The sequence below is a fragment of the Streptomyces flavochromogenes genome (assembly GCF_000717595.1).
In the GTDB taxonomy this organism is placed as follows: Bacteria; Actinomycetota; Actinomycetes; order Streptomycetales; family Streptomycetaceae; genus Streptomyces; species Streptomyces flavochromogenes.
In genome coordinates this window covers 1-114231 of the sequence record NZ_JNZO01000025.1, presented here as the reverse complement: position 1 = coordinate 114231, position 114231 = coordinate 1, and the positions used below count along the sequence as shown (strand labels likewise).

Below are 114231 nucleotides of genomic sequence, written 5' to 3'. Positions count from 1 at the left end.
ACGGTGCCGCGCCGGCCGCCTACCGCGCCCTCGACATCATCGAGGCCGCCAAGGACGGCGACCTGCAGAAGGGCTTCGACGCCGAGGACCAGGCCCTCGCGGACCTGATCATGGGCGGCGAGCTCCGCTCCGGCATCTACGCCTTCAACCTGGTGCAGAAGCGCGGCAAGCGCCCCGCCGGTGCCCCGGACAAGTCGCTGGCCCGCCCGATCACCAAGGTCGGTGTCGTCGGCGCCGGTCTGATGGCCTCCCAGCTCGCCCTGCTCTTCCTGCGCCGCCTCGAGGTGCCGGTCGTCCTGACCGACATCGACCAGGAGCGCGTCGACAAGGGTGTGGGCTACGTCCACGCCGAGATCGAGAAGCTGCTCGCCAAGGGCCGCATCAACCAGGACAAGGCCAACCGTCTCAAGGGCCTGGTCTCCGGTGTCCTGGACAAGGCCGAGGGCTTCGCGGACGCGGACTTCATCATCGAGGCCGTGTTCGAGGAGATGTCCGTCAAGCAGAAGGTGTTCGCGGAGGTCGAGGCGGTCGCCCCGGCGCACGCGATCCTCGCCACCAACACCTCCTCGCTGTCGGTGTCGGAGATGGCCTCCAAGCTCCAGCACCCGGAGCGCGTGGTCGGCTTCCACTTCTTCAACCCGGTCGCGATCCTCCCGCTCCTGGAGATCGTCCGCGGCGAGCAGACGGACGACGCCTCGCTGGCCACCGCGTTCGGTGTCGCCAAGAAGCTGAAGAAGACCGCGGTCCTCACCAAGGACGCCCCGGCGTTCGTCGTGAACCGCATCCTGACCCGCTTCATGGGCGAGATCCAGAACGTCATCGACGAGGGCACGTCGGTCGAGACCGCCGAGAAGGCGATCGAGCCCCTCGGCCTGCCGATGTCGCCGCTGGTCCTTCTGGAGCTCGTCGGACCGGCCATCGGTCTGCACGTCTCCGAGACCCTGAACCGCGCCTTCCCGGAGCGCTTCACCGTCTCGCCGAACCTCAAGCGCGTCGTCGAGGCCGGCAAGCGCGGCTTCTACGTCTACAACGCCGAGAACGGCTTCAAGCCGGAGCTCGACCCGGAGGTCGCCGCCCTCCTCGTCCAGGGCGAGTCCGTCCTGACCGAGGAGCAGGTCCGCGACCGCGTCCTGGACGCGGTGGCGCAGGAGATCGGCCTGATGCTGGAGGAGGGTGTCGTCGCCGAGGCGCAGGACATCGACCTCTGCCTGATCACCGGCGCGGGCTGGCCCTTCCACCTGGGCGGCATCACGCCGTACCTGGACCGTGAGGGCGTCTCCGAGCGCGTCAACGGCAAGCGTTTCCTCGCGCAGGGCGTGGCGAGCGTCCCGGCGTAACACCCGGCCTCGCGCCCCAGGGCGTACGTGAACGGCCCCGGCACCTTCTCCAGGTGCCGGGGCCGTTCACGTGAGGACGTTCCCGTGGAACCGCTCGCGTGGCGTCGGGTCCGCTCTTCGGGAGCTCCCCGGCGTGCCCGGGGAGCTCCTCGGGGCGTCACCCTATGGAGCGCCAGCCCTCCAGGACCAGGCCCTCGGCCGACGCCTTCTGGCGGGTGGTGATCGGGGCGCCCGTGCCGACCCTGGCCATCGCGACCAGACGCCCGTCGCCCCCGCGGGTGAGGACGGCGGCGAGCTCGCCGTGCCGCTCCCCGGTCTCCGACCACTGGATGCCCTCGGTCTCCTGCTCGCTCGGGAAGGCGGCGAGCGCGAGCCGGCCGTCGGCGGACTGCTGGGCGAGGACCGTCTGCTCGGAGCCGTCGATGAGACAGCGGCCGGCCGAGAGCCGTCCGGTGCCGACGGCCTTGCCGAGGACCGTGGGCTCCAGGGACCGCTCCGGCGACCAGGCACGGACCTGACCGTCCTGGTCCAGGTAGAAGAGGGTGACGTGGCCGGAGGGGCCGGTCGTGGCCGCCAGGGTGCCCATCGTCACCGACGCCGGGAGCAGCTCCTCGCGGAGCGGCCGGGCGCCGGACTCGCGCTGGACGTAGCGAACGAGGCCCTTGGCGTGCGAGCTGAACAGCTCGACGAAGCCGGAGCCGTTCGTGATCGCGACCGGCGAGGGATCGGTCTTCGATCCGAGCAGGTCCCACCAGGGGTGCCAGCCGCCGGCGTCCTTCTGGGCCCGCACGCTCAGTCCGCCGCCGCCGTTGCGCATGAAGGCGTACACGCGGCCTCGGCCGTCCACCGCGACGGCGGGGTTGCCGGTCCACGGCCCCTTGCCGTTGGAGTGCCCGATCGAGCGCCATTCCAGGGCGGGGCGGCCGGTCTGGAACTGGACGCTGTGGACGAGCTCGACGTGCCCCTCTTCCCCGGCGGTGGGCCGCAGGGCGAGGAGATGGACGTACCGGTCCACGCCCTGGCCGACGGCGAGGAAGGGGGTGAGGCCGCCGGCGGGTCCGGGGCCTCCGAGCGAGACGGGTCCGCTCCAGGATCCGTCGGGCTGCTCGGTCCAGCGCACCACCTCTCCGTCCCTGGGCAGGTAGGCGCTGAACCGGCCCTCCGCCCCTCTGGTCAGCCAGTCACCCTGGAGCAGGGGGGCGGTGGAGGAGCCGTCGGAAGGGGCGTTGGGGGCCTGGGATCGATTAGCCATGGGGAGATCCAGCACTCCGGTCGTCGGAAGGAGTTCGGGTACGAGCCGACTGTAGCCGCCCCGTCGAACGGTCCCTTCCGCGCCTGCGGTATCGCCGCCTTACGGCCCGCTCAGTACTTCGCGGCCTGGCCTTCCTGCCCGAGCCGGCTGTGCCTGCGCCCGTACAGGAAGTACACGACGATGCCGATCACCATCCAGACCGCGAACCGGAACCAGGTCTCGCCGGGCAGGTTGAGCATCAGCCAGAGCGAGGCGGCGATGGAGAGGATCGGCAGCACGGGCACCCAGGGGGTACGGAAGGCGCGCGGCAGGTCGGGGCGGGTGCGACGGAGCACGATGACGCCGAACGCGACGACGACGAAGGCGAAGAGTGTGCCGATGTTCACCAGGGTCGCGAGTTCGTTGATGCTGGTGAAGCCGGCGACGATGGCGATGATCACACCGAGCAGGATGGTCGGCCGGTACGGGGTCTTGAAGCGCGGGTGCGTCTTGGAGAAGAAGCGCGGCAGGAGTCCGTCGCGGCTCATCGCGAAGAACACCCGGGTCTGGCCGAGCAGCAGGATCAGACAGACCGTGGTGAGGCCGACGGCGGCGCCGAAGCTGATCACGCCCGCGTAGAAGGGATGCCCGGCGGCCTTGAAGGCGTCGGCGAGCGGGGCACTCACGGACAGCTCCGTGTAGTGCTGCATACCGGTGACGACCAGGGCCACGGCCACGTAGAGCACGGTGCAGATGAAGAGCGAGCCGAGGATGCCCCGGGGCATGTCCCGCTGCGGGAGCTTGGTCTCCTCGGCGGCGGTGGCCACCACGTCGAAGCCGATGAAGGCGAAGAAGACGACCGAGGCGGCGGTGAAGATGCCCATGACGCCGAAGTTGGTCGCCTCGTACCCGAAGAGCAGCTGGACGAGTGGCGCGTCCCAGTTGGAGCCGCCGCCCTCGGGGGTGACGGCCGGCGGGATGAAGGGCTCGTAGTTGTCGCCGACGATGAAGAACAGGCCGGCGACGATCACGATCATCACCACGGTCACCTTGATCGCCACGACGAGCGCGGTGATCCGGGCGGAGAGTTTCATGCCCAGGACGAGGACGACCGTCAGCACCAGGACAAGCAGGAAGGCCAGGATGTCGAAGGTTCCGCCCGGCACGTCAGGGCCTTCGAGCGCCGCGGGTAGGTGCCAGTCGATGTTGTCCATGAGCGAGCGGACGTATCCCGACCAGCCGACGGCGACCACCGCCGTACCGAGGGCGAACTCCAGGACGAGGTCCCATCCGATGATCCAGGCGGGCAGCTCGCCGATGGAGGCGTACGCGAAGGTGTACGCCGATCCCGCCACCGGCACCGTCGAGGCGAACTCGGCGTAGCACAGGGCGGCGAGGGCGCACACGATGCCGGCGGCGATGAAGGCGAGCGCCGTCGCCGGGCCGGCGTTCTCCTTGGCGACCTTGCCCGTGAGGACGAAGATGCCGGTGCCGATGATGACTCCGACGCCGAACACCATCAGGTCCCATGCGGACAGGGATTTCTTGAGCGCGTGCTCCGGCTCCTCCGTGTCACGGATGGACTGCTCGACCGTCTTGGTCCGGAACACGCCGTTGTTGGCGCGTGGCTGCTGGTCCGTACTCACTCGTCGTACCTCCCTGCCATGGGGCTGCCCGCCCTGTGGTCAGAATGCACGCGAAAGGGCCGATCGGCACTCCGAAGAGTGAACCGATCGGCCCCCGGGTGACGCGGGGTGACCGTGACCGTCAGTCGCGGGCGGGCTCCACGGCCTGCGCGCTGGTCTCGAATCTGCCGTCGAGACGCGAGACCAAACCGGTGACCTGCCGGGCGATGTCCGGGGCGGTCAGACCGATCTCCGCCAGGACCTCGCCGCGGGAGGCGTGGTCCAGGAAGCGCGGCGGGATGCCGAAGTCACGCAGCGGAACGTCCACCCCGGCGTCGCGGAGTGCCTGGGCGACGGCGGAGCCGACGCCGCCGACGCGGCTGTTGTCCTCGACGGTCACGACGACCCGGTGGCGCTCGGCGAGCGGGGCGAGGGCCTCGTCGACGGGCTTGACCCAACGGGGGTCGACGACCGTGGTGGAGATGCCGTGACGGTCCAGCAGGTCGGCGATCTCCAGGCACATCGGGGCGAGCGCCCCGACCGAGACCAGGAGGACGTCCGGCCGGTCCGAGCCGGGCTCACGGAGCACGTCCATGCCGCCGACGCGGCGCAGGGCGGGTACGGCGGGGCCGACCGCGCCCTTGGAGAAGCGGACCACGGTGGGGGCGTCGGTGACCTCGACGGCCTCGCGCAGCTGGGCGCGGACCTGGTCGGCGTCGCGCGGGGCGGCGAGCCGCAGGCCGGGGACGACCTGGAGGATCGACATGTCCCACATGCCGTTGTGGGAGGCGCCGTCGGTGCCGGTGACGCCGGCGCGGTCCAGGACGAAGGTGACGCCGCACTTGTGCAGGGCCACGTCCATCAGGACCTGGTCGAAGGCGCGGTTGAGGAAGGTCGCGTAGACCGCGAAGACCGGGTGCAGACCGCCGGTGGCCAGGCCCGCGGCGGAGACCGCGGCGTGCTGCTCGGCGATGCCGACGTCGAAGACCCGCTCGGGGAAGGCCTTGGCGAACTTGTCGAGACCGACGGGCTGGAGCATGGCCGCCGTGATGGCGACGATGTCCGCGCGCTCCTTGCCGAGCGCGACCATCTCCTCGGCGAAGACGCCGGTCCAGTCGGCGCCGGAGGAGGAGATGGGCAGGCCCGTGTCGGGGTGGATCTTGCCGACGGCGTGGAAGCGGTCGGCCTCGTCCTGGAGGGCCGGCTGGTAGCCGCGTCCCTTCTCGGTGAGGCAGTGGACGATCACGGGGCCGCCGAAGCGCTTGGCGCGCGTCAGGGCGGACTCCAGGGCCTCGATGTCGTGGCCGTCGATGGGTCCGACGTACTTGAGGCCGAGGTCCTCGAACATGCCCTGCGGGGCGATGAAGTCCTTGAGGCCCTTCTTGGCGCCGTGCAGGGTCTCGTAGAGCGGCTTCCCGACGACGGGGGTGCGCTCCAGGATGTCCTTGCCGCGGGCGAGGAAGCGCTCGTAGCCGTCGGTGGTGCGCAGGGTCGCCAGGTGGTTGGCGAGGCCGCCGATGGTGGGCGCGTAGGACCGCTCGTTGTCGTTGACGACGATGACGAGCGGGCGGTCCTTCGCGGCGGCGATGTTGTTCAGCGCCTCCCAGGCCATGCCGCCCGTGAGGGCCCCGTCGCCGATGACGGCGACGACGTGGTCGTCCTTCTTGAGGACCTCGTTGGCCTTCGCGAGGCCGTCGGCCCAGCCGAGGACCGTGGAGGCGTGCGAGTTCTCGATGACGTCGTGCTCGGACTCGGCCTGCGAGGGGTAGCCGGAGAGGCCGCCCTTCATCTTGAGCTTCGAGAAGTCCTGGCGGCCCGTGAGCAGCTTGTGGACGTAGCTCTGGTGGCCGGTGTCCCAGAGGACCTTGTCCTTCGGGGAGTCGAACACGCGGTGCAGGGCGATGGTCAGCTCGACCACGCCGAGGTTGGGCCCGAGGTGCCCGCCGGTCTTGGAGACGGCGTCCACGAGGAACGTCCTGATCTCGTCGGCCAGCTGATCCAGCTGTTCCGGGGAGAGCCGGTCCAGATCTCGCGGTCCCCTGATACGGGTCAGCAGAGCCACCCGTGCCTCCTTGCGTTTGAGCTGGTCGAGCTTGCCGATTTGTCGAGTCTAATGTTCCGTCTTGGATCGTGGGCATCGGGCCGGGGGGTGACGCGTCACCCCCACGGCCTACATGTCGCTGATCTGTACGGCTCTGAACGCTGATCCGTACGGCTCCCCGCGGATCGGGGTACTGCTCCGGACGCAGCAGTGCCCGGCGCCGGTTTCACGGCGCCGGGCGGTGTGGCGAGCGTTACGCGCGCGGGACGGGGTCCCTAGGCGCGTCCTGCCGTCTTCTGCGTCTTGCGGGAGACCGAGTCGATGATCACGGCGATGAGCAGGACCGCTCCGGTGATCATGTACTGGATCGCGTTCGAGGACAGGTTCATCTGGTTGAGGCCCTGGACGATCGACTGGATGACCAGGATGCCGAGGAGCGCCGACCAGACCTTGCCGCGTCCGCCGAACAGGGACGTACCGCCGATGACCGCCGCGGCGATGCACATCATCAGCTGGTTGCCGCCACCGAGGGAGCGGTCGGCGCCGCCGGTCGCGGAGGCGAGGAACAGACCGCCGATCGCGCCCATCGTGCCGGAGATCATGAACACCGAGATCCGGATCCACGAGACGTTGATACCGGCGCGGCGGGCGGCCTCGATGCCGCCGCCGACGGCGAAGACCTGCCGGCCGTACGTGGTGCGGCGCAGCACGAAGTCGGTGACGAGCAGGATGACCAGGAAGATCACCAGGGAGAGCGGCAGGCCCTGCTCCTGGTTGAAGCCGTACGCGGCGACGAGGACCAGGACCGCGAGGACGGCGGTGCGCAGGATGATCTCGCTCTGCGGGCGGTGCGGCAGCTCGGCGGACTTGCGGCGGCGGGAGTCGCGCAGCTGGGCGAGGTAGAACGCGGCGACGACGGCCACGGCGAGGCCGTAGGCGGCGGCGACGTCGGAGAAGTAGTACTTGGTGAGGTCGGCGACGAAGCTGCCGATCGGGGTGGGGATCGTGGACTTGTCCCCCATCACCCAGGTCTGGAGACCGGCCCAGCCGAGGAAGCCCGCGAGAGTGACGACGAAGGCGGGCACGCCGATCTTGGCGAAGACCAGACCGTGGAAGGCGCCGAGGAGGGTGCCCGAGAGGATGCCGAGGAGGATCGCGAGGCCGTCCGGCATGTCGGTGCCGAGGACGCCCCAGACCGAGCCGGCCAGACCCGCCACGGAGCCGACGGCGAGGTCGATCTCGCCGAGCAGCAGCACGAAGACGATGCCGACGGCCATGATGCCGGGGCCGACCGCGTACAGCGTGATCTGGTCGAGGTTGTACGAGGTGATGAAGTTGCCGGTGAGCGCCTGGAAGACGATGCCGATGACGATCAGGCCGACGACGACGGGCAGCGAGCCGATCTCACCGGAGCGGATCTTGCGCTTGAACTCCTCGACGTAACCCTTGAAGCCCTGCTCGCGGACGAGGAGGCGGGGGTCGACGGCGGGGATCGCGGCGGCGGCCGGGACCTCGCTGACCGGGGTCGTCTCGTCGGGGGTACGGGGCTCGGGCACCGCTGCCTCTTCGCTCGCGGTGGGAGGGGTGTTGCTCACTTCGCTACCTCCGCGTTGCGGGCCTGACGGCGGGTCACGGCGTTGTCCGTGGCACCGGTGATCGCGGCGATGATCTCTTCGTGCGTGGTGGTGGCCACCGGGAAGGTGCCGTTGTTGCGGCCCAGGCGGAGCACGGCCACGGTGTCGGCGACGGCCTTCACATCGGCCATGTTGTGGCTGATGAGGATGACGCCGAGGCCCTGCTCGCGCAGCCGCTCGACCAGGTCGAGGACCTGGGCGGTCTGCTCGACGCCGAGGGCGGCGGTCGGCTCGTCGAGGATCACGATCTTGGGGTCGCCGACCAGGGCGCGCGCGATGGCGACGACCTGGCGCTGACCGCCGGAGAGCGCGGCGACGGGGATGCGGACGCTGGGGATGCGGATCGAGAGCGTGGAGAGCAGGTCCTTGGCCCGCTTCTCCATGGCGACCTCGTCGAGGACGCCGCCCTTCTTGATCTCGCGGCCGAGGAACAGGTTGGCGACGACGTCGAGGTTGTCGCAGAGCGCGAGGTCCTGGTAGACGGTCGCGACACCGAGGTTCTGGGAGTCGTGCGGGCGCTGGATCTCGACCTGCTCGCCCTCCCACTCGATGACGCCCTCGTCGATCGGGTGTACACCGGCGATCGTCTTGACCAGCGTGGACTTACCCGCTCCGTTGTCGCCGACGAGCGCGACGACCTCTCCTGCGTGGACTTCGAGATCGACACCGGAGAGGACCTGAACCGCTCCGAACCGCTTGAAGATCCCGCGCAACGCCAGCACGGGCGCCTGCGTCTGGGACACGTGAACCAACTCCTTCGCCGCCTGCGGGCGGCGGCATGTCGCGCCGCCGGTGCAGCGCCAAAGTTCGAGGGGGGGCTGAGCTCGTCCGGCCCCCGGACCGACAGCGGGGTCTGGGTCGGCCGGGGGCCGGACGGGCAGGGGGACGGATCGTGTCGACGGGCGCCGGGCGTCCGGCGGGGGATTCACCCTCTGGCGGGGGTGTCACCCTCGGCGGGGCTCTTCACCCCGTGTCCGGGGCTTCAGCCTCTGTACGCGGGCCGGTGTCGGGATCCGTGACGCCGGGCCCTCGGGGGCCCGGCGGGCTCGGCTCAGGGACTACTTGATGCCCAGTTCCGTGCACTTGGCGGCCAGGTCCGAGGTGCAGAGGTCGGCGGCCTTGTAGATGCCGTCCTGGATCACCGTGGTCTGGATGTTCGTCTTGTCGACGACGACCGGCGGGAACAGGGTCGACGGCACACCGTCGGTCGCACCCTGGGCGCCGAGGTCCTTGCCCTGGAGCAGGGAGATCGCGGCGGACATCTTCTCGCCGGCGATCTTCGGGTCCCACTCGCCGGACGCCTCGTAGGCGATCTTGCCGACCTTGCCGTCGAGGGCGGTGTGGGCGCCCTTCTTGAAGAGACCGGCGTTCGGGTCCTTCTCGTCGCCGTTGATCATCACGACGTTGGCGGAGGCGGCCTTGGCGCCGAGGGCGGCGAGGAGCGCCTGGCCCTGGAGCTCGCCGACCTTGTTGTTGTCGTGGCTGACGTAGGCGTCGGCGCCCTTGACGGCGCGGTCGTACGCGACGACCTTGACGCCCTTGGCCTTGGCCTCGGTGACCCAGCCCTCGGCCTTGGTCGCGTCGACCGGGTCGAGCGCGATGACCTTGATGCCGTCGGCGATCAGCTGGTCGAACTGCTGCTTCTGCTTGACGACGTCGGAGACCGCGTTGTTGTACACGACCTCGCAGTCGCCGCACGCGGCCTTGACGGCCTTCTCGAACTGGGGCTTGTCCAGAGCCTCGTAGCGCGAGGTCTTGTTCTCGGGAAGGAGCAGGCCGATCTTGGTCGAGCTGCCCTTGTCACCGCTGTCGTCGCCGCCGGCCTGGCCACAGGCGGCGAGCGAGAGGGCCATCGACACCGCGGCCGTGGCTATGACGGCGCGACGCGTCACTGCGTTCATTGGGGTTGCCTCCCTGACGAGGCCGCGACGTTGCGGCCGAGGTGGCACGAAGTCAACTCGGCCGTCACACCGACGTCAAGAAGTAAATCCTTAACGAGATGACAACGGTGGTGTTCGTTATCTAAGTGAACGCAAGGCGTGAGGCCGGAGCGGCCGTCGGAAGGGCACTCTCCAACAGGGTCGAATCGCCCATTTCACTCAGTACGAGGGCCAGGGCACCGAGCACTTCCGCGCGGCCTCCCAGGGCCCCCTGAGCCAGCGAGAGCTGCCGGGCGGCGCTGGGGATCGCATACCGCGAGACGGAGTCCCTGATGGGCGCCAGGACCAGCTCCCCGGCCTCTGCCAGGTCGCCGCCGAGCACCACCCGGCTCGGATTCAGAAGATTGCAGAGGTTGGCGACACCGCTGCCGATGTGCCGCCCGACGTCGGCGATCACCCGACGGCAGCCGGGGTCGCCCTCGCGGGCCAGCTGGACGACGCGTTCCATGGTCAGATCGGGGCCGTGGCTGGGCTGGAGCAGCGGCAGGACGTACCGGGCGGCCGTGAAGGTCTCCAGGCAGCCGCGGTTGCCGCAGCGGCAGACCGGGCCCGACTCGTCGAGCGTGATGTGCCCGATCTCGCCCGCGGTGCCGCCGGGGCCCCGGTAGACCCGCCCGTCGATGACGAGGCCGGCGCCGACGCCGCTCGCCACCTTGATGTACGCCAGGTCCTTGACGCCCCGCCCGCTGCCCCAGACCAGTTCGCCGAGCGCCCCGAGGTTGGCGTCGTTGTCGACGTGCACGGGGACGCCCAGGCGGCCGGAGAGCTCCTCGGCGGGGTTGATCCCGCTCCAGCCCGGCAGGATCGAGGTCGAGCCGAGGGTCCCGGAGGAGACGTCGATGGGGCCGGGGACGCCGAGCCCGACGCCGATCACCTTGTCCGGGCCGATCCCGGTGGCCAGGATCAGCCGCTTGACCAGCTGTTCCGCCCGGTCGAAGCCCTCGGCGGCGGAGGCGTCCACGTCGAGCGGCTCGGCCTCCTCGGCGAGCACCTGGTGGGCGAGGTTGCCGACGGCGACCCGGAGGTGGGTGTGGCCGAAGTCCACGCCGATCACGATGCCGGCGTCACCGGAGAGCGAGACGCTGCGGGCCCGGCGGCCGCCCGCCGAGGTGGGCGTGACGTCGACGGTGCCGCCGTCCTTCAGCTCCCGGACGATGTTGGAGACCGTCGCGGCGGACAGTCCCGTCGCCCGGGCGATCTCCGCCTGGGTGAGCGAGCCGGCCATGCGCACCGCCCGGACGACCCGTTCGAGATTGGCCCTGTGCAGAGACGTCTGCGATCCCGGAGTCTCCATCGACTCACTCACTCCCACCGTTTTCTCCAACATGTGAACTCTAAGGGGACGCTTTCGGCTTGCTCCCCGTCAAGACCTTGAGGTGCGGAGGGTCTGTGTCACATGACGCGCGGGGCCCCCGGCGCGGGTGCGCCGGGGGCCCTGGAGGCAGCGGGTCCGGTTACTTCACGGCGCCGGCGGTCAGACCGGCGACCACCTGCCGCTGGAAGATGATGTACGCGGCTAGAACCGGGAGCATCGCCATCACCAGACCGGCGAAAAGGCCTGACCAGTCGCCCTTGTAGCCCTGGCTCGTGGCGAGCTGGACCAGGCCTTGGGAGAGCACCTTCTGGTCCTGCTCGGTGTTGAGCACCGTGGGCAGCAGGTACTGGTTCCACTGGCCGAGGAAGTTGAAGATGCCGACGCTGATGAGGCCCGGCTTCGCCATCGGCAGCATCACCTGGAAGAAGGTCCTGGTGTGCGACGCGCCGTCCACGAAGGCCGCCTCCGCCACCGAGGTCGGCAGCGTGCGGAAGAAGGCCGTGAGGAAGAAGACGGTGAAGGGCAGCGAGTACGCGATGTAGACGAGGATCAGGCCGTGCGGGGTGTTGAGCAGGGCCATGTTCTGCATCACGTAGAAGAGCGGCACGAGCGCCAGGATGATCGGGAAGCTCATCCCTCCGATGAAGAGGAAGTAGATGAAGCGGTTCCCGGGGAAGTCGAAGCGGGCCAGCACGTACGCCGCCATCGAGCCGAAGAGCAGCGTGCCGATGAGCGAGCCGCCGACGACCACGATCGTGTTCATGAAGTAGTCGCTCATGTGCGCCTGGGACCAGGCGCGCGACCAGTTCTCGAAGTGCAGGCTGTCGGGCAGCGACCACGGGGAGGTGAAGATCGCCCGGTCGGTCTTGAACGAGGTCATGACCGCCCAGAGCAGCGGCATGACGACCATGATCGCCCAGATGATCAGGACGCCGTGCGAGAAGACGTTGAGGACCGCGCCCTCGCTCTTGGACTCCTTGCGGGGCGCGGGCGGCGCCGTCTTGGTCACCACGGGCCCCGAGCCCCCCGAGGGGCCGGGGGTCTCGACGCCGGGGGTGGCAGTGTCGGTCGTCTTCATCAGAACTCCAGCCGCTCGCGCCGGCCCAGCTTCATCACGATGGCCGCGAAGGCCAGGGTGACGAGAAGGAGCGCGACACCGATGGTCGTTGCGTAGGCGGCCTGACCGTCCCGGAACGCCTTCTGGTACACGTACAGCGGAAGGACGACGGTGGAGTAGTCGGGCCCGCCGCCGTTGGGGCCGACGGTCATGATCTGGACGACGGCGAAGGACTCCGCGCCGAGTGCGAGGATGCCCATGTAGATCCAGCCGGACTGCACGGTGTCCCAGAGCAGCGGCAGGGTGATCTTGAAGAAGGTCGTGAAGCGGTTGGCGCCGTCGAGCAGCGCGGCCTCGTAGAAGTCCCTCGGAATGGACGCCATGCCGGCCGAGAAGAGGACGACGAAGAAGCCGACCGTGGACCAGACGAGAACCGCCATCACACAGATGAGGGCGAGTTTCGGATCGCCCAGCCAGTCCGGCTGAATACTGCCGAGGCCCACGAGCTTCAGAGCGGAATTGATGGCTCCGCTATTCGGGTTGTAGGCGAACTGGAAGAGCAGCGCGACGATGGCGATCGACAGCACCTGCGGGAAGAAGTACACGATCTTGTAGAAGGCTGATCCGCGCACACCGGCGATGGCCGCTCCACGGCGGCGCCGACCGCCGACATTGAGCATGAACGCGAAGAACAGCGCGAGTCCGACGGTCACCAGCGGCAGCACCACCGCGAGGGTCAGACTGTGCTGGAGCGATTTCCAGAAGATCTCGTCGTCCAGCATTCTGCTGTAGTTGTCGAATCCGACGAAGCCGAATTCGGGGCTCAGTCCGCTCCAGTCCGTGAGCGAGTAGTAGATGGACTGGATGAACGGCCAGATGACGAAGAGCGCGTAGAGCGCGAGGGGTGCCGCCAGGAACCCCACGATGAAACGGTACTTGCCGTGCTGCATTCCTACCGACCCCGATCTTCCCGCGGAGGCGCGCCGCGGGTGCCGCGCGCGAAGGGGCCGGGGCCCGCTCCCGGTCGGCGGGAAGGGGCCCCGGCACTGCTCACTGGTGCTTGTAGTGCTTGATCGAGGAGTCCTTGGCCGCCTCGTCGGCGAACTTCTGGATCTTCTTGATCGTCTCGGCCGGGGTCGCGCGGCCGGCCATCATCTCGCCGATGCCCGCGACACCGATCTTCTCCTTCTGGAGGGCGACGTACCAGTCCTGGAGGCGCGGGTTGACGACGTTCTGGCCGGCCTTCTCCAGGGCCGCGACACCGGACTTGAGGCCCGGCGTCAGCTCGATGCCGTCGGTGCCGCCGTTGAACGCGGAGAGGGACTTCACGGACTGCGTGAAGTTCTTGGACGAGGCCTCGCTGAGCATGATGCGCAGCTGCTCCATGCCGCCCTCGGGGTTGGCCGCCTTGGCCGGGACGATGAACGGCTCGCCACCGGACGCCCACATGGTGCCGAAGGGCATCTTGTCGGAGGCGTCGATGCCGCTCGGGGCCGAGACGGCAAGGTCGAAGTCGGCCGGCATGGTCTTCGCCGCCTCGTTCTCGACCCAGGAGCCGTTCGGGATGAACAGCGCCTTGCCCTCGGTCCAGGCGGTCTGCGACTGGATGTGGTCGAGGCCGGGGGTGCCCTTGAGGATGTAGCCCTTCTGGACGAGCTCGTAGTAGGCCTCGAAACACGCCTTGACCGCAGGGTGCTCCCAGGCCTTCGGCTCCAGGTTGTCGATGGCGTCCAGGACCTCGCGGCCGCCGACCTTGCCGATCATCGGGTAGAGCGAGAAGGGCAGGTAGTACGGGTGCTTGCCCGCGTACGTCCAGCCCGCGATGCCCTTCTTCTTGGCCTTCTCGCAGACGGCCAGCATCTCGTCCCAGGTCTCGGGGTACTTCGCGTCGAGCGAGTCGAGGAGCTTCTGCGAGTACCAGACGCCGTAGACGGTGTAGGCGTAGTAGAGGATCCAGACCGGGGCGCCGTCGAACTGGCCCATCTCGACGATGCCGGGCCGCAGGGTGTCGCGGACCTTCTTGTTCGGGTCGTCGACGGAGGCCGAGTCCAGGAGCGCGGTGAGGTCGGCCAGCTGCTTCTGGCCGACGAGGACGCCCATGTCCATCTGCTCGGCGCCGGAGTTGTCGATGAGGTCCGGCGGGTTGCCGCCGTTGAAGCGCGGCTGGAGCTCCGTGGTGATCTTCTGGGTGGGCGTGAACTTGACCTTGGCCTTGGGGTAATTCGTCTCGTAGACCTTGATCGCGTCCTTGGCGTACTGCTGTCCGAATCCGCCGTCGAAGAGGACGAAATCAAGCGGTGCCGACTCGTTCACCCCGAGCGGGTTCTTGTCGGACTTCGTACCCTTCTCGACCTTCGCGTTTCCGTCGCCGCTGCTGCTCGCGCAGGCGGAGAGGAAGCCCATGGTCGGCACCGAAATCAGGCCGATCGCGGCGGAACGCTTGATCAGATCGCGACGGCCAAGGCCCTCATTGGTCTGAGCGGAGGTGGATCCCATGCTCAAGTCCTCGCCTTCATTCAGGACTCAGGCGGTGTACCGGTCGCCCGTACTCACTCGCCACAGGCGAAGGGCCCCGCCACCGCGGTCATTTGCAGCCGGGTCGTGCAGGCGTCGGGCCGTCGTGTGATGGAACCGACTGGCTGGACGCCGACAGGTATAGTCCACTTCCCTTCGCCTGAGCAAGATCGAAAGCAGGTTTCTACGGCCATCTTTCCCGAGTTGAGACCTCCGGGATAAGCACGCTGGATCTGCGGCGTTTCGTCCAACCACTCGTCCGCCCATGCCCTTGACAGTGCCTCAGGCCTCCCCGTAGTGGGGCACCTTGACGGGACGGACCCCGGCGCCGAGGGGACGCGGGAGGGCAAAGGGGGCATACGGTCGGGATCGAAACAGTTGTGTCACAGACACCCGGAAAAGTAAGGATCCTGTGAGGGTGACCGGAGATCATAGGGAGACCGCCGACCTCGTCCGTGTGTTCGAGTGCACGGCGGAACTTCCTTGTCCCTCTCCCTTATGGAGTACTACGTGGCCAACTCTTCTGGCCTGAACCGCTCGGGTCTCCTGTCCCGTGTCACGGTCGCCGCGATAACCGCCGCCCTCGTCGCCACCTCGACCGCCGCGGTCGCCGCGGAGCCGGGCCCGGCGGCCAAGGCCCCCGCCGCGCCGCAGTCGGACCGTGTGTCCGCCGCCGCGCAGTCGGACCGTGTGTCCGCCGCCGCGGCCTCCGCGACCGCCGCGTCCGGAGCCGCGCTGAACAACCTCTACGGCTGGCACACCAACGGCGACATCATCGGCTACACCCCCGTCGGCGGCGGCGCCATCCAGCGGATCGCCGGGCGCCAGGGCTGGAACTGGGTGGGATACAAGAACTTCACCCAGGCGGACATCGAAGGACAGCCCGAGGAGGAGGGCTGGTACCACGCCGACGGCTGGTACGCCGTCAGCAGCGCGGGCCGCCTGCACTTCGCCAGCAACGGCCCGGTCCGCGACCTCGGCGGCGGCTGGAACGCCTACAACAAGGTCATCTCGGCCGGCAACACCGGCGGCGGCGCCCCGGACGACATCCTGGCCCGTGACGGCTCCGGCGTGCTCTGGCACTACCTGGGCAACGGCAACGCGTCCCTGACCGCGCGCACCCGCATCGGCTCCGGGTGGAACGCGTACACCCAGATCGCCGGCAAGGGCGACGTGACCGGCGACGGCCGCGCGGACCTCGTCGCGCGTGACCGCAGCGGTGTCCTGTGGCTCTACAAGGGCACCGGCAACTACCGGGCCCCTTTCTCGACCCGCACCCGTGTCGGCAGCGGCTGGAACATGTTCAACAACCTGTTCTCCCCCGGCGACCTCAACGGCGACCGCCGTGCGGACCTGGTGGCCCGCGACAGCGCCGGCGCCCTGTGGCTGTACAAGGGCTCGGGCAGCTCGTCGACGCCGTTCGCCACCCGCATCAAGATCGGCACCTCGGGCTGGAACGGCTTCGGCCAGCTCTTCTGATCGCCACCGGTGCGGCGGAAGGGCCCCGCTCCTCTTCCGAGGAGCGGGGCCCTTCCGTACGTCGTACGACTACCGGATCAGATCGTGTCAGCCACGGATCAGGTTGCGGAGCACGTACTGCATGATGCCGCCGTTGCGGTAGTAGTCCGCCTCGCCGGGGGTGTCGATGCGGACGACCGCGTCGAACTCGACACCGGTGTCGGTGGTGACCTTGACCGTGCTCGGCGTGGTGCCCTCGTTCAGCTCCGTGACGCCCGCGATGGAGAAGGTCTCCTCGCCGGTCAGGCCGAGCGAGTCGGCCGACTGGCCGACCGGGAACTGGAGCGGCAGGACGCCCATGCCGATGAGGTTCGAGCGGTGGATGCGCTCGTACGACTCGGTGATGACGGCCTTGACGCCGAGGAGCGCGGTGCCCTTGGCGGCCCAGTCGCGGGACGAGCCGGAGCCGTACTCCTTGCCGCCCAGGATGACCAGCGGGGTGCCGGCGGCCTGGTAGTTCTGCGAGGCGTCGTAGATGAACGACACCGGCGCGCCCTCGACGGTGAAGTCGCGGGTGAAGCCGCCCTCGGTGCCCGGCGCGATCTGGTTGCGCAGGCGGATGTTGGCGAAGGTGCCGCGGATCATGACCTCGTGGTTGCCACGGCGCGAGCCGTAGGAGTTGAAGTCACGACGCTCCACACCGTGCTCGGTGAGGTACTTGCCGGCCGGGGTGTCGGCCTTGATGGCACCGGCCGGGGAGATGTGGTCGGTGGTGACCGAGTCGCCCAGCTTGGCCAGGACGCGGGCGCCGACGATGTCGGTGACCGGGGTGGTCTCCATCGTCATGCCCTCGAAGTACGGGGGCTTCCGGACGTAGGTGGACTCGGTGTCCCACTCGAAGGTGTTGCCGGTCGGGATCGACAGCGCCTGCCACTGGGCGTCGCCCGCGAAGACGTCCTGGTAGGACTTGTTGAACATGTCCTCGCCGATGGCGTTGGCGACGACGTCGTTGACCTCGGCCTCCGTCGGCCAGATGTCGGCCAGGTAGACGGGCTTGCCGTCCTGGTCGACGCCGAGGGCGTCCTTGGTGATGTCCACCTTCATGGAACCCGCGAGGGCGTACGCGACGACCAGCGGCGGGGAGGCCAGGTAGTTCATCTTGACGTCGGGGTTGATGCGACCCTCGAAGTTCCGGTTGCCGGAGAGGACCGAGGTGACCGCCAGGTCGTGCTCGTTGACGGCCTTGGAGACCTCCTCCGGCAGCGGGCCGGAGTTGCCGATGCAGGTGGTGCAGCCGTAGCCGACGAGGTTGAAGCCGACCTTGTCGAGGTACGGGGTGAGCCCCGCCTTGTCGAAGTAGTCGGTGACGACCTTCGAGCCCGGGGCGAGGGTGGTCTTGACCCACGGCTTGCGGGTCAGGCCCTTCTCGACGGCCTTCTTCGCGACGAGCGCGGCCGCGACCATCACGTACGGGTTCGACGTGTTGGTGCAGGAGGTGATCGCGGCGACGGTGACGGCGCCGTGGTCGATCGTGTAGGTGCTGCCGTCGGGGGCGGTCACCTGGACCGGGTTCGACGGAACGCCGTTGGAGACGGCCGGGGAGTCGGAGGCCGGGAAGGACTCCTCGCCCGCCTCGTCGGCGGTGGTGACGTAGTTGCGGACGTCCTGGGCGAACTGCGTGGCGGCGTTCGCGAGGACGATGCGGTCCTGCGGGCGCTTCGGTCCGGCGATGGAGGGGACGACCGTGGAGAGGTCGAGCTCCAGCTTCTCGGAGAAGTCGGGCTCGGCGGCCGGGTCGAGCCAGAGGCCCTGCTCCTTGGCGTACGCCTCGACGAGCGCGACCTGCTGCGCGGAGCGGCCGGTCAGCTTGAGGTAGTTCAGGGTCTCGCCGTCGATCGGGAAGACGGCGGCGGTGGAGCCGAACTCCGGCGACATGTTGCCGATGGTGGCGCGGTTCGCGAGGGAGGTGGCGGCGACGCCCTCACCGTAGAACTCGACGAACTTGCCGACGACGCCGTGCTTGCGCAGCATCTCGGTGATCGTGAGGACCAGGTCGGTGGCGGTGGTGCCGGCCGGGAGCTCGCCGGTCAGCTTGAAGCCGACGACGCGCGGGATGAGCATGGAGACCGGCTGGCCGAGCATCGCGGCCTCGGCCTCGATGCCGCCGACGCCCCAGCCGAGCACACCGAGGCCGTTGACCATGGTGGTGTGGGAGTCGGTGCCGACGAGGGTGTCGGGGTACGCCTGGCCGTTGCGGACCATGACCGTACGGGCCAGGTGCTCGATGTTCACCTGGTGGACGATGCCGGTGCCCGGGGGGACGACCTTGAAGTCGTCGAAGGCGGTCTGGCCCCAGCGCAGGAACTGGTAGCGCTCCTTGTTGCGGCCGTACTCCAGCTCGACGTTCTCCGCGAAGGCGGAGTTCGTGCCGAACTTGTCGGCGATGACGGAGTGGTCGATGACCATCTCGGCCGGGGAGAGCGGGTTGATCTTCGCCGGGTCGCCGCCGAGCGCCGCGACGGCCTCACGCATGGTGGCGAGGTCGACGACACAGGGAACGCCGGTGAAGTCCTGCATGATCACGCGGGCCGGCGTGAACTGGATCTCCTGGCTCGGCTGGGCCTGCGAGTCCCAGTCACCCAGGGCCCGGATGTGGTCGGCGGTGATGTTCGCGCCGTCCTCGGTGCGGAGCAGGTTCTCCAGGAGGACCTTCAGGCTGTAAGGGAGGCGCGCGGAGCCCTCGACCTTGTCCAGCTTGAAGATCTCGTACGACTCGTCGCCCACGCGCAGCGTGCTGCGGGCGTCGAAGCTGTTCGCCGACACGACAGTCTCCTTCATCAATGTGCGCGTATTACCGCCATGCTGCCGCCACGACTCCCTCGCCGATCCGCTAAGGTAAGGCTTAGTTAGGTAACCCTTACCGGGTGGGCGGCCGCGGTGCGCCGTAAGCAGTTATCTCGATGTCGAGATAACTCTAGTGCATCCCCGCTGCTCGGTCATGCCCGGCATGCCTGTGACGGCCGTCATCCTGACGACCGTCCGACGGGCGAGCCCGGAGGCGCGGCGGGCGAGCCCGGAGGCACGGCCGCGCTCACCCGCTCCCCCGGCGCGTCGACGCGCGCACACACAGCCGGGCCGGGACCGTCAGCCCACCCGGCGCGGGGGCCTCCACGGCGGGGTCGAGCCGGGCCACCAGGGTCGTGATCGCCGTCTCCGCGATGGTCTCGGGCCGCAGCGACACCGTGGTCACCGGCGGGCCGGTCTCGGCATAGGCCGGATCCTCGCTGGCGCAGACGAGGAGCAGGTCGTCGGGGATCCGCAGACCGTGGCGGGCCGCCGCGGCGAGGACCTGCCGGCCACCGGGGTCGTAGAGGGAGTGGACGGCGTCGCAGGACCGGGCGGAGAACGCCCGGTCGAAGGCATGGCCCGGCGTGTCCTCCGGATCGAAGGTGATCACCGACGGCTCCCGGCCGCGCTCGCGGCACCATTCCTCGTACGCCCGGGTCACGGCGCCGGTGTAGTACTCGCGGCCGTACCCGGCGTGCAGGGCGATCCGGCGCGCACCGGCGGCCGCCAGATGGTCGAGGAGCTCACGGGTGGTCGTGGCGTGGTCGTTGTCGACCCACACGTCGTCGGGGTGCGGGTCCGCGGGACGGCCGTCGAAGACCACGGGGATGCCCCGGGCCCGCAGGGCGCGCAGCACCCGGTCGTCCTCGGGGCTGTCGAGCAGGAGCATGCCGTCGACGGTCAGGGTGTGCCACAGGGTCTCGCCGCCGCGCGCCGCGGGCAGGACCGTCAGCGCGTAGCCGAGGGCGTGCGCGGTGGCCGCGGCGGCGGTCAGCAGGCGGGAGAAGTAGGGGATCTCTAGGAAGTTCCAGGGCGCGCCCGCGTAGGTGGTGACGGCGAGGCCGAGCGTCCCGGTCCGCGTGAGGGGCGTCCGGCGCGAGCCGTAGCCGAGGGCCGCCGCCACCTCGCGGACCCGGCGCCGGGTGGACTCACCGAGCCGGCCCGTGCCGTTGAGGGCGTGGGACACGGTGGCGGTGGACACCTCCGCGGCACGGGCGATGTCGGTGAGGGTGGGCCCTGACATGCGCGCCATCGTACGGATTTCGCGGTCCGGGGAGGGTACTGGTTACGACGTTAATCAGCGAACGTCCGGCCACAGCCAATGTTTGGAGTGGTCATGACTTCTTCCCTGAGCCGGCGCACCGTTCTCGCCGCCGCCGGTGCGGCGGGTCTCGTCGGGGTCGCCGGGAGCCCCGCGGCCGCGGGCTCGCGCCCCCGGTCGGCCGCGCTGGTCGTGCACAACGCCCGGGTGTTCACCGGCCGGTCCGGCGGCCGTCCCGTCCAGGCCGTGGCCGTCGGCCGCGACGGCCGGATCCTGGCGACCGGGCGGGGCAACGAACTGCGCCGCCTCGTCGGCCGGGACACCGAGGTCGTCGACGCGCGCGGCGCGACCGTGATGAGCGGCATCCACGACGGTCACGTCCACCCCCTGGGCGCGGGCAGCCGCTCGCTGCGGCCCTCCCTCGAAGGGGCGGAGACGACGCGGGAGGAGCTGCTCGCGATCCTGACCGGCTTCCTCAAGGACAGCCCGGGGCAGGAACCGGACGGCTGGCTGGTGGTGGAGGACTGGAACCCGATCGGCCTGCTGCCGCAGGGCTCGCTCCCCCACCACTCGCTGCTCGACACCCTCCCCACCCGCCGGCCGGTCGCCCTGGTGGGCGGCGACGGCCACAACATCTGGGTCAACGGCCGCGCCCTGGAGATCGCCGGCATCACGGCCGCCACGCCGGACCCGGTGGGCGGGAAGGTCGTGAAGGGCGCGGACGGAAGGCCGACCGGCGTCCTCAAGGACGACGCCCAGCCGCTGGTGACCCGGCACATCCCGGAGCCGAGCGAGGCCGAGCTCGTCGCGGCCTGCGCACGGGTGCTCGCCCAGGCGGCGGCCTCCGGGGTCACCACGATGATGGACGCCCTGGTCGGACGCGGTGAACTCGGCACGTACCGGGCGCTCGCGGCCGCCGGGAAGCTGCCGCAGCGTATCGTCCCGGCGATCCGGCTCGACCCGGACCAGGCGAAGGACCCGGCGGCGGCGCTCGCGTACGCCCGGGGGCTGCGCCGGGAGTTCGGCGACGTGCGGGGGCTGCGCTTCGGGATGATCAAGGTGTTCCTCGACGGGGTGATCGAGTACCCGGCGCAGACGGCGGCGCTCCTCGAACCGTATCTGGACGGATCGGGGCGAGCCACCACCAACTGGGGTGAACTGTACGTGTCGGCCCAGGATTACGGGCGGCTGTCGGCCACCTTCAACCGGGCCGGCTGGCAGATGCACGCCCACGGCCTGGGAGACCGGGCCGTACGCACGGCGCTCGACGGATACGCGTACGCCCGCCGCGCCACCGGGCTGCGCGACCCGCGCAACGCCGTCGCCCATCTCCAGCTGGTGCACCCGGCCGATCTGCGGCGCTTCGCCCCACTGGGCGTGGCGGCCTGCATGCAGCTGCAGTGGGCGTCCGCGGACACCTGGACGATGGAGGCGCTCCTGCCGTACATCGGGCCCGAGCGGCACCGGTGGATGTACCCGGCGCGCTCGCTCGAACGCCACGGCGCCGTGCTCTCCGGCGGCTCGGACTGGCCGGTGGACGCGCTCCAGGTGTGGAACCAGATCCGGACCTCGATCGACCGGCAGGGGGCGTACGGCGAGGGGCCGCTCCACCGCGAGCTGGAGGGCCTGAGCCGCGCCTCGACGCTGCGGATGCACACGTACGGCACTGCCTGGCAGCTGCGGATGGACGGGGAGACCGGGACGATCCGGGAGGGGCGGGCCGCCGATCTGCTGCTTCTCGACCGGGATGTAATGGAATGTCCGGTCGCGGACATCAGTGACACCGCGGTGCGGCTGACCCTGGTCGGGGGCCGCGTGGTCCACGACGCCGAGTCGGCCTCGGGCCGTACGGCCACCGCGGGGCTGGCCCGCGCGGTGGCCGCGCCGCGCCCCTCGACGTACGCGGCGGTACACGGCGGCCGGCACCGGGCCTGCGGCTGCGCGGCGCACTGAGGCACGGCGAGGCGTACCGAGGAGACCGGAACGGCCACCGCAGTGAGGCGACCGAGGCACCCCCACCCGCCCGGCGCCACCCTCCTCACGCCCGCCCGTACGGCCGCGGACGAATTGCCGCGGCCGTACGGGCGGCCGACGATCGGGACATGTTCAGTGGCGCGCATGTGATTCTCTACACGCGGGACGCGGAGGCCGACCGGGCCTTCCTCAAGGACGTCGTGGGCTTCCCGCACGTGGACGCCGGGCGCGGCTGGCTCATCTTCAAGCTGCCGCCCGCCGAGGTCGCCGTCCACCCGACGACGGAGGAGCCGAAGCACGAGCTCTACCTCATGTGCGACGACCTCACCGCGGCCCTGAAGGACCTCGAGGACCGGGGCGCGGAGATCTCACGCGCCATCACCGACCAGGGCTGGGGTCTGCTCGCCGCCGTGCGGCTGCCGAGCGGGACCGAACTCCCCCTGTACGAGCCGCGCCACCCGACCGCGCACAGCCTGTCACCCTGATGGCCTACCCCAACTGCGATCACCATCTCATATCTGAGATAACGTGACGCCATGGCAGACGACTACCTCGTACGCATCGGCAAGCTCATCCGTGACGCCCGGCAGCACCGCGGCTGGACGCAGACGCAGCTCGCCGAAGCACTGGCCACGAGCCAGAGCGCCGTCAACCGGATCGAGCGCGGCAACCAGAACATCAGCCTTGAGATGATCGCCCGGATCGGCGAAGCCCTCGACAGCGAGATCGTGTCCCTGGGTTACGCGGGACCGATGCACCTCAGGGTCGTCGGCCGCCGCCGCCTCTCGGGCGCCATCGACGTCAAGACGAGCAAGAACGCCTGTGTCGCGCTCCTCTGCGCCTCCCTGCTCAACAAGGGCCGCACGGTCCTGCGCCGGGTCGCCCGCATCGAGGAGGTCTTCCGGCTCCTCGAAGTGCTCAACTCCATCGGGGTGCGGACCCGCTGGGTGAACGACGGCGTCGACCTGGAGATCGTGCCGCCTGCCGAGCTGGACATGGACTCGATGGACGCCGAGGCCGCGATCCGCACCCGCTCGATCATCATGTTCCTCGGCCCGCTGCTGCACCGCATGGACCGGTTCAAGCTGCCGTACGCCGGCGGCTGCGACCTCGGTACGCGCACGATCGAGCCGCACATGATCGCGCTGCGCCGCTTCGGCCTCGACATCACCGCGACCGAGGGCATCTACCACGCCCAGGTCGAGCGCTCCGTCTCCCCCGACCGCCCGATCGTGCTGACCGAGCGCGGCGACACGGTGACCGAGAACGCCCTGCTCGCGGCCGCCCGCCACGACGGCGTGACCGTCATCCGCAACGCCTCCTCCAACTACATGGTCCAGGACCTGTGCTTCTTCCTGGAGGCCCTGGGCGTACGGGTGGACGGCATCGGCACCACCACCCTGACCGTCCACGGCATCCCCCAGATCGACGTCGACGTCGACTACTCCCCCTCCGAGGACCCGGTCGAGGCGATGAGCCTGCTGGCCGCGGCGGTGGTCACGGAATCCGAACTGACCATCCGCCGGGTCCCGATCGAGTTCATGGAGATCGAGCTCGCGGTCCTGGAGGAGATGGGCCTCGACCACGACCGGTCGGCCGAGTACCCGGCGGACAACGGCCGGACGCGCCTGGTCGACCTCACGGTCCGCCCCTCCAAGCTGGAGGCGCCGATCGACAAGATCCACCCGATGCCGTTCCCGGGCCTGAACATCGACAACGTCCCCTTCTTCGCGGCGATCGCGGCGACGGCGCAGGGCAAGACGCTGATCCACGACTGGGTCTACGACAACCGGGCCATCTACCTCACGGACCTCAACCGCCTCGGCGGCCGCCTCCAGCTCCTCGACCCCCACCGCGTCCTGGTGGAGGGCCCCACCCGCTGGCGCGCCGCCGAGATGATGTGCCCGCCGGCCCTGCGCCCGGCGGTGGTCGTCCTCCTCGCGATGATGGCGGCCGAGGGCACGTCGGTCCTCCGGAACGTGTACGTCATCAACCGCGGCTACGAGGACCTGGCGGAGCGGCTGAACTCGATCGGCGCGCAGATCGAGATCTTCCGTGACATCTAGGACGTCCCCAGGAGCCCGGTGAGGCCCGGCGGCTCCGCCCGGACCTCACGGAACCCTTGAGGCCCCCTCGCTCTTCATGAGCGAGGGGGCCCTTCGCGTGCGTCACGAGGCTGCCGGGGCCCCCGGTGGTGCCGTGGCTCAGACTCCCACGCCCGGGCCCACCCCGCCCTTCAGGCGGTCGATGTCCGACTGGCGGACCTGGATCACGAAGAGGGCCACCAGGGCGCCGACCACGGCGAAGATCGCCGCTGTGACGAAGCCCGCGGAGACGCCCGAGGTCAGCACCTGGTCGCCCCAGGGGGCGGGGAGCTGGCCCGTTCTGGCGAACTCGGCCTTCTGCATCGGGGTCGCCTGGGAGAGGAAGAGGGGGACCTGGGTGTCCGCCTCGTTGCGGCTGGCCGTGCCGAAGACCGTCACCAGGATCGACAGGCCCAGCGAACCGCCCACCTGTTGCGTGGCGTTGAGCAGACCGGACGCGGCGCCGGATTCCTGGGTCTCGACGTTCGACAGCGCCATGATGGTCAGGGAGACGAACATCAGGCCCATGCCGAGGCCGAAGACGAGGATCGGTCCGAGGATGCTGCCGAGATAGGTGGAGTCGACGTCGGTCAGGGTCAGCCAGGACAGTCCCGCCGCGGCGAGCACCGAGCCCACCACCATGAAGGGTTTCGGGCCGTACCGGGGCAGCAGGTTGGACGTGAGGCCGGCGCCGACCCCGATGATCGCGCTGACCGGCAGGAAGGCGAGCCCTGTCGCCAGGGGGCTGAAGCCCAGCACCTGTTGGACGAACAGGGTGAGGAAGAAGAACATCCCGAAGATGGCCGCCGCCAGACAGAGCATGATGACGTAGGTGCCCGAGCGGTTGCGGTCGGCGAACATGTGCAGCGGCGTGATGGGTTGCTGGGAGCGCCGCTCGATCAGGATGAACGTGGCCAGGAGGACGACCGCCGCGACGAACGAGCCGATCGTGTACGGATCGCTCCAGCCCTCCTGGGCGGCCCGGATGAACCCGTAGACCAGTGCCACCATGCCGAGCGTGGAGGTGAGCGCGCCCGCGAGGTCGAAGTGGCCGGGGTGCCGCTCGGACTCCTTGACGTGTCGCGGGGTGAGGAAGGCGATGATCAGCGCGATCGGCACGTTGACGAAGAAGATCCAGCGCCAGTCGAGCCATTGGACGAGCATGCCGCCCGCGACCAGACCGATCGCGCCGCCGCCGGCCGAGACGCCCGCGAAGACGCCGAAGGCCCGGTTGCGTTCCGGGCCTTCGTCGAACGTCGTGGTGATCAGGGAGAGCGAGGTCGGGGAGGCTATCGCGCCGCCGACGCCCTGGAGGGCGCGGGCCGCGAGGAGTTGCCACTCGCTCTGCGCGAGTCCGCAGAACAGGGAGGCCAGTCCGAAGAGCAGCACACCGAAGATGAACACGCGCCGTCGGCCCAGGATGTCACCGGCGCGTCCGCCCAGCAGGAGCAGACCGCCGAAGGTCAGCGTGTAGGCGTTGACGACCCACGACAGGCTGGTGGTGGAGAAGTCCAGCGCGGTCTGGATGTGGGGGAGCGCGATGTTCACGATGGTGATGTCGAGGACCACCATCAGCTGACACGAGGCGATCACGAACAGGGCGATGCCCTTGCCGTCCTTGCCGCTCTTGCGGGGGGCGGTCGCCGTCGGAGTCTTCGGCTCGGGGGTTCTACTCATGGCAGTTCATGGCGCATCGCGCCCTCACCTGACGGGTCCGTGGGCCGGTCAGTCCACCTTTCGACATTAAGCCCGGCCCCCGCGGGTGACCAGTTGATCAATGGGGAGAGGGTTCGTCCAGGACCGCGAAGCCGTCCAGCTCCACGTGTGCCTGCTCGTCCCAGAGGCGTACGACTCCGATCACGGCCATGGCCGGATAGTCGCGGCCCGCCAAACGCCGCCAGATCCGGCCGAGTTCGGCTGCGTGGGTGCGGTAGTCGTCGACGTCCGTGGTGTAGACGGTGACGCGGGCGAGGTCGGCCGGAGTGCCGCCGGCGTGCCGCAGGGCGGTGAGCAGGTTGGCGAGCGCGGTGGTGAACTGCTCGGCCAGGGTGTCCCCGACGACGGCGCCCTCGCTGTCGAGGGCGGTCTGTCCGGCGAGGAAGACGAGCCGGGTGCCGGTGGCGGTGACGGCGTGGGAGAAGCCGGTGGGCGGGGCGAGTTCGGCGGGGTTGTGCCGGTGCAGGCTCATGGGGTCGGCTCCTCCTGGCGGGGGTGGGACCGTCGATGGGTCGCGTACAGCTCCTTGGCGATGATCGTGCGCTGGACCTCGGTCGCCCCTTCGTAGATACGGGGTGCCCTGACCTCGCGGTAGAGGTGTTCGAGGAGGTGGCCGCGCTGGAGGGCGCGGGCGCCGTGGAGTTGGACGGCGGAGTCGACGACGTACTGGGCGGTCTCGGTGGCGAGGAGCTTCGCCATGGCGGAGCGCCGGGGCACGTCAGGATCGCCGTCGTCGTACGCGGCGGCCGCCGCGTAGACGAGGAGGCGGGCGGCCTCGGTACGGGTGGCCATCTCGGCGATCCGGTGCGCGACGGACTGGAGGTCGGCGAGGTGTCCGCCGAAGGCGGGGCGGTCGGCGGTGTGGGCGAGGGTCGCGTCCAGGGCGGCCTGGGCCATGCCGACGGCGAAGGCCCCGACGCTGGGCCGGAAGAGGTTCAGGGTGTTCATGGCGACGCGGAAGCCCCGGTCGGGTTCGCCGAGCAGGTCGTCGGGGCCGACGGGGACGCCGTCGAAGGTGAGGGTGCCGAGGGCGTGCGGGGCGAGCATGTCGAGGGCCTCGCCCCCGAGTCCGGGCCGGCCGGCGGGGACGAGGAAGGCGGTGACCCCGCGGGCTCCGGCGTCCGGGGTGGTGCGGGCGAAGACGGTGGCGAAATCGGCCTCGGGGGCGTTGGAGATCCAGCGCTTCTCGCCGTGCAGGCGCCAGCCGCCGGCTCCGTCGGGGCGGGCCTCCAGGGCCAGCGCGGCGGCGTCGGAGCCGGCGCCCGGCTCGGAGAGCGCGAAGGCGGCGACGGCGCGTCCCGCGGCGGCCTCGGGGAGCCAGCGGGCGCGCTGTGCGGGGGTGCCGAAGGCGGCGACGGGGTGGGTGCCGAGGCCCTGGAGGGCGAGGGCGGTCTCGGCCTCGGTGCAGGTCCGGGCGAGGGATTCGCGCAGGAGGCAGAGTTCGAGGGCGCCCGCGTCGAAGAGCCGGGCGAGGAGGCCCAGCTCGCCGAGGGCGGCCACCAGGGGCCGGTTGACCCGGCCCGGCTCACCCTTGTCGGCGAGGGGCTTCAGATGGTCGGCGGCGAGGGTGCGGAGCTCCGCACACCAGGTGGTCTGTGCCGGATCGAGCGAGAATGCGGGCATGTGGGCCCTCTCTGACGCCCTCGGGCGTCTTCGTCCCCGCACCGGGCGGCGTGCCTGTACCGCCCGGTACGTGCGTCCCTGCGCCGTACGGCGTCCGCGCGCCGTCCGGTGCCTTCGTCAGGGCGCTCGCAAGCACCCTTGTCGCGAACCGTTGACTGCCGTCACCAACACGATACGCTCGTGGAGCGACGGGCGACCCCACCACGACAGGGGGACGGACTCATGGAGCTGACACCCTCGGCCCACCTCGACACCTTCGCCCGTGACCGGCTGCCTCCGCCGGACCGGTGGCCGCGTCTCCTCTTCGACCTCCCCGAGCTGGCGTACCCCGACCGGCTCAACTGCGGCGCCGAGCTCCTCGACCGCACGGCGGAACGATTCGGCGCCGACCGGCCCGCCTTCCACGACGGCGACGGCGGCGTCCTGACCTACGGAGAGCTCCAGGACCGGGTCGACCGCATAGCCCATGTCCTCACCTCCGACCTGCGGGTCCGGCCCGGCAACCGGGTCCTCCTGCGCGGCCCCACCACCCCCTGGCTCGCCGCCTGCTGGCTGGCCGTGATGAAGGCCGGCGCGGTCGCCGTCACCGTCCTCGCCCAGCAGCGCGCCCCCGAGCTGGCCACGATGGCCGACGCGGCCCGCTGCACCCACGCCCTCTGCGACGTCCACACCCTCGACGAGCTCCTCGCCGCCCGGATCCCGGGGCTCCGCGTCACCCCCTTCGGCGGCGAGGGCCCGGACGACCTGCTCGCCCTCACGGCCCGCCGCCCCGGCCCGTACACGGCCGTGCAGACGGCCGCCGACGACGTCGCCCTGATCGCCTTCACCTCCGGCACGACCGGGCAGCCCAAGGGCTGTGTCCACTTCCACCGGGACGTCCTGGCCGTCGCCGACACCTTCTCCGCGCACGTCCTGCGCCCGCTGCCCGACGACGTCTTCGCCGGTTCGCCGCCGCTCGCCTTCACGTTCGGCCTCGGCGGGCTCGTCGTCTTCCCCCTGCGGGCCGGGGCGAGCGCGGTCCTCCTCGAACAGGCCGGGCCAAAGCAGCTGCTCGCCGCGATCGAGCGGCACCGGGTCTCCGTGCTCTTCACCGCCCCGACGGCCTACCGGGTCATGCTGGACGAACTCGTCCAGGGCACGGCCCCCGATCTGAGCTCCCTGCGGCGCTGCGTCTCGGCCGGGGAGAACCTGCCGGAGGCCACCTGGAAGGCCTGGTACGCGCGCACCGGCCTGCGCATGATCAACGGCATCGGCGCCACCGAACTCCTGCACATCTTCATATCCGCCGCCGACGGTGACATCCGCCCCGGCACCACGGGCCGCCCCGTCCCCGGCTGGCAGGCCAGGATCGTCGACCACGAGGGCGAGGACGTCCCGGACGGCGAGGAGGGCCTGCTGGCGGTGCGCGGCCCGGTCGGCTGCCGCTATCTGGCCGATCCCCGCCAGTCGGAGTACGTACGGGAGGGCTGGAACGTCACGGGTGATACGTACGTCCGCGAGCCCGACGGCTACTTCCGCTACGTCTCACGCGCCGACGACATGATCATCTCGGCCGGGTACAACATCGCCGGACCCCAGGTCGAGGAGGTGCTCCTGGACCACCCCGACGTGGTGGAGACGGCGGTCGTGGGCCGCCCCGACGAACTGCGCGGGCAGATCGTCGTCGCCTACACGGTGGTACGGGACGGGGTGCCGCGGGACGCGGGCACCGCCGCCGCGCTGCGGGCCTTCGTCCGCGCCCGGCTCGCCCCGTACAAGTCGCCCCGCGAGATCGTCTTCCTGGACGCGCTGCCGCGCACCCCCACGGGAAAGCTCCAGCGCTTCCGGCTGCGCGACCCGGCATGACGGCCGGCCCGGGGCCGATGAGGGCCGGCCGGCCCCGGCCGCCCTCCCCGACTCCCCGGCCCGGCTCCCCCGACCGGCCCCGCCCGGCCCGGCCCGACCGGCGAAGCACCCTCTAAAGTGATCACGTGGCCGAGCAGCACACCCCCCGATCCCTGATCGTCTCCTTCTACGGCGCGTACGGCCGTACGCCCGACGGGTCGCCGATGCCGGTGGCCGCGCTCATCCGGCTGCTGGCGGTCCTCGGGGTGGACGCGCCCTCGGTGCGTTCCTCGGTGTCGCGGCTGAAGCGGCGCGGACTGCTGCTGCCGGGCCGGACGGCCGACGGGGCCGCCGGATACGCCCTCTCGGACGACGCCCGCAGGCTCCTGGACGACGGAGACCGCCGGATCTACGCCCGTACCGAACCCAAGCTCTCCGAGGGCTGGGTCCTGGCCGTCTTCTCGGTGCCCGAGGCCGAGCGGCACAAGCGGCACCTGCTGCGCTCGCGGCTCGCCCGCCTGGGCTTCGGCACGGCGGCGCCCGGCGTCTGGATCGCACCCGCACGGCTGCACGAGGAGACCCGGAACGCCCTGGAGCGCCTGGAGCTCTCCCCGTACGTGGACCTCTTCCGGGGCGACCACCTGGGGTACGCGGCGACGGCCGCGGCGGTGGCCCGCTGGTGGGACCTGCCGGCCATCGCCCGGCTCCACGAGGAGTTCCTCGCGGCCCACGAACCGGTGCTGCGGGCCTGGCGGAGGGCCGGGGCGGACGCGGACGCCCCGCAGGGCGCCGAGGAGGCCTACCGGGACTATCTGCTCGCCCTGGACTCCTGGCGCCGCCTGCCGTACGCGGACCCGGTCCTCCCGGCCGAGCTGCTGCCCGACGACTGGCCGGGCCGGCGCTCGGCGGAGGTCTTCGCGGCCCTGCACGAGCTGCTGAGGGACCGTGGCGCGGAGTTCGTCCGCCCTTACGTGTCCGGATCGGGGGCGACCAGTCCCGGGGCCTGATCCGGGAACTAGTCCCGGGGCCGGGACCGTACGGCCAGGGCACGGAGCAGGCAGGCGAAGCCCACCGTGGTCAGGATCGCGCGGACCAGGTTCCACGCCACCCAGGGCGCCTCGAAGGCCTCCCGGGCGGTCGTGGGGTCCCGGTCCGCGGCGAGCGCGTCGTTGAGGGGCACGTTCGCCGCCGAGGTGACCAGGAAGACCGCCACGGAGAGGACGAGCGCGGCGAGCGTCCAGATCCGGGCCCGGGTGGCGCGGTGCTGCCAGGCGGCCACGGCGGCGAGGATCGTCGCCCCGAAGAACGGGGTGAAGAACACCGGGTTCTGGATCACCTCGTTGATGTTCCGCATCACCTCGACGTAGACCCGGTCGTCACTGCGCGCCAGTGCCGGCATCACCGAGCACACGTACGCGAACCACACCCCCGCGATCAGTCCGGTCGCCACCGTCGCCGCGCCGAGGACCGCCCCGGCACCCTTCCCACCCCGCTGCTCTGTCATGTCCTCATTCAAGAGCAGGGGGCGCCGCGCGGACCATGCTCGTGCGTCGCCCCCGCATACGCGGGCGTCCACGGGCCTCGGAGCGGTCCTCAGCCCCGACGGCCGGTCGGGGGCGGGCGGTTGCCCGCGCGGTACGGGGCCGGCCAGGGGGCCGCCGGGCCCTCGTAGTCCTGCTCGGCGGCGGCGTGCAGGGTCCAGTTCGGGTCGTAGAGGTGCGGGCGGGCGAGGGCGCACAGGTCGGCGCGGCCGGCCAGGAGCAGGGAGTTGACGTCGTCCCAGGAGGAGATCGCGCCGACCGCGATCACGGGGACGCCGGTCGCGTTGCGGATCCGGTCGGCGTACGGGGTCTGGTACGAGCGGCCGTAGGCGGGCGTCTCGTCGGGGACGACCTGGCCGGTGGAGACGTCGATCGCGTCGGCGCCGTGCTCCGCGAAGGCGCGGGCGATCGCGACCGCGTCCTCGCCGGTCGTCCCGCCCTCGGCCCAGTCCGTGGCCGAGATGCGGACGGTCATGGGGCGGTCCTCGGGCCACACCTCCCGTACGGCGTCGAAGACTTCGAGCGGGAAGCGGAGCCGGGCGTCCAGATCGCCGCCGTAGCCGTCGGTGCGGCGGTTGGTGAGCGGGGAGAGGAAGCCGGAGAGCAGGTAGCCGTGGGCGCAGTGCAGTTCGAGGAGGTCGAAGCCGGCGTGTGCGGCCCGGCGGGCGGCGGCCGTGAACTCCTCGCGTACGGCGGTGAGTCCGGCGCGGTCGAGGGCGCGCGGGGTCTGGTTGACACCGGGCCGGTACGGGAGGGGCGAGGCGGCGACGAGCGGCCAGTTGCCCTCGGGCAAGGGCTGGTCGATGCCCTCCCACATGCGCCGGGTGGAGCCCTTGCGGCCGGAGTGGCCGAGCTGGACACCGATCGCTGTGCCGGGTGCCCGGCCGTGGACGAACTCCGTGATCCGGCTCCAGGCGGCGGCCTGTTCGTCGGTCCACAGTCCGGTGCAGCCGGGGGTGATCCGGCCCTCCGGGCTCACGCAGACCATCTCGGTCATGACGAGTCCGGGGCCGCCGAGGGCCCTGGAGCCCAGGTGGACGAGGTGGAAGTCGCCGGGGACGCCGTCCTCGGCGACGTACATGTCCATCGGGGAGACGACGATCCGGTTGCGCAGGGTCAGTCCGCGGAGCCGGAAGGGCGTGAACATCGGCGGGGTGCCGGGCGGGCAGCCGAAGTCGCGTTCGACGGTGGCGGTGAAGGCCGGGTCGCGGAGCCGCAGGTTGGCGTGGGTGACGCGGCGGCTGCGGGTGAGCAGGTCGAAGGTGAAACGGCGGGGCGGCCGGTCGACGTGGTCCGCCAGCTCCTCGAACCACTGGAGGCTGGCGGCGGCCGCGCGCTGGGTGGACTCGACGACGGGCCGGCGCTCGGCCTCGTAGGCGGCGAGGGCCTCGGCGGGGGTGGGGTGGTCGCGGAGACTGTGGGCCAGGGCCAGGGCGTCCTCGACGGCCAGTTTGGTGCCGGAGCCGATGGAGAAGTGCGCGGTGTGGGCGGCGTCGCCGATGAGCACGGTGTTGCCGTAGGACCAGCGCTGGTTGACGACGGTACGGAAGGCGGTCCAGGCGGAGCGGTGGGAGCGCAGCTCCCGGCCGCCGAGCGCCTCGGCGAAGATCTTCGCGCAGCGGGCGATGGACTCGGCCTCGTCGAGTTCGTCGAACCCGGCGGCCCGCCAGACCTCCTCACGCATCTCGACGATGACGGTGGAGGCGCCGGCCTCGTAGGGGTAGGCGTGCAGTTGCATCACGCCGTACTCGGTCTCGGCGATCTCGAAGCGGAAGGCGTCGAAGGCGAAGTCCGCGGCGAGCCAGATGTAGCGGCAGCGGTGGGGGGTGATCCGGGGGCGGAAGTCGGCGGCGTGGGCCTCGCGGGTGCGGCTGTGGAGTCCGTCGGCGGCGACGACCAGGTCATGCCCGGCGGCGAGGACGTCGGCGGGCGGAGCCTCGGTGCGGAAACGGAGCCGTACGCCGAGGTCGGTGCAGCGGGCGTGCAGGATCTCCAGGAGCCGACGACGGCCGAGGGCGGCGAAGCCGTGGCCGGTGGAGGTGGTGCGGTGACCCCGGTGTACGACGTCGATGTCGTCCCAGCGAACGAGGTCGCGTGCGAGTGCCTCGTAGACGACGGGGTCGGCCTCCCGGATGCCGCCGAGCGTCTCGTCGGAGAGGACGACGCCGAAGCCGAAGGTGTCGGAGGGGGCGTTCCGCTCCCAGACGGTGACCTCACGGGCGGGGTCGAGCCGCTTGAGGAGCGCGGCGGCGTAGAGGCCGCCGGGTCCGCCACCGACGACGGCGATACGGGAGAGGGCGGGCCGGAGGGCCGGGAGGGAGGCGTGGCCCTGGGCCGGGCCCGCACCTGAGCCGGGGCCGGCCCCGGCGTCCGGCCCGGAGCCCGCGCTGGGGTTCGCGTCGAAGTCGGGGTCGGACACGAGGTCCGGCCCGGAGCCCGTGTCCGACCCCGGCTTCGGGCCGGGACCCGCGCCCGCGCCGGGGTTCACGTCCGGACCGCGACGCGGGACGGGACCGGACCCGGAGCCCGCGCCTCGGCCCGTGCCCGAGCCGGGACCGGCACCCACGCCGGGGTTCACGTCCGGACCGCGACGCGGGACGGGACCGGACCCGGGGCCCGGTCCGGGATCGGACCGGGGAGCGGGGCCGGAGTCCGGAGCACGGCTCGCGTTCGGGGCGGGGGTGGCGTCCGCTCCGGGGCGGGGCCCGGGGTCCGGGATCGGGGCGGTGGCCGGGTCCCGCCCGGGGGTGGGCATCTTCAGCACCCCCGCCATTTCGGAGGGCGCTTCTCCGTGAAGGCGGCATGGAACTCGGCGTAGTCCTCGCCGTTCATCAGGAGGGCCTGGGTGGCCGCGTCCAGTTCGATCGACGCGGCCAGCGGCATGTCGAGTTCCGAGGTGAGCAGCGCCTTGGTCTGGGCGAGGGCGAGGGCCGGGCCGTCGGCCAGGCGGCGGGCGAGCTCGGCGGCCCGCTCCCCCGCCCCGCCCTCCTCCGTGAGCTCGGAGAGCAGGCCGATGCGCTCGGCCTCGGGGGCCAGGACGGGCTCGCCCAGCATGAGGAGCCGGGTGGCGTGGCCGAGGCCGACGACCCGGGGCAGCAGATACGCCGCGCCCATGTCACCGCCGGAGAGTCCGACCCGGGTGAAGAGGAACGCGAAGCGGGTCGTGGGGTCGGCGATCCGGAAGTCGGCGGCGAGGGCGAGGACGGCCCCGGCGCCCGCCGCGACCCCGTGGAGGGCGGCGACGACCGGGAAGGGGCACTCGCGAAGGGCCCGGACGACCTGGCCGGTCATGCGGTTGAAGTCGAGGAGCTGGGCGGTGTCGAGCGCGAGCGTGGCGCCGATGATCTCGTCGACGTCGCCGCCGGAGCAGAAGCCGCGGCCCTCGCCGTCGAGGACGAGCGCGCGGACGGACCGCTCGCGGGAGAGCTCGGCGAGGAGGTCGCGCAGGTCGGCGTAGGCGCCGAAGGTGAGGGCGTTGAGTTTCGCGGGGCGGGCCAGCGTGACGGTGGCGACGCCCCGGTCGATGTCGAGGCGTAGATGGTGCCAGCGTGCCGTGCGGGGCGTGGAGCCGGTAAAGGGGCTCATCCGGAACGGCCTCCTTCCTCCGTTCGGAGGGTATCACTCAAGTGTGACCGTCGTCACGAGTGCGCGATAAGGGAGGGATGAGGGTGCACCGCACAAGGTCCTCTGCGGCCGGAGACGGAAGTCCTCGCCGATCAGGGAGGGGCGCCTCTGGAGAAAGAGATTGCGCCTCGTAAGGTTGAAACCGGGACGTCTCGGGATGCCTCCACCCCACTCGCCCACCCCCACTCGGTGAAGGGAGCCTGCCCCATGCCCGAAGCCGCCGGACCCGCAGCCGGCCCACCCGCCGGGCCGACCGGGCCCGCCGCACACGGACCCGCCTCCTGGCGTGTCCGTCTGCCCCACACCACGGCCGCCGTGCCGATCGCCCGCGCCCTGATCCGTACCGCTCTCACCGACCTCGGCCCCGGGACCCCCGGCCGCCCCGACAGCGACACCGCGGAGCTGCTCACCGCCGAGCTCGTCGCCAACGCCGTCGAGCACACCGCCGGCCGGGGCCCCATCGAGCTGGTCGTCGAGCTGCTCGGCACGCCCGGCGGCTGTCAGATCGAGGTTCACGACTCCGAGCCCGCCCGCGCGGGCGGGCTCGTCTGCCCCGCGCCGGGAGAGGTGGACCCCTGGCAGGAGCACGGCCGGGGTCTGCTCCTCGTCCGGGCCCTCAGCAGCGACTGCGGCCACCGCCCCACGGAGCACGGCAAGGCCGTCTGGTTCACCCTGCCGGGGATACCGGCGCAGCGTCCTCGCTCGGAGCCGTGACCAGACGCGAGTGGCGGCGCCCGTAGCCCGCGTACACCAGCGCTCCGACGACCAGGAATCCGGCGAACTGCAGCCAGGTCGTCCAGCCCGTGCCCCACATCAGATAGAGGCAGAACCCGATGCCGAGGATCGGACTCAGGGGGAAGAGCGGCACCCGGAACGAGCGCGGCAGCTCGGGGTTCCGGCGCCGCAGCACCATCACCGCGAGGTTGACGACCGCCATGACGGCGAGCGTGCCGATGGTGGTCAGGTTGACGACCACGTCGAGCGAGGCGAACGCCGCCGGTACGGCGAACACCGCGGCCACGATCCACGTGTTGGCGACCGGAGTGGCGGACTTCGGCGAGACCCGCTCGAAGACGCGGGGCACGAGACCGTCGCGGGACATCGACATCAGGACGCGGGTCTGCCCGTACATCACGGCGAGGACGACGGACGCGATGGCGACGACCGCGCCGAACGCGATGATCCCGCCGCCGACCGACGACCCGGTGACCTGGTCGACGACCAGCGAGAGCGCGGCCGGCCGATCGGCCACGGCGACGGCGCCGAGGGCCCCGATCGCGGAGAGCGCGACGGCACAGTAGAGCAGTGTGACGAGCCCGATGCAGATGAGGATCGCGATCGGGATGTTCCGCCGCGGGTTCTTGACCTCTTCGCCGGCCGTGGTGATGGCGTCGAAGCCGATGTACGAGAAGAAGGCCACCGAGGCGCCCGCGGTGATCCCGCTCATGCCGTGCTCGGCGAACGGCGAGAGGTGACCGGCCTGGAAGGCCGAGAAGCCGATGACGCAGAAGACGACCAGGATCCCGATCTTGAGGATCGCCATGGCGGCGGTCGCCCGCGCGCTCTCCCGGACCCCGCGCACCAGCAGGGTGGCGGCGAGCGCGATGACGACCACGGCGGGCACGTTGACGACCCCGCCCTCGCCGGGCCCGGCGGAGAGCGCGGCCGGCAGCTGCCAGCCGGTGAGGCTATCGAGCAGTTCGTTGAGGTACTGGCTCCAGCCGACGGCGACCGCGGAGACCGAGACGCCGTACTCCAGGAGCAGGCACCAGCCGACGAGGAAGGCGGCCCGCTCGCCGAGGCTCGCGTACGCGAAGGAGTACGAGGAGCCCGAGACCGGGATCGCGCCACCGAGCTCCGCGAAGGAGAAGGCGGTGAAGATGCAGGTGATCGCGGCGAGGACGAAGGAGATCACCACCGCGGGACCCGCCTCGGCGACGCTGTCGGAGAGGCCGACGAAGATCCCGGTGCCGACGATCGCGCCGACGCCGAAGCACACGAGCTGGAAGAGGCCCATGGTGCGCTTGAGGCCGTGGCCTTCGAGGTCGGCGCCGGATTCGGCGAGGAGCTGCTGCGGGGTCTTGATCCGCGAGGCGGACGGGGTCATGCGGTGGTTCTCATCTCTCATGGGCACGCGTCAGGGGGTTCGGGCATGTACGCCTGAACCCCCTGTAAGGGTGCGATCGTAAACCGCACCACGCATATTCACCCAATCGGGCGTAAAGCTATGCCTACGGGAGCACCGTGGGGACCGCCGCGGGGATCACCGCGGGAAGCGGGCCGCCGGCCATCGTCGCGACCAGGACCGCCTTGATCGTGTGCATCCGGTTCTCCGCCTCGTCGAAGACGACCGAGTGCGCCGACTCGAAGACCTCGTCGGAGACCTCGAGCTCGGTGAGACCGTGCCGGGCGTGGATGTCCCGCCCGACGTCCGTGCCCAGGTCGTGGAAGGCCGGCAGACAGTGCAGGAACTTGACGTCGGGGTTCCCGGTGGCGCGCAGCACGTCCATCGTCACGGAGTACGGGGCGAGGGCGGCGATCCGCTCGTCCCAGACCGCCTTGGGCTCGCCCATGGAGACCCAGACGTCGGTGGCCACGAAGTCGGCGCCCCGGACCCCCTCGGCCACGTCCTCGCTGAGGGTGACCGTGGCCCCGCTGGTCTCGGCGAGCCCGCGGGCGGCGGCGACGATCTCCTCGGACGGCCAGTACGCCCGCGGGGCGACGATCCGGACGTCCATGCCGAGCAGGGCGCCGGTGATCAGGTAGGAGTTGCCCATGTTGAAGCGGGCGTCGCCGAGGTAGGCGAAGGAGACGGCGTCCAGCGGCTTGTCCGTGTGCTCGGTCATGGTGAGCACGTCGGCGAGCATCTGGGTGGGGTGCCAGTCGTCGGTGAGGCCGTTGAACACGGGGACGCCGGCGAAGGCGGCGAGTTCCTCGACGATGTCCTGACCGTCGCCCCGGTACTCGATGCCGTCGAACATCCGGCCGAGGACGCGGGCGGTGTCCTTGACCGACTCCTTGTGACCCATCTGGGAGCCGGACGGGTCCAGGTAGGTGGTGGTGGCTCCCTGGTCGGCGGCGGCGACCTCGAAGGCGCAGCGGGTGCGGGTCGAGGTCTTCTCGAAGATCAGCGCGATGTTCCGGCCGCGCAGCCGCTGGACCTCGGCGCCGGCCTTCTTGGCGGCCTTGAGTTCGGCGGAGAGCGCGATCAGGCCGCGGAACTCCTCGGCGGTGAAGTCCAGCTCCTTGAGGAAGTGGCGGCCGATGAGGTCTGTGGCCATGGGACGCGCTCCTGTGGGTACGGTCGAGGGGTCGGCGATCGGGGACGACGATCAGGACCCTGGAAGTGTATACGCACTTCAACATTTATATACAGCCCTGGTCGCGTACATGTACGACCCCGGCCACGACTCCTGCCGCGGCCCCCGCGGCGGCCCCCTCAGGCGGCGTCCCGCTCCACCGGACAGCTCATACAGCGCGGGCCGCCCCTCCCCCGGCCCAGCTCGCTGCCGGGGATCTCGATCACCTCGATGCCCTCCTTCCGCAGATGGGTGTTGGTCGTGACGTTCCGCTCGTAGGCGACGACCACCCCCGGCTCCACCGCGAGGACGTTGCAGCCGTCGTCCCACTGCTCGCGCTCGGCCGCGTGCACGTCCTGCGTGGCCGTCAGGACCCGGATGTCCTGGAGGCCGAGCGCCGCGGCGATGGCGCTGTGCATCTGCTCCGGCGGATGGTCGGTCACCCGCAGGGACTGGCCCGCGTCCCCCGGTTCGATCGTGTACGAGCGCAGCATCCCGAGCCCCGCGTACTGCGTGAACGTGTCCTGGTCGACCATCGTCATCACCGTGTCCAGGTGCATGAACGCGCGCCGCTTCGGCATGTCGAGCGCGATGATCGTGCGCGCCGAACCCGCCGCGAACATGCCCCGGGCCAGCATCTCCACCGCCTGCGGCGTCGTCCGCTCGCTCATCCCGATCAGCACGGCGCCGTTGCCGATGACGAGCACGTCCCCGCCCTCGATCGTCGACGGGTAGTCGGTCTGCCCCTCCGACCAGTGGTGGAAGGCTCCCGCCTCGGCCCCCGTGAACAGCGGATGGTGCTTGTAGATCGCCTCGAAGTGCACGGTCTCGCGCTGCCGGGCCGGCCAGCGCATCGCGTTGATCGAGACGCCGTCGTAGATCCAGGCCGAGGTGTCCCTCGTGAAGATGTGGTTCGGCAGCGGGCCGAGGACGAAGTCGTCCAGGTCCAGGGCGTGGAAACGGACCGAGGTCGGCTCCCGGTGCGACGCCAGGAACTCCCGCTTCGTCATCCCGCCGATGAGCGCCTCGGCCAGCGCACCCGCGTCCAGCGAGTCGAACGCGGCCCGGAGATGGTCGGCGGCGAGCGGCCCGTACTCCTTCTCGTCGAAGACCCGGTCGAGCACCAGCGCGCGTGCGGTGGGCACGTCGAGGGACTCGCTCAGGAGATCCCCGAAGAGGTGCACCTCCACGCCCCGGTCGCGCAGCACGTCCGCGAAGCCGTCGTGCTCCTGCCGTGCCCTGCGCACCCAGAGCACGTCGTCGAAGAGCAGGGCGTCCTTGTTGGTCGGGGTGAGCCGCTTCAGCTCCAGATCGGGCCGGTGCAGGATGACGCGGCGCAGCCGCCCGGTCTCGGAATCGACGTGGAATCCCATGCGCCCATCCTGACGGAGCGAGGCGCCCGTGGCCTGTGTTTCGGGACAGGAGGGGCCGGGGCGCGTCGAGTGGGCGACGATGCCCCCGCGCCCCGCTGCGGCCCCGGTCCCGGTCCTGGCCCCGTTCCCTGTCCCGGTCTCGGCCTCCGTCCCGGTCAGCCGAACCACTCCCGCACGAGGACGAGCAGGACGATCGCCACCACCATGCCGCCGATCAGCAGCCCGGCGCGGCGCAGGAAGCGGCGGGTGTAGCCGTTTCCGGGATCCTCCGGATGGCCGGTGACCGCCCCGGGTGCGGGCGGCCCCGGGCGGCGCGCCGTACGGGGCAGGCCGTACGCGTCCTTGAGGAGGGTGAGCCAGACGGCTTCGGGCAGACCGGGGCACTCGTCGTCGACGATCAGCCAGAAGGTCTCACGGGCGGACGGCACCGGGCTTGTACGGAGCCGGGCGAGCAGCTCCCCCACGGTGCCGACCGGGGCGTCGCCGCCGGCGAGGAGCGGGCGCACGGCCCAGCGGTGCAGCTGGGCGGCGTTGGCCGCGCGCTGCTCCTCCGGCGGGTCGGACGGGTCGGCGGAGGCGCCCGACGGTGCGACGGCCCAGAACTCCTGGCCGATGGCCACCTCGCACAGCTCCCGGCGCAGCGGACGCTCCCAGGACGGCAGGCGCCGGGCGGCCTCCCGGAGGAGGAGGGTGAGGACGACGTACGCCTGCGGGCGGCGCAGCGAGTCGAGCAGCTCGCGGTCGCCGCCGCCCTCGACGAGCTCGCGTGCCTCGTCCACGGTGCGCGCGGCGGGCAGCTTGTGCAGGAGGCCGGTCTCGGCCTCCCGCTCCCGCCCACGGCCCCGCACGACGGCCCAGGCACGCCCCGAGGCCGGCCCCGGCCCGGTCCACGCGGGCGCGACCAGGGGGAGAACGGGGCGGGGGAACGCGTCGGCCCCCGCTGCCTGGGGCGGACGGACGCCGGACCCGGCGGGCCCCTTGGAGAGATCGGGGCGGTGCGGGGGGAGGTCGGCGGGCCGGGACGGGGCGGTCGGCGGGGCGGCGGGACGATCGGCACGGTCGGGGTGCGCGGACGGGACGGGACGGGGCTCGCGGTCGGCGGCGGCGCGGCCGTACGGGTCGTCGCCCTGGGCCGGGTGGGGCACGCGGGGCGGGGCGGGCTGCTGATCGGCCGAGGCCCGACGGTACGGGTCGGGCTCGGGGGCGGGGTCCGGTCGGGATGGACGGTACGGGTCGGGGTCAGGGGTGAAGTCAGGTCGGGACGGGCGGTACGGGTCGGGTCGGGGCTCGGGGTCGGGGTCGGGGTCGGGCTCGGGATCTCGTCGGGTCGAGCTGCGGGTCGGGGCGGGCTCCGGAGCCTTGGGCGGGCCGTACAGGGTGGGCTCCGAGCTCGGCCGAGGCGGGCGGTTCGGGGTGGGCTCCGGGGTCGGGTCCGGCCGGCGGGACGGAGGTGTCGTCGGGACGTCCCGAGGCGCCGCCGTGACCCCGGGACCGGCCGGCGCCGCCGGCTCCCGCTCCGGCGGGTCCGGGCGGAACCAGTCGTCGGGGCTCTCGTACGGCCCGGGACGACCCGCCCCTCGGGGTTCTCCCCCGGCAGGCACCGCGTCACGGGCGCCCGGGCGGTCGGTGGTGGTGTCGCCCCCCGCCGGTGGGGCGTCGTCGGCAGTCCGGCCTCCCAGGCCCCATCCCCATTTCCGGCCCGAGGTCTTCCGGGTCTCCGGTGCGGGCGGCTCCGGGACGCGCGGGTCCTCCCGTTCCGGGGGCCACGAGGTCCGCGCCGTCGGCTCCGGGGCGGGCGCGTACCCCCCGGGGCGGCGGCGGTCGAGCACGTCCAGGGCCCGCCCGGCCGTCTCCAGGAGCGAGGCGCCACGGGCGGAGGAGGCTCCGTGCAGGGCGCTGCCGACCGCGTACTCCTGGCCCTCGCCCTCCGCGACACCCCTCAGGTGGTGGCGGACGAGCCGGGCCGCGATCTCCTCCGCCCGGTCGTCGGCGCGCTCGCGCGGATCGACGCGGCGCCGGTCGGTGTTGCGGCTCGCCGCGCCCGACCACCGGCCGACGAACACGAAGCGGAGCGCGGTGAGTTCGGCGGTGTCATGGGTGGCGAAGGTCCACCGGCGGCCGGTGAGCCCGCCGAACATGCTGTGCAGCCCCCAGAGCACCGGTCCTGCGGTGTCGCCGCGTTCGTCAAGGACGGTGAAGCGTTCGTCCGGGTGGCGCAGCAACTCCGCGACCATTCCGGCGAGTTCGCCTGCCGTGCGCTCCAGGGCGCCGTCGAGTTCTCCCTGGCCGCGGCCTGTCGCGGGGACGAGGACCCGCTCCGGGATCACCGGCAGCTGCCCGCGCACCCGGGCGCCGTCCATGGCCGCGCCCTCCCAGTTCCAGGCGTGGAGGCCGAGGCAGGTGGCGGGTTCGAGGAGCCCGGGCGAGCCGACCAGGGCGTGGCAGAGCACGGACGTCCCGCCGTCGGCGTCGGTGAACGGCGTGCGGTGGATCAGCATCACCTCCGAACGCCGCTGGAGCCGGATCAGTGCGGGCCGGGTCTCCTCGCCGCTGGCGCGCAGCACGGGCCCGGAGGTCCGGAAGAGGTTCTCGGCCTCTTCGCGGGGCCCGGACCAGGCCACCGGTCCGAAGCCGGTGCTGCCGGTGAGGTTCTCGCTGTCCCACCGGAACACGATCTGGTCGACCTCGTTCTCCGACCGTGTCATCGGTCGATCCCCTCCATAGGTCCCGCGGGTTCCGCCCCGGGCAGCAGCCCGCACAGGGCGAAGAGCGACAGCAGTGGCGCGAGGACCCGGCGCGGCCGGACCCCGTGCGGAAATCGGTCGCCGCGCGCCTGTCCGCCGGTGGCGGCGACGAAGTGCAGGGAGCAGTCGGCGCAGTCGTCGAACGGCTTGAGCCAGGCGGAGCTGGCCCCGTGCGCCAGGAAGGCGTACGCGTCCCGGCTCTCGGCCCGTACCGCGGCGGGGTCGTGGCGGCCCGGCAGGGCACGGCCGAGCCACCGGTCGACGACCGGTTCGAAGCGCACCAGGTCGCTCTTGTTGACGGCGAGCGCGGCGGGGGCGGCGACGAGTCCGCCGCGCTGCCGGGGGATCCGGTTGAGCACGGTGGTGAAGGCCTCGTCGCCGAGCTCGCGCAGCCGCAGTCCGCTCTGTTCCCTCACCGGTTCGAGGGAGGGCAGCCGGAGCGCGCGCAGCGGGTCGAGGACGAAGATGAAGGCGTCGACACCCATGAGGAAGCGGCCGACCTCGCTGTCCTGGGCGAGGTCCTCGCCCGCGAGGTCGAAGAAGACGACGGGCCGGGGTGTGGCGCCGCCCGCCGAGACGAGCAGCCCGTCGGCGAACCGGGCGAACGTCTGCTGTCCGGTGCGGCCCAGCTGCCGTCCCTGCTGCAGGCTCTGGACGCGCTCGCGCAGATAGGCGCGGTGTGCCTCGGGGTTGAGCGGCAGGCACTTCAGTCCGTACGGTTCGAGGCCGCCGAGCTCGATCTCGCCCAGCATGGCGGCGAGCAGGTGGGTCTTGCCGACGGAGGAGCTGCCGACCAGGGCGATGGAGAGCGGCTCGCCGTTGGTGAGGTAGGGCAGGGGCAGTTCGTGCCCCTCGTCGCCGTCCACCGTGTGCGGGCACAGGTGGTACGCCTTGCGCCGGGCGTCCGCGTGGTGGCCCGGCCGGCGTTCCGCCCTGAGGTCCAGGGGGATGCGGTTGCCCTTGGCGTCGATGGTGACGAGCAGACGTTCGTCGTACTCGACGGGGAGCAGGCAGTGCGGGCACATCCGGCTGCGTGACGGAGGCGGCTGGACGAGTTCGGAGGGCGGGGCGGCCGCTCGGGGCGGTGGGGTGGCACGCGGCGCGGCGCGGGGCGGTTCTCCGTTGCGGAAGATCTTGGAGAGCAGGGAGCCGAGCGACGGGTTCGGGTCCCGGGCGGGGACCTCCGGGGCCGGGGCAGGACCCGTGTCCGGCCGGCCGCCCCGGGACAGTGTCTGCTTCCGGGCGAGGTGGGCGTCGTACCGGGCACGGAACGGTGTGAGCACATCGGCCGTGTCGGCCCCGGCCCCGAGCGGGTCGGCCACGTACAGGAGCCGCAACAGATCGGCCGGGTGCGGCCGTTCCGTCGCCTTCGGGGAGAAGAGACCACTGTGCTGGAGAGCGGCGAGGCGCCGGTAGTCGCCGAGGTCCGCGGGCGGGCCCTCCCCGCGGTCGGGGCGGCCGGAGAGCAGGTAGTAGGCGAGTTCGGCGACGGACCACAGGTCGTCGCGCGGGTCGACGCTGCCGCGCCCCGCGCGCTGCTCGGGCGAGGCCCAGGGCGCCGCCCCGAAGGGCTGGCGCGCCTCTCCCGCCCGCAGCGCCGCGTACGGCTCGCAGAGCCGTACGCGGGCGCCGTCCCACCGGACGTTCTCGGGCGTGATCGCCCGGTGGACGAGGCCCAGTTCCCCCAGGAGGCGTACGGCCATGGCGAGTTGGCCGGTGATCCGTTCCTGGTCCTCGGCGCCGATCCGCCCCGCCCAGTCGGAGAGCGGACGCCCGCTCGGCGGCCGGTAGAGCACGAAGGGTTCGGCGGCGGTCAGGTCGAAGCCCACGATCCGGGTGAGGATGCCGACGAACTTGTCGCCCCCGTAACGCCGTTCGAGGGCGACCGAGGCCGCCACCTCGCGCTCCAGGAGGCCGTACGCCTGGGGGTCGCGCTGCGCGGACGAGGCGAGCCGGTACTGCACGACGGGCACGCCACCGGCCCCCAGGACGGCCCGGCGTGCGAGGAACCCGGGGCGTCCGGGGGGCCTGTGGTCCTCCCCGTACCGTACGACGAAGCGGCTCTGCGCCTCTCTGGGCGTGAGGAACTCCAGTTCCTGGTAGTACGGATGGGGCGGCGGGCTCGGTTCGCTCAGGTGGTCGGGGTGGTCCGGGCCCATGGGCTGGTTCGGGCCGGCGCCATGGCCTCGGCCGCTCGGGCCCGCGGCGTGGTTGCGGTCGTCCGGATGGTCCGGGTCGCGCCGGTCGTTCGGATGGTTCGGGTCGGTCACGGTTCTCCCGCCTCCTCGGCGCGGACGGTGTGCACGACGTCCGCGCGCAGTGGTACGAGACGGAGGATTCCGGCGTGGCGTCCCGCACCGGTCCATACGACGTCCTCGGCGATGCCCCGCCAGATGTCGTCCCCTGCGGCCCCGCGCCGCATCGCCTCCGGCACGAACCGGACCTGCCGGGCGGCGAGCGGATCGTGGGAGAGCAGTCGCATGTGCTCCGGGCCGCAGAGCGCGACCGTGCGGGCGGGGTCGTCCTCGGCCAGGATCAGCCGGGCCACCGCGTCCGGGGCGACGCCGGTGAGCCGGGCGGCGTCGGGCCGGTCGGAACGGTCGGTGAAGGCGGCGAGGCCGGAGAGCGCGTCCTGGTCACGGAGGCCGTCGTACCGGGGCGGCGGCGAGGCGGCGACGTCGCGCTCCAGACGCACCCGGGTCTCGCCGAGGAGCTCCGCGATGCGCTCCTCGTGGACCGCGGGCACCACGGCTCCGGGGTCACGCTCGATACCGGCCCAGCACCGGTCGAGGATCAGCAGGGTCCCGGCGACCAGGTCGCCGACGAGCGTGTCGACGAGCAGGGGGCCGCCGTCGCCGTACCGCCGCTCGAGCCACGCGGGCGCGGGTACGGGCTCGGGGCCGGGGCCGGCACCCGGTCCCGCCCAGCCCGCCCCGCCGCCGCCGGAGAGGGCGGAGTCCCGGTCGGAGGGAACGGAAGGCCCGAACGGTCCTGAGGGGTCGACCGGACCGGAAGGGCCGAACGGATCGGAAGGGCCGGCCGGACCGGGAGGGCCGAACGGATCGGAGGCGTCGAACGCGTCGGAGGGGCCGAAGGGGTCGGACGCGTACGGAGACCCGTTCGGTGCGGGCGACCGTACCGGCGACGGCGGTTCCTCGTCCATGTCCGACCAGATGTCGTCCGCGGCGCCGCCCTCCCAGTCCTCCCAACTCCACGCCGCGGTACCGCTGTCCGGCTCCGGCGGTCGGGCGGAGTCCCTCCGGGATCCCCCCTCGGCAGAGCCGGCGGAGCCGGCCGACGGCACGTACGCGTACCCGTTCGCGTGGGACGCCACCCGGCCGTGCGCGTCGGCCGTGTCCGCGAGGCCGCGGAGCAGTCGGGCCACCGCGCCCGCGCCCGCCGAGCAGTGGTGCCGCACCTCGGCGAAGAGCCAGTCGTGCACGGCGGTCGTCACCACCAGGCTCTGGACCTCACGCAGGATCCGCCAGGCGTCCTCCGGGTCCGCCCTGGCCCACCATGCGTCCACGGCCCGGCTCCAGTCGCGCAGCGCGAGGAGGACGACCGCCGCGAGGGCCACCGCGAGGGCCACCGCCCCCGCCCACAGCGGCAGGCCGAGGAACTGGCCGAGGCCCGCCCCGACGGGACCGCCGAGCACTCCGCCGAAGAGCCGGGGCGCCGCTCCCGTGGCGCCGCCTCCGTCGATCCGCCCGTCCGGTGAACGGTTCGGCCTGCGGCGCAGCATCAGATGGGCGAGCCCGGCGGCGAGCACGCCGACGGCCGGGCCGAGGACCCAGCCGAGGACCGGCCAGACTCCCGCGAGGAGGGCCAGGAGGCCGGTCACGGCGAAGGCGACCGGCCGCGAACCGCCGGCCGTGAACGGATACCGGCCGCCGAGCCGACGCAGCCGCTCCGGCCCGCAGATCGCGTCGAGCCGGGCGAGCCGGGAGGCGCTGCCGACGGGCGCGGTGCGCGCGGAGAGCGCGGCGAGCCGGGCCGCCACGGAACGCAACGGCAGCCCCTTGCCGATCAGTTCGTAGGTGTGGTCGCGGAGGGCGGGGACGATTCCGGCCCGCGAGATCTCCCGTGGCATCTCGGGCAGTTCGATGCCCCGGTCCCGCAGCACTCCCCGGTGCTCGACGGTGAGTCGGCTGCCGCCCGCGGCGGCGAACGCGTCCGCGACGGCGATCCGGAACCGCTCCAGCTCCCCCGCCACCCGCTCGATGTCCCCCGGCAGATCGACCGTCCGGCCGGCCCCGGTGAGGAGTCCGGCCGCGCCCCGCACCCGGTGGTAGCCGTCGACGGCGTCCTGGACGGCCTCGTCGCAGCCGGCGAGCCGGAGCCCCGCCCGCCCCTGGGCGGGCAGCCATCGATGGTCGGCGAGCGAGCGCGGCATGCCCTCGTCGAGCAGCAGCGCGAGCGCGGGTGGCACCTGCTCGGCCGAGGCGGTGCCGGCCGGGACCTCCGGGCCGGTGAGCCCCTCCACCGCCTGCCGCCAGGCGCGCGCCCGAGCCTCGTCGGTGAGGTCGTGCTCCAGGACGCGCACGGCGGGCACGGCGACGCCGTGCACCACCTCGCCGAGCGCCCGCAGCACCGCGTCGAAGACCTCGGGAGTGGACAGGACGTCGACGAGCGGACGCAGCACCGCCTCGGCCGGGACGCCGTCCTCCGTCGTGTCGAACACCCACAGGACACCGGCGGCGGGCGGGCGGAGGGTGAGGGTGCGGCGCACGGTCCGCTCGCCCCGGACCCCGACGGCCAGGCAGACGATGCGGGCGGGCCCGTAGGAGGAGAGCCGCTCGTACAGCAGCTGGTGCGAGACGAGCCGGTCTGCCTCGTCGAGGACGAGGAAGCGGCGCTCGCCGCCGGGCTGCGGGGCGTCCAGGGCGGAGCGCACGACGGCGTCGGGGTCGTACGCCCCCGCCGTCCGCAGGTCGAGGCAGACGGCGTGGCCGGGCAGCGGCCGTTCGGGGAGGACGCGCGCGCTCACTCCGCCTCCCCGGCCCGGTCGCGGCGGTAGGGCTCGTCGTCGAAGTCGGGACCGAACTCGGGTCCGTAGTCGGGTTCGTAGTCGGGCTCGGGTTCCGTCTCCCAGTCGCCCTCGAAGGCGGAGTTCCGCCGCGGCGGCGGCGCCGCGGGACCCGGGCCGGGGGCGTCCCCGTTCCCGTAGGCGGTACGGGGATCGGGAACGGCGCCGTTCCCGTACGCGGGGTGGTGGCCGCTCTCGTACCCGGGCGGGGGACCGCTCTCGTACCCGGGACGGTGGCCGTTCTCGTACGACCTGGGGCGCCGCACCACATGCGGACCGCCGCCCTGGCCCTGACCGTGGCCCTGCCCCTGACCCTGACCCTGACCCTGACCCCGAGCGTGGCCCTGGCCCGGCACCGCGCCGGCCCGTGGCGCGTGCCGTTCGTACAGCAGCCGCAGGCTCGACCGGGTCGCCCGGGCCGACCTCGGGAAGCGCATGTCGAGGGCGCCGGGGAAGGTGACCTCCCAGAAGTGACGCAGCGGGGCGAGCCATTCGATGTCCGATTCGCCGTACTCCCCGTATTCGGCGACGAGTTCGTCGATCAGGGCGAGCTGGCGCGGCGCGACCTGCTCCACGAAGTGGGTGAAGAGCGGTGACGGCGGCGCCGGGACCTGCGCGAGGCCCTTGGGCAGGGCCTGCATGAGGCGTTCGCAGAACTGCTCGATGATCTGCCCCTCGTCGAGCAGCGCCCACCGCTCGTACGCGCGCAGCAGCCCCGCCCAGCTGGTGAGCGAACCGTCGAAGTCCTCAAGACGCAGGGCCATCGTCGCCGACTCGCCGTCCTGCAGGCGGATGCGGACGCGGTGGGGCGAGCCGGCCGGGCCCTCGGTGTCGATGTGCCCGTTCCACATGGCGCAGAGCAGCCGGTGCAGGATGCGCTGCCGGTCGTGTTCGGTGGAGACCAGCCAGTCGTCCTCGTAGCCGAGCCGCTGGCGCCAGTGCAGGAAGTCGTCCTCGCCGGCCGAGTCCCGGGCCTCGGACCAGAGGCTGAGGACGTTGCGGACCTCGGAGATGTCGGTGAGGTTCATACCGCTGCGGAAGAACACGACGGTGATGGAGTCGGTGTCGCCGGCCCGGCTCTCCGGTGTCACCCGGGAGGGCAGGTTGAGTGCCTGCTCCAGGTACTCGCGGGCGCGGCCGTCGGACTCGCTCGCCGGATGCACGATCAGGATCTTGAGGGGGCCGCTGCCGTCCGGGACGAATCCCACCGGGATGAGTCCGGCGAGACGGGAGCGGAACTGGTCGAGCCAGCGCGGGTCGATCTTCGCCTCGGCGGTCTCGTCGCCCGCGGCGGCCCGGAGCAGCAGTTCCATGGAGGGCAGCAGGGGGCGTGCGAAGGCGTCCTCGTTGGCCTCGCCGAAGAGCCGCTTGACCCGCCGTTCGACGACCTGCTTGATCTCCTTCACCGCCGCGCCGGACGACCGGCGGACCGAGTCGAGGGCCCGCCGCCAGTCCTCGGGGCCGACGATCCGGCCGAGCAGACCCGCGGCGTCGGCGCCCTCGGGCAGGCCCTCGCTCTGGGCCAGCCGGTCGATGACGTCGTCGTAGAAGGCGCGCAGGGTGTTCTGCGGGGGCAGCAGATAGGCGATGCCCGCACGGTCGTCGCGATAGAGGTCGCGACGGCTGTCGGCGAATGCCTTGCCCTCGTCCTGCTCGTGGGCGCGGAGCGCCTTGACGAGTTCGGCGATCTCGGAGCCGGCCTTGCTCAGGGAGGGCCGCCACTGGGCCTCGCCGTTCTGCCAGCCGTGGTGCCAGAGGGTGCGGGCCCGCCACTGGTACCAGGCCTGCTGGGCGGCGAGCGCGTCCTGGACGTCGGGGTCGCTCCACCGGGCCGGTACGACCCCGCCCACGGGGCCCTTGATCGGGGGGATGCCGGGCGCGGCGGTGTGGACGTTCGGGGGTCGTTCGGGTTCGTTCCGCCGGTTGTCGATCATGCCGGTGAAGCCTTCCCTCGCCACCCGGTCGGGGTGGCCGGGCAGGCCGGTCAGGATGACCTTGATCTGGAACGGGTCCATGGATCCGAGGAGTTCGCGGACCCCCGTGCTCGGCCTGAAGTCCTCGGTGAGGCGCGGGATCTCGCGGGCGAGAGCGGAGTCGAGGCGGCGCAGGGACTCCTCCATGTCCCCGAGCCTGTTGCGCAGTTCCTGGGTGATCCTCGTCTTCCCCCGGGGGAGCTGCTCGGGCAGCGGTACGTCCGGTGCGTCCCGGGTCCAGAGGCGGCCGATGCCGGAGCGGTTGAACAGCTCCCTGACGTGGTTCTGTCCCTCCCGGTCGGGGCGCCGGGCCCGCTCGGTCATACCGCGTACGGCCTGGGCGAGGAGCCGGGCGGCGACGATCTCGGCGAGGTCGTCGACGGGCACGGTGAGGGCGGCGGCGAGGCTGGTGGACATGCCCCGGTAGCCGATTCCGGTACGGGCCGGGGTGGAGCGTTCCACGCTCTTGTTGATGAAGCTGGCGGCGAAGGACTGGTAGTCCTCCTCGGCGCGGGTCGCGGAGCCGTTGTCCTGGCCCAGGTCGGTGCCGATCAGCGACATCACCATGGCGGCGATGGAGCGACGCAGGTCCTCGCTGTTGATGACGGAGGGCTTGGAGAAGAGGAAGGCGGTCTGCATGGTGGCGGGACGCAGCGCCACGACGCCGTCGCCGGGGTACGTGACGCTGAGCCGCCCGCGGTCCTCCAGGTCGCCGACCTGGTCGACGGCGTCGGGCACGTTCTGGTCGTCGACGAGTCGCGAGAGGTCCACGAGGGCGCGGGCGGAGTTGAGTTCGGCCTCGCGTCCGCCGCCGGCCTCGGGCGGGAAGGCGGAGGGCATCACGACGAGCGGGTAGATCTTCACGCCGGGCACCCGGGCGTTGCGGAACTCGTGCCCGATGAGGTGGATGAAGTCGTAGAAGATGCCGGCGCCGGTGCCGCCGGCGACGGAGAAGGCGACGAACACGTCGCAGCCCCGGATCTTGCCGCCGCCGACCCGCCGCAGGTCGCCCGCGGCCTGGCCGATGGACCCGATCGCCTCGCGGAGCTGGCGCAGGACGGGTTCGAGCCCGGAGCGGAGGGTCGCGAAGAGCGCGGAACGTCCGACGGTCGGCAGCTGTCCGGCGCCGCTGTTCAGCGGGGCGACGCGCGGCTCACGGGCCTTCGGCGGCAGCCAGAGCCGGGTCTCCTCGGGGACCGAGACGCGCAGCATGCGCGTCACCTCGGGCGAGGAGTCGAAGTCGGTGGGCAGCAGGTCGCGGACGATCCGGGAGGTACGGGCGAAGGCGGCGCCCTCGGCGCCCTTCGCCTTGAACTGCGGGTAGCCGAGCAGCTCGGCCTCGCTGAAGTCGGCGTAGACGAACTGGAGGCAGTCGGGCAGCTGGAAGGGCAGGCGGCGGCCGCCGTCGACCAGGTCGGTGCCGTCGGGGCCGCACAGCTCCCGGCGCAGGCTGCGTTCGAGTTCGCTGCCGATGCGTCCGCCGGTGCCGCCGAGCCCGACGAAGAGCATGGGCTGATAGATCTTCATGTCGTTCTCCTCGGGACCCGTTCAGAAGTTGACGTCGTATGCGCCGGCGTCGGGGGAACCCTCCGAGCCCGTTCCGGTGAGGCGGCCGGAACCCGCGCCCGTGCCACCCGCGCTGCGGCCTCCGCCGCCGGTACGGCGAGGGCGACGGAGCCACGGTGTGCCCCGGCCTCCGGCCGGCGCCGGACGGCCGCCCCGTACGACCAGCTCGTGGTCGCCGAGCCCGGCCGGCTCGCCGGTCCGCACCGGAACCTGTGCGCCGCCGCGGGGACGCAGCAGGAACTCACCCGCGCCGTTGCGGCGCAGCACGTGGGCGGAGGAGCCGCCGCCGGGGACGCGCCGGAGGGTGGCCGGCGCCCCGTACGGTTCGTCGACGGTGAAGGCGAAGGCGCCGCCGGGGCTCTGCCCGCGGCGGACGGTCAGCGAGTCGAGCGACCGTCCTTCCTGGCAGAGTTCGAGCGTGACGCCGGTGAGGTCGCGGCGAAGGCGCCGGAAGTAGAGCCGGATGCCGACGAAGGCGCCCACGAGGAGGACGGCGACGGCCCCGCCGACCACGGCCTTCCACCAGCGTTCCCACCAGGTCGGCGGCTCCACCACCCGGACGTTCAGGAGCGCGCCGCGCAGGGTCCGGTCGCCGTCCGCGGTGTCCACGACGGTGACCTGGCCGCCGAGCACGCCGAACGGCGTGTTCCTGCCGACGGTGACGGTGAAGGGGATCCGGGTGCTGCCGTTCGGCGGGGCCGTGACGGTCGCCGGGGCGACGGCGAGTTCGGCCCCCGGGGTCTGGTCCGCGAGGCCCAGCCGCAGGGTGTGCGGTGCGGAGTCGTTGTTGGTGACGTCGAGGGTGCCGCGGACGGTGGCACCGGGGTGCACGGTGTCACCGTCGACGGTGAGGGCGGCGGTCACCTTGGGCGCGCCCTTGGAGGTGACGGCGTGCAGCGGACGCCGGTCGGAGGTGATCCCGGGCGCCTCCATGCGGGTGACGAGTTCCAGGGCGCCGGTGGCGCCGGCGGGGACGGTGAGCGTGCCGGTGAACCGGACGTCGCCGGCCTTGGCGTCGGGAGCCTTGCCGTCGTCGGCGAGCCGGAAGCCGACGGGGCCGAAGCCCTCGCCGCTCAGGTCGGCCGCGACCGAGAGGCCGGCCAGCTGGCGCGGGTCGGTGATGACGACCCCCCGCCGGGTCTGCATCTGCACCTCGACCTTGACCTGTTCGCCGGCGCGCGGGGACGCCGGGTCGAGGACGACGGCGGAGCGCAGCCGGCCCTGCCAGATCGCCCGGACGGCGACCTCGCGGTCGCGGTGGCCGGCCGGCGCCTCGATGTGCACCCGCCAGGCACCGGGCAGCGGGTTCTTCACGCGCAGCGCCTCGACGGGGCCGTTCTGTCCGCTGACCTCGAAGGAGGAGCCGTCGAACTCGCCCCGGACGGGCACCTTGCGGCCCGCCGGGTCGTAGTAGGTCACCTGCACCTTGGGGTCGTGCTTGGCGACCGTGAGGGAGCCGTCGGTGGCGATCGGCGGGATGGTGACGGTCAGGTCGGCGGGCGGCTTGCCGACGGTGCCGTGCGCGATCCGGGCGCAGCGGGCGGCGGCGAAGGTCTCCTGGAGGGCCTTGTCGATCTCGGCGGAGGTGTCGACGACCCGCATGCGCGGGGCGGAGCCGGGGATCTCGGAGCAGGCGCCGCGGTAGCCGCCTTCGGCCATCGCGGTGAGGGAGGCGCGGTCGAGCTCGCCGCCGAAGCCGAGGGGCCAGATCTGGACGCCGGCCGCCCGGGCGCGGGCGAGTTCCTCGGTGAGCCGTTTGGCCCCGTTGGACTGGCGGCTCTCCCGGTCGGTGCCGTACTCGGGGCTGTCGGCGACGTCGAGCTTGCCGTCGGTGAGCAGGAAGACGACCTTGGGGGTGCCCGGCTTCCCGGCTCCGCCGGTCCCGGTGCCGGGTCCGGCCGCGGCTCCGGTGAGGCGGGTGACGGCCTGCCGGACGGCGGCCGGGAAGTCGGTTCCGGGGCCCATCCGGGCGGTGTCGCGGCGCCCCAGCTCCTGGACGCAGTCGCTGAGTCGCTCGCGGCCCGCCGCGTCGGCGACGGTGAGCTGGCACACCTCGCGCACGGGCGACTGGCCGCGCCTCTCCGAGCTGCCGAAGCCGATGACGGCCGCCCGGGAACGCTCCGATATCTCCCCCTGGACGAGCAGCGCCGCCGCCTCGGTCTCGCGCGCCAGATCCTTGTCGGCGAGGCTCGCCGACTGGTCGACGACGACGGCGAAGTCGAGGGGGTCGGGGCCTTCCGCGGGGTCGGCGAGGGCTGCGGGAGCGGTACGGGGGAGCGCCCGCGCCCCGGAGACGCCGGGCGCGCCCGAGGCGGTGGTCGCCGCGAGCGGCCCGGCGAGCGCGAGGAACGCTCCGGCGAGGAGCAGGGCGCCCCCCTTGTTGGTCCACTGCATGTTCTCTCTCACCACAGTTCGCTGAAGAGGGCCAGAAGGGCGCCGAGCGCGAGCGCGGACACGCCCAGGCGCAGCCACCGGTACTTCGCCGCGAGCACGAGGCCGTGCACGCTGGCCTGTTCGAGGAGCCAGCCGGTGGCGTCCGCGCCGGGTGCGGAGAGCCGCTCGCGCAGCGCGGTCTCCGACGGTCCGCCCGTCAGCTCGCGCAGGAACGTGCGGTCGGCCCCGATCCGGGTGCGGGGCAGCACCACCGAGACGAGCATCAGGACACCGGCCGTCCAGAGCGCGGCCGCGAGGAGCAGGAGGGCGAGCCCGGGTCCGGAGTCGGGGAGGAGGGCGCGGTCTCCGGAGAAGACGACCGCCAGGAAGGCGAGGGCGCCGGAGAGCAGGATCGCGGCCTTGGTGTCGGCCCGGCCGATGTCCTCCCGGACGGTGGCGAGCAGCCGTTCGGCCATGAACCTGAGCTCTTCGGCGGGTACGGGTACGGGCACGGTCACCGGCGCCGCGGTCCGGGCCGGGGCCCGGCTCGGCGCGGGGTCCGCCGCGGGTTCCGGACCGAGGTCCCGCGCGGGGTCCGGCGCGGTGGGCGTCGCGAGGTCCCGCGCGGTGGGCCTCGCTGGGTCCGGCGCGGTGGGCCTCGCAGGGTCCGGCGCGGTGGGCCTCGCAGGGTCCGGCGCGGTGGGCGTCGCCCTCGTCGGGTCCTGCCCACGCCCCGGGGCCGTCGTCATTCGTCGTCCCAGTCGTGGAAATCGGAGCTGGGCCGGGCCGGACGGGCGGGTCGCCGGGTGCGGTCGCGCCTCTCCCTGTCGTAGGGGTCGTCGCGGTCGTACCGGTCGTTCCGCTCGTAGGCGTCGCTCCGCCGGTACGGGTCACCGTCCTCGTACCGGTCGTGTCCGTCGTCGTCCCTGTCGTCGTACCGGTCCCGCGCGCGGGCGCGGTCACGGTCGTCCCCGTCGCGGCCCCTCTCCCGCGCCCTGCCCCGCTCCCGTTCCCGCTCGGAACCGGATTCGACGCGGGTCGGCTCGTAGACGCGGGGCCCGCCGGGGGCCGGGGCGTCCCCGTGGTCCTGCTCCTCGTACCAGTCGGGGCGGTTCGGTTCCGGCGCCGCGTCCTCCAGGGCGAGGCGGCGCGGCGGGGGGTTCCCCGAGGGGTTGAGCACCCGGTCGGTGATGCCGTCGAGGACGGTGCCGGTCTGCGTCCGCAGGTACATGAGCACCTGGTACATCTGCTCGCCGATGTCGTGCCGTTCGAGGACTCCGGTGTCGAGGAGGCGGTTGAAGACGGCCAGGTAGTCCTCCTGGCCCTCGCGCCGCTCGCGCTGGAGCTGGGTGCGGATCTCCCACTGCTTGTCGGGGTGCATCGCCATGTGGTGGGCGATCTGGGCGAGGTCGCCGCGCCGGAAGAGGTCCTCCATCTCGCGGGCGCGGTCGGCGACCAGGGCACGCTCGGCGGCCTCCCTGCGCCGCTCGGCCTCGGCGACGCGCTCGTCGGCCTCCATGGTCACGCCGACCCGGTCCCGGCGCGAGACCTCGGCCTTGACGGAGTCGTCGAGGTCCACGAAGACATGGACGCGGGTCCGCAGCCCGATGTCCGCGCCGAACCTGAGGCGGCCGGCGCTCAGTTCCTCGCGTACGGCCTCGTCGGCTCGTTGCGCCTCGGTGATCCGGAACCGCCGGGAGATCCTGCGCAGCCCGTCGAGCAGCTCGTCGTGCAGCAACTCGGCGACGTCCTCGACCTGTTCGCGGACGACGAGATGGGGATCGGTCACCACCCACTGGACCCGGGCGACGGCCTCGAAGAAGACGCCGTCCCCGGCGGCCGGCAACTGGAGCCTGAACTCGGTCACGTTGCGGCCGAGCTGCACCTCGAAGACGGTGTACGCGGAGCCGAGCATCGGCTTGTTGACGTCCTCCACGCGGTCCGGCCAGACCACCCGGTGGCCGCCGTTGCGGTAGAGGAGCACCGCCGCCACCTTGCCGCTCCGGCGGCGGTACGGGGGCGCGTACTCGGCGATCAGCGGCCCGCGCGGCCGCTCGCCGGAGCGGGACCCCGCACCGGGCCCGCCGTCGTCGTCCCCGCTCCAGCGCCCGCCCCGGCCCCGGACGCGCCCCCCGCCCTGCCGCTGACGCTGCTCTCGGTCCAGCTCCTCGTCCGGGTCCATGTCCAGGTCCTCGTCCTCGTCCCGGCCTCCGGCGTGCCGGCCGCCGCCGTTCTGGCCTTCGTGCCCCTGCCCGCCGTACCGCTGCCCGTCGCCGGGCTGCCCCGCGTACCGCTGCTGTCGCTCCCGGTCGTCCCGGTCGCGACCGCCCCGTGCCCGCTCGTCCCGTGCCCGCTCGGCCCGGAACCGCTCGTCGCGCGCCCGCTCGTCCCGTCGCCCGCCGTCGCGGCCGCGGTCGTCGCGGTCCCGGCCGACCCAGCGCGTCCGCTCGTCGGGCCGGGGGTTCCTGTCCTGCTCGGGCCCGGTCATCGGTTCGCTCCTTCCGTCACGGCGTCCCACATCCGGCGCGCCGCGCCTCTGTCCAGGGGCCGGTCACGGTCCCGGACCAGTTCGTTCAGCAGGCCCCTGAGCCGGTCCCGGTCACGCCGGTCCACCGCGAGGCGCGGCAGGAAGGCACGGACGTGCCCGAGCGACTCCGGGTCCTTCGCGGCCCGCCGGAGCATCCCGCCGAGCGCCTCCAGGGCCGACTCCCCCGAGCGGGCGGTGGTGAGCGTGGACCGCAGCAGCGCGGCCAGTTCGGGGGCGAGCTCGGGCCGGGTCGCGAGCAGCGCGATCAGCAGCGGGCGGGCCGCGTGTCCGTCCAGCTCCGGCACCTCCCGCAGCCCCCACAGGTGGGTGGTCCGGGTGCTCAGGGCGCGGATGACGGCGAGGTGGACGAGGTTGGCGAGGTTGAGCCGGCCGTCCTCCAGCCATTGCCGGAGCCGTCGGAGCACGGGCGCGGGCTCGCCGCAGGCGAGCAGCCGTGCCACGCTGAACGCGGCGGGCACGAGGACCTCGACGTCGGTCGCCTCGCGGGCCCTGACGACCCGGGCGATCGCGTCGAGCGATCCGGAGACGCCACCGGCGGCCAGCACGTAGCCGTGGGCGAGCAGGGCGGTCCTGACGAGCATCTCGTCGTCGGACGCGGCCCAGTTCTTGAGGACGTCGGCGACGGCGGGCCGGACGCGCGGGTCGCGGGCGGACTCGGCGAGCGCGGTGGCGGCCGCCATGCGGGCGACCGGATCGTCGGTCACGGCGAGCGGCACCACCAGCTCGCGGAAGCCGTGGATCCAGTCCCAGGAGCAGAGGACCCCGGCCGCGATGGAGGCCCGCACCCACACCTCGGGGCGCGGGTCGTCGCACAGCGAGCGCAGCCAGCGGGCCACCGGGCCGCGGACGTTGTGGTAGCCGTGCCAGATCTCGCCGAGTACGGCTCCGGCGAGCGCCTCGCCCTGGAAGCGGACGGCCCGCACGGGCACCTTGGCCGGGCCGAGGTCCAGCTCGCCGTCCTCCAGGACGGCCCGCGCCTGCACCGGCCGGTGCTCGGCGTGCGTCCCGAACAGGCGTCGGCCCGGCGGGTGTTCGGGGTCGAGGGTGACCGCGAGTTCCCAGGCGAGGAGTTCGGCGGCCTCGGCGGCGAGGCTGTACGCGGAGCCGTTGAAGACGGCGACGGCGATACGGAACGCCCCGGCGTTCAGGGCCGGCAGGGCCTCGGGGACGGCGCCCGGACGGTCGGCTCCGGCGAACCACTCCCGCGCCTGGGAGCGTACGAAGGAGGCGCATTCGGCCAGGAGTTCCTCGTCCGTCACCTCGCCGCGCCAGTGCCGGGCGAGGTGGTCGGCGAGCCGCGCGGCCTCGCGGGGACGCAGCTCCTCCAGGCCGAGGGCCTCGACGACGTCCCGCCGCGCGCCGCGCGCCCGGGCGTCGCCGAGGGCCTGGTCGGACTCGGCGCGCAGCTGGTTCCAGAGGTGGCGGTGAAGGACCTCGTCGGCCGGCGGCGGCGGGCAGTACATCCCGTACCGGCCGCGCAGCAGCCGGTCGGCGAGCTCACCGTTCTCGACGAGGACGACCCCGTACGCGTCCCGGCCGCGCAGCAGATCGCCGAAGCGGTCCAGGTGCAGTTCGGAGAGCCGGGTGACGGAACGGCGGGCGACGGCGGCGTGTTCGCCCCGGCCGGAGCGCGCGGCGCGCGGCTCGCCCTCCGCCTCGCGCACGTCCTCGGTGAGCAGCTCCAGGAGGTGGCCGCCGCTCTCCTGGAGGACCTCCTCGGTGATCTCGTCGACGCCGTGGCGCGGGTCGAGCCGGAAGACCTTGCCGCCGGTCAGTTCGTCGAGGAGGGCGAGCGCGGTGGCCTTGCGGCCGCTGCCGGGTTCGCCGCACAGGACGAGGACCCGGTGGTCGCGGAGCCGGTCCCGCATCCGCCGGTAGCCGGAGGTGGCGCAGTAGACCCGGCCCAGGTGGTCGAGCGTCTCGGGCGGGACGGGCCCCTGGACGAAGTGCGCGGTGCGTTCGGAGCCGTACAGGGCGAAGATCTGGTTGCCCTCGAAGACGGTGCCGTCGCCGTGGATGGTGGTGAGGCGGTCGGCGGCGCCGCCGGCCCAGGTGCGGACGGCCCGGCGTGCCGTGGCGGCCCCGCCGGTGTCGCTCTCGCCGCCGAGGGGCCCTCGGTCGGCGGCCGCGAACACGCTCGGCTCGCGGGGCTGCTCGGCGCCGTCACCCCGCTCGGACCCGCCGTCCCGGTCCCTGTCGCGGTCCCGGTCCCTGTCGCGGTCCCCCCGGTCGCCGCCGCGGTCCGGTCCGCGATCGGAACCCCGGTCACCGCCGCGATCGCCGACCCGGTCCGACGGTTCGTTCCGGTCGCCGTGGCCGTGCCCGCCGTCCGGGGAGTCGCCCTGCGGCGCGTCGTCCTCGTCGCTCACTCCGGCTCACCCACTCCGGAGACCGCACCGGAGCCCGAACCGGAACCGGAAACAGAACCGGAACCAGAACAAGGACCAGAACCGGATCGGGAGCCGGAGTCCCTGCCCGAGTCCTTGCGGATTCCGGTGAACCCGCCGTGGATCGTATTGCCGTGGATGTCGAGGAGGTCGCCCCCGACGTGGTACTCACGGTTCCCGCCCACGGGCCGGGGCGTTGGGCCGTCCCCCCGCGACGGCCCAACGCCGGTCCGTGCCGCCCCCTCGGGCGGCAGCTCCCCCTCGGGCGGCAGCTCCCCGTCGCGCCCGATCAGCGGCGGCGCGGGCCTGCGCGGTACGTGGAACCAGGCGGCCTCGTCGGTCTCCTTGGACCGGATGCGGGCCGACCGGTAGTGGTCCGGCTCGACGTACCGCCCGCCCTCGGCGACCACGTTCCCGTACAGCCAGTCGGAGACGACCACCACGAGGTCGATCTCCGGGGTCTCGTTCATGATCCGCTTGGCCGGGGGGCTGTCGCAGAGCCGGGCGGCGAGGTCCACCGCGCGCCCGACGAGCCCGTGCCGGTCCTGGGTCACCAGCCCCGCGTTCATCCCGATCCGCAGCCGCAGCGGCCTGGCCCGGCCCTGGTTGTGGGCGCGCAGGCTCTCGTACAGCGTGTCGATCCACCGGCCGACCATGAGGGTCGGCGGCACGTCGGGCCGCAGGGCGGCGAGGATGCCGTCCCCCCGGTCCTCCTGGTGGAAGGTGCCGGGCTCGACGCCGACGGAGCTGTAGGCGTCGTCGAAGGCGGCGTACATCGCCGCCCGCTGGTGCTTCTTCTCGGCCAGGTCGAGCGTCCCGGAGCCGCAGATGTCGCCGAAGACGACGAACCGGTGGATGCCGCCCACTTCTCCGCCCACGTCCGCGCCCACTTCCCCGTTCACTCCCGCACTGCTCACTCTCGGACTCCCTGTGTGCTGCCCCGGTGCCGTTGGTGCCGTGGTGATGCGTGTCCAGACTGGCCGCGTTCCGCGACCGGCGATGTAGCCGTTTACACACCCGGCGGAGATTCGTCCGCCGGTTCTCCGCCGGGGCGCGCGCGCCCCTCCGCGAGCAGCACCAGGACCCGCATGTCGATCACGACGACGGTGCGGTTCGCGGTGCGGACCACGTCCTGCTCCCGCAGCAGGCGCAGCGCCTTGGCCACCGCCTCCCGGGTCGCTCCGATGGCCGCCGCCAGATCGTGCTGCGGCAGCGGAAGTTCGAGTACGGTCCCGGCCTCGGCCCGCCGCCCGGCGCGCTCTGCCAGCTCGACGAGGCGGGCCGCGAGGCGCTGGAGGACGGTCTCGGAGGCGAGCGCACGGCGCTCGACGTCGGCGCTCCGCAGCCGGGTCGCGAGCTGCCGCATGATCAGCGAGGTGGCGTGCGGCCGGGCGGCGAGGAAGCGCCGGAACCGGTCGCCGGAGATCGCCACCGCCTCGACCCTGCCGAGCGCGGTGACGCTGGCGCTGCGCGGGCGCCGGTCGACGGCGGCGAGGTCGCCCACGACCTCGCCGGCGCCCCGGAGGGCGAGGATGAGCCGCGACCCGCGCTCGGTGCCCACGGAGACGACGGACCAGCCGGAGAGGAGCGCGAGGACGAAGGCGGTGGTGTCGCGTTCGCGGATCATCACCTCCCCGGGTTCGTAGACGCGCCGGGCGCCCTCGGCTATCAGGGACCGCCGGTCGGCCGCCGGGAGGGCGTGGAGGAAGGAGCGGTCCTGGCCGAAGAGACTCACCGCGCGCTCACCCCCGTACCGTCCTCGGGCCCTCCGGGGAAGACCGACCGCCGATGATCGACCGGCGTATTCGTGTGCGTGTTCCCACCTCAAGTGACGTGTGGCGTCACACTGTTGACGCTGTGTCACGTCATGGGGTGAAGAACGCTAGAGGGTGCGGAAGAAATGCGTCAACGGGCACGGGGGGCGCAGGGGAGCGCCGCGCCCGGCACCCCTGCGCCCCCCGTCGGGGCCGGGCGAAGACCTCGCGAAGACGGTGCGAAGGCCCTGCGGAGGCCGGGCGAACACACGCCGAAGCCCCCGCGGAGCCCCACCCTCCCGAGGGGGTGGGCCTCCGCGAGGGCTTCCGGGAATCAGGACCGCACGGCCACAGGACATCACGGCGTCACTCGCTCACCGGCTCACCGGCTCACCGGCTCACCGGCTCACCGGACGCTGCCGCAGGGCCTCACGCGGCTCCGGCGCACTGCAAACGCGAGGCCCCGCGGCGTCACGGCCGCAGGGCCTCGCGTCCCTTCAAGGCCTCACAGCCTCGGGTCCACCGGCTCCGATTCCAGGGCCAGGACCGCGAACACGGCCTCGTGGACCCGCCACAGCGGCTCCCCCTCCGCGAGCCGGTCGAGGGCTTCGAGGCCGAGCGCGTACTCCCGCAGGGCCAGCGACCGCTTGTGGCCGAGGAAACGCTGCCGCAGCCGCTCCAGGTTCTCCGGCCGGGTGTACTCGGGGCCGTAGATGATCCGCAGGTACTCCCGACCGCGCACCTTGACGCCCGGCTGGCCGAGCCGGCCCTTGCCGTCGCGGACGAGCGCGGCCAGCGGCTTGACGACCATGCCCTCGCCACCGGCTCCGGTCATCTCCAGCCACCAGTCGACACCGGCACGGACCGAGGCCTCGTCGCCCGTGTCGACGACGAGCCGCCGGGTGACCTGGAGCAGCCCGGTCGGATCGTGCTCCACGAGCCGGTCGAGCCAGGCGAGCTGCTCGTCGTGCGGGACGGCCGCGAGCGAGCGTCCGCGCGCCCCCAGGAGCTGGAAGGGCGCGAACCGCACGCCCTCCAGACCCTCGGTCGGCCAGCAGTACCTGCGGTACGCCTCGGTGAACGCCTCCGCGTCCACCGCCCGCTCCCGCTGCTTCGCGAGCAGCCCGTCGATCCCCTCGACCCCGCGCGCCACCGCCTGTTCGAGCGCGGAGATCGCACCGGGGAAGACCGCGCCCGAGGCCGCGCCGACCGCCGCGTACTGCGCGCGGAGCAGCCCGGCCGACTTGAGCGACCACGGCATCAGTTCGCCGTCGAGCAGCAGCCAGTCCGTGTCGAGCTCGTCCCAGAGCCCTGCGGCGCCGATCGCCGCCCGCAGCCGGTCGAGCACCTGCTCGGTGACGGCGGGATCGTCGAAGAAGGGCCGCCCCGTACGGGTGTGCAGCGCGCCGGTGACCCCTTCGGCGTCCACGCCGAAGCGCTCGCGGGCCGCGTCGGCGTCCCGGCAGACCAGGGCCACCGCTCGGGAGCCCATGTGCTTCTCCTCGCACACGACCCGCTCGACACCGTCCGCCCGGTACTGGGCGAAGGCCTCGGTCGGGTGCTCCAGATAGCCCTCCTCCTTCGACGTGGCGGTGGGCGCCATCGTCGGCGGCAGATAGGTGAGCAGTCGCGGGTCGACCGCGAACCGGCTCATCACCTCCAGGGCGGCCGCCGCGTTCTCCTCGCGCACGGCGACGTTGCCCAGGTGCCGGGTCTCCACGATCCGCCGGCCGTGCACGTCCGCCAGGTCCAGGGGCCGTCCCTGGTGCCCGCCGGGCGCCTCGGTCGCGAGCGGCCGGGCCGGCTCGTACCAGACGCGCTCGGCCGGTACGTCGACGAGTTCGCGCTCGGGCCAGCGCAGCGCGGTCATCTTTCCGCCGAAGACGGCTCCGGTGTCGAGGCAGAGGGTGTTGTTGATCCAGGAGGTGTTCGGCACGGGGGTGTGGCCGTACACGACGGTGGCCCGACCGCGGTACTCCTCCGCCCACGGGTAGCGCACCGGCAGCCCGAACTCGTCGGTCTCGCCGGTGGTGTCCCCGTACAGCGCGTGCGAGCGCACCCGGCCCGACGTCCGGCCGTGGTACTTCTCCGGCAGACCGGCGTGGCAGACGACGAGGTTGCCGCCGTCCAGGACGTAGTGGCTGACGAGCCCTTCGATGAACCGACCGACCTCGGCCCGGAACTCCTCGCTCTCGTGCCCCAGCTGCTCGATGGTCTCGGCGAGGCCGTGCGTCTCCTGGACCTTCCGGCCCTTGAGCCAGCGGCCCAGCTTGTTCTCGTGGTTGCCCGGGACGCACAGGGCGTCGCCCGCGGCGACCATCGCCATCACCCGGCGCAGAACGCCCGGCGAGTCGGGGCCACGGTCGACGAGGTCGCCGACGAAGACCGCCGTGCGGCCATCGGGGTGGTGCCCGTCGACGTAGCCGAGCTTGGCGAGCAGGGTCTCCAGCTCGGAACGGCAGCCGTGGATGTCACCGATGATGTCGAAGGGGCCGGTGAGGTGACGCAGGTCGTTGAAGCGGCGCTCCAGGACGACCTGGGCGGCCTCGACCTCCTCGACGGACTTCAACACGTGCACCTTGCGGAAGCCCTCGCGCTCCAGGCCGCGCAGCGAGCGGCGCAGCTCGCGGCGGTGGCGCTGGATGACGTGCGCCGGCATGTCCGCACGGTCGGGACGCGCGGCGTTCCGGCTGCGGCACACCTCCTCGGGCAGATCGAGGACGATGGCGATGGGCAGCACGTCGTACGAACGGGCCAGCTGCACGAGCTGACGCCGCGCCTCCTGCTGCACGTTGGTCGCGTCGACGACGGCGAGCCGCCCGGCCGCGAGGCGCTTGCCCACGATGTAGTGCAGGACGTCGAAGGCGTCCTTGCTCGCGGACTGGTCGTTCTCGTCGTCGGCGACGAGCCCCCGGCAGAAGTCGGAGGACACGATCTCCGTCGGCTTGAAGTGGCGCCGGGCGAAGGTGGACTTGCCGGAGCCGGTGGCGCCGACGAGGACCACGAGGGACAGGTCGGTGACGGGCAGGGTGCGGGCCGGGGTGGTGTCGGCCGGGTTCACGGTCTCGGTGGTCATGCCTGTTCCTCCTTCGCGGCGGTCGGGGTCTGGTTCGGGTGCTGGACCTGGGCCTGGGCCTGGTTCGGGTCCTGGGCCTGGGCCTGGTCCTGGGTCCGGGTGAAGACGGCCATCTGGGTGGGCGGCCCGAACCAGCACCAAGAGCACACCTATTCCGGCACACTTGGGCCATGTCGACACACCTGCAGGTCGCGGTCGAGACCGCACGGCGCGCCCTCCGCTGCTACATCTACGCCCGCATCTCCCAGGATAGGACCGGCGCCCACCTCGGTACTCAGCGCCAGATCGAGGACTGCCACGCCCTGGCCAAGCGCCTCTCCACCCCGGAAGTGGAGTACCGGGTCGTCCGTGTCTTCGAGGACAACGACCTCTCGGCGTACTCCGGGAAGCCCCGCAAGGACTACATCGAGATGTTCGCCGGCCTCGAGGACGGCGACGCCACCGTGGTGCTGGCCTGGCACACCGACCGTCTGCACCGGCGGCCGGACGAACTTGAGGAGTACATCGCCCTGTCGGAACGCAGGGCCGTGGCAACACACACCGTGCAGGCCGGGCTCATCGACTTGAGCTCGCCGTCCGGCAGGATGACCGCACGCATCCTCGGCGCCGTCGCCCGCCAGGAGTCCGAGCACAAGGGTGTCCGCATCTCCCGGAAACGGCAGCAGAAGGCCAAGGCGGGCGAGTGGGGCGGCGGGATCCGTCCCTTCGGCTGGGGCGTACCGACAGGCGAGACCCGCAAGAAGGTCGTCAAGGAGACGGGTGAAGAAGTCACCGTCCCTGTGCTCGACATGAACAAGGAGGTCCCTGAGGAAGCCGAAGCCCTGAAGTACGGCACAAAGCTGATCCTCAAGGGAGGATCCGTGCTGAGCTGGACCCGCTGGATGGAGAACGAGGGGATCCGGTCCACGCTGGGGAACGTCATGCGGCCGACGGACGCACGGCTGCTGCTGATGCGCCCCAGGAACGCCGGGATCGCCGTATACAAGGGAGAGGAGATCGGCCGCGGCGGATGGGATGCCATCGTCGATGAGGCCGAGTTCCGTGGCGTCGTCGCCATCCTCAGCAACCCAAACCGGCAGTCGGCCCGCGGCGCGAAGCCGAGGTGGCTGGGCTCCCTCATCTACAAGTGCGGGCTCCCTGGGTGCGAGAGCACGATGAAGTGCGGCCGGGCCGGCAGTAGCTCGAAGCCGAGCTATCGATGCATCACCGGGCACGGGGGAACCCGCCAGGCGCACAAGGTGGACGAGTACGTCACGGACCTCATCGTGGAACGACTGGCCCGCCCCGATGCGGTCGACCTCCTGGCACCCGGCCCTGACAACGTCGACGTGGGCGAACTGCAGGTGGCGAGCGAGCAAATCCGGCGGCGGATCACTGACATGGCTGCCGCGCTGGGTGCCGGCCAGATGGAAATGCCTGCGTTCATCGAAGCCTCGGACGTCGCGCGCAAGCAGCTCGAAGGGGTCACCAAGCAGCTGGCGCGCGCTGCTCGGGTGGATCCGCTCGTGGATCTCGTGGGTGCTGTCGATGTACGCAAGGCATGGCTGGAGCTCGGCCTGGACCGACAGCGCGCGGTCCTGCGGTCCCTTCTGGACGTCACGATCCTGCCCATCGGGCGCGGCCGCCGGCCCGACGGCGAGTACTTCGACTACCAGGCCATCGAGACAAAGTGGAAACGGGGTGCCTGATCACACGGACGGGCACCCTTGACTGCCTAACTGCTACTGACCCTCAACATGGTCCCGCCTGAATTGCTCAATGAGGGATTCCGCGTCCAGCCCGACCTCTTCGGCAAGCAGTTTGATGTACACCGGGGCATGCATAGAAGCCCCCGCAAAGGTAAAGTCCTCGCTTTCGATCAGGCTGATGATACGAGCAGGCACGTGCGTGAGGTCGCTGAGTTCTTCGCGACTCAGGCCCCGGGCGCACCGAGCAGCACGCAACTCCTCACCCATGCCGGCCGGACGCGCCTCTGCGGGATCAGCCGCGTATGCCGCCCACCCCAATTCCGGATTGCGTTCCATTGCATCCGACTCGGGTGTGAGCCCAGCCGCCTGCGCCTCCCGGTATCGCTGCAGTTCAGGCGGCCCGGAGCCAGGCTGGAACATCCCCGCCAACAAGTTGTCCAACGCCTCTTTGTACTGGTCAAGAAGATCCTCGGGTGCGTTCCATCGATGCGCGAGGTCGGCGAATGCCATGGCGAGTCCCGACATGTTCAGAGCCTCGCCAACCTTTTCAACCACGGCTTTCAAGTGAGGATCGTCGATTTCATCAGGACCCCTCAGGCGCATCCTCCCCGAGGCTGGTCCGTCAATCTCGAAGGTCACGCCTTCCCCAGCAAGGATGCTTTCAAAGCTCCCCTTACCTAGCTTGAGCGCCTTCTCAACGCGCCAGTAGCCTGCCGGCATCTTCCCGCGTGCTGGGACCCGGCCGCGTTCGTAGTTGCCGATGGTGTTCTCAGAAACGCCGGCAGCCTCAGCAAGATGAGCCTGATCCATGCCCATCTGCCTGCGCCGTTCGGCGATCAGCTCGCCAAGATCCGCCCAGCGGTCCGGGTCTGTCGTTGTGGCCATGAGGTCATTGTCTACCAACGTTGAGCATCACCCAGCAACCCTCAGCCACAACGTTCGATGCACGGGGGCCCGGAATCCGCGCCATAGACAAGGTCGGCAGCCACAACGTTGCCCCGGATACGAACGTTGTTGTTGACGAGACCCACAACGTTGCGTAGTTTTGTGGGTACATCCACAACATTGGTTGCGGGTGGCGCATCCCACAACGGAGCCGTCTTCATGTCTCACGGATCTCCCCTGCTCACTACGAAGCAGCTGGCCTCGTACCTGAATAAGCCCGTGGCCACCATTCACTCGTGGCGTCGTCGTCGCGTCGGCCCGCCCGGTTTTCGCCTGGGGCGCGATGTCGTTTACCGGATGTCCGCTGTGGACGCCTGGCTCAAGGGCCTCGAGGACGCCGACCGGATCAGCGCCGGCGAGCGAGGTGTCGCATGACTCGTCAGGCCCTTCAGGCAGAGAACGACAACAGCGCCGCGGGGGCTACCGCGACGCCGTCTGTCGAGCACTTCAACGAATCCGCCAGCAAGCAGATCGAAGGAAGCTCTATGACCATCAAAGCAGAATCGCAGTCTGGCACCAAGGCGAACATCGGCCAGACCGGCGGCGAGATGTACGACACGGTGCTGTCGGCCCTCGCCCTGGCCGGCATCGACGGCGCCACTCTTCAGCACGCCCACCAGACCCTCGCCACCGGCTTCGTCTACGGCGTCTGGGCGCAGGCAGTCAATGACCTGGGGCTCGAAGAGCTCAAGCCCGTAGCCGCGATCAACGCCGAGGTCATCAAGCGCGTCACCAGCCGAAGGCCGATCAAGCCCCTCATCGACCTGATCGAGCAGGTGCACACGGCTCAGTCGAGGACCGAACCCGGCCACTTCCCCTGGTGCCGCCCGGGCATGTGCACCACGCGCCACTTCGATGACGGCGAGCCCTACACCCAGCACACCGGGCCGCGCATCACGATGCCCATCCCCGAGGGCATGTCGTGCCGCGCCAACCAGCTCCTCACCGCCGAGTTGTCCGCTCTGGAGGAGTTCTCCGGCGCCCCGATGGTCTCGTTCACCTCCGGCGGTAACGGCGTCTGCCTCGAAGCCGCCGAACTCGACACGGTGATCGGCGACCTCGACACCTTCCTCGACGGCCTGCGCGCCATGCGCCGCCAGCTGGAACAGGAGCAGGCCCAGTGACCGAAACCGTAGAACCGCGGCCGGAGCGGCCCGCCGGCTACTGGGAGCGCGTCGACCGGATCGTCGCCCAGGCTCCGCCTCTCACCGACGCCCAGCGCGCCCGGCTCCGAGTCATCTTCCACCAGTCCAACGTCACCAAGGAGGCGGCGTGAACCCCCTGACGCACACCGAACGCGCCCAGTACTTCGCCGCCGTCCACAGCATGGGGCGCGGTGAGGAGATCCGCGACCAGGCCTTCATGCTCGCCGTCGAAGTGATGGCCACGACCCCCGCCCCGTGGGACGAGACGGAGCCCTTCGCCGCAGAACGCTACCTGGCAGCCCGCGGCGCGACGCCCTCGGCCGCGGCCGAGAACGCCGTCGGCTTCGAACTCTGCATGCGGGCGCTGCACGCCCTCGCCACGGGCAGCATCGCGATGTCCTTCGACGAGATCGCCCGCTGGATCGAGACCAGCGTGGATGGTGTTCAGTGAGCCGCGTCCCGGGCCAGTGGCCCGTCTCCGAGCCCGTCGACACCACCGATGACGACGACCAGGGCGCCGCGCACCTCGCGCTCGTCGCCGTACAGGCCCGCTTCCACCTGACCCTCGGATCCATCCGCGCGGACCTCGAGGAACAGCCCTCCCCGATGGCCGTCCTGAACGCGGCCCGCCGCTGGAACTACGCCATCACCGCCATGGCCGACGAGGTCGCCTCGTCCCTGAAGAAGGCCGGCTAGTCGCACGGCCCGGGATTCCGTCACGGATTTCGTGACGGAATCCCGGGCCCGACACGGACACCAAAACCTGCTCGGAGAAGAGAGCCTCGTTCGTGAACGACACCATCGCCTTCAACCGGCTCGCCGACCTCCTCGGCAGCATGGGCGAGCCCACCCGCTACACCGGAGGAGCACTCCGCACCCGCGGCATCTGCCACGCGGGCGACTCCCCCGGCACCGTCGCCATCAAGCGCATCAACAACGGCGTCGGCGTGTACTGCCACAAATGCCAGGGCAACGCCGACTTCCTGACCGCCATCGGCTGGACCGAAGCCGACCTGTTCGACGAGCCGCTCCCCGAGCGACCCCGCGACAGCCCCGAGAACGACACCTGGATCCCCTGCCAGGACCGCGGCCATAGGCGCGTGGCCCAGTACCTCTACCGGGACGAGAACCGCCTCACCGTCCACGGCGTGACCCGCTGCGACCACAAGTGCTTCGCGCAGTGGCGCCCCGACGGTGACGCCAAATCCGGACGCCGGTGGTCCCTCAACGACAAGCAGGGGAACCGACTCGTCCGGGCCATCCCGTACCGGCTGCCAGAGTTGCTGGCAGCGAAGGTCGCCGATCGGGTCATCTGGATCGCCGAGGGCGAGAAGGACGTGCACGCGCTCGTCGACCATGGTCTGGTCGCCACATGCAATGCCGCCGGCGCCGGCCGCTGGACCGCAGAGCACGCCCAGTTCCTCGAGGGTGCCGACATCACCGTCGTGGCTGACCGCGACGAGCCTGGGCAGAAGCACGCAGTCCAGGTCGTCGACTCCCTGCGCGACCTCGCCCGCTCCGTCTATGTGGTGCAGGCCCGCACGGGCAAGGACGCGGCCGATCACTTCGATGCCGGCCATCGGGACGCCGACTTCGATCAGGTATGGGCGCCCGTTCCACACCCGGACGTCACCGCGGTGGTGGCGCGGTGACGAGTGCACCCCAGTGGAAGCCGAACATCGAAGCCCCGTCGTGGGATACCGGCGTGCACCCGGAGGACGCCAAGGGCTGGGACGAGCCCATGCCCTTGGACCCCCCGCCCGCGCCGCCACTCGACGCCACCCGGCTTCGGGGGGTGGGGCGCATGGCTCAGGCCGTGGCCGACAGCCTCCAGGTCCCCGTCGACCTTCCGGCCTGGCTCGGTATGGCCGTCGTGTCCACGGCCATCGGGGGCCGCCGCACCGTCAGTCCGAAGCCCGACTGGTCCGAGCCTGTGACCCTCTACACGATGCCCGTCGCCGCGCCGGGCGAGATGAAATCGCCGGCCCTGTCCCTCATGGCCAAGCCGATCTTCGAAGAGCAGAAGCGGCGGCGCGAGGAGGACAAGCTGGCCGTCGCCCGCGACCAGCAGGATCGGCGGATCGCCGAGGCCTGCGTGTCCGATGCCGAGTCGAAGGTCATCAAGGCCAGTGACCCGGAGAAGCGGAAGTCGATGCGTGCGCTGCTCGACGCCGCTCGCGACGACCTGGAGATGCTCGGCGAGCCGAAGGTCTTCACCCAGCTCATCGCGGACGACACCACACCGGAGGCCGCAACCGACGTGATCGCCGAGCAGGGCGAACGACTGGCCGTGCTCTCCACCGAGAGCTCGTTCCTCGGCAACGTCGGCGGCCGGTACAGCAAGAACGCCAACCCGGAAATCGTGCTCAAGGCGTGGAGTCACGAGCCGCACGCGGTGAACAGAAAGAGTGGCCGACCCCTTCTCCTCGAGCGTCCGAACCTCTCACTGGGCCTTGCCGTGCAGCCGGGCTTCCTGACCGGCATGGGCGAGACTGGCGATGTCTTCGAGGCCCGCGGCCTCATGGCCCGTTTCGTGTTCTCCATGCCCGCCAGCCGTGTCGGTGAACGGGTGTACGACACGGACCCGATCCCCGCATCCACCAGCCAGGCGTGGGGCGATCAGGTCAAGGCGATGATGGCAGCGATCTGGGATGACGAGGAGTGTCGCGAGCTGCAGCTCGATGCCCTGGCGAAGGCGTCGTTCCGCGCGTTCTGGGAGGCGCTCGAGCCGAGGCACAAGGCCCACGGCGACCTGGCCTCGATCGAGGGCTGGGCGAAGAAGCTGCCCGGCCAGGTCCTGCGCATCGCTGCCGTGCTGACGCTGCTCGACAACCCCTCCGCAGATGTCGTGCCGGTCGACGTGATGGACGATGCCGTCTCTCTCGTCCCCTACCTGATCGCTCATGCCCGCCTGGTGTCTGACCTCATGTCAGCCGAGCGGCAATCGAAGCTCGGCCCCGCCCGCGCGGTCCTCGACTGGCTGCGACGGAAGGGGGCCGAGGGCAGGTTCTCCGCCGGCGAGGTCGAGAAGGGCGTTCGAGGCCAGGCCTGGTGCACGGACATGGCCGACGTGGACGACGCCATCGACGTGCTGCTGCGCGGCGGCTGGCTGCGGCAGATCGACCCGCCCGAGCGGAAAGAGGGGCAGCGAGGTCGACCGCAGAAGCCACGGTTCGTGGCACATCCGGACGTTCAGGGCGTGGAGTCGAGGGTTATCTCCATTAATTCCATGCCTCGGGGTGCCGCCTGAAGGGTCCTGGATTACTTCCAGGATCCCCCGTAAGCCCATTTTCAACTAACTCTAACTCTCTGTAACCAGAAGAGTCACCGGGGGTCAGCTTTCGCACCGGCAGCCCCTACCTTGCACGTCCCAACTGCATGGAATTAATGGAGGAAAGCCCGTGACCACCACCGACGACATCGCCCGCGCACACGGCCACACCGGCCCCACCAACTGCCAGGACTGCGGCACCACCGAGAACGTCCACTTCGGCAGCTACTGGAACCCGGAGACGAAGGAGGCCGGCAACTTCCTCCAGTGCTGCGCCTGCGGCATCAAGGCCGGCGACCACCTCATCGACCACGCCGACTGCGGCGCGGCCATCACCCAGTACGTGCTCAACCGGCACACCGACAGCTACAGCGAACGCGCCTACGCGCGCGTCCACGCCGCAGCCGTCGAGTCCTACGGGCGCGGAAACCACGACGCCCACCACCTGGAACTCGACGGGCAGGCGGCGCACGAACACGCCCTGTCCGCCGTCCTCGACTCGGTGGGCCGGTCCTACGCCGCCGCAGCCATCGACAAGGTCGCGGACTTCCTCGTCGACAAGGTCGACGAGGAGACCTACCTCGCCCTCGGGCAGCTCGCTTCCTCCCTCGACCTGTACGTCGTCGAGGACCTCAACGGCGCCAACGGCGCCTGACCATCCAAGACACCGAAAAGGAGAAACCCCATGGCCGGAGAGACCACGATCACGATCGTCGGCAACCTCGTCGACGACCCCGAGCTCCGCTTCACCCCCGCCGGCGTCGCCGTCGCCAAGTTCCGCATCGCGTCCACCCCGCGGACCCTCAACAAGACCACGAACGAGTGGGAGGACGGCGAAGGCCTGTTCCTCACCTGCTCGGTCTGGCGCCAGGCCGCCGAGAACGTCGCTGAGTCCCTCAGCAAGGGCATGCGGGTCATCGTCCAGGGCCGCCTCAAGCAGCGGTCCTACGAGGACCGCGAGCAGGTGAAGCGGACCGTGTACGAGATCGACGTCGAGGAGGTCGGCCCGTCCCTTCTCCGCGCGACCGCGAAGGTCACGAAGAACCCGGCCGGAGGCCAGCAGGGAGGGCAGCAGGCCTCCGGCGGCTGGGGTGGCGCCCAGCCCGCCCAGCAGGCGCCCGCCAACGGGGGTTGGGGCGCGCAGCAGCAGGACAAGGCCCCCTTCTGATGCGTGCCTACGTCGAGGTCCCCGCTGCGAACAGCGGGGACCTGACCCTCGTCCTGCTGGATGTCGAGGACTATGAGCGCCTCGGTCCTCGCCTGCTCAGCATCGGTAGCCACGGCTACGCGCAAATGTGGAACGGCCGGACAGTCGTCCTGGTCCACCGATGGCTCATGGATGTCCCGGACGGCACCGGGTACCGCCTGATCGTCGACCACATCAACCGCAACCGGCTCGACTGCCGGCGCGAGAATCTCCGCCTGGTCTCTCCCAGCCAGTCCAACCTCAACAGGACTGTTGCGGCGCGAGAGCTCCCTCTCGGCGTCTACCTCACCCGGACCCAGCGCTACGCAGCTCGCCTGAAGCGCAACCGCGTGAACATGCACCTCGGCACCTTCGATACTCCAGAGCAGGCGGCTGCGGCGGTCGAGGCAGCCCGCGTGACCCTCGACGCGCCGCCGGACGTTTCGGCCGCCGCTTGAACAGGAGAACTCCGTGAACGTCTGCCAGTTGTGTGAGGCACGAGAGACCGACGCCTACCTCTGCACCGGCTGCACGCGCGCCCTCGCCAAGCAGCTGCTCCGCATGCCCTCCCTGTACCGCGCCCTCGCCGCGTTCCTGCCGCCCGCCGCCCGGGGCAGCCAGCACGGCGGCCACGCGCAGGCTGTGGATGGCGCTCTGCCCGTAGACGAACACGTCCTCGACCTGCGGGGGCCGGGCGGCATGGTCGCCACCTTGGAGTCGTGGCGCGAGGCCCTGCACGACGCTCGCCGCTGGCCAACCCCCACCCTCGGCGTCAGCATTCCCAACCGCGTCGGATCCGCGGCGGCCGCGCTGCACCACTCCCTCGACTGGATCGTCCAGCACTGGCCCGCCGCCGGCGACCTCGCACGCGAGATCCGCGACCTGCACGGCGCGGCCGCGAGTGTCGTGCACCCGCGGCTGGCCGAGGAGCGCGGCACCCGGCTCGGTAAGTGCCCGGCCATCGATCCGTCGGGGGCGGTCTGCGGGGCGATCCTGCGGCACTACCCCGGGGAGCGTGCGGTGACGTGCCGATGGTGCGGCTGCGCGTTCGAGCCGCACGAGTGGGAGGCGCTGCGGAAGTGGATCGACCTCGATCAGGCGGGAGCCGGGACTACTTCTCCGGCGCAGGACGCACAGGAAGCTCATCCGTCTCATGCGTGAGCCAGCGCAGAAAGTCACGGATGGCGGCGCCGCGTCCACGCGCACCTACAGCCCTGCCGGCCTTCTCCCAGAGGTCTCGATCTACCCGGATCGTCTGGCGGGGCGTCTTCTCCACGTTCGGCATCAGCTCTCCACTCTCGTCATGACACCTTCGAGGTTATCCCTTGCGGTGTCATGACACCAGAGCTACGGTAGGTGTCATGACACCAAGCCGTCAGGCCTGGCGCCACAACTGAATACGGCCCCGCCGAGGTGCTGAAGACACCACGGCGAGGCCTGACCGAAGCCCGGAAGACCGGGCGTACTCCCTGCGTACACAAGGAGTCGGCTATGGCCGATCTTGCCATGCCCGCTGCCCAGCCCGGCAGCCAGCCCACCAGGCGCCTCGTCGCCGTCGGCACCACCCGCCACCACGGCGGCCGCACGATCACCGTGCGAGCCACCGAGGCCGGCGCCACCGGAACGATCAGCACCCGGACCGCCGAGGTGCACCGTGGCTGACCTCACCGCACAGACGTCGACCCGCGAGCTCCGCACCCGCTCCGGCCTCACCTGGATCGCCCAACGGCTCGCCGGCTTCCGGCCCGACGACCCCATGACGGACAACGCCCGCGAGCAGGCAGCCCGCCGCTACGCCCTCGACACCTACCGCGACGACCAGGTCGCGAGCAGGGTCATGTGGGACCTTCGCGACGCGCTTCCGCCCATCCGCAGCACCGACACCCGCGCCGAGTACGCCGCCCGTGTCCACCTCATCGTCCAGGAGGTCGCCCAGTGAGCGACCGTGACCCCCTGGAAGGAATCCCCGAGGCGCTGCTGGACTGGCACAAGGGTGCCCTTGAGGGTGACCTGGCCGTGTGCGCCGCCCCGCAGCCGGGCGTGGACGGCTTCCCGTGCATCCACAACCGGGCGTACCACGACCAGCACCGGGACGTACTGGGCCGCACGTGGCCGTTCGACGCCGAGGAGCCGTTGCGCGTGGCCCACCGGGTGCCGGTCATCGACGGCACGGTGACCCTGAGCACGAGCGACCACGGACCCGTGACCACTCAGGAACCCGGCTGGTGCCTCGGCCACTCGGCCCGCGCCCCGGGCTACCGCATCGACCTCACCCACACCGGCCCCGAGCACACCTTCGCCTTCGCGGGCGACACCCTGCTCGTCGCCATGCTCAGCCAGGACCCCTTCGTCACCGACCCCGAGCGGCGCCGGACCCGCCTCTACATCGAGCAGACCGGCTACTCCGCCACCCTCGACCCCGCCGGGGTTCGCCAGCTCGCAGCTGCGCTCACTGTGCACGCCATGCACCTGCGCACCCTCGCCGACCAACTCGCCACCCTTCGAGCCGAGGAGGGCGAGCAGTGAAGCATGACCCCTCGCGGGCCCTGGCGGTCGCCGCCGGCCTCGTCATCATCGCCCTGACCGGCGCCGCGTTCTGGCTGTCCTACGCCCACCTCGCCGAGGTCGCCCTCGCGCACGGGCTCGGGCAGGCCACCGAGCGCGCGTGGGCGTGGCCGGCCACCCTGGACCTGTTCATCGTGGCGGGCGAACTCCTCATGCTGCGGGCCGCGCTCAAGCGGCAGGTCGACGGCTGGGCCATCGCCCTCACCGCGGTCGGGTCGGTCGGCTCCATCGTCCTGAACGTCGCGGGGGTCACCGGCAACCGGGACCCGGGCACGGTTCCGGTCCTCGACTACGTGGTGGCCGCGGTTCCACCCACGGCCGCCCTCCTTGCGTTCGGTGCCCTCATGCGGCAGATCCACCAAGCCCTCGCCGAGCGGGAGACAGGTGCGTCAAATGACGCACCTGCCACGTCCGAGGTCCGGCCGGAACCGGCGCCGGAACCGATCAAAGCCGAGGCGGAACCGGCCCCCGCCGCCGTGGTTCCGGAGCTGCTGCCGAACGTCCCCGCACTGCCCATCCTCGGGCCGTGGATGCCCGTGGCGGAACTCCTCGCGGAACCGACCGGAACCAGCCCTGACCTGCATGTTTCGCGGCGCCGCGAAGGCGCTCAGGAGCACCCGGAACCGTTCGACACGATCCCGGTTCCGCCGGTTCCGCCCGCCAGTTCCGGTGCGGCTGACATCGAGTCTGAGGACACCGGCAACACCACCTTCGCCCGGCAGGTCGCGAACGCCCGGAACTGGCTCGCCGACGAGCCGGAACTGACCGGAACCGCGATCGGCCAGCGCCTCGGCAAGTCCGACGCCTACGGCCGACGGGTGCGCCGAGCCGCCCTCTCCGCCACCTGATTCCCGCCTCGCACCTCGCGGAGAACCCAGTGATCACCTTCCACGCCCTCGGCTACTACGGCCTCTACGGAATCCCCCTCGGCCTCCTCGCCTGCCGCCTCGCCCCCGCCGGATCGACCGCGCGCCGTATCACCGCGCGCATCACCCTCGCCGCCCTCCTGCTCATCGCCGCGACCGTCGCGCTCTCCTACTGAGGACCCCACCGTGAAGAACACCCTCATCGCCGCCATCGACACCGCCAGCATCCACGGCATGGCCGCCCCCGCCGCCGTCAACGGACAGGGCGGATCCGTCCCCGTCTCCGTCCTCCTGGTCCTCGCCCTCAGCGGCATCGCCTGGTGGATGTTCAAGCACGGCGACAAGACCAAGAAGCTCCACCTCGCCCCCGGCTTCGTCTGCCTCGGCCTCGGCCTGTCCCTCTCCGGCACCCAGCTCGGCGCACAGGTCGGCCTCCTCTTCGGGAGCATCGCGCAGATGGTCGCCAACCTCGCGGGCACCGTCTGACCGTGGGCGCCGACCCCGAGGCCGACACCCTCGAGCTGCCGCCCGTACCCCGATGGGGGCGCGGGCGGCCCCGCATCGCCGTCCACCGCATCCACCCCCGCCGCATCGCCGCCGGCCACCGCGAGCTCCTCGCCCGCACACGCGCCTGGCCCCTCACCGGACGGATCGGCGGCGCCGCATTCGGCGGCCTCATGGCCTGGCGCACCGCCCACGACCAACCGCGGCTCCTCGCCATCACCGCCGGCGCCTACGCCTTCGCGGCCTGGCGTGCCGGACGGCCCGTACCGCCCACCGAGGAAGAGCTCCAGCGGCGCTTCCTCCTCGGCGTCCAGGAACTCATCGGCGACCGCCCAGGCATCCACCTGCGCGAGCTGTACGCCGCTTTCCAAGCCCGGCCCGCCTCCGCACACCTGGACGACGCCCGCCTCCGCGCGCTCGTCATCCACTGCCAGATCCCCATCCACAAGAGCCTGCGCATCGGCGACCAGACCGGCCGCAGCGGCATCAAGGCCGCCGACATCGAGGCACTCCTCTCCCCCACACCCGTAGACCCCCCTGTCGAGCCTGTAGACGCAGGTCAGTCCGCCCCAGAAGCGGCTGTAGACCCCGCGTAGAGCAGGCCGTAGACCACCCAGGAGGCCCCCATGCGGCGCCACATCTATGCCCTCTTCCACGCCCTGCAGAGGTACGAGCAGCAGCCGCTGTACTACTGCGTCAGCTGCGGCGGCTACTACCCCATCGGGCACTTCTGCCAGTGATCCTGCCCACATGCTGCTAAATCACAGGAAAAGGGACGTAACATCGTTCGGGTACGAGGCTTCGCCAGCGAAGCCTCCACAACTGAATAAGGAAGCCAAGATGAAGCAGCACCCCGCCGACCAGGCGCCCCCCTGCCCCGACTGCGACACCCCACGGAAGTGGGTTCGCGTGCTCGGCCGCCGCAACTTTGGCGGACGCCAGCACACCGGATGGTCCCCTGGCCCGTGCAAGAACCCGAAGTGCGTGATGTACGGGCGCTAGACCAGACCCGGCTTACCCAGCCAGATAGCAGCCGCGCGCGCAGACTAGGCAACCCAACGTCCACCATCGGAAGATGAGGCATGCAGCCCGTCCTCCGAATTACCGGCCTCGCCGCGGGAGCACTATTGCTCGCCGGTGGGGCCTTTCTCTTCGGCCGCAGCACAGCGCCCGCAAGCGGAAGCGTCAACGCTGACTGTCAGGACCCGAAGCAAGCCCTCTCCCGCGCCATCGACGACGCCAAGACAGCCGTCGACGATTCGGTGGCGCAAGAGCACGGCCAGCGCGCAGTGACAGTGATCCTGCAAAACCCGTCCTGCTTCGACGCCGACACTCGTGCCACCGCGCAGGAGATCCGTGACTCTCAAGGGCAGGACCCCATCACCAGGTTCTTGCAACAACCTTGAGCCACACTGGCCACATGGAGTACCTGCAGCCGCCCGCCGGCACCCTCACCACCTCCCTCGCCGCCCTCGCCGCCGGAGTCCAGCCCGCCACCATCCGCGACTGGGTAAGGCGCGGCATCCTCACCCGCTGCGGCGGCACCCCCAAGCGGCCCGTCTACCGCATCAACGACGTGGACACCGCCCGCTCAGCCTCCAAGCCGTACAGCGGCAACCGACCTAAGGCCAATGCCGCTTGACGTGCGCGAACACGTAGGCCACGATTTGCGAGTACAGGCATGCCCAAAAGCAGGCAGTACCCCAGACCGCTTCGGCTCGTAGCCGAAGCATTGGAGGTCCGGAGCCCAGCCGTGAATCGTGGCGCCGGCCAGGACAGGCCTCATGCACAACGGCCGCGAGATCCCTAGCAGCGATTTCGATCGCATGCGCTTCACGGAGCAGCTGGGGCCCTCGTTCCGGACATCAAGGCCCGCCACGGCGCGGGCCTTCGCCATGTCACAAGGCGGTCACTCGCATCCACAGCCTGTGCACAATCCGCCAAGCTGACCCGATGCGCAGTCTCACCACCGCGGCCCTAGCCGCCACCCTGCTCCTCGGACTCACCGCCTGCGGCACAGCCGACAACCCGCCCTCGACCCCCTCAGACAAGGGCGGCGTCGAGGCGTCGACCGCCCCACCGTCCGCGAAAGCCCCCGCCAGGACCGTGAGCCCGGAAGACCTCGCGAAAGCCCGAGAAGCCGCCGGCCTCCCGCCCGAGCCCACCGCCAAGGCCCGACAGGCCTACCTCGGCGCGCTCAACGCCATCGACCCGCGCATCATCAAGCCCGGCAAGGAAGACCAAGCCGTCAGCCGCGGCAGCAACCAGTGCCGCAGCATCAAGGACTCCAAGGACGACGCCAAGCTCGCGCAGACCGCGTTGGAGCGGTTCACCGTCGACACCCGACTTCCCGAGATCGCCACCCCCGAGACCGGCCGGAAGATCAACGAGGCCGTGCACACACACCTCTGTCCCAACTTCTGAGCCATCCATAGACCGGCCCGTCCGCGATCAACCCCCGACGCGGACGGGCCTTCGCGTACCCCTGCCGCCCGGCGATGGATCGAGGAGATCTCCCGCACGGGCGCAACCACGGTCGTGCGGCGCGCGCAGCGTCCGGGCGGCAGGACAACACAAGGAGGCCACCATGGCCGTCCCCTACCCGGACCGCGAACGCGCTCTGCGGCACCTGCACCGCACGCGTGCGGTGTACCTGTACGGACGCTTCCCGCAGCGGTACGTCCTCGGCATGCCCTGCTGCGACCGAGGGTTCCTCATGCAGGGCAAGGAGCACGACAGCGAGTGCCTGGCGAACGTGGAACGGCTGCAGGGCACCGTTGTGCAGATGCTCGGCAGAATCCAACTGGCAGCCGACGGACACGGCTTCCCCAAGACGTTCTCGTTCCCGGCACATGCCCGCACGTAGGGCTCTGCAGGTGTGCCCCACCCCCGGGTGCCCGAACCTCACCCCCCAGGGTCGATGCCCCACCTGCTCAACGCAGGCCCGGGCAGACCGTCCCACCTCGCACTCACGGGGCTACGACAGGCGATGGCTCAGGAACAGCGCCGACTACCTCGAAGACCATCCGTACTGCGAGTGCGACGACTGTGCCGTCCTGCTACCCCTGCAGCGCGACCTGGCGACCGAGGTCGACCACATCGACGGCCTCGGCCCCCTCGGCCCCCGCGGCTACGACCCGGCCAACTGGCAGGCCATGAGCAAGCGGCACCACAGCCGCAAGACCGCCCGCGACACCTTCGGTCACTGAACCCGACCGTCACGCTCCGCCACCACCCCCAGGGGGGTGACCCCGGCCAGCCTGGGGGCGGAGAGCGCGGGGGAGGGCGCCAGGAGGTCAGCCGGGTTCAGAGGGTTCCGGCCGTCACGCAAGGTGACGGCTCTCAATGCTGCGCAACGCAGCGACGAGGAGTGATCGACTATGCCCCGTGGAGGAGCGCGCGCGGTCTCCGGGCCGCCGCCGGACCCGAGGTCTCTGCGCAGCACGAAGGCCACCGACAAGGGCGGCTGGCGGACGCTGCCCGCCGAAGGCCGGCCGGGCGAGGCGCCCGAGTGGCCGCTCACGACGCCCGCTGACCGCGAGCTGGACCTGTGGGAAGACCTGTGGGCCAAGCCCCAGGCCGTGGTCTGGGAGGACATGGGTCAGGAGCTGGAGGTCGCGCTGTTCGTGCGGACGCTGGCCGAGGCGGAGCGCCCGGACGCCCGGGTGGACGTGAAGAAGATGGTGCGGTCCTACCTCGACAGCCTCGGGCTGAGCGTGGCGGGCATGAACAGGAACCGGTGGAAGATCGCCCCGCCTCTGGAGGACGAGCCCGTCGAGGCCCCGACGCTTCAGGCGCCGGTTCGGCGGCCGTCGGCGCGTGACCGGCTGAAGGTCGTACCCAGTGGCGAAGGCAGCTGACGCCGCCGCCGAGTTCGTCGTCGACTTCCCCACCCTGTGGATCGTCCCGGACTGGATTGAGGAGCATTGCCCCGTACCGGACGGCTTCCGCGCGGGTGAGCGGATGGAGCTGTACCCGTGGCAGCTGTGGTGCACGGTCAACCACTACCGGGTTCGCCCGGGGGCGACCGTCGGCCAGCTGGCGCCCGCCTTCCAGTACCGGCGCTCGCAGGTCGTGGCGCCGCAGAAGACCGGCAAGGGCCCGTGGTCCGCCACGATCGTCCTGGCCGAGGCCGCCGGGCCCGTGGTCTTCGACGGGTGGGCCAAGGGCGGCGAGCGGTACCGGTGTTCGGACCATGGCTGCGGCTGCGGCTGGTGGTACGACTATCAGCCGGGCGAGCCGATGGGCACGCCGTGGCCGACGCCGTTGATCCAGCTCACCGCGACGTCGGAGGATCAGGTTGCGAACGTCTACCGGCCGCTCCGCTCGATGGTGAAGCGCGGCCCGCTCGCCGAGATGATGGTGGCGGGCGAGGAGTTCACGCGGGTCGGCGACGACGGACGCATCGACGTCGTCACCTCGAGCGCTCTGTCCCGCCTCGGCAACCCGATCATCTTCGCCCTCCAGGACGAGACCGGCCTGTACAACGCGGCGAACAAGCTGCGGCGCGTGGCGGAGACGCAGCGCCGTGGTACGGCCGGCATGGGCGGCCGGTCGATGGAGACGACGAACGGGTGGGATCCGTCGGAGAGCAGCGTGGCGCAGACGACGTCCGAGGCGAAGGCCAGGGACATCTTCCGCTACCACCCGCAGGCGCCGAAGTCCCTGTCCTACGGGGACAAGCGGCAGCGCCGGAAGATCCACACGATCGTCTACGCGGGCTCGGCGCACGTCGACCTCGACGCCATCGAGGCCGAGGCCGCCGAGATCATGGAGAAGGACCCGGCGCAGGCCGAGCGGTTCTTCGGCAACCGGTGCGTGGCCGGCGCCGCGTCCTGGCTCGACGGCGCGAAGTGGGCGGTGAAGGCCAAGCCGCGGCGCGTCCGGCCGATGACCCGGGTCGTGCTCGGGTTCGACGGCTCCGACATGGACGACTGGACCGCGATCCGGGCCGAGACGATGGACGGCTACCAGTTCACCCCGGTGTACGGGGCGGACGACGAGCCGACGATCTGGAACCCGGCCGACTACGGCGGGCAGGTCCCCCGGGCTGAGGTCCGGGCCGCGATGGACCAGCTGATGAACCGGTACGACGTGGTGCGGCTGTACGCGGACCCGCCGTACTGGGACACCGAGGTCGACGAGTGGGTCGACAAGTTCGGCGAGGAGCGCGTCATCCGCTGGTACACCCGGCGCATCGTGCAGATGCACTCGGCGGCCGAGCGGCTGAGGACGGACGTCGTGAAGCGCAACAGCGACGGGGCCTCGTTCACGCACGACGGGTGCCCCATCGTCGAGTCGCACATCGCCAACACCCGCGCGGCGACCAGGCCGGCCGACCGGTACGTCCTGCGCAAGGCGTCCCCGACCCAGAAGATCGACGCCAGCGTGGCCAGCATCCTCGCTCACGAGGCGCTGGGTGACGTCATCGCCGCCGGCCTGGCCGAGCGGGTGCAGTCCTACTACTACGGCGGATGAGGAGGGCCCGATGGCTACGGAGGGACAGGCTCTCCAGCTGGTCGCGCTGCTGGAGAACGAACTGATCCGGCGGCGCGGCAAGATCGACGTGAGTACCGACTACTACCGGGGCAAGCACCGGCTGAAGTTCGCGAGCGAGGAGTTCGCGAAGTTCCACGGCAACCGCTACCGGGATTTCTCCGACAACTGGACGCAGGTGGTCGCCGACTCGCCCGTCGAGCGGCTGACCGTGACCGGGTTTCTCGCCTCCGGGGAGACATCTGCGGACAAGGATCTGTGGGAGGTGTGGCAGGTCAACGGCCTGGACTCCGACTCGCAGCTCGGGTTCCTCGGCGCGGTCACCGGCGCCCGCTGCTTCGTGCTGGTGTGGGGTGACCCCGACGACCCGGACATGCCGGTCGTCACGTTTGAGGACGCCTCGCAGTCCATCGTGGCCTACGAGCCCGGCTCGCGGACCCGCCGGCGGGCCGCACTGAAGCGGTGGCAGGACGGCAACGAGGACTACGCCACCCTTTACACGGCCACCGAGGTGTGGAAGTTCTGCCGCCCGCTGGCACAGCAGGACAAGTCGCCGCAGATGGCGGACGTGGACGAGGCGCTGAAGGGCTGGCAGCCGCGGGACATGGGCGACGAGCCGAACCCGCAGCCCAACCCGATGGGCCTCGTGCCCATGGTGGAGCTGCCGAACAAGCCGATGCTGGTTGACGAGCCGATGTCCGACGTGCAGGGCGTGATCGCGATGCAGGACGCGATCAACCTGCTGTGGGCACAGCTTTTCACCGCGGCGGACTACGCCAGCTTCCCGCAGCGCGTCATTCTCGGCGCCGAACCGCCGACGATTCCGAAGCTCAACGCGGCGGGCGAGGTCGTGGGCAAGCAGCTGGTCGACATCCAGAAGTTCGCCGTGGACCGCGTGATGATGTTCTCCGGCAAGGACACGAAGATCGCCGAGTGGCAGGCCGCCAACTTGTCGATGTACACCAGCATCATCGAGGTCGCCGTCGGCCACCTCGCCGCCCAGACCCGCACCCCGCAGCATTACCTGATCGGGAAGATGGCCAACCTCAGCGCGGATGCTCTGCTTGCCGCGGAGACCGGGCTGGTGCAGCGGGTCGACGAGAAGAAGTTGTGGTTCGGCCAGGGCCTGCGCGAGGTCGCCCGCCTGATCGCCCTGGCCAAGGGCGACGAGGCCAAGGCGCGCGCGCTGCGCTCGGGCCGCGTGCTGTGGGCGGACTCGGAATCCCGCTCGCACGCGCAGATGGCCGACGCGCTGCTGAAACTCAAGCAGTTGGGCTTCCCCTTCGAGTGGCTGGCGCTGCGGTACGGGCTCACCCCGACCGAGGTCGGCGACGTCCTGGCGATGAAGGAGGCCGAGCTGAAGATGGACCCGGTCAACGAGCTCAGTCGCCAGCTGATCGGCACCAGCGAGCCGGCCGACCCGGTCGAGGAGGAACCGGAGGCCGCGGCATGAGCCCGTCGCCGGAGGCCGTCGCCCACCAGGAGGCCCGCGAACGGATCTCCGAGGCGGCAGCCAGGGCGTCCCGGACTCTGTGGCGGCAGGTCGACCCCGACGCCATCCGCCCGTCGTGGCTCGCGATCCTGGCCCGCGTGCTCGTGATCGTCTCCAGCGGCCAGCTCGCCACCGCACGCGCGACCGACCCGTGGCTTCTCGCCCTGCTCGCCCCGACTGGCGAGGACGACGCGGACGGCGAGCTCGTACCGGAGATGTTCGTGGGCGTGACCGGCGCCGGCGTCCCGCTCGCGCAGGCTCTCCTCGCCCCGATGTGGACGACGCTCACCGCGCTGGGCCGCGGAGTCCCCGTCGCTCACGCGATGGCCCGGGGCGAAGCGCTGCTCGACGTCGTCACGCGCACGGTCATCGCGGACGCGGGCAGGTCGGCGGACTCCGTCGGCATGGTCGCGCGCCCGGCCGTCACCTCCTACATCCGGGTCGTCGAGGGCGGCGCCTGCAACCGGTGCATCGTCCTGGCCGGCCGCGAGTACGGCGTCAGCAAGGCGTTCGCCCGGCACCCGAAGTGTCACTGCGGCATGGAACCCGTGACCCGCGAGCACAAGCCGACACCGGTCGACCCGAAAGACCTCTACGCCAGCATGTCGGCAGCCGAGCGGAAGAGCGCGTTCGGCGAGGCCGCGGTCAAGGCCATCGACGAGGGCGCCGACATCGCCCAGGTCGTCAACGCGAGACGCGGCATGTCCTCGGCCGTGGTCTACGGGCAGAAGATCCTCAAGACCACCGAGGGCGTCACCCGCCGAGGCATCGCCGGGCAGCGGCTGAAGCGCTTCGAAGGGGCCGGGGCCCGCGCACAGAGCAGCCGCCCGCGACTCATGCCGGAGGAGATCTACAAGCAGGCCGACGGTGACCGCGACCACGCGGTCCGCCTGCTGAAGTTCCACGGCTACATCGTCTGACCCGCCCGCGCGCAACGCCCGGGCCTATACCCGCAACGGGAGACCCCATGGACCGCAATACCCTGCCCCGCCATGCCCGCGCGCACGCGCCCGGTTGGGCCCGCCCCTACGGCACCGGCCCCTTCTCGCCGTTCTTCTACGCCAGCGGCGACGAGGAGGACGGTACCGACGACGGCCCCGGCAACGAGGACGGGGACGAGGACCCCGGCGACGAGGGCGAGGGCGGGGACGAGCAGGACGGCGACGAGCAGGACCCGGACGGCTCCGACGCGCTCGGCGACCGGGGCAAGCGCGCTCTGGCCTCGATGAAGGGCAAGTGGCGGGCGGAGCGGGACCGGGCCAGGGAGCTCGAGCAGCGCCTGGCCGAGAAGGACAACGTCGACGAGGCGGAGAAGACCCGTCGCGCGGCTGAGACCGCCGCCCTGTCGAAGGCCAACACCCGGATCCTGCGGGCCGAGGTGAAGGCCGCGGCGGCGGGGAAGCTCGCCGATCCGGCCGACGCCTACAAATTCCTCGACCTCGAGACCTTCGAGGTCGACGACGACGGCAACGTCGACAGCGACGAGATCGCCGAGGCGATCGACGAGCTGATCAAGACCAAGCCCTACCTGGCAGCCGCAACGGCGAAGAGGTTCCAGGGCACCGGCGACGGCGGAGCGGCGCGCAAGGCGGCCCGGCCGAAGCAGCTCACCCGGCAAGACCTCAAGTCCATGACCCCCGAGGCGATCGACAAGGCCCGCATCGACGGCCGGCTCGACGACCTCATGGGCGGCCAGTAACCAGGAGGAACCACCATGTCCGTGCGGAACTTCGTTCCCGAGATCTGGAGCAGCAAGCTCCTCGTCTCCACCCGCAAGGCCCTCGTCTACGCCGCGCCCGGCGTCGTGAACCGCGACTACGAGGGCGAGATCTCGGAGGCGGGCGACACCGTCCGCATCACCTCCGTGTCCCGGCCGGCCATCGGCACCTACGTGCCCGGCTCGACGGTCATCACCCCGGAGAAGCTGACCACCGGCCAGCGGACCCTCGTCGTCGACCAGTCGAAGTACTGGGCGTTCAGCGTCGACGACGTCGACAAGCGGCAGGCGAAGTCGAACCTCGTGCCCACCGCGATGAGCGAGGCCGCCTACGGCCTGGCCGACGTGATGGACCAGTACGTCGCCGGTCTCTACACGCAGATCGCCGCGGCGAACTTCCTCAACGTGGTCGGCTCGCCGATCGACACCTACACCACGCCGACCGACTTCTACAACAAGATCCTCGTGCCGCTGCGGACCAAGCTGACCAAGGCCGACGTGCCCAAGGCCGGCCGGTACGTCATCGTCCCGCCCGAGGCCTACGCCTCCCTGCTCCTGGACGACCGGTTCATCAAGGCCGACAACGCGGGCACGGACGCGGGCCTGCGCAACGGCTTCGTCGGCCGGGCCGCCGGGTTCGACATCTACGAGTCGAACAACTGCCCCGTCCCCACCGGCGACACCACCGTCGTCCAGGCCGGTGTGAAGGAGGCCATCACCTTCGCCGAGCAGCTGAACAAGACCGAGGCCTACCGCCCCGAGTCCAGCTTCTCCGACGCGGTCAAGGGCCTGGCCCTGTACGGCGCGAAGGTCATCCGGCCCGACCACCTGGCCGCAGCTTTCATCAACCCCGCCGCCTGATCGGAGAGCTGACATGGCGACCACCCAGCTGACCTACACCAACCTCCCGCCCAACAGCGGTGTGGTGAACCCGACCGGCACGACCCTCGTGGCCGCGCCGACCAACGACATGCAGCTCGCGAACGCGTTCCCCGAGCTGACCGTCCTGCGCGTCACGAACACCGACGACGACACCGCGCTCACCATCACGGTCAAGGCCGGTGACAACCCGCCGGCCGTCGCGGCCGGGCAGGGCGACCTCGCCGTGTCCGTGGCGTTCGGCACCACGCACTACATCGGCCCGTTCGAGTCCGGCCGGTTCGTCCAGTCCGACGGCTCGCTGATGATCACGTCGTCCACGACGACCGGGACCATCGCGGCCCTGCGCGTGCCGAGGAACACCTGACATGGCCGAGACCATCCACGTGCGCGGGGAGGGCGGGGCCATCTTCGCGATGGACCTGCCCCTGCCCGAAGGCATCCAGGAGCGCTACGACAGCGGCCTGCTCCAGCGCGTCCACCCCGACGGCGCCCCCTGGCACGGGGCGCCCGCCCTCCAGCCGCCGGGCCCGGACACGGACGACGAGCAGGGCGAGAGCGCCCCGTCCGCGCCAGACTCCGGGCGCCCCGGCGTCAACGCGTCGAAGGCAGAGTGGATCGCCTACGTCGTCAAGAGCGGCCGCATGTCGGCCGAGGACGCGGCGAACTTCACCAAGGCCGACCTCATCGACCTGATGAGCTGAGAGAGGGAGGCCACCGTGGCACTCGACCCGCTCGCTACGGCGGCCGACCTGACCGCCCGCGGAATGACCATCAACCCCGGCGAGGAGACGATCGTCGACACCTACCTCGACGTCGCCTCGACGGCGGTCCGCGAGGCGGCCGGAACCCCCATCTCCCAGGTCACGTCCACGGTGACGGTCGAGGGCGAGCCCGGGCCGTGGCTGACACTGCCCGGGCAGCCCGTCACCGCCGTCGCCACCGTCCTCCTGGACGGCGTGACGGTCACCGACTGGCAGCTCGTCTCCGGGCGCCTGTGGCGCGCGTGCGGCTGGACGTCGGGATGCGGGCCCTCCCTCGTCGACGTCACCCAGACGCACGGCCTGGACTCCGTCCCGGCGGACATCGTCGACCTCGTCTGCCGCATGACCGCGGGCGCCCTCAAGGCACAGCGTGCCGAGGAGGACGGCAGCGGCCTGGCCGCCGACAAGGTCATCACCTCCGAGCGGCTCGGCGACTACGCCGTCACCTACGCCAGCGACGGCCGGATCACCGAGATGGACCTCCCGCAGTACTGGCGCGAACGGCTCGAGGCCCGCTTCGGCGGCGGCGCGCACGCGCTGAAGTCGCGGTGAGCGTCGGCCAGTACCTGACCCGGCGCCTGGAAGTCTGGCGCACGGTCACCGTCGACGACGGGGCCGGCGGACAGGAGACCACCCGCGTCCTGCAGAGCACCGTGCGGGCGAAGGTCGACCAGCCCTCCGCCACCGAGCGGCTCGTCGCCGCCCAGGCCGGGTCGAGGCACTCCCACGACATCTGGCTCCTGCCCAGCGCGGACGTCCACCGCGGCGACGAACTCCAGGGCACCGACACCCTCGGGCAGGCGCAGCGCTTCCGCGTCCTGTCCGTCGTCCAGGCATCCCGGCCGGTCTACTCCAAGGTCTTCGCCGAGCTCCTCCAGGAAGAGGGCGCCTGACATGGCCCGCCCACGACGCAACCGCGGCGGGAACGTGCGCAGGCAGGGCCCGCTGACGATCGAGATCGAGGGCCTGGAGGGGCTCACCGACCGGATCGAGGACCTCCCCGCCGAGGTCCGCCAGGCGCTCTTCAAGGCTCTGCGGGAGGCGTCCGAGGCCGTCATCGCCGAGGTGAAGGGCAAGGTCAAGGTCGACTCCCGCAACCTGCAGGGCTCCGTGAAAGCCCGCTACGAGAACAACAAGCTGCGGGCCGAGATCGGCTGGTGGGACGCCGACGACACGTACTCCATCTACCAGGAGTTCGGCACGAAGCGGATGCCCCCGAACCCGACGCTCGGGCCCGCCCTGGAGCAGGAGCGCACCCGCATCAACGACCGGGTCAAGACCGAGGTGAGGAAGGTGCTGCCGTGACGTCGCCCCTGCCGTTCCTCGTCGTGCAGACCGCGCTCTACAACCGGCTCAAGAACGACGCCACCCTCACCAGTCTGGCGACCGGGGTGTACGACTTCGTGCCCGAGACCGCGGTCTACCCGTACATCCACCTCGGCGAGGCCATCGACACCCCCGACAACAGCCACGACCGGTACGGCGGGCAGACCGTGGCCACGCTCCACGTGTGGGACCAGTACAAGGGCTTCAAGCGGGTGCTGCAGATCGGCTCCCGCGTCCAGGCGCTGCTCGACCACCAGCCGCTCACCATCACCGGCCTCGCCCACGTGGCGACCCGGTATGAGTTCGGCCAGCCGCTCACCGACCCCGAGCCCCCGGGCGACATCCGGCACCTCGTACTGCGCTACCGGATCGTCACCGAACAGACCCCCTGACCCGTCCGCAGACAGGAGCCCTTCATGGCCGCCCTGACCGCCACATCCGTCACCAGCGCCGCGGGTGTCGCCGACCTCGCCGCCACCGCAGTCGCCGCGGCCGGCGGCGGCGACACCGCGCCCTGCGGCCCCGGGTACGTGCTCGTCGTCATCAACGGCGACGCCAGCCCGCACACCGCCACCATCGCCACCCCGGGCACGAAGAACGGGCACGCCGTCGCCGACGGCACGCTCACCGTCGCGGCCGGCGACACCGGGCTCATCGCGCTCGGCAACGACTACCGCGGCGCCAACGACCGGGCCGCGATCACCTACAACGGCGTCACCTCGGTGACCGTCGCCGTCATCAAGATCGGAGCCTGACATGGCAGGTAAGGACGCATTCGGCACACAGTTCCTCCGGGACACCACCGGCTCGGGCTCGTTCGCCGTGATCGCGAACGTCACCGACATCAGCGGCCCGTCCCGCTCCCGCGAGGCGATCGAGGTCACCGCCCACGACTCCCCGGACAAGTACCGCGAGTTCATCAAGGGCCTGAAGGACGGCGGCGAGGTCGAGATCACCCTCAACTACGACCCGACCGCCGCCACCCACGCCGCGCTCGACGGCGACTTCGAGGAGGACGACCTGCGCGATTACCAGGTCGTCATCCTGCCGAACACCGCCGACGAGCACACCTGGGAGTTCTCCGGGCTCATCACCGACATGGGCGACGAGTATCCGACCGAGGACAAGATGGAGCGATCGGTCACCTTCAAGATCAGCGGCAAGCCCACCCTCACCCCGACCGGCTGACAGGAGACCGACGCACCATGGCATCGCTGAAGGACCAGATCCGCGCCGCACAGGACATCAAGCGGCAGGACGACGTGCAGATCCCCGAGTGGTCGCCCGACGCCCGCTTCCAGGTGCGTGGCCTGCCGTCCGGGGACTGGGAGGCATACCAGAACTCCCTCGCCAAGATGACCCGCCGGGACTCCGCCGACGGCATCGAGATGAGCGTCCGCTCCCGCAAGGCCGAGATCGTCGCCAAGGCCCTGTACGACCAGGAGACCGAAGAGCTCGTCTTCACCGACCTGCGCGAGGGCATCTCCATCCTCAGCAAGCGGTCGGCCGGCATCATCAACGGCCTCTTCGACCTGGTCCGCCACCTGTCGGACGACGACAAGGACTTCACCCAGAAGGTGAAGGAGGCGGAGGCGGGTTTCGGCGACGGCCAGAGCTGAGGCTGCTCTACGACCTCAGCGCGGCCTACCGCATCCCTCCCGGTGAGGTCCTGGACCGCTTCACCGAGGAGGAGATGGTCCGCCTCATCGCCTACCAGAACCTCTACGGGCCCATCGGCCCGTCGCGCATGGACCTCGTGGCCGCCCGGCTCGGCATGGACGTGGCCGCCCCGCACATGAAGAAGGGCGCCCGACCGAAGCTGAAAGACCACCTCGTCCAGTGGAGCCGCAACGCCCGCCCCCGCAAGTCCGGCCGCGAACTCCTCGCCGCCGTGCGCGGGATCCAAGCCGGATACGACCGCCGCCCCGACCGGCGAGAAGGGGGCGCGTGATGCCAGTCCTCGACGAACTCCTCGTCCGCATCAGCATGGACTCCTCCGGCGTCGAGGAGGGCGCCCAGGAGACCACCAGCCGCCTCGACGGCCTCGCCGCCCCGGCTGCCGCCGCTGGCATCGCCGCCGGAGCGGTGTTCGCCGCGGGCATCGCCGGGGCCATGGACATCGCCGAAGCCCAGCACGAGCTGAAGGACTCGCTCGGCCTCACCGAGCAGGAGGCCGAGCGGGCCGGCGGCATCGCGGGCGACGTGTTCTCCGACGGGTTCGGAGAGTCCCTCGAGGAGGTCACCACCGGCCTGGCGACCGTCACGCAGGCGATGGGGAAGCTCGGGGATTTCACCGACGCCGAGCTGCAGGACATGACCAAGAGCGCCCTAGGCCTGGCCAAGAAGCTCGAGGTCGACGTCGCCGAAGCCTCCACCGCAGCCGGTCAGCTCATCAAGCAGGGCCTCGTCAAGGACGGCACCGAAGCCTTCGACGTCCTGGCGAAGGCGGCGCAGGTCCTGCCCAAGTCGATGCTGGCCGACGTGCCCGCGGTGGTGCAGGAGTACGGCACGCACTTCAAGCGCATCGGCCTGGACGCCTCGACGGCATTCGGCATGATGTCGCAGTTCGTCAAGGCCGGCGGTAAGGACATCGACCAGGCCGCCGACGTCCTGCACGAATTCGCGAGGATCACGTCCGAGGAAACCGACCGCGCGACCGAGGGATTCAAGGCCCTCGGCCTGAACGCCGGCGACATGCTCGGCGCCATCGGCAAGGGCGGGAAACCCGCCGCCGACGCGCTCGCGCTCACCCTGGACAAGCTCCGCGGCGTCCAGGACCCGGCCAAGCGCGCGCAGCTCGGCGTGGCCCTCTTCGGCGACATGGCCGGTGAGGCGGCTGACGCCCTGCTCGCCATGAACCCCGAGACGGCCAAGGCCGCGTCCGGCATGGACACCGCGGCTGGCGCATCCAAGAAGCTGAACGAGTCCATGGAGGCGGACCCCGCCCGGCAGATGGACGCGGCGATGCGGACGCTGCAGATGACCCTCGGCGAGGCCCTGCTCCCGATCGTCAAGACCGTCGCCGAGTTCATCAAGGAGCACAAGGACACGATCAAGGAACTGGTTCCGATCGTCCTGATCCTCGTCACCGCGCTCGGCCTCATGGCGGCCGCCATCTGGATCGTGAACATCGCGATGCTGGCGAACCCGGTCGGGTTGATCATCGCGGGAATCGTCGCGCTGATCGCGATCGTCGTCGTCCTCGTCATGAAGTGGGACGAGGTCAAGGCCGCGCTCCTGGCGTACTGGGAGCAGATGAAGGCCGACGCCCTGCGCATCTGGAACGCGATCACCAAGTTCTTCGGCGACGCCTGGAACAAGACCAAGGAGGACGCCCTCCGCGTGTGGAACGCGATCACCGGGTTCCTCACCGCGGCATGGGACAAGACCCGGGCCGACGCGATCCGCGTGTGGAACGCGATCACCGGGTTCGTCGCCGCGGCGTGGAACAAGACCAAGGCCGACGCCCTGAGGATCTGGAACGCGATCACCGGGTTCCTCGCCGGAGCATGGGACAAGACCCGGGCCGACGCGGCCCGTGTGTGGAGCGCGATCACCGGGTTCGTCACTGGCCAGTGGAACACCCTCATCAGCAACGTCCGCACCGCCGTCGCCAAGATCGGCGGGTTCTTCGGCGGCATGTGGGACGGCATCACGCAGGGCCTCAAGACCGCGCTCAACGGCGCGATCTGGCTCATCAACAACGCCATCGGCGGGATCAACACGCTGATCTCCGGCGCCAACAGGGTCCCCGGAGTGAGCATCCCGTTCGTTCCGTACATCCCGTACCTCGCCGAGGGCGGTGTCACGACCGGCCCGACGCTCGCCATGATCGGCGAGGGCAGCGAGCAGGAGGCCGTACTGCCGCTGTCCAAGCTCGAGGCACTGATCAACACCCATGGGCCCACCACGATGCCCGCCCCGTCCACCGGCAAGGTGCAACCGATCCAGGTCCTCGTGACCGCCTCCGTCGACGCGGGCGCCTTCCAGGACGCCTTTCAGTACGAGGTGCGTACCAAGGCCGGCTCGTCGGTGGCCCGCTACGCAGGAGAGGACGTGTGATGGTTGCTCTGCCTCCGCCGGACCTGTTCGAGCTGTACTACGACGGGGCGTTCCACGACCGCACGGCCGATGTGCGGGCGTCGGCCGGCGTCAGCATGTCGCGCGGGGTGTCGGCCGAGGGCACGCGGGCGCAGCCCTCGGCCGCCGACATGCTGCTCGACAACCGGCACGGCGACTACTCCCGCCGCAACCCCATGTCCGCGCTGTGGGGGAAGATCGGCCCGAACACGCCGATGCAGTACAGCGTTGAGGCGGGCCAGCCGTATCTCCTGCTTCCCGGGGATGCCTCGTCCGCGCTCACCACCCCGGACCATGCCTCGCTCGGCGTCACCGACCTCGATCTGCGCCTCGAGGTCGCCCTGACCGACTACTCCGTCTACGCCGAGCTCGCCTCGCGGTTCCTGACCACGGGGGCCAACCGCTCGTGGTCCTGTCAGCTGACGTCCGGGCGGCCACAGCTCTCCTGGTACCCGGACGGCCTGTTCGCCAGCCAGAAGGTAGCCACCTCACCTCTGCCGCTGCCTGCCGTGGCGGGCGAGCGCATCGCCCTGCGGGTCGTCCTCGACGTCAACACCGGGACGGGCGGGCACCTCGTCTCCTTCTACTGGGCGCCGACGATCAACGCGACGGCGTGGAGGCCCCTTGGCACCGCGTTCGACGGGGCAGGGACCACCACCCTCATCGACGGCGCCGCCGGCATCCACCTCGGCACCAACCTCGGCCTCGTCGGCAACGGCCTGGCGGGCCGCGTCTACGCGATGGAGCTGTGGGACGGCGCCACCGGCGTCCGCAAGGTGAACGTGGACTTCGCCACCGCCAAGGCCGGTGACAGCGCGTTCACGGACGCGGGCGGCCTCGTGTGGAGCGTGGCCAGCGCCGCCACCCTGTCCAACCGGCACGTGCGCCTGGCGGGCGAGGTGCCGGCCTGGCCGCCGCAGCGCGATGCCTCCGGGGCGGACCGGACGGTGCCGATCACCCCGGCAGGGATCCTCCGGCGCCTCGACGCGGGCAACAAGCCCTTGGAGAGCGCCTACTTGAGGTTCATCCGTGCCGCGGGCCCCCTCGAATGCTGGCCCCTGACCGACGGAACGCAGGCCACCGGCGCGGCATCGCTCGTCACCACGACACAGCTCCTCCCCCTCTTCTCCCTCGGTAGCGGTCCGCTGCAGTGGTCCGAGGGCAAGATCGCCGACTGGATCGAGCCCGTCGCGCAGATCCCGCCGACGACCGACGCCACCATGCGCGGCCTGATCCCCGACTCCGTCGCGGCCGCGATCGGCTGGTCCGCAGACCTCGCTGTATCCGGTCTCGTCGACGGCAGCATCGACCTGCAGATCGTCGACCGCGGCCTCGGCACCGACGCCGACAACCGGTTCGGGTTCACCCTGGACCTCGACGCCGCGGGCAACCAGATCACGCTGTCCGTGGTCGCCGTCGGCGCCACCAGCTCCTCGAGCTCGCTCCTCGGGACCGTCGCCGCCCCCGGCTGCTTCGACGATCAGCCGCACTCCATCCGGCTCACCGTCATCCCGCAGCCGGCCTTCTCCAACACAGCCTGGTACATCTACGTCGACGGAGTGCTCCAGAAATCAGGCCTCTACGCCGTCATCGTCAAGGCCCCGCTCAGCGCCCGCCTCGGCTGGTTCCAGAACGCAGTCACCAGCGAAACCCCGTCCGTGGGTTTCCTGTCCGTGTGGCCCATCACCGGGCCCACCGCCCACACCATGCACACCGCGCTCATGGGGTTCCAGGGCGAGACGGCCGGCGACCGGTTCCTACGGCTGTGCGACGAGCAAGGGGTCCCGGCCGTCCTCAAGGGATCCGCCGACGACACCACCGCGCTCGGCATCCAGCAGCGTGAGCGGTTCCTCGACGCCCTCGCCTCCATCGCCCGCGCCGACGGCGGCTACGTCCTCGAGCAGCGCGCCGAGCGGGCACTGCTGTACCGGCCCCGGGCCACGCTCTACAACCAGCCTCCCGCTCTCACCCTCGACTACGCCTCCGGCGTGATCAGCGACCCGTTCAAGCCGCAGGACGACGAGAAGCTGATCGAGAACGACGTCACGGTGACCAGGGAGGGCGGCACGTTCGCGCAGGTCTCACGGGAGACGATCGCGCAGGGCCCGAACAGCGTCGCGGCGATCGGTCGGTACGACGTCGCCCACACTCTCTCCCTCGCCGACGACTCCCAGCCCCTGCAACAGGCCGGGTGGCGCCTGCACGTCGGCACCACCGACAGCCTGCGCTACCCGCAGGTCACCGTCGACCTCGGCAACCCCCGGGTATGGCCCCTGATCCGGGCGATCTACCTCGCCGACGTCGGAGACGTGCTCCGGCTCATCAACCTGCCGGCCGACGACGGACCGGACGCCGTCGACTTCCTGATCCGCGGCTATAAGGAGACCGTCAGCGAGAAGAAGTGGCAGGTCACGTTCGTCTGCACCCCGGCCGCCCCCTACAACGTCCTGCGGCTGGGAGCCACCGGCTACGCCCGCCTCAGCACCGGTGGCTCCCAGCTCACCTCGGGGATCAACACCACCGCGACGACTCTGTCCGTCACCACGACCGGCGCCGCGGTGTGGAGCACAGCCGCCGGCGACCGGCCGTTCGACATCGCCATCGGCGGCGAACGGATGACCGTCACCAACGTGACCGGCGCGACCTCGCCGCAGACGTTCACCGTCACCCGCTCCGTCAACGGCGTCATCAAGTCGCACTCGGCGGCCGCGCCCGTCCGTCTCTTCCGGCCCCTGGCCATCCCTCTGTAAGGAAGGAGCGAGCCCGTGCCCTACGTTCCGTTTACCGCGGGCGAGGACCTCGACGCCGACAAGCTGAACAGTCGGCTCGTCCAGGAGCTCATGGAGTGGACGCCGTTCAGCACGATCGGGTCCTTCGCCTCCGGGTTCTCCGCCGCTTCCCACACGCCCATGATGCGCAAGATCAAGCTCCTCGGCGCCGAGCGCTGGGAGTACAAGGGCCGCATCACTGTCACGGCGCCGGCACTCCTCCCGAACGTGAACACGACCGCGTTCACGTTCAACGTCGGACATCGGCCCACGTTCGAGCACGGCTGGACGCTCGTAGGTGGCAGCACCGGGTTCTACGGGATCCGCTGCACCATCTCAACCGGCGGTTTGCTCCAGTTCGGCGTCCCCACTGCGGCCCCGAACACCACGTCGGGCATCCTCCTCGACGGCTGCTACATCGACGCCCCCATCTGACCCGCCTCACCCCCGCCCGCCCCGTGCCGCCTGGCCCGGGGTTCCGTCATGTCTGGAGGCCTCATGGCCATCATCCGGCGGGCCCAGTACGGGCTCCCCGCCAACAGCCCGGCCGCGTACATCGCCAAGACGCGCGGCGTGAAGGTGCACTACCTCGGCACCCCGTACAGCAGCCGCCCCCACTCCCAGTGCCCGGCCTACGTCCGGCAGATCAGGGAGTCACACCTCGCGAACACGAAGGAGAACTACTCCGACGTCGCCTACAACTACCTCGTCTGCGAGCACGGCGACGCGTTCGAGGGCCGCGGCCCCCACCACCGGACCGGCGCCAACGGCAACGCCGCCCTCAACACGCAGGACTACGCGGTCTGTGCGCTCCTCGGCTCGGCCGGGCTGACGCAGCCGACCGACGCCATGCTGCACGGCATCCGCGACGCGATCGAGGACCTGCGCGTCAACGGCGCCGCGGGCGACTGGATCGGCGGCCACCGTGACGGCTACGCCACCGACTGCCCCGGGGGCCCGCTGTACGCCTGGGTCCAGCGCGGCGCCCCCCGCCCCATCAAGAAGCCCACCCCCGAGGAGGACCCCGTCATGGCCCTGTCCCAGGAGGACGTCGACCGCGTCGCACTCGCGGTGCTGGCGTACCGCGAGAAGAAGGCCGACGAGAAGTCGAAGGCGATCGGCCGCCGAATCCCGGACGTCTACGGCTACGTCGTCCAGACCTTCGCCACCGTCACGACGCTCGCCGCGGACGTGAAGAAGATCCTCGCCCTGCTCGCCCAGAAGGAGTCCTGACCGTGCGTATCTTCGGACGCGAACCCGTCGTCGTACTGAACACCCTGGCCGCCGCCCTCGGCCTCATCGTGTCGCTCGGCATCACCAGCCTGACCGACGAGCAGGCCGGCGCGATCGTCGGCGTCGCCACCGCGATCCTCGGCGCCATCGCCGCCGCCCTGACCCGGCCCATCGCACCGCAGGCCTTCACCACCCTCGTCGCCGCCGGCGGCGTCCTCGTCGCCACGTTCGGCTACGAGGTGTCCCAGGGCACGATCGGCGCCATCAACACCTTCACGCTCGCCGCGCTCACGCTGCTGACCCGCGTGCAGGTGTCCCCGTCCAAGCCCGACGCCCCGACCCTGTCTGGGGTGTAGGTGCGATGCACGGCGCTGCGTCGAGCCAAGAAGCACCTGGGCCGCCGCGGCGCGTTCCTCCTGATCCTCGGCACCGGCAAGACCTGCTGGGGCGTGTCCTTCCTCGTCGACCCGCCCCAGCCGCTCGGCCTGCAGCTCCTCACCCGCTACTGCACCCTGCAGCACTGGGCATGGCTGTGGATCATCTGCGGCCTCGTCACAATCGGCTCCGCGTTCCTCCGCATCGGCCGCGACCGACTCGGCTTCATCACGGCGCTCATCCCGCCCGCAGTCTGGGCCGTCGCCTACCTGGCCGCGGTCCTGGCCGGCGATTACTCCCGCGCCATCTGGGTCGCGGTCTGGTACCTGACCTCCCATGTGGGGGTCATCCTGTGGGCCAGCACGGTGCCCGAGACTCTGGTCCCCAAGCTCCGCGCCGCGCCCGGAAAGAAGAGGCCGCATGAACATCGGTGACTGGGCGGCCATCGTGGGAGCCGCCGGCGGCATCCTCGGCGGCGGCGGGGTCTTCGTGGCCCGCGCCACCGTCAAGGCGGCCAAGGCGACGGCTGCACCACAGCAACAGGCAGCCGATCTGGCTGTACTGCAGGCCACCGTGAAGCGCGTGGACGAGGAGAACACGTCCCTGCGCGCACGGCAGGCTCGTTGCGAGTCCCTGTTGAGGGCGTTCTCGTCCACGGTGAACCGCTGGGCCGACCAAATGAACCGGGCAGGGATCGAGCCCGAGCCGGTTCACCCGCTCGTCGACGAATACAACCGCACCGGAGTGTGAACGACGACGCCCCCTCTGCCTTCGGGCGGAGGGGGCGGCTTTGTTGTGCCCGGGGTCAGTCGAGCGGAAGAGCCTGGTGCGCAGCCACGATCTCGTCGATCCGGCGCGCAAGGTCGAAGTCAGCCTCAGTCAGCCGGTAGTTCGCGTCATGCGTGGTGATGGCCGCCCGCAAGTGGTCCATGCGCAGGTCTAGGTCCGCATGGTGCTGGACCCGGCGGGACCGGTCTGCGATCGTCACGATCGCCGCGACGGCCGCGTGGTAGCGAATCGGGTATGTGCGGGTGATCTCGTCGCCTGTGCGCTCCCACCCTGGCAGCGCGGCGAGGCGCTCCGCGATCTCCTCGTCAGTCAGCGGCGTAGGTACACCCATGGTCAGCTCCCCTCGGTCACCGGGGCGATGGCCTCGGCGAGGTCCCGCCCGACCGGGGCATCCTGCCACGGCCGCATCACCTGCTCCAGGGCGGCCAGCTCCCGCCGCATCCGTGCGGACCCGGTCTCAACCGCGATCACGGCAACCTCCCGGGCGATCTCGACCGCCTGCTCCGGTTCCCGTGCGGTCGCGGCCGCCGTCGCGTGCCGGGCCATGTACACCCCGCGGTCCCGCCGCGCGGTATCCGGGACGATGCCGAGCACCTGCGACCACAGGTCGCTCGCCTCGGTGCCGAGGCCGAGCCGGCCGTAGCAGGTGGCGCGCTGGACCTCGAGGTACCCAGGGGTCCTGCGGCACGCATTGCCCCAGGGCAGGTCATCGTCGACCCGGGGCAGGAGCCGGTCTGCCTCGTCGATGAGCCGGTCGACTGCGGCCCGGTCGCGCAGGAGGCTGGCGCCGTGAGCCTGCTGCTGCATGGCCATGATGCGCACCTTCGGCACGACGGCGGACGGCTCGTCGAGGGCGGCCTCGCACAGGTCGACGACACCGGCCCCGTCGCCGAGGTCAGTCCGGCCCATCGCAGAGTTGACCATGGCGTAGCCGATGAGGTGCGGGTCGCGGGCCCGGAGCGCTATCTCCTGCGTGATCCCCCGCCAGAACGCGGCCGCGCTCAGGTCGCCAGCGTCCTGGTAGAGCCAGCCGACGAGCGCTGCGTAGGCGGCGCCGACGCGGAGGAGGCCGCGGCGGGTCTCACCGGTCGCGGACCGGGTGAGTTTGTCGATGAGCTGGTACTGCGGGCCGAGGGTGCCGATCAGGTCGTGGGGTCCGAGCAGCATGTCGGCCCGGTAGTGGCCCTCGAGCTGGGACTGGAAGTAGTCCACGAGCGCGGGGTCGACCTGCTGCGGGGCGAGGGGGCCGGGGACGAGGGCGGCGGCAGTGACGTCGAGGAGGTGGGCGGTCTGCATGGCGGTCTCTTCGTGGTGCTCGGGCCGGATCCAGCCCGGCGGCGCGGTGAAGCCGAGATTCTCCGGCCATCGACCGAGCGCGTCGTGGAGGACGAGCGCGGTCTCCTCCGACGGCCAGCCCGGGCGCGGGCCCTCCCACCGACGCCAGGTCCGCGGGGACACAGTGAAGTGCATGTCGTCGAGCAAGCGCTGCCCGTGGGCCTGGAGCGCTTCGGCGGCGGCGTCGGCTGATCTCCAACCGTGCTTCAGTCGCGCGGCGCGGAGAGCCTCGTTGCGGCTCATGCCGTCAGTGTGGGGTGTCATCGCGGTCCCTGGGGGCCGTGGCCGCGACGTGGCCATGCGTGGCCACTCCATGGCCTATCTGTCCGGTGCGGTGCTCACACATCATCGGGTGCAGACGGCCTGGACGTACCGCGAACTGCGGAAATGGCCACGGATGGATGGAGCAGCCGATGCACGAGCAGGCCGAGCATACGGAGCAGGCCAGCGGCAGCCTGACCGTCGAGACGGACCTCGGCCCGGCCCTCCTTCAGGTCGCCACCGCCATGGAAGAGCACGCCGAAGATGAGGCCGAGCGCGAAGCGACAGCTGCCCTGGCCGTCCGGCACACCCTGCCGGCCGCCGAGGTCGCGGCGCTGACCAACCGGCTGCTGACCCGCGTCGAGGGCCTGGCCGTCGGGATCGAGTACATCCCGGTCTGCCGCCGCAGCGACCGCGGAGTCGGCGTGCTCGCGCGGTGGGAGACGCTCAAGGCCAAGGGCCCCGCGCCCGACCCGCTCGGGAACTGGTCCTACATGCGCGACCTCGCCCACCTCACCCGCGACATGGTCCGCGTCCTGCGCGAGCACCGCGCGGCCGAGCGGCCGAAGGCCTTCGTCGGCCGGCCCGACAGGCCTCACCTCACCCCCGGCGCCCCGTGAGCGAGTGGCAGCGGCAGGCCCTCTACTGCCTGATCGTCCTCGACATACTCGCCGTCATAGCGGTCGGCGTCGCCCGTTGAACTCCTGCCCTGCGGGGCAGGGCACGGCCGTCACAGCCACAATCCGGCTGTGACGGAGGCACACCCACTAGGAGAGCAGATGACCATCGCGTTGGAGCGTCCCGTGGGCACCACCCTCCCGGGCACACTCGTCGACCCCGAGGTGCACGAACGGCTCGCGGTCCGCATCACCAAGGATCACCCCGAGATCGACGTGCCGACCGCGCGCCGGATCGTCAGCCAGACCGCCGCGTTCCTCGCCGCCGGCGCCCGCGAGCCCGGACAGTTCCTCGTCCCGAGCGCGCTCGTCGACATCGGCTGGCACACGTGGATCCTCCACACCGTCGACTACTCCGAGTTCTGCCAGCGCGTCGCCGGCCGGTTCATCCACCACGTCCCGACCGACAACGAGCCGGTGCCCGGCGGCCCCGCCGCCGCACGCGAGCGGACCCTCGCCGCCATCCGCGCGGCCGGGTACACCATCGATCCGGACCTTTGGATGCGCGCCGACGGCGACTGCTCCCAGTGCCACCAGGGATGCACCGACAGCCCCGTCAACAAGTAGACGAACAGCGCCTCACGCACCACACTCCAGCCGTCCGGCGCACGCCGGGCGGCTGGCCCAATGAGCAAGAGAGAGCCAATGGCCGACACGGCAGCCTGGAACACTTACTCCCACCAGAACCCCGGACGGCGGCACGTCAACGCCTCGGGCGCCACCACATGGTTCAACTGGACCCAGTACGCCGACCACGGTCCCGGAGCCGAGATCCTCGACCTGGCCCCTGCATCCGTGGTCCTCGAACTCGGATGCGGCAAGGGCGGCAACCTCGCCCATGTAGCCACCCTCGGCCACCGCGCGATCGGCCTCGACATCTCCCCGCCGCAGCTCGCAGCCGCCGCCGAGCGCTGGGGCGAGCTCCCGGGACTTGAGCTGCACAACGCCGAGGCCGTGGCCTACCTGGAGGAAACCGACGAGAAGCTCGACGCGGTCTTCTCCGTGTTCGGCGCGGCGTGGTTCACCGCCCCAGAGGCACTCCTGCCCGCCGTCCGCGCGAGGCTCCGTCCGGGAGGTGTGTTCGCCTTCTCGCACCGGCCCGCCATCGAAGGCTGCTACGGCTGCCAGGCGTCTTACATCAACAGGTCCGAGGACGAGGACCCGCTGGTGGTGAAGCGCTGGGACTACGAGCCTGAAGCCTGGGAGGCGCTCCTCGCGAAGCACGGCTTCACCAGCACGGCGGCCTCCTTGATCGCTGCCCCGCCCGGCCCTCGGAAGATGGGCACTTTGCTTGTCGAGGCTCGGGCCTAGGGAGTCATCTTTCAGCCCCAGTCGGCATCCGTCGCCGCCGACTGGGTGCTCTTTTGCGCGCACCTTTGATTCAAAGGTTGAGCTTCAGAGGCTTCGCGGCGTCGGGAAACAGGCAGGTCAGAGACTTACCGAACGGCTCAACGAGGGGTCAGGAAGCCAACTGGAATTTGGTGTGTACCGAATGAGTAGTGGGGGGTCCGACCTCGGGGTCGTCCGGGCCGACGGGGGTGAACCCGACGTCGTACCCGTACCGCTCGGCGACCGAGGCCGCCCAGCTCCGGAACTCCTCCCGGGTCCATTCGAAGCGGTGGTCGCTGTGCCGGACGTGCCCGGCCGGCAGCGACTCCCAGCGCACGTTGTACTCGACGTTCGGCGTGGTCACGAGGACCGTGCGCGGCCGTGCCGAGCCGAACACCGCGTACTCCAGGGCCGGCAGCCTCGGCAGGTCGAGGTGCTCGATGACCTCGCTGAGCACCGCCGCGTCGTAGCCGGTCAGACGCTTGTCGGTGTACGCGAGCGAACCCTGCATCAGCTTCACTCGGGCCGCCTGCCGCTCCCCCATCCGATCCAGCCGCAGCCGCCGCGCGGCGACGGTCAGAGCCCGGACGGACACGTCGACACCGACGACCTCCGTGTATCGGGTGTCCTTGAGCAGCGCCTGCACCAACTGGCCCTGGCCACACCCGAGATCGAGGACCCGGCTCGCCTCGGCCCGCTCCAGGGCGGCGAGGATCGCCGCCCTGCGCTGCTCGGCGAGCGGCACGGGCCGCTCCTCGGTGTCGGTCGACTCGTCGACCGCGTTGTCGACGTCGTCGACGTCCAGGCCCTCGGCCTCGGCGAGCCGCACGAGTTCGAGCCGCTCGCTCGCCTCACGCGTCAGACCCCAGCGGCGGGACAGGTAGCGGGCCGTGATCAAGGTCCGCTCGGGGTGACCGGCGAGCCAGCCGTCACCGGCGCGCAGCAGCTTGTCGACCTCGTCGGGCGCGACCCAGTAGTGCTTGGCGTCGTCGAGTACGGGCAGCAGGACGTACAGGTGGTTGAGGGCGTCCGCGAGCCGCAGCTCGCCCTCTAGCACCAGGCGCACATAGCGGGAGGCACCCCACTCGGGGAACTGCTTGTCCAGAGCGACCGGCTCGGCGTCCACGGTGTCCCAGCCCAGCGGCCCGAACAGCTTGCGCACCAGCTCGGCACCGCCCCGCGCGGGCAGCGTGGGCACCTCGATACGCAGCGGCAGCGCCGCCTCGGCCCGCTCGGGCATCGCCTGGCAGACGCCGTGCAGCGCCGTCTTGAAGACCTTCGCGAGCGCGACGGCGAGCAGCGAGGACGCCGCGTAGGGCCGGTCGTTCACGTACTGGGCGAGCGCGGAGTCCGGGGCGCCGCCCCGGCCCCTGCCCTTGCCGCGGCGCACCAGCGCCACGGGGTCCACCTCCAGGAGAAGTGCTGCCGTGCACCGCTCGGCGCTCGCCTCGGGGTAGAGGACGTGCGCCGTGCCGTGCGAAGTCGAGAACGTCTGCGCCCGCTCGGGATGCTTGTGCAGCAGAAAGCCGAGATCGGTCGCGGGACGCTCCGGGTTGCCGGTCGTACTGATCGTCAGGAACACACTTCCGAGTATGAGTCGCCGCTCCGCTCCCGACCAGGCATTTTCCCGCGCCGCACGACCCTGCGGGGCGCGCGGGCTCAGCCCGCGATCCCCCCGGTGGCCAGGGACGAGCGCAGGGCGGAGATCGTCGTCGGGCCGACCCTGCAGCAGCCGCCGACGAGCCGGGCACCGGACGAGGCCCAGTCGGTGGCCCGGCCCGGGTCGAAGGCGATGTCGCCGCGCCAGCCCCGCGCCCGGGCGTCCCACCGCTCCCCGCTGTTGGGGTAGACCACGGCCGGCTTCCCGGTCGCGGCGACGGCGAGCTCCACGGCGGGCCCCGCCTCCGCCGGGTCGCAGCAGTTGACCCCGACGGCGACGACCCGGTCGTTCCCCGCGGCGACCGCGAAGGCCTCCGTCAGGTCCTGCCCCGCCCGGGTCCGCCCGCCCTCGATCGTGTACGAGAGCCATACTGGAACCCCGCACCCCTCGACCGCCCGCAGCAGCGCCTCCGCCTCCGTGACGTCCGGAACGGTCTCCAGCGCCAGCACGTCCGGCTCCGCCGCCGCCAGCGCCTCGATCCGGGGCCGGTGGAACGCCTCCAGTCCCCGTACGGACAGCCCGTACCGTCCCCGGTACTCGCTCCCGTCCGCGAGCATCGCACCGTACGGGCCCACGGACCCCGCGACCCACACCTCCTCCCCCACTCCCGCCGCCGCGGCCCGAGCGAGCTCCACGCTCCTAGCGAGCAGCCGCTCCGCCTCCTCCCGGCCCACACCCCTCCGGGCGAAACCCTCGAAGGTGGCCTGGTAGCTGGAGGTGATGAGCACCCGGGCACCGGCCCGTACGTACGTCGCGTGGGCCGCCTCGACCTGCTCGGGTCCGTCGGCCAGGAGCCGCGCGGACCAGAGCGTGTCCGAGAGGTCGCAGCCCTGCGCCTCCAGCTGGTTGGACAGCCCGCCGTCGAGGACGAGGACCTCCGCCCCGAGGGCTTCGGCGAGCGTACGGACCGGCTTCACAGGATCGCCCCACTCATCCCAGCTGCGACTGGACCCGCGCCGAGATCAGCTCCAGGTGGTCCAGGTCGTCCAGGTCGAGGACCTGGAGGTAGACCCGGGAGGATCCGATCGCCGCGTACCGTCCGATCTTGTCGACGACCTCGGCGGGCGTGCCCGCCAGGCCGTTCGCCTTCAGCTCGTCCACGTCCCGCCCGATGGCGGCGGCCCGACGGGCCACCTCCGCGTCGTCCTTGCCGACACAGACGACCAGGGCGTTGGAGTACACCAGGTCGTCGGGTGCCCGCCCGGCCTCCTCGGCCGCGGCCCTGACCCGGCCGAACTGCCGCTCGCTGTCCCCGATCGAGGCGAACGGGATGTTGAACTCGTCCGCGTACCGCGCGGCCAGCCGTGGCGTGCGGCTCGCGCCGTGGCCGCCGATCAGGACCGGGATCCTGTCCTGCGCGGGCTTGGGCAGCGCCGGGGAGTCGCTGAGCCGGTAGAACTCCCCCTCGAAGTCGAAGGTCTTGCCGATCTCGGTCTCCCACAGACCGGTGACGATCGCCAGCTGCTCCTCTAGACGGCCGAACTTCTCCTTCGGGAACGGAATGCCGTAGGCCTTGTGCTCCTCCTCGAACCAGCCCGCGCCGAGCCCGAGTTCGACCCGTCCGCCGGACATCCGGTCCACCTGGGCGACCTGGATGGCGAGCACGCCGGGGAGCCGGAAGGTCCCGGCCGTCATCAGGGTGCCGAGGCGGATCCGTTCGGTCTCCCGGGCGAGCCCGGCCAGGGTGATCCAGGCGTCGGTCGGTCCGGGCAGCCCGTCGGCGGAGCCCATGCTGAGGTAGTGGTCGGAGCGGAAGAAGGCGTCGAATCCGAGCTCCTCGGTGGCCCGTGCCACCGTGAGGAGGGTGTCGTAGTCGGCCCCCTGCTGGGGCTCGGTGAAGATACGGAGATCCATACCTCCATCCTGCACCGTCGGGTGCGTGTCAACCTCTCCGTCAGCTCCTTGCGCGCCTCGGCTCGGGCGGGTGAATATCCGGCCCTCCGGCGGGCCGCGTCCGCCCCGGCCAGTGACCGGGGCCCGGGACCCGTCGTTGGCTCGGGCGGAGCCGGACCGCCCGGCCCGCGTGCCGGCGGCCGCTGCCGGTGCGTCGCTCTCTCTCGTGGCCCCGTGCTCGGTGGCGGGGCCCGGGCCGAGGAGGCCCCCATGTCCCAGGAAGCCGCGCCGGAGCAGGCCGTGCCCGAACAGCCGGCGTCGCGATCCGTGCCCGAGCAGAAGGGCCCCGGTGCCCCCAAGGGCCTGCTCCAGCAGATGGAGGAACTGATGGCGGCCCTCTCGGCCGACCTCAACCAACTGGACGCCGATCTCCAGTCCACGTCCGACCGCCTCGCTCCGGACCGGGCCGCGCACGACCAGCCCGATCCCCACCAGCCCCAGCCCTAGCGCCGTCGGCCGGAGCCCCACTCCCACCGGCCCCGCCCCGAACATGCCGGGCACCGGGAACAGGGGCCCGAGCAGGACGAGCAGCCACGTCGCTCCCGCCCCGAGCGGACCGGACCCCGGGAACACGCGCCCGAGCCGGCCGCACCGTACGCCGTTCATCACCGGCCCCGCCCGGGGCCCGCACGGCCCCGGGCGGCGTCGGGCGGGCGGGCCCGCTCCCCGTCCCGCACGGCGAGGCGCCGCAGCATCCCGCGGACCCGGTCGCTCGACTCGTCGGCGGCGTCGATGGCCTCGATGCACTGCCAGTAGAGGCCCTCGTCATCGGTGGCGCAGGCCACGCCGACCAGCGCGATGCCCACCTCTCCGAGCAGCTCGCCGAGCGCGGTCAACGCCCCCCTCGGGTCCACCACCTCCGACAACTGGGCCGCACGCGGCCCACCGGCACCCCATGCCGGGTACTCCCCGATCTCGCTCAGTCCCCGCGCCTCACCGCGCAGTTCCTGCGGTCCGCAGAGCGCGAGACGATTCCCTATCGCCTGGGCGAGCGCCTGTGCCTGCCAGGCCTCCGCCACGATGTCCTGTGCCGATCCGCTTTCCGCCAGCGCGTGCCGGCCAAGCGCGACGAGTCGTTCCGCTTCCATCAACGCCGCCCCCGTTCGTACGACTTATCTGCCCACTCAGTCCACTACCCAGAGTGAGGCGCCCTGAGCCCCAACACCAGGGGAATTCGGAAATCTGTGGACAGGAGGCTCGACGGGGAAAAGTCGATCACTCCGAAGAGTGACGATCTCTGCTCGGATCCCCCTCCTCACCCCCTTCTCCCCCTCCTCCGCCCCGCCTCCGGACGGGAAATCGGACCTCGTTCCGGTCGATCTTGGCCGCGAGCGCGGCCAGCGGATCGACCCCGAGCACTTCACAGAACTGCAGGAGGTAGGCGAGCACGTCCGCCACCTCGTCGGCGACCCGGTGCGCCGACTCCGGGTCGTCCATCACCCGCTCCGCCTGCTCGGGTGTCGACCACTGGAAGATCTCCAGGAGTTCGGCCGCCTCCACGCTGAGCGCCGCCGCCAGGTTCTTGGGCGTGTGGTAGGGCTGCCAGTCGCGGGCGGCCGCGAACTCGGCCAGCCTGCGCTGCAGTCCCGCTACGTCGTTGTCCGTCACGCGCTCAGGTCTACCACCAGGCGCGTGCACCGCTCAGGGCCGCCACCAGGCGCGCACCCGGCGGGTCAACCGCGGGCAGGCCCACCAGCAGTCCCGTCAACCGCTCAGCTCCACCACCGTCACCCCGGGCGTCCGGCGTGCCTGTGCCGCCGCCCGCTCCCCGACCGTGCCGGCGACCCGGATGTGTCCGTCGGCCGCGATGCCCGTGGCGAGACGGAGCAGTTCACCGGCCTGCCGCTCGTCGAGCGCGCGGTCGAGGCCGTCGGCGAGCAGCGTCAGGGACTGCATGGCCTCGGGCACCTCGGCGATCCGGTCCATCTCGAGGACGCCGGGGCCCGTGAGCAGGGTCAGCGCGAGCGCGAGATAGCGCAGTTCCCCGTCCCCGAGGCGGGCGAGCGGGGTCGCGGGCCGGCCGCCGCGTTCGAGTACGGCCCGGACGGTGCCCTCCGGGAGTTCGCGCACGCCGAGACCGGTGACGGGTCCCACGCAGCCCGCCGCCGCCACGGCCGCGAGGCGGTGGTGCCGGCGCGGGCAGTCCGTGTGGGTGCGGTGCAGGACCTCGGCGAGGTTGCCGCAGCCGCGGCGCAGCCGTCCCTCGCCGGGCGGTACGGGGGCACGCATCCGCTCGGGCCGCGGGTCGCAGGCGAACGCGGCCCGCAGCCCGACCACCACCTGTTCGGCGGCGGCCAGCACCTCCAGCTGCCCGGGGGTCTTCCCCGCGACCCGCAGCGGCAGCAGGGCCGTACCGAGGAGGTCGTCGGGGAAGGGGGCCCGGGTGACGGGGGTGGCTCCGGCGGTGTGCCACTCGGCCTGGACGGTGGGGCGGCCCGGGTCGCGCAGGGCGGTGGCGAGGAGGGTGCGGCCCCGGCCGGTGAGCCGTTCGCCGACGATACGGAGCCGGGGTTCGGCCTGGACGGCGAGGTCCAGGCGGACCGGGCCCTCGGGTCCGTCGACCGTGCACCCGATACGGAAGCCGCGCCGGCCCTGGGCGTCGGGCCGGGCGCGCTCGGGGACGCAGTCGGCGGCGTCGGGGAACACCTCGTCGAGGGTGTCACCCGCGCTGAGCCGGGCCAGCGCCTCGTACGCCCGCAGGGTGGTGGACTTTCCGCTGCCGCTGGGCCCGGTGAAGAGGGTGACCGGCCCCAGGGCGTGCACGGCGGAGCGGTGGCCGGCGAACGCGGACAACCGCAGCTCGGTGACGGCGGGCCGGGCCCGGAGTCCCCCGCCGCCTCCCCCGCCGGCGGCCCCCCTCTCGGCCCTCCGCCCGGCCCCGCCCTGCGACGGCAGCCGGGGCGCGGCCCCCGCGGAGGAAGTGCCGGTGAGGGGGGAGCGGGTGGACGGTGCGGCGGTGGAGGGGGCGCCGGTGGACGGTGCGCCCGGGGAAGGAGCGCGAGAGGAAGGGGCAGCCGTGGAGGAGGAGTGGTCGAGCGTGAAGCCACCGGTGAGGTCCATGCCCGGACCGTACGCAGTCCCTTCCCTGACGAACCGTTACAGCGAGATGACCTTCCTACGATCGGGGGACGCCGGCGGTCCGGCCGCCCACGACACCCTCCTCGTCCTCGCCTTCCGCACCCTCGACCTCCGTACCGGCCGGGGCGAGGAGAAAAACGTTACGGTCGACGCGGTGCATCCCGCTGCCGAGACCGAAGACCACACCACTGCTGAAGTCGAGGATGCGCTTGGCGACCTCGGTGTCGGCGCTCGTCAGATCGAGGAGCACCGGGATCTGGGCGATGAGGTACTCGGCGACCTCACGGGCGTCGGCGAACACCTGCACGCGGAGCACGACCATGCGGCGCTGCTCGGCGGATTCGTACTGCTCGGGGATCGTGCGGTGGTCGACCCTGGACGGCCACTCGTCACGGCCGCGCAGGGGCACGACCTGGGCGAGGCCCTCCCACTGCTCGTCGGTGACGTCGTACCTCTCGTACCTACTCATGGGCACATCCTCCCGCTCCTCACCCGTTCGGCCCAACAACGACACGAGGTGATGGCCAGGTGAGGGCGCCGGGCCTCTTATCCCGGGGAGCCAGGTCCTTCCGGGCCGTGAACCGGCCTGGATCGGGACTAGCGTCGTCATCACGTTGAGGCACTCGCACCCCAGGAGGCAGCCAGATGTCCGTCAACCCCGTTCCCCAGGGTTATCACACGGTGACGCCGTGGATCATCTCGCGGGACACCGTGCGGCTCATCGCGTTCCTGAAGCGGGCCTTCGGAGCGGAGGAGCTCGCGTGCCTGACCGGCGAGGACGGAAGCGTCCAGCACGCCGAGGTCCGCATCGGCGACTCGGTGGTGATGATGTTCGACGCGCGACCGGAGTGGCCCGCGACCCCCGGCTTCCTCCGTCTGTACGTGGACGACGCCGACGCCGTGCACCGGCGGGCCGTCGCGGCCGGCGGCACCTCGGTCACCCAGGTCACCCATCTGTTCTTCGGCGACCGGGTCGGACGGGTGCGCGACCCGCTCGGCAACCTGTACTGGATCCAGACCCGCGTGGAGGACGTGAGTCCGGAGGAGATGGAACGCCGCCTCGGCGACCCGGAGTTCACCAAGGCCATGGAGTACGTCCAGGGCGCCGACTTCTTCCCGGGCCGGGACTGACCGGCGCGGTGCCGGGCGTGGCGACCCCGGCCTGACCGACACCACGCCCCTAGGTGCGGCGCGGTGGCGGGAGGGCTTCCCGCAGGCGGTCCAGGAGGACCCGGGCCGCGGGGCTCGAAGGGCCGGTGGCCTGCCAGGCGAGCGCGAGGCGGCCGCGCATCTCGGGATCGGCGATCCGCAGGGTGCGGAGCCGCCCGTCGGGGGCCGGCTCGTCCTCTCCGGCGGGCAGCACGGCGACACCGAGGCCCCGCGCGGCGAGCCGCGCCAGCACGTGGGGTGCCGCCGCCTCGAAGGTGACCCGGGGCCGGAATCCCGCCTGAGCGCAGCCCTGTTCGAGCGCCGCGCGCACCCCGGTGCCGCGCGGCAGGCAGATCAGCGGCCGGTCGCGCAGATCGGCGAGCGGGACGGTCGTGCCGTCCCTGCGTTCGAGCAGGGGATCGCCGGCGGCGACAACGGCGACCAGGGGGACGTCGATCACCATCTGGAAGGCCGCTCCCGGCGGTGGCGTCTCCACCGCCGTCCCGAGGAAGGCGATGTCGAGCTCGCCGGCCAGGAGTGCGGCCTGCATCCGTTCCGTGGTGTCCTCGGTGAGCGCCACCTCCACCGAGGGGTGGTCCTCGTGGAAGTCCGCGAGGAAGCCGGCGATGTCGAAGGCGTGCCCGGCGGCTCCGGACACCAGGCCGAGGGTGACCCGGCCGCGCAACAGCCCGGTGTACGCGTCCACCGTCTGTCGCACGGCGTCCGCGGCGGCCAGTGCGGCGCGGGCGTAGGGCAGGACGGCCCGGCCCACCTCGGTCGGTGTCACCGAACGTCCGGAGCGGTCGAGCAGGGGCTGCCCCAACTCCTTCTCCAGCTGCCGGATCTGGGCGCTGAGGCCGGGCTGGGCCAGATGCAGCCGGACCGCGGCGCGGGTGAAGCCGCCCTCCTCGACGACGGAGACGAAGTAGCGCAGCTGACGGAGCTCCATAAGCACTGATTCTAGGGAGCAGCACAACCATCTATTGGCGTTATCGCCTGGCGGGCCGCAGGGTTGGTCACATGGAGAAAGCGAGAGTCCGCAAGAGGAACAGCACCGAGGTCAGGGCCGCGATCGCGGCCGAACGCCGGGAACTGGCGGACCTGTTCGACGGTCTGACGACCGAGCAGTGGAATGAGCGGAGTCTGTGCGCGGGCTGGCGGGTTCGCGAGGTCGCGGCGCACATGTCGATGGGGTTCCGGCTCTCCCTGCCCGCGACGCTGGGCGAGTTGGTCAAGGCGCGCGGGAACCTCCACCGCATGACCGACCGGGTCGCACGCAGGGATGCGGCCGCCCATTCCACCACCGAGCTCGCCGCGTTCCTGCGGGTGAACGCCGACCATCCGTGGACCCCGCCCGTCGGCGGGTTCGCTGCGGCACTCGGCCACGACGTGGTGCACGGCTTGGACATCACCGTCGCTCTCGGCCTGGACCGGTGTGTCCCCGAGGACCGGCTGCGCATCCTGCTGGACCGGATCCGGCCCAGCAGCCTGAAGTTCTTCGGCGCCGACCTCGACGCGGTGCGGTTGTGCGCCGAGGACCTCGACTGGTCGTACGGCTCCGGCACCCCCGTGTTCGGCACCGCCCAGGACCTCCTGCTGCTGGCCTACGGGCGCGGGCTTCCGGCCGGCCGGCTCCGGGGGGAGTCGAGCGGACGCTTCACCCGACCCGCCGACGAAGCGCGACCCACCGACGAAGCGTGATCCGCGCGGGCGACGATTTCATGATCACGGAGCCGCCTTCGAAGCTCTGCCGGTCCGTGCGGGCGTTCCCCGACCGGAGACCGGTCACCTGCCTCGCCTGTCACGGGCCCTGCGCCGGGCCCGGCGACGGGCTCCGCGCCGCCTACCCCCGTCGCCCGACCGGTTCGTCGCGGCCCTCGGCCCACAGCGACCGTACGTGCCCGAGGTGGCGCCGCATGCACGCCTCGGCGCCAGGCGCGTCTCCGGCGATCATCAGGTCGAGGAGTTCGAGGTGCTCCTCGGCGGACGAGACGAGCTTGCCCGCCTCGTCCAGGCCGGTCAGACCGTAGAGCCGGGAGCGCTTGCGCAAGTCCCCCACCGTCTCGACCAGCCGGTCGTTGCCGGAGAGCGCGAGCAGCGCTAGGTGGAAGCGGCGGTCCGCCTCCAGATAGCCGATGAGGTCGTGGCCCCGGGCGCACGCGACGATCTCCTCGGCGACCGGACGCAACGCCTCCAGCTGCTCCCGGTCGGCCCTCCTCGTGACGCGCCCGATGGTGGGCACCTCGATGAGAGTGCGCAGTTCGGTGAACTGGTCGAGGTCCCGCTCGCTGACCTCGGTGATGCGGAATCCCTTGTTGCGGACGGGTTCGACCAGGCCTTCGCGGGCAAGGTCGAGCATGGCCTCGCGGACCGGGGTGGCGGAGACACCGAGGTCACTCGCGAGTCCGGGGGCCGAGTAGACCTGGCCGGGGCGCAGCTCGCCGGCGATCAGGGCCGCGCGGAGGGCGTGCCCGACCTGGTCGCGGAGCCGCTCCTGGGCCCTGACGAGGCCGTACTGCTTCAGGTCACCCATCGTGCGTCCTCCGAGAAGTCACGGGGGAGCATCGTACAATGTCACGTTTCTCCAGTCCGGGAAGGAGAGACCCACCGAGCACCCCCCTGAGGAGCCGCCGCGGCCGACCCGGATGATCGAACGCATGCTCGCTCCATCCGTTTCCGTGCTCGCCCTGGCCGTGGTGCTGATCTGCGCCGTCGTCCGCCCGTTCCGCCTGCCCGAGGCGGTCTTCGCCGTGCCCGCCGCCGGTGCCGTGCTCGCCGTGGGCGCGGTCACCCCCGAGGCCGTACGCGAGGAGACGGAGCGACTGGGGCCGGTGATCGGCTTCCTGGCGGCCGTCCTCGTCCTCGCCAAGCTCTGTGACGACGAAGGACTGTTCCACGCCTGCGGCACCTGGATGGCCCGCTGGTCCCGTCGGCGCCCGCAGCGACTGCTCGGTGCCGTGTTCGTGCTCGCCTCACTGATCACCGCCGCCCTGAGCCTCGACGCGACCGTCGTCCTGCTCACCCCGGTGGTCTTCGCGACCGCCGCCCGGATGGGAGCCCGGCCCGGGCCCCACGCCTACGCGAGCGCCCATCTCTCCAACACGGCCTCGCTGCTGCTGCCGGTCTCGAACCTCACGAACCTGCTCGCGTTCACGGCCACCGGGCTCGGCTTCACCCGGTTCGCACTGCTGATGCTGCTCCCCTGGCTCACCGCGACAGCCGTCGAGTACGGCCTCTTCCGCCGCTTCTTCGCGCGCGACCTGGCCGCCGCGGCCATCCCCACCGACCCTCCGGCCCCCGTGGCCGTCCCCCTCTTCGCCCTGCTCACCGTGGCCGGGACCCTGGGCGGTTTCGCCCTCGCCTCGGCGACCGGCGTGGATCCGGCGTGGGCGGCCGCGGCGGGCGCGGCCGTGCTCGCCGTACGGGCGCTGGTCCGCCGCCGCACGACCCCACGCGCGCTCGTGGCTTCGGCGGCGCCGCCGTTCCTCGCGTTCGTCCTGGCCCTGGGGATCGTCGTCCGGGCGGTCGTCGACAACGGGCTCGGCACCGCCCTCGCCCATGTCCTCCCGGACGGCACCTCGCTGCCGGCCCTGCTCGGCGTCGCCGCCGTGGCCGCGATCCTGGCCAACCTCATCAACAACCTCCCCGCGACCCTCGCCCTGGTCCCGCTCGCGGCGGCCTCGGGCCCCGGCGCGGTGCTCGCCGTGCTGCTGGGGGTGAACATCGGCCCCAACCTCACGTACGCCGGGTCCCTCGCCACCCTCCTCTGGCGCCGCATCGCCCACGAGCACGACCACCCCGTCGGCCTCGGGGAGTTCACCCGTCTCGGCCTCCTGACGGTCCCGGCCACCCTCACCGCCGCGACGGTGGCGCTGTGGGCCTCGCTGCAACTTCTCGGCGTGTGACGGTCCCCGGGAACTCCCCGTCCCACTGCTACGTTCTACAAGACCGTAGAAGCAATCGACGTCTGGAGTGTTCATGGCCCTGTGGGACCGCATCAAGGAATCCGCATCGACGATGCAGACCCAGCTGGTGGCGAAGAAGAACGACCTGAAGAGCGGCGCGTTCCGGGACGCGAGCATGGCCATGTGCGCACTGGTCGCCGCCGCCGACGGGACGATCGACCCCGCCGAGCGCCGCCGGGTCGCCCAGCTCATCTCGACCAACGAGGTGCTGCAGAACTTCGACGCGCTGGACCTTCAGCGCCGTTTCGACGACAACCTGAACAAGCTGACGGCCGACTTCGACTTCGGCAAGGTGAGCGTGCTCCAGGAGATCGCCAAGGCGAAGAAGAAGCCGGCCGAGGCACGCGCCGTCATCCAGATCGGCATCGTCATCGGCGGCGCCGACGGCGACTTCGACAAGACGGAGCAGGCCGTGGTCCGCGAGGCCTGCTTCACCTTGGACCTGCCGCCGCACGAGTTCGACCTCTGAGGGGTGTCCCGCCGATCAGGCCGGGCTCCCGGCGTCATCGACAGGACACTCTCCAGAAGCGGTCGAACGGCTACATCGGCGAGGCGGCCCCGCGCAGCACCAGGAAGAGCGTGACCGCCGAGTTCGCCGAGGACAGGGCCGACACGGTCGCACCGAAGGCGGCGCACCAGACGGCGAGGCCCACGGCCGTGCCGGCCGGCGGCCACGCGCGGCCCGCCGGAGCGGGGCGCATCAGGGCCGCGACCCGTCGGGGCACCGGGCCGGCGTCCCCGCCCGTCACGGCGGGGAGGGCGGCGGCCGGAGCGCGGGGCGCGAGGAGGGCCGCCTTGCCGATCGCGCGGGCGACGGAGCGGCGGCTGCCGACCTCGGCGGCCGCCTCCTCGTCGGCCCAGCGCTCGGCGGTGTAGGAGACGGCGGTACGCAGCGGCCGCAGGAACGGGTTCGCGCGCGCCGCGAGATGGACCGCCAGGAGGTGCCGGTGGTGACGCCCGGCCAGATGGGCCCGCTCGTGGGCGAAGAGCGCCCTTCGTTCGGCGGGGGCGAGGCCCGCGAGCATCCCGGTGCTGACCACGACCCGGCCGTGCCCCCTCGGCTCCCCGCCAGGGCGCCGTGTCTTCCTGCCCCGGCCCCGCGCCCCGCCCCGTACCGGGCCGCCGGGCACCGCGTACGCGTACGGCGTGCGGTCCGGCAGCACCGCGACGGGCGTCGGCGGCAGCCCGGCGAGCGCCGCCACGACCCGGCGCCGTACCCGCACCTGCCGCCAGGCGGCCGCGCCGCACGAGACCAGGACGGCGAGCAGCGCCGGGATGGCCGCGCGGCCGGCGATCTCGTCGTACGGGAGGGCCGCGCGTACATCAGGGTCCGACCAGCTGTCGGGGAGCGGGTTGCCGGGGAGTTGCGCGGTGCCCACGATCATGAGCAGGCCGAGGCAGAGGGTGCTGCACACGGCGGAGACACCGGCGACGGCGGCCAGCAGCCGCGTCGCGGTACGGGGGTGGAGCCGCTGCTCGGCGAGGCGGGCGACCGGCCAGGCGGTGAGCGGAAGGACCAGGGGAAGGAAGACGAAGACTCCCATGACGGCTAGCCTTCCTCCTCCTCGGCGGCCTTGGAGAGCAGTTCACGAAGGAGTCGCTCTTCGTTCGGCGAGAGGCCGGTGACGAAGCTCGCGAGGACCGCCTGACGGTCCGCCTCCGCGTCCAGGACCTTCCGCATCCGCAGAGCGGCGAGCCCGGCCTCGTCGGCGACCGCCGTCCACCGGAAGGAACGGCCGGCGCGCTCGCGCTCGACGGCGCCCTTGGCCCGGAGGCGGGTGAGGATGGTGATGACGGTGGTGTAGGCGAGACCGCCGCCGAGGCGTTCCCGTACCCACGCCACGGGCACGGGCTCGGACGCCTCGCGCAGCACGGCGAGCACCTGGGACTCCAGTTCGCCCTGCCCGCGCCTGCGCGCGGAGGGCTCCGCTCCGCCCTCGCTCCGGTCCGTCACGACACCCTCCTCCACGTAAGAACAGCGGCCCATCGTACTGAACAGCCGGGCCGTTCCCGGAAATCAATGGGTGCCGGCACCCATGTCCTACACGCTCCTTACATGGAACAATTCAGGAATAGGGGCGGATCGCGAGGGAATCAAGGGGGACCGACACGTGGGATGGTTTCTGGGATTCGGTATCGCGGGGCTGATCGTCCTGGCTCTCTCCCTCGTCTTCGACGGCCTCCTGGAAAGCATCGGCGGCGGTCTCGACGGTCTTCTCTCGCTCCCCGTGATCGCCGGATTCGTGTCGGCGCTCGGATTCACGGGCGCGATCGTGACGGGCGCGGCCGGTGCCGGAGCGGTCGCCGCGACCCTCACGGGAATCGCCGCGGGCGCCCTGGTGGGCTGGGCGACCTGGCGGTTCAGCCGGGCGCTGCTCCGGGACGGCGGCGCGCCCGCGCCGCGCGGAGAGGACCTGACGGGCACGTCTGGGGCGGTCGTCACGGCGATTCCGGCCGGGGGCTATGGCGAGGTGCTGCTGTATCTGGCGGGCCAGCCGGTGAAATACGCGGCGAAGGCGGCCGCGCCGGTCGAGCGGGGCGCCGAGGTGTGGGTGGAGTCGGTGCTGTCGGCGACGTCGGTCACGGTCCGCCCCGTGGAGCGCTGACTTCCGCCTCCGCGCCGCCCTCCGATTCACCGGCTCATTCACCGAGTCCGCTCCTGCCGTCCCTCGCGTTCCTCTCGTCGGACTCCATTGTCTCGTTCACTTCATTCGAAGGGATTTCTGCATGAGCCCTGTCCTGACCGCCGTCGTGGGAACAGTCGTCCTCGTCGTCCTGCTCGGCCTCGTCGTCGTCACGCGCTACAAGGTGGCCGGCCCCAGCGAGGCGTTCATCATCACCGGCCGGCGCGGCAAGAAGGCCACCGACCCGGCCACGGGGCGGGTGTTCACCGACAACAGCGGCCAGAAGGTCGTGGTCGGTGGCGGTGTCTTCGTCGTGCCTTTCGTGCAGCAGAAGTTCACGCTCGACCTGTCCAGCCGGCACATCCCGGTCGCGGTGCGCGGCGCGGTCACCCTGCGCGGTGTGAAG

Annotated in this window: 110 protein-coding genes and 1 pseudogene (1 of these 111 only partly in view); 65 read left to right on the top strand and 46 right to left on the bottom strand. The window is 71.5% G+C overall.

All coding sequences use genetic code 11. From position 1 onward, the window contains the following. Nucleotides 1-1337: the 3' portion of a 3-hydroxyacyl-CoA dehydrogenase NAD-binding domain-containing protein gene (locus tag IF00_RS0128640; protein WP_030322945.1), read on the top strand. 802 nt of this gene lie to the left of the window's left edge; the window shows 1337 of its 2139 coding nt (coding positions 803-2139); its start codon lies off the left edge, out of view; it ends in the stop codon at nt 1335-1337. Nucleotides 1338-1494: 157 nt separating this feature from the next. On the opposite strand, the gene IF00_RS0128635 is transcribed toward IF00_RS0128640, so the two are convergent. From IF00_RS0128635 to ngcE, 10 genes are all read right to left on the bottom strand, one after another. Further along, on the bottom strand, nt 1495-2589 hold the full coding sequence (locus tag IF00_RS0128635; protein WP_030322944.1) for a PLL family lectin: 1095 nt from the start codon (nt 2587-2589) through the stop codon (nt 1495-1497). 110 nt (nt 2590-2699) lie between these two features. Continuing rightward, nucleotides 2700-4214 carry an amino acid permease gene (locus tag IF00_RS0128630; RefSeq protein ID WP_030322942.1) on the bottom strand — a complete coding sequence of 505 codons (1515 nt, stop codon included), beginning with the start codon at nt 4212-4214 and terminating at the stop codon, nt 2700-2702. Between the two features lie 121 nt (nt 4215-4335). Then, entirely contained in the window at nt 4336-6255 is a 1920-nt protein-coding gene (gene dxs / locus IF00_RS0128625; protein ID WP_030322941.1) for a 1-deoxy-D-xylulose-5-phosphate synthase, read from the bottom strand. Between the two features lie 254 nt (nt 6256-6509). Next, on the bottom strand, nt 6510-7829 hold the full coding sequence (locus IF00_RS0128620; protein WP_030322940.1) for a sugar ABC transporter permease: 1320 nt from the start codon (nt 7827-7829) through the stop codon (nt 6510-6512). Then, nucleotides 7826-8620: an ATP-binding cassette domain-containing protein gene (locus tag IF00_RS0128615; RefSeq protein ID WP_030322939.1), complete on the bottom strand. Its 795-nt coding sequence runs from the start codon at nt 8618-8620 to the stop codon at nt 7826-7828. Before IF00_RS0128615 ends, IF00_RS0128620 begins: the two co-directional genes overlap by 4 nt. Nucleotides 8621-8926: 306 nt before the next feature. Then, entirely contained in the window at nt 8927-9769 is an 843-nt protein-coding gene (locus tag IF00_RS0128610) for a substrate-binding domain-containing protein (RefSeq protein ID WP_051820655.1), read from the bottom strand. A 121-nt stretch (nt 9770-9890) separates the two neighbouring features. Next, a complete protein-coding gene (locus IF00_RS0128605) occupies nt 9891-11102 on the bottom strand; it encodes an ROK family transcriptional regulator (RefSeq protein WP_030322937.1) in 1212 nt (403 codons plus the stop codon). 160 nt (nt 11103-11262) lie between these two features. Next, nucleotides 11263-12201, bottom strand: coding sequence for a carbohydrate ABC transporter permease (locus IF00_RS0128600; RefSeq protein WP_030322935.1), 939 nt, complete (start codon nt 12199-12201; stop codon nt 11263-11265). Further along, the gene (locus tag IF00_RS0128595) at nt 12201-13130 is read right to left on the bottom strand and encodes a carbohydrate ABC transporter permease (protein ID WP_030322933.1); all 930 of its coding nucleotides are present in this window, start codon (nt 13128-13130) and stop codon (nt 12201-12203) included. The genes IF00_RS0128600 and IF00_RS0128595 overlap by 1 nt, the downstream gene beginning before the upstream one ends. Before the next feature lie 100 nt (nt 13131-13230). Beyond that, the gene (ngcE, locus tag IF00_RS0128590; protein ID WP_030322932.1) at nt 13231-14676 is read right to left on the bottom strand and encodes an N-acetylglucosamine/diacetylchitobiose ABC transporter substrate-binding protein; all 1446 of its coding nucleotides are present in this window, start codon (nt 14674-14676) and stop codon (nt 13231-13233) included. A 528-nt stretch (nt 14677-15204) separates the two neighbouring features. On the opposite strand from ngcE, the gene IF00_RS0128585 reads away from it, so the two are divergent. Beyond that, complete coding sequence (locus tag IF00_RS0128585) at nt 15205-16173, top strand: FG-GAP repeat domain-containing protein (RefSeq protein WP_030322930.1); 969 nt, start codon at nt 15205-15207, stop codon at nt 16171-16173. Between the two features lie 87 nt (nt 16174-16260). On the opposite strand, the gene acnA is transcribed toward IF00_RS0128585, so the two are convergent. Both acnA and IF00_RS0128575 read right to left on the bottom strand, forming a co-directional pair. Further along, a complete protein-coding gene (acnA, locus tag IF00_RS0128580; RefSeq protein ID WP_030322928.1) occupies nt 16261-18975 on the bottom strand; it encodes an aconitate hydratase AcnA in 2715 nt (904 codons plus the stop codon). Nucleotides 18976-19243: 268 nt separating this feature from the next. After that, nucleotides 19244-20242 (bottom strand): LacI family DNA-binding transcriptional regulator, encoded by a 999-nt coding sequence (locus IF00_RS0128575; RefSeq protein ID WP_245234662.1) that lies wholly within the window; start codon nt 20240-20242, stop codon nt 19244-19246. A gap of 93 nt (nt 20243-20335) precedes the next feature. On the opposite strand from IF00_RS0128575, the gene IF00_RS0128570 reads away from it, so the two are divergent. The 3 genes from IF00_RS0128570 (at nt 20336) to IF00_RS0128560 (ending at nt 24300) form a co-directional block, all read left to right on the top strand. Further along, complete coding sequence (locus IF00_RS0128570) at nt 20336-22213, top strand: amidohydrolase (protein WP_037639229.1); 1878 nt, start codon at nt 20336-20338, stop codon at nt 22211-22213. 149 nt (nt 22214-22362) lie between these two features. After that, nucleotides 22363-22719, top strand: coding sequence for a VOC family protein (locus IF00_RS0128565; RefSeq protein ID WP_030322923.1), 357 nt, complete (start codon nt 22363-22365; stop codon nt 22717-22719). A 51-nt stretch (nt 22720-22770) separates the two neighbouring features. Next, on the top strand, nt 22771-24300 hold the full coding sequence (locus IF00_RS0128560; RefSeq protein ID WP_030322922.1) for a helix-turn-helix domain-containing protein: 1530 nt from the start codon (nt 22771-22773) through the stop codon (nt 24298-24300). A 138-nt stretch (nt 24301-24438) separates the two neighbouring features. Here IF00_RS0128560 and IF00_RS0128555 read toward each other — a convergent pair whose 3' ends face one another. The 3 genes from IF00_RS0128555 to IF00_RS0128545 form a co-directional block, all read right to left on the bottom strand. Then, complete coding sequence (locus IF00_RS0128555) at nt 24439-25995, bottom strand: MFS transporter (RefSeq protein WP_030322921.1); 1557 nt, start codon at nt 25993-25995, stop codon at nt 24439-24441. A 97-nt stretch (nt 25996-26092) separates the two neighbouring features. Then, a complete protein-coding gene (locus tag IF00_RS0128550; RefSeq protein WP_030322920.1) occupies nt 26093-26506 on the bottom strand; it encodes a RidA family protein in 414 nt (137 codons plus the stop codon). Further along, on the bottom strand, nt 26503-27657 hold the full coding sequence (locus IF00_RS0128545; protein WP_030322919.1) for an acyl-CoA dehydrogenase family protein: 1155 nt from the start codon (nt 27655-27657) through the stop codon (nt 26503-26505). Before IF00_RS0128545 ends, IF00_RS0128550 begins: the two co-directional genes overlap by 4 nt. Before the next feature lie 222 nt (nt 27658-27879). Between IF00_RS0128545 and IF00_RS0128540 the strand changes: the two genes are divergently transcribed. Beyond that, entirely contained in the window at nt 27880-29502 is a 1623-nt protein-coding gene (locus tag IF00_RS0128540; protein ID WP_030322918.1) for an AMP-binding protein, read from the top strand. A 125-nt stretch (nt 29503-29627) separates the two neighbouring features. Continuing rightward, nucleotides 29628-30488 carry a PaaX family transcriptional regulator gene (locus IF00_RS0128535; protein ID WP_030322917.1) on the top strand — a complete coding sequence of 287 codons (861 nt, stop codon included), beginning with the start codon at nt 29628-29630 and terminating at the stop codon, nt 30486-30488. An 8-nt stretch (nt 30489-30496) separates the two neighbouring features. Here the strand turns inward: IF00_RS0128535 and IF00_RS0128530 are convergent, their stop codons facing one another. The 3 genes from IF00_RS0128530 to IF00_RS0128520 form a co-directional block, all read right to left on the bottom strand. Then, a complete protein-coding gene (locus tag IF00_RS0128530) occupies nt 30497-30985 on the bottom strand; it encodes an anthrone oxygenase family protein (protein ID WP_030322915.1) in 489 nt (162 codons plus the stop codon). A gap of 89 nt (nt 30986-31074) precedes the next feature. Further along, nucleotides 31075-33309 carry a bifunctional salicylyl-CoA 5-hydroxylase/oxidoreductase gene (locus tag IF00_RS0128525; protein WP_030322914.1) on the bottom strand — a complete coding sequence of 745 codons (2235 nt, stop codon included), beginning with the start codon at nt 33307-33309 and terminating at the stop codon, nt 31075-31077. A gap of 470 nt (nt 33310-33779) precedes the next feature. Continuing rightward, nucleotides 33780-34607: an enoyl-CoA hydratase family protein gene (locus tag IF00_RS0128520; protein ID WP_030322912.1), complete on the bottom strand. Its 828-nt coding sequence runs from the start codon at nt 34605-34607 to the stop codon at nt 33780-33782. A gap of 246 nt (nt 34608-34853) precedes the next feature. On the opposite strand from IF00_RS0128520, the gene IF00_RS0128515 reads away from it, so the two are divergent. After that, nucleotides 34854-35360: an ATP-binding protein gene (locus IF00_RS0128515; RefSeq protein ID WP_037639226.1), complete on the top strand. Its 507-nt coding sequence runs from the start codon at nt 34854-34856 to the stop codon at nt 35358-35360. Here IF00_RS0128515 and IF00_RS0128510 read toward each other — a convergent pair. The 14 genes from IF00_RS0128510 to IF00_RS0128445 form a co-directional block, all read right to left on the bottom strand. Continuing rightward, entirely contained in the window at nt 35314-36753 is a 1440-nt protein-coding gene (locus tag IF00_RS0128510) for an amino acid permease (RefSeq protein WP_030322909.1), read from the bottom strand. The genes IF00_RS0128515 and IF00_RS0128510 overlap by 47 nt on opposite strands. 124 nt (nt 36754-36877) lie before the next feature. Then, a complete protein-coding gene (argF, locus tag IF00_RS0128505; RefSeq protein ID WP_051820654.1) occupies nt 36878-37927 on the bottom strand; it encodes an ornithine carbamoyltransferase in 1050 nt (349 codons plus the stop codon). A 158-nt stretch (nt 37928-38085) separates the two neighbouring features. Further along, nucleotides 38086-39318: an arginine deiminase gene (locus IF00_RS0128500; RefSeq protein WP_030322905.1), complete on the bottom strand. Its 1233-nt coding sequence runs from the start codon at nt 39316-39318 to the stop codon at nt 38086-38088. A gap of 155 nt (nt 39319-39473) precedes the next feature. After that, nucleotides 39474-42023: a hypothetical protein gene (locus tag IF00_RS45795; protein ID WP_030322903.1), complete on the bottom strand. Its 2550-nt coding sequence runs from the start codon at nt 42021-42023 to the stop codon at nt 39474-39476. Continuing rightward, nucleotides 42020-44332: a protein kinase family protein gene (locus tag IF00_RS0128490; protein WP_245234661.1), complete on the bottom strand. Its 2313-nt coding sequence runs from the start codon at nt 44330-44332 to the stop codon at nt 42020-42022. Before IF00_RS0128490 ends, IF00_RS45795 begins: the two co-directional genes overlap by 4 nt. Continuing rightward, complete coding sequence (locus IF00_RS41645; RefSeq protein WP_037639223.1) at nt 44329-47049, bottom strand: hypothetical protein; 2721 nt, start codon at nt 47047-47049, stop codon at nt 44329-44331. Before IF00_RS41645 ends, IF00_RS0128490 begins: the two co-directional genes overlap by 4 nt. After that, a complete protein-coding gene (locus IF00_RS0128480) occupies nt 47046-50588 on the bottom strand; it encodes a tubulin-like doman-containing protein (RefSeq protein WP_078944880.1) in 3543 nt (1180 codons plus the stop codon). Before IF00_RS0128480 ends, IF00_RS41645 begins: the two co-directional genes overlap by 4 nt. A gap of 21 nt (nt 50589-50609) precedes the next feature. Beyond that, nucleotides 50610-53021: a vWA domain-containing protein gene (locus IF00_RS0128475; protein ID WP_167346886.1), complete on the bottom strand. Its 2412-nt coding sequence runs from the start codon at nt 53019-53021 to the stop codon at nt 50610-50612. 8 nt (nt 53022-53029) lie between these two features. Further along, nucleotides 53030-53518 carry a Pycsar system effector family protein gene (locus IF00_RS0128470; protein WP_245234660.1) on the bottom strand — a complete coding sequence of 163 codons (489 nt, stop codon included), beginning with the start codon at nt 53516-53518 and terminating at the stop codon, nt 53030-53032. A 227-nt stretch (nt 53519-53745) separates the two neighbouring features. Then, nucleotides 53746-55488, bottom strand: coding sequence for a hypothetical protein (locus tag IF00_RS0128465; RefSeq protein ID WP_030322896.1), 1743 nt, complete (start codon nt 55486-55488; stop codon nt 53746-53748). Further along, entirely contained in the window at nt 55485-57917 is a 2433-nt protein-coding gene (locus tag IF00_RS0128460) for a HEAT repeat domain-containing protein (RefSeq protein ID WP_030322894.1), read from the bottom strand. Before IF00_RS0128460 ends, IF00_RS0128465 begins: the two co-directional genes overlap by 4 nt. After that, nucleotides 57914-58852 carry a nucleotidyl cyclase domain-containing protein gene (locus IF00_RS0128455; RefSeq protein ID WP_209439803.1) on the bottom strand — a complete coding sequence of 313 codons (939 nt, stop codon included), beginning with the start codon at nt 58850-58852 and terminating at the stop codon, nt 57914-57916. The genes IF00_RS0128460 and IF00_RS0128455 overlap by 4 nt, the downstream gene beginning before the upstream one ends. A gap of 92 nt (nt 58853-58944) precedes the next feature. After that, complete coding sequence (locus tag IF00_RS0128450) at nt 58945-59670, bottom strand: Crp/Fnr family transcriptional regulator (RefSeq protein ID WP_030322889.1); 726 nt, start codon at nt 59668-59670, stop codon at nt 58945-58947. A 524-nt stretch (nt 59671-60194) separates the two neighbouring features. Beyond that, nucleotides 60195-62765, bottom strand: coding sequence for a polynucleotide kinase-phosphatase (locus IF00_RS0128445; RefSeq protein ID WP_030322887.1), 2571 nt, complete (start codon nt 62763-62765; stop codon nt 60195-60197). A gap of 38 nt (nt 62766-62803) precedes the next feature. Here IF00_RS0128445 and IF00_RS0128435 point away from each other — a divergent pair, with 38 nt between their 5' ends. Beyond that, entirely contained in the window at nt 62804-64453 is a 1650-nt protein-coding gene (locus tag IF00_RS0128435; RefSeq protein ID WP_245234659.1) for a recombinase family protein, read from the top strand. 33 nt (nt 64454-64486) lie between these two features. Here the strand turns inward: IF00_RS0128435 and IF00_RS41640 are convergent, their stop codons facing one another. After that, nucleotides 64487-65338: a helix-turn-helix domain-containing protein gene (locus tag IF00_RS41640; protein ID WP_037639220.1), complete on the bottom strand. Its 852-nt coding sequence runs from the start codon at nt 65336-65338 to the stop codon at nt 64487-64489. A 219-nt stretch (nt 65339-65557) separates the two neighbouring features. Between IF00_RS41640 and IF00_RS41635 the strand changes: the two genes are divergently transcribed. The 46 genes from IF00_RS41635 (at nt 65558) to IF00_RS0128195 (ending at nt 95815) form a co-directional block, all read left to right on the top strand. After that, on the top strand, nt 65558-65773 hold the full coding sequence (locus IF00_RS41635; RefSeq protein ID WP_037639219.1) for a helix-turn-helix domain-containing protein: 216 nt from the start codon (nt 65558-65560) through the stop codon (nt 65771-65773). Between the two features lie 110 nt (nt 65774-65883). Further along, nucleotides 65884-66522, top strand: a complete 639-nt coding sequence (locus tag IF00_RS0128420) for a DUF6907 domain-containing protein (RefSeq protein WP_030322882.1) — start codon at nt 65884-65886, stop codon at nt 66520-66522. Next, complete coding sequence (locus IF00_RS46210) at nt 66519-66674, top strand: hypothetical protein (protein ID WP_167346885.1); 156 nt, start codon at nt 66519-66521, stop codon at nt 66672-66674. The genes IF00_RS0128420 and IF00_RS46210 overlap by 4 nt, the downstream gene beginning before the upstream one ends. Beyond that, the gene (locus tag IF00_RS0128410; protein ID WP_030322880.1) at nt 66671-66994 is read left to right on the top strand and encodes a hypothetical protein; all 324 of its coding nucleotides are present in this window, start codon (nt 66671-66673) and stop codon (nt 66992-66994) included. Before IF00_RS46210 ends, IF00_RS0128410 begins: the two co-directional genes overlap by 4 nt. Further along, nucleotides 66991-67239 (top strand): hypothetical protein, encoded by a 249-nt coding sequence (locus tag IF00_RS0128405; RefSeq protein ID WP_030322878.1) that lies wholly within the window; start codon nt 66991-66993, stop codon nt 67237-67239. The genes IF00_RS0128410 and IF00_RS0128405 overlap by 4 nt, the downstream gene beginning before the upstream one ends. A gap of 92 nt (nt 67240-67331) precedes the next feature. Continuing rightward, a complete protein-coding gene (locus IF00_RS0128400; RefSeq protein WP_030322877.1) occupies nt 67332-68195 on the top strand; it encodes a toprim domain-containing protein in 864 nt (287 codons plus the stop codon). A 152-nt stretch (nt 68196-68347) separates the two neighbouring features. After that, nucleotides 68348-69793, top strand: a complete 1446-nt coding sequence (locus tag IF00_RS0128395) for a YfjI family protein (RefSeq protein ID WP_245234657.1) — start codon at nt 68348-68350, stop codon at nt 69791-69793. A 151-nt stretch (nt 69794-69944) separates the two neighbouring features. Beyond that, the gene (locus tag IF00_RS0128390; RefSeq protein WP_030322874.1) at nt 69945-70469 is read left to right on the top strand and encodes a hypothetical protein; all 525 of its coding nucleotides are present in this window, start codon (nt 69945-69947) and stop codon (nt 70467-70469) included. Between the two features lie 30 nt (nt 70470-70499). Then, complete coding sequence (locus IF00_RS0128385) at nt 70500-70982, top strand: single-stranded DNA-binding protein (RefSeq protein WP_037639217.1); 483 nt, start codon at nt 70500-70502, stop codon at nt 70980-70982. Further along, complete coding sequence (locus IF00_RS42860) at nt 70982-71458, top strand: HNH endonuclease (RefSeq protein ID WP_051820651.1); 477 nt, start codon at nt 70982-70984, stop codon at nt 71456-71458. The genes IF00_RS0128385 and IF00_RS42860 overlap by 1 nt, the downstream gene beginning before the upstream one ends. 28 nt (nt 71459-71486) lie before the next feature. Further along, complete coding sequence (locus tag IF00_RS0128375) at nt 71487-72161, top strand: hypothetical protein (RefSeq protein ID WP_030322869.1); 675 nt, start codon at nt 71487-71489, stop codon at nt 72159-72161. A 330-nt stretch (nt 72162-72491) separates the two neighbouring features. Next, nucleotides 72492-72662: a hypothetical protein gene (locus IF00_RS45790; protein WP_158710529.1), complete on the top strand. Its 171-nt coding sequence runs from the start codon at nt 72492-72494 to the stop codon at nt 72660-72662. Continuing rightward, entirely contained in the window at nt 72655-72939 is a 285-nt protein-coding gene (locus IF00_RS0128365; RefSeq protein WP_030322867.1) for a hypothetical protein, read from the top strand. The genes IF00_RS45790 and IF00_RS0128365 overlap by 8 nt, the downstream gene beginning before the upstream one ends. Continuing rightward, the gene (locus IF00_RS44075; RefSeq protein WP_051820649.1) at nt 72936-73526 is read left to right on the top strand and encodes a DUF6907 domain-containing protein; all 591 of its coding nucleotides are present in this window, start codon (nt 72936-72938) and stop codon (nt 73524-73526) included. Before IF00_RS0128365 ends, IF00_RS44075 begins: the two co-directional genes overlap by 4 nt. Further along, a complete protein-coding gene (locus tag IF00_RS44070) occupies nt 73523-74413 on the top strand; it encodes a DUF2637 domain-containing protein (RefSeq protein ID WP_078944878.1) in 891 nt (296 codons plus the stop codon). Before IF00_RS44075 ends, IF00_RS44070 begins: the two co-directional genes overlap by 4 nt. 29 nt (nt 74414-74442) lie before the next feature. After that, nucleotides 74443-74607 (top strand): hypothetical protein, encoded by a 165-nt coding sequence (locus IF00_RS45785; protein ID WP_158710528.1) that lies wholly within the window; start codon nt 74443-74445, stop codon nt 74605-74607. A 10-nt stretch (nt 74608-74617) separates the two neighbouring features. Then, on the top strand, nt 74618-74917 hold the full coding sequence (locus IF00_RS0128345; RefSeq protein WP_030322862.1) for a hypothetical protein: 300 nt from the start codon (nt 74618-74620) through the stop codon (nt 74915-74917). 2 nt (nt 74918-74919) lie between these two features. Further along, nucleotides 74920-75531, top strand: coding sequence for a hypothetical protein (locus tag IF00_RS0128340; protein ID WP_030322860.1), 612 nt, complete (start codon nt 74920-74922; stop codon nt 75529-75531). A gap of 486 nt (nt 75532-76017) precedes the next feature. Next, nucleotides 76018-76341: a hypothetical protein gene (locus tag IF00_RS0128330; protein ID WP_030322859.1), complete on the top strand. Its 324-nt coding sequence runs from the start codon at nt 76018-76020 to the stop codon at nt 76339-76341. 14 nt (nt 76342-76355) lie between these two features. After that, nucleotides 76356-76577, top strand: a complete 222-nt coding sequence (locus tag IF00_RS0128325) for a MerR family transcriptional regulator (RefSeq protein ID WP_030322857.1) — start codon at nt 76356-76358, stop codon at nt 76575-76577. 311 nt (nt 76578-76888) lie between these two features. Continuing rightward, nucleotides 76889-77359 carry a hypothetical protein gene (locus IF00_RS0128320; RefSeq protein ID WP_030322855.1) on the top strand — a complete coding sequence of 157 codons (471 nt, stop codon included), beginning with the start codon at nt 76889-76891 and terminating at the stop codon, nt 77357-77359. Nucleotides 77360-77522: 163 nt separating this feature from the next. Beyond that, nucleotides 77523-77801, top strand: a complete 279-nt coding sequence (locus tag IF00_RS0128315; RefSeq protein WP_030322854.1) for a hypothetical protein — start codon at nt 77523-77525, stop codon at nt 77799-77801. Continuing rightward, entirely contained in the window at nt 77788-78144 is a 357-nt protein-coding gene (locus IF00_RS47150) for an HNH endonuclease signature motif containing protein (protein ID WP_245234656.1), read from the top strand. The genes IF00_RS0128315 and IF00_RS47150 overlap by 14 nt, the downstream gene beginning before the upstream one ends. Before the next feature lie 171 nt (nt 78145-78315). Beyond that, complete coding sequence (locus tag IF00_RS0128305; protein ID WP_245234655.1) at nt 78316-78795, top strand: hypothetical protein; 480 nt, start codon at nt 78316-78318, stop codon at nt 78793-78795. Beyond that, entirely contained in the window at nt 78779-80413 is a 1635-nt protein-coding gene (locus IF00_RS0128300; RefSeq protein WP_030322851.1) for a hypothetical protein, read from the top strand. The genes IF00_RS0128305 and IF00_RS0128300 overlap by 17 nt, the downstream gene beginning before the upstream one ends. A 10-nt stretch (nt 80414-80423) precedes the next feature. Further along, a complete protein-coding gene (locus IF00_RS0128295) occupies nt 80424-81884 on the top strand; it encodes a phage portal protein (protein ID WP_030322849.1) in 1461 nt (486 codons plus the stop codon). Beyond that, entirely contained in the window at nt 81881-82843 is a 963-nt protein-coding gene (locus tag IF00_RS0128290; protein ID WP_030322847.1) for a VG15 protein, read from the top strand. Before IF00_RS0128295 ends, IF00_RS0128290 begins: the two co-directional genes overlap by 4 nt. Nucleotides 82844-82890: 47 nt before the next feature. After that, nucleotides 82891-83622 (top strand): hypothetical protein, encoded by a 732-nt coding sequence (locus IF00_RS0128285; protein ID WP_030322846.1) that lies wholly within the window; start codon nt 82891-82893, stop codon nt 83620-83622. 15 nt (nt 83623-83637) lie between these two features. Continuing rightward, nucleotides 83638-84501, top strand: coding sequence for a phage major capsid protein (locus tag IF00_RS0128280; protein WP_030322844.1), 864 nt, complete (start codon nt 83638-83640; stop codon nt 84499-84501). A gap of 13 nt (nt 84502-84514) precedes the next feature. Beyond that, complete coding sequence (locus tag IF00_RS0128275) at nt 84515-84886, top strand: hypothetical protein (RefSeq protein ID WP_030322842.1); 372 nt, start codon at nt 84515-84517, stop codon at nt 84884-84886. Between the two features lies 1 nt (nt 84887). After that, nucleotides 84888-85223, top strand: a complete 336-nt coding sequence (locus tag IF00_RS0128270; protein ID WP_030322840.1) for a hypothetical protein — start codon at nt 84888-84890, stop codon at nt 85221-85223. 15 nt (nt 85224-85238) lie between these two features. After that, nucleotides 85239-85835, top strand: a complete 597-nt coding sequence (locus IF00_RS0128265; protein ID WP_030322836.1) for a hypothetical protein — start codon at nt 85239-85241, stop codon at nt 85833-85835. Continuing rightward, nucleotides 85832-86176 carry a phage head completion protein gene (locus IF00_RS0128260; protein WP_030322835.1) on the top strand — a complete coding sequence of 115 codons (345 nt, stop codon included), beginning with the start codon at nt 85832-85834 and terminating at the stop codon, nt 86174-86176. Before IF00_RS0128265 ends, IF00_RS0128260 begins: the two co-directional genes overlap by 4 nt. A gap of 1 nt (nt 86177) precedes the next feature. Then, the gene (locus IF00_RS0128255; protein ID WP_030322834.1) at nt 86178-86588 is read left to right on the top strand and encodes an HK97-gp10 family putative phage morphogenesis protein; all 411 of its coding nucleotides are present in this window, start codon (nt 86178-86180) and stop codon (nt 86586-86588) included. Next, complete coding sequence (locus IF00_RS0128250; RefSeq protein ID WP_030322832.1) at nt 86585-87001, top strand: DUF3168 domain-containing protein; 417 nt, start codon at nt 86585-86587, stop codon at nt 86999-87001. The genes IF00_RS0128255 and IF00_RS0128250 overlap by 4 nt, the downstream gene beginning before the upstream one ends. Before the next feature lie 24 nt (nt 87002-87025). Then, nucleotides 87026-87364: a hypothetical protein gene (locus IF00_RS0128245; protein ID WP_030322829.1), complete on the top strand. Its 339-nt coding sequence runs from the start codon at nt 87026-87028 to the stop codon at nt 87362-87364. Between the two features lies 1 nt (nt 87365). Next, nucleotides 87366-87797: a phage tail tube protein gene (locus tag IF00_RS0128240; RefSeq protein ID WP_030322827.1), complete on the top strand. Its 432-nt coding sequence runs from the start codon at nt 87366-87368 to the stop codon at nt 87795-87797. Nucleotides 87798-87814: 17 nt separating this feature from the next. After that, nucleotides 87815-88228, top strand: a complete 414-nt coding sequence (locus tag IF00_RS0128235; protein ID WP_030322826.1) for a hypothetical protein — start codon at nt 87815-87817, stop codon at nt 88226-88228. 74 nt (nt 88229-88302) lie between these two features. Next, entirely contained in the window at nt 88303-88560 is a 258-nt protein-coding gene (locus IF00_RS0128230; protein WP_030322824.1) for a phage tail assembly protein T, read from the top strand. Further along, entirely contained in the window at nt 88560-90671 is a 2112-nt protein-coding gene (locus IF00_RS0128225) for a phage tail tape measure protein (RefSeq protein WP_030322822.1), read from the top strand. Before IF00_RS0128230 ends, IF00_RS0128225 begins: the two co-directional genes overlap by 1 nt. Next, nucleotides 90671-93439: a hypothetical protein gene (locus tag IF00_RS0128220; protein ID WP_051820648.1), complete on the top strand. Its 2769-nt coding sequence runs from the start codon at nt 90671-90673 to the stop codon at nt 93437-93439. Before IF00_RS0128225 ends, IF00_RS0128220 begins: the two co-directional genes overlap by 1 nt. Nucleotides 93440-93454: 15 nt before the next feature. Beyond that, on the top strand, nt 93455-93892 hold the full coding sequence (locus IF00_RS0128215) for a hypothetical protein (RefSeq protein ID WP_030322817.1): 438 nt from the start codon (nt 93455-93457) through the stop codon (nt 93890-93892). Between the two features lie 63 nt (nt 93893-93955). After that, nucleotides 93956-94690 carry a peptidoglycan recognition protein family protein gene (locus IF00_RS0128210; protein WP_051820647.1) on the top strand — a complete coding sequence of 245 codons (735 nt, stop codon included), beginning with the start codon at nt 93956-93958 and terminating at the stop codon, nt 94688-94690. A gap of 2 nt (nt 94691-94692) precedes the next feature. Beyond that, nucleotides 94693-95046 carry a hypothetical protein gene (locus tag IF00_RS0128205; protein WP_030322811.1) on the top strand — a complete coding sequence of 118 codons (354 nt, stop codon included), beginning with the start codon at nt 94693-94695 and terminating at the stop codon, nt 95044-95046. Then, entirely contained in the window at nt 95047-95499 is a 453-nt protein-coding gene (locus tag IF00_RS0128200; RefSeq protein ID WP_030322809.1) for a hypothetical protein, read from the top strand. It begins immediately after the preceding gene. Beyond that, nucleotides 95486-95815 carry a hypothetical protein gene (locus IF00_RS0128195; RefSeq protein ID WP_030322808.1) on the top strand — a complete coding sequence of 110 codons (330 nt, stop codon included), beginning with the start codon at nt 95486-95488 and terminating at the stop codon, nt 95813-95815. Before IF00_RS0128200 ends, IF00_RS0128195 begins: the two co-directional genes overlap by 14 nt. A 55-nt stretch (nt 95816-95870) precedes the next feature. Here IF00_RS0128195 and IF00_RS0128190 read toward each other — a convergent pair whose 3' ends face one another. Both IF00_RS0128190 and IF00_RS0128185 read right to left on the bottom strand, forming a co-directional pair. Next, nucleotides 95871-96185 (bottom strand): 4a-hydroxytetrahydrobiopterin dehydratase, encoded by a 315-nt coding sequence (locus tag IF00_RS0128190; protein WP_030322807.1) that lies wholly within the window; start codon nt 96183-96185, stop codon nt 95871-95873. Nucleotides 96186-96187: 2 nt separating this feature from the next. Then, nucleotides 96188-97432 (bottom strand): NsdA family TPR-like regulatory protein, encoded by a 1245-nt coding sequence (locus tag IF00_RS0128185; RefSeq protein WP_030322805.1) that lies wholly within the window; start codon nt 97430-97432, stop codon nt 96188-96190. 170 nt (nt 97433-97602) lie between these two features. Between IF00_RS0128185 and IF00_RS0128180 the strand changes: the two genes are divergently transcribed. The 3 genes from IF00_RS0128180 (at nt 97603) to IF00_RS0128165 (ending at nt 99438) form a co-directional block, all read left to right on the top strand. Further along, nucleotides 97603-98070 carry a hypothetical protein gene (locus IF00_RS0128180; protein ID WP_078944887.1) on the top strand — a complete coding sequence of 156 codons (468 nt, stop codon included), beginning with the start codon at nt 97603-97605 and terminating at the stop codon, nt 98068-98070. A 159-nt stretch (nt 98071-98229) separates the two neighbouring features. After that, nucleotides 98230-98694, top strand: coding sequence for a glycine-rich domain-containing protein (locus IF00_RS0128170; protein ID WP_051820646.1), 465 nt, complete (start codon nt 98230-98232; stop codon nt 98692-98694). Between the two features lie 78 nt (nt 98695-98772). After that, nucleotides 98773-99438, top strand: coding sequence for a class I SAM-dependent methyltransferase (locus tag IF00_RS0128165; RefSeq protein WP_030322799.1), 666 nt, complete (start codon nt 98773-98775; stop codon nt 99436-99438). Nucleotides 99439-99586: 148 nt separating this feature from the next. On the opposite strand, the gene IF00_RS0128160 is transcribed toward IF00_RS0128165, so the two are convergent. The 3 genes from IF00_RS0128160 to IF00_RS0128150 all read right to left on the bottom strand — a co-directional run bounded on the left by IF00_RS0128160 (nt 99587) and on the right by IF00_RS0128150 (nt 102970). After that, entirely contained in the window at nt 99587-101038 is a 1452-nt protein-coding gene (locus IF00_RS0128160; protein ID WP_037639212.1) for a 3' terminal RNA ribose 2'-O-methyltransferase Hen1, read from the bottom strand. A 77-nt stretch (nt 101039-101115) separates the two neighbouring features. Next, nucleotides 101116-102033 (bottom strand): homocysteine S-methyltransferase, encoded by a 918-nt coding sequence (gene mmuM, locus IF00_RS0128155; protein WP_030322797.1) that lies wholly within the window; start codon nt 102031-102033, stop codon nt 101116-101118. Nucleotides 102034-102046: 13 nt separating this feature from the next. Beyond that, the gene (locus tag IF00_RS0128150) at nt 102047-102970 is read right to left on the bottom strand and encodes an LLM class F420-dependent oxidoreductase (RefSeq protein WP_030322796.1); all 924 of its coding nucleotides are present in this window, start codon (nt 102968-102970) and stop codon (nt 102047-102049) included. Nucleotides 102971-103219: 249 nt separating this feature from the next. Here IF00_RS0128150 and IF00_RS0128145 point away from each other — a divergent pair, with 249 nt between their 5' ends. Then, nucleotides 103220-103456 carry a hypothetical protein gene (locus IF00_RS0128145; protein ID WP_030322795.1) on the top strand — a complete coding sequence of 79 codons (237 nt, stop codon included), beginning with the start codon at nt 103220-103222 and terminating at the stop codon, nt 103454-103456. Nucleotides 103457-103614: 158 nt separating this feature from the next. Here IF00_RS0128145 and IF00_RS0128140 read toward each other — a convergent pair whose 3' ends face one another. The 4 genes from IF00_RS0128140 to IF00_RS0128125 all read right to left on the bottom strand — a co-directional run bounded on the left by IF00_RS0128140 (nt 103615) and on the right by IF00_RS0128125 (nt 106556). Beyond that, a complete protein-coding gene (locus tag IF00_RS0128140; RefSeq protein WP_030322794.1) occupies nt 103615-104097 on the bottom strand; it encodes a DUF6099 family protein in 483 nt (160 codons plus the stop codon). Nucleotides 104098-104224: 127 nt separating this feature from the next. Continuing rightward, on the bottom strand, nt 104225-104617 hold the full coding sequence (locus IF00_RS0128135) for a nucleotide pyrophosphohydrolase (RefSeq protein WP_030322793.1): 393 nt from the start codon (nt 104615-104617) through the stop codon (nt 104225-104227). A 96-nt stretch (nt 104618-104713) separates the two neighbouring features. Then, entirely contained in the window at nt 104714-106069 is a 1356-nt protein-coding gene (locus tag IF00_RS0128130) for an AAA family ATPase (RefSeq protein ID WP_030322792.1), read from the bottom strand. A 55-nt stretch (nt 106070-106124) separates the two neighbouring features. Then, nucleotides 106125-106556 carry a cell division protein SepF gene (locus IF00_RS0128125; RefSeq protein ID WP_030322791.1) on the bottom strand — a complete coding sequence of 144 codons (432 nt, stop codon included), beginning with the start codon at nt 106554-106556 and terminating at the stop codon, nt 106125-106127. A gap of 176 nt (nt 106557-106732) precedes the next feature. Between IF00_RS0128125 and IF00_RS0128120 the strand changes: the two genes are divergently transcribed. After that, nucleotides 106733-107218, top strand: a complete 486-nt coding sequence (locus IF00_RS0128120; protein WP_030322789.1) for a VOC family protein — start codon at nt 106733-106735, stop codon at nt 107216-107218. A 49-nt stretch (nt 107219-107267) separates the two neighbouring features. Here the strand turns inward: IF00_RS0128120 and IF00_RS0128115 are convergent, their stop codons facing one another. Beyond that, complete coding sequence (locus tag IF00_RS0128115; protein WP_030322788.1) at nt 107268-108185, bottom strand: LysR family transcriptional regulator; 918 nt, start codon at nt 108183-108185, stop codon at nt 107268-107270. A 71-nt stretch (nt 108186-108256) separates the two neighbouring features. On the opposite strand from IF00_RS0128115, the gene IF00_RS0128110 reads away from it, so the two are divergent. After that, the gene (locus IF00_RS0128110) at nt 108257-108937 is read left to right on the top strand and encodes a maleylpyruvate isomerase family mycothiol-dependent enzyme (RefSeq protein WP_030322787.1); all 681 of its coding nucleotides are present in this window, start codon (nt 108257-108259) and stop codon (nt 108935-108937) included. A gap of 142 nt (nt 108938-109079) precedes the next feature. On the opposite strand, the gene IF00_RS0128105 is transcribed toward IF00_RS0128110, so the two are convergent. After that, nucleotides 109080-109769 (bottom strand): GntR family transcriptional regulator, encoded by a 690-nt coding sequence (locus tag IF00_RS0128105; protein WP_030322786.1) that lies wholly within the window; start codon nt 109767-109769, stop codon nt 109080-109082. A gap of 124 nt (nt 109770-109893) precedes the next feature. Here IF00_RS0128105 and IF00_RS0128100 point away from each other — a divergent pair, with 124 nt between their 5' ends. Both IF00_RS0128100 and IF00_RS0128095 read left to right on the top strand, forming a co-directional pair. Further along, the gene (locus tag IF00_RS0128100; protein WP_030322782.1) at nt 109894-111141 is read left to right on the top strand and encodes an SLC13 family permease; all 1248 of its coding nucleotides are present in this window, start codon (nt 109894-109896) and stop codon (nt 111139-111141) included. A gap of 73 nt (nt 111142-111214) precedes the next feature. Continuing rightward, nucleotides 111215-111670 (top strand): tellurite resistance TerB family protein, encoded by a 456-nt coding sequence (locus IF00_RS0128095; RefSeq protein WP_030322780.1) that lies wholly within the window; start codon nt 111215-111217, stop codon nt 111668-111670. A gap of 70 nt (nt 111671-111740) precedes the next feature. Here IF00_RS0128095 and IF00_RS0128090 read toward each other — a convergent pair whose 3' ends face one another. Beyond that, nucleotides 111741-112745 (bottom strand): M56 family metallopeptidase, encoded by a 1005-nt coding sequence (locus IF00_RS0128090; protein WP_030322778.1) that lies wholly within the window; start codon nt 112743-112745, stop codon nt 111741-111743. A 5-nt stretch (nt 112746-112750) separates the two neighbouring features. Then, a complete protein-coding gene (locus tag IF00_RS0128085) occupies nt 112751-113155 on the bottom strand; it encodes a BlaI/MecI/CopY family transcriptional regulator (protein WP_030322777.1) in 405 nt (134 codons plus the stop codon). Between the two features lie 157 nt (nt 113156-113312). On the opposite strand from IF00_RS0128085, the gene IF00_RS0128080 reads away from it, so the two are divergent. Both IF00_RS0128080 and IF00_RS0128075 read left to right on the top strand, forming a co-directional pair. Beyond that, nucleotides 113313-113807, top strand: a complete 495-nt coding sequence (locus IF00_RS0128080) for a hypothetical protein (protein WP_030322775.1) — start codon at nt 113313-113315, stop codon at nt 113805-113807. A 121-nt stretch (nt 113808-113928) separates the two neighbouring features. After that, nucleotides 113929-114231: pseudogene (locus IF00_RS0128075) on the top strand (flotillin family protein); the annotation flags it as partial.

Bases quoted from the DNA above. Each gene is read 5' to 3' on its own strand.
- IF00_RS0128420 (WP_030322882.1), top strand. From the start codon at position 65,884: ATGACCATCAAAGCAGAATCGCAGTCTGGCACCAAGGCGAACATCGGC.
- IF00_RS0128510 (WP_030322909.1), bottom strand. From the start codon at position 36,753: ATGACCCCGTCCGCCTCGCGGATCAAGACCCCGCAGCAGCTCCTCGCC.
- IF00_RS0128560 (WP_030322922.1), top strand. From the start codon at position 22,771: ATGGCAGACGACTACCTCGTACGCATCGGCAAGCTCATCCGTGACGCC.
- argF (WP_051820654.1), bottom strand. From the start codon at position 37,927: ATGGCCACAGACCTCATCGGCCGCCACTTCCTCAAGGAGCTGGACTTC.
- IF00_RS0128315 (WP_030322854.1), top strand. From the start codon at position 77,523: ATGGCCGTCCCCTACCCGGACCGCGAACGCGCTCTGCGGCACCTGCAC.
- IF00_RS0128290 (WP_030322847.1), top strand. From the start codon at position 81,881: ATGAGCCCGTCGCCGGAGGCCGTCGCCCACCAGGAGGCCCGCGAACGG.
- IF00_RS0128480 (WP_078944880.1), bottom strand. From the start codon at position 50,588: ATGAAGATCTATCAGCCCATGCTCTTCGTCGGGCTCGGCGGCACCGGC.
- IF00_RS0128255 (WP_030322834.1), top strand. From the start codon at position 86,178: ATGGCCCGCCCACGACGCAACCGCGGCGGGAACGTGCGCAGGCAGGGC.
- IF00_RS0128275 (WP_030322842.1), top strand. From the start codon at position 84,515: ATGGCGACCACCCAGCTGACCTACACCAACCTCCCGCCCAACAGCGGT.
- IF00_RS0128635 (WP_030322944.1), bottom strand. From the start codon at position 2,589: ATGGCTAATCGATCCCAGGCCCCCAACGCCCCTTCCGACGGCTCCTCC.
- IF00_RS0128170 (WP_051820646.1), top strand. From the start codon at position 98,230: ATGACCATCGCGTTGGAGCGTCCCGTGGGCACCACCCTCCCGGGCACA.
- IF00_RS0128395 (WP_245234657.1), top strand. From the start codon at position 68,348: ATGGCTCAGGCCGTGGCCGACAGCCTCCAGGTCCCCGTCGACCTTCCG.
- IF00_RS0128305 (WP_245234655.1), top strand. From the start codon at position 78,316: ATGCCCCGTGGAGGAGCGCGCGCGGTCTCCGGGCCGCCGCCGGACCCG.
- IF00_RS0128320 (WP_030322855.1), top strand. From the start codon at position 76,889: ATGCGCAGTCTCACCACCGCGGCCCTAGCCGCCACCCTGCTCCTCGGA.
- IF00_RS45790 (WP_158710529.1), top strand. From the start codon at position 72,492: ATGGCCGATCTTGCCATGCCCGCTGCCCAGCCCGGCAGCCAGCCCACC.
- IF00_RS0128230 (WP_030322824.1), top strand. From the start codon at position 88,303: ATGGTCCGCCTCATCGCCTACCAGAACCTCTACGGGCCCATCGGCCCG.
- IF00_RS0128220 (WP_051820648.1), top strand. From the start codon at position 90,671: ATGGTTGCTCTGCCTCCGCCGGACCTGTTCGAGCTGTACTACGACGGG.
- IF00_RS0128130 (WP_030322792.1), bottom strand. From the start codon at position 106,069: ATGGACCTCACCGGTGGCTTCACGCTCGACCACTCCTCCTCCACGGCT.
- IF00_RS0128140 (WP_030322794.1), bottom strand. From the start codon at position 104,097: ATGGAAGCGGAACGACTCGTCGCGCTTGGCCGGCACGCGCTGGCGGAA.
- IF00_RS0128125 (WP_030322791.1), bottom strand. From the start codon at position 106,556: ATGAGTAGGTACGAGAGGTACGACGTCACCGACGAGCAGTGGGAGGGC.
- IF00_RS0128325 (WP_030322857.1), top strand. From the start codon at position 76,356: ATGGAGTACCTGCAGCCGCCCGCCGGCACCCTCACCACCTCCCTCGCC.
- IF00_RS0128095 (WP_030322780.1), top strand. From the start codon at position 111,215: ATGGCCCTGTGGGACCGCATCAAGGAATCCGCATCGACGATGCAGACC.
- IF00_RS0128465 (WP_030322896.1), bottom strand. From the start codon at position 55,488: ATGACCGGGCCCGAGCAGGACAGGAACCCCCGGCCCGACGAGCGGACG.
- IF00_RS0128545 (WP_030322919.1), bottom strand. From the start codon at position 27,657: ATGCCCGCATTCTCGCTCGATCCGGCACAGACCACCTGGTGTGCGGAG.
- IF00_RS0128180 (WP_078944887.1), top strand. From the start codon at position 97,603: ATGCACGAGCAGGCCGAGCATACGGAGCAGGCCAGCGGCAGCCTGACC.
- IF00_RS0128565 (WP_030322923.1), top strand. From the start codon at position 22,363: ATGTTCAGTGGCGCGCATGTGATTCTCTACACGCGGGACGCGGAGGCC.
- IF00_RS0128520 (WP_030322912.1), bottom strand. From the start codon at position 34,607: ATGAGCCCCTTTACCGGCTCCACGCCCCGCACGGCACGCTGGCACCAT.
- IF00_RS0128110 (WP_030322787.1), top strand. From the start codon at position 108,257: ATGGAGAAAGCGAGAGTCCGCAAGAGGAACAGCACCGAGGTCAGGGCC.
- IF00_RS45795 (WP_030322903.1), bottom strand. From the start codon at position 42,023: ATGACACGGTCGGAGAACGAGGTCGACCAGATCGTGTTCCGGTGGGAC.
- IF00_RS41635 (WP_037639219.1), top strand. From the start codon at position 65,558: ATGTCTCACGGATCTCCCCTGCTCACTACGAAGCAGCTGGCCTCGTAC.
- IF00_RS0128210 (WP_051820647.1), top strand. From the start codon at position 93,956: ATGGCCATCATCCGGCGGGCCCAGTACGGGCTCCCCGCCAACAGCCCG.
- IF00_RS0128195 (WP_030322808.1), top strand. From the start codon at position 95,486: ATGAACATCGGTGACTGGGCGGCCATCGTGGGAGCCGCCGGCGGCATC.
- IF00_RS0128605 (WP_030322937.1), bottom strand. From the start codon at position 11,102: ATGGAGACTCCGGGATCGCAGACGTCTCTGCACAGGGCCAATCTCGAA.
- IF00_RS0128185 (WP_030322805.1), bottom strand. From the start codon at position 97,432: ATGAGCCGCAACGAGGCTCTCCGCGCCGCGCGACTGAAGCACGGTTGG.
- IF00_RS0128530 (WP_030322915.1), bottom strand. From the start codon at position 30,985: ATGACAGAGCAGCGGGGTGGGAAGGGTGCCGGGGCGGTCCTCGGCGCG.
- IF00_RS0128115 (WP_030322788.1), bottom strand. From the start codon at position 108,185: ATGGAGCTCCGTCAGCTGCGCTACTTCGTCTCCGTCGTCGAGGAGGGC.
- IF00_RS0128280 (WP_030322844.1), top strand. From the start codon at position 83,638: ATGTCCGTGCGGAACTTCGTTCCCGAGATCTGGAGCAGCAAGCTCCTC.
- IF00_RS0128610 (WP_051820655.1), bottom strand. From the start codon at position 9,769: ATGAACGCAGTGACGCGTCGCGCCGTCATAGCCACGGCCGCGGTGTCG.
- IF00_RS0128225 (WP_030322822.1), top strand. From the start codon at position 88,560: ATGCCAGTCCTCGACGAACTCCTCGTCCGCATCAGCATGGACTCCTCC.
- IF00_RS0128330 (WP_030322859.1), top strand. From the start codon at position 76,018: ATGCAGCCCGTCCTCCGAATTACCGGCCTCGCCGCGGGAGCACTATTG.
- IF00_RS0128475 (WP_167346886.1), bottom strand. From the start codon at position 53,021: ATGCAGTGGACCAACAAGGGGGGCGCCCTGCTCCTCGCCGGAGCGTTC.
- IF00_RS0128550 (WP_030322920.1), bottom strand. From the start codon at position 26,506: ATGAGCCTGCACCGGCACAACCCCGCCGAACTCGCCCCGCCCACCGGC.
- IF00_RS0128270 (WP_030322840.1), top strand. From the start codon at position 84,888: ATGGCCGAGACCATCCACGTGCGCGGGGAGGGCGGGGCCATCTTCGCG.
- ngcE (WP_030322932.1), bottom strand. From the start codon at position 14,676: ATGGGATCCACCTCCGCTCAGACCAATGAGGGCCTTGGCCGTCGCGAT.
- IF00_RS42860 (WP_051820651.1), top strand. From the start codon at position 70,982: ATGCGTGCCTACGTCGAGGTCCCCGCTGCGAACAGCGGGGACCTGACC.
- IF00_RS0128575 (WP_245234662.1), bottom strand. From the start codon at position 20,242: ATGTCAGGGCCCACCCTCACCGACATCGCCCGTGCCGCGGAGGTGTCC.
- IF00_RS0128190 (WP_030322807.1), bottom strand. From the start codon at position 96,185: ATGGGTGTACCTACGCCGCTGACTGACGAGGAGATCGCGGAGCGCCTC.
- IF00_RS0128555 (WP_030322921.1), bottom strand. From the start codon at position 25,995: ATGAGTAGAACCCCCGAGCCGAAGACTCCGACGGCGACCGCCCCCCGC.
- IF00_RS0128120 (WP_030322789.1), top strand. From the start codon at position 106,733: ATGTCCGTCAACCCCGTTCCCCAGGGTTATCACACGGTGACGCCGTGG.
- IF00_RS0128445 (WP_030322887.1), bottom strand. From the start codon at position 62,765: ATGACCACCGAGACCGTGAACCCGGCCGACACCACCCCGGCCCGCACC.
- IF00_RS0128500 (WP_030322905.1), bottom strand. From the start codon at position 39,318: ATGGGATTCCACGTCGATTCCGAGACCGGGCGGCTGCGCCGCGTCATC.
- IF00_RS0128145 (WP_030322795.1), top strand. From the start codon at position 103,220: ATGTCCCAGGAAGCCGCGCCGGAGCAGGCCGTGCCCGAACAGCCGGCG.
- IF00_RS0128235 (WP_030322826.1), top strand. From the start codon at position 87,815: ATGGCATCGCTGAAGGACCAGATCCGCGCCGCACAGGACATCAAGCGG.
- IF00_RS0128165 (WP_030322799.1), top strand. From the start codon at position 98,773: ATGGCCGACACGGCAGCCTGGAACACTTACTCCCACCAGAACCCCGGA.
- IF00_RS0128295 (WP_030322849.1), top strand. From the start codon at position 80,424: ATGGCTACGGAGGGACAGGCTCTCCAGCTGGTCGCGCTGCTGGAGAAC.
- IF00_RS0128600 (WP_030322935.1), bottom strand. From the start codon at position 12,201: ATGAAGACGACCGACACTGCCACCCCCGGCGTCGAGACCCCCGGCCCC.
- IF00_RS0128515 (WP_037639226.1), top strand. From the start codon at position 34,854: ATGCCCGAAGCCGCCGGACCCGCAGCCGGCCCACCCGCCGGGCCGACC.
- IF00_RS41640 (WP_037639220.1), bottom strand. From the start codon at position 65,338: ATGGCCACAACGACAGACCCGGACCGCTGGGCGGATCTTGGCGAGCTG.
- IF00_RS0128150 (WP_030322796.1), bottom strand. From the start codon at position 102,970: ATGGATCTCCGTATCTTCACCGAGCCCCAGCAGGGGGCCGACTACGAC.
- IF00_RS0128285 (WP_030322846.1), top strand. From the start codon at position 82,891: ATGGACCGCAATACCCTGCCCCGCCATGCCCGCGCGCACGCGCCCGGT.
- IF00_RS0128570 (WP_037639229.1), top strand. From the start codon at position 20,336: ATGACTTCTTCCCTGAGCCGGCGCACCGTTCTCGCCGCCGCCGGTGCG.
- IF00_RS0128595 (WP_030322933.1), bottom strand. From the start codon at position 13,130: ATGCAGCACGGCAAGTACCGTTTCATCGTGGGGTTCCTGGCGGCACCC.
- IF00_RS0128090 (WP_030322778.1), bottom strand. From the start codon at position 112,745: ATGGGAGTCTTCGTCTTCCTTCCCCTGGTCCTTCCGCTCACCGCCTGG.
- IF00_RS0128240 (WP_030322827.1), top strand. From the start codon at position 87,366: ATGGCAGGTAAGGACGCATTCGGCACACAGTTCCTCCGGGACACCACC.
- IF00_RS0128385 (WP_037639217.1), top strand. From the start codon at position 70,500: ATGGCCGGAGAGACCACGATCACGATCGTCGGCAACCTCGTCGACGAC.
- IF00_RS0128245 (WP_030322829.1), top strand. From the start codon at position 87,026: ATGGCCGCCCTGACCGCCACATCCGTCACCAGCGCCGCGGGTGTCGCC.
- IF00_RS47150 (WP_245234656.1), top strand. From the start codon at position 77,788: ATGCCCGCACGTAGGGCTCTGCAGGTGTGCCCCACCCCCGGGTGCCCG.
- IF00_RS0128105 (WP_030322786.1), bottom strand. From the start codon at position 109,769: ATGGGTGACCTGAAGCAGTACGGCCTCGTCAGGGCCCAGGAGCGGCTC.
- IF00_RS0128540 (WP_030322918.1), top strand. From the start codon at position 27,880: ATGGAGCTGACACCCTCGGCCCACCTCGACACCTTCGCCCGTGACCGG.
- IF00_RS0128100 (WP_030322782.1), top strand. From the start codon at position 109,894: ATGCTCGCTCCATCCGTTTCCGTGCTCGCCCTGGCCGTGGTGCTGATC.